This is a genomic window from Candidatus Methylacidiphilales bacterium (genome assembly GCA_025056655.1).
GTDB lineage: Bacteria > Verrucomicrobiota > Verrucomicrobiia > Methylacidiphilales > JANWVL01 > JANWVL01.
Genome location: JANWVL010000110.1, coordinates 1 through 115343 on the forward strand (window position 1 = coordinate 1; position 115343 = coordinate 115343).

At 50.1% G+C, this 115343-nt stretch carries 94 protein-coding genes, 3 tRNA genes and 1 other RNA gene (1 of these 98 running past the window's edge); 47 read left to right on the forward strand and 51 right to left on the reverse strand.

Annotated features, from left to right (window positions below; genetic code table 11):
• Positions 1-186, reverse strand: a 186-nt coding sequence (locus NZM04_06735) for a hypothetical protein (GenBank protein MCS7063722.1), incomplete at its 3' end; no start/stop codon positions are given.
• Between the two features lie 89 nt (positions 187-275).
• On the opposite strand from NZM04_06735, the gene hisD reads away from it, so the two are divergent.
• Complete coding sequence (gene hisD / locus NZM04_06740; GenBank protein MCS7063723.1) at positions 276-1550, forward strand: histidinol dehydrogenase; 1275 nt, start codon at positions 276-278, stop codon at positions 1548-1550.
• Positions 1551-1614: 64 nt separating this feature from the next.
• Here hisD and NZM04_06745 read toward each other — a convergent pair whose 3' ends face one another.
• The 8 genes from NZM04_06745 to NZM04_06780 all read right to left on the reverse strand — a co-directional run bounded on the left by NZM04_06745 (position 1615) and on the right by NZM04_06780 (position 9211).
• Positions 1615-1980 (reverse strand): iron-sulfur cluster assembly accessory protein, encoded by a 366-nt coding sequence (locus NZM04_06745; GenBank protein ID MCS7063724.1) that lies wholly within the window; start codon positions 1978-1980, stop codon positions 1615-1617.
• Positions 1981-2065: 85 nt separating this feature from the next.
• Entirely contained in the window at positions 2066-3619 is a 1554-nt protein-coding gene (locus tag NZM04_06750) for an NADH-quinone oxidoreductase subunit N (protein ID MCS7063725.1), read from the reverse strand.
• The gene (locus tag NZM04_06755; GenBank protein MCS7063726.1) at positions 3514-5034 is read right to left on the reverse strand and encodes an NADH-quinone oxidoreductase subunit M; all 1521 of its coding nucleotides are present in this window, start codon (positions 5032-5034) and stop codon (positions 3514-3516) included. The genes NZM04_06750 and NZM04_06755 overlap by 106 nt, the downstream gene beginning before the upstream one ends.
• Positions 5031-6806 (reverse strand): NADH-quinone oxidoreductase subunit L, encoded by a 1776-nt coding sequence (gene nuoL, locus NZM04_06760; GenBank protein MCS7063727.1) that lies wholly within the window; start codon positions 6804-6806, stop codon positions 5031-5033. The genes NZM04_06755 and nuoL overlap by 4 nt, the downstream gene beginning before the upstream one ends.
• A gap of 4 nt (positions 6807-6810) precedes the next feature.
• The gene (gene nuoK / locus NZM04_06765) at positions 6811-7116 is read right to left on the reverse strand and encodes an NADH-quinone oxidoreductase subunit NuoK (GenBank protein ID MCS7063728.1); all 306 of its coding nucleotides are present in this window, start codon (positions 7114-7116) and stop codon (positions 6811-6813) included.
• Positions 7117-7121: 5 nt separating this feature from the next.
• A complete protein-coding gene (locus tag NZM04_06770; GenBank protein ID MCS7063729.1) occupies positions 7122-7646 on the reverse strand; it encodes an NADH-quinone oxidoreductase subunit J in 525 nt (174 codons plus the stop codon).
• Between the two features lie 64 nt (positions 7647-7710).
• A tRNA-Val gene (locus tag NZM04_06775) sits at positions 7711-7782 on the reverse strand.
• Between the two features lie 121 nt (positions 7783-7903).
• On the reverse strand, positions 7904-9211 hold the full coding sequence (locus NZM04_06780) for a porin (protein ID MCS7063730.1): 1308 nt from the start codon (positions 9209-9211) through the stop codon (positions 7904-7906).
• A gap of 257 nt (positions 9212-9468) precedes the next feature.
• Between NZM04_06780 and NZM04_06785 the strand changes: the two genes are divergently transcribed.
• Positions 9469-9942 carry a bifunctional nuclease family protein gene (locus NZM04_06785; protein ID MCS7063731.1) on the forward strand — a complete coding sequence of 158 codons (474 nt, stop codon included), beginning with the start codon at positions 9469-9471 and terminating at the stop codon, positions 9940-9942.
• Here the strand turns inward: NZM04_06785 and NZM04_06790 are convergent.
• From NZM04_06790 to pdhA, 4 genes are all read right to left on the reverse strand, one after another.
• Entirely contained in the window at positions 9939-10469 is a 531-nt protein-coding gene (locus NZM04_06790; protein MCS7063732.1) for a gamma carbonic anhydrase family protein, read from the reverse strand. The genes NZM04_06785 and NZM04_06790 overlap by 4 nt on opposite strands.
• Positions 10470-10482: 13 nt before the next feature.
• Positions 10483-12828, reverse strand: coding sequence for an O-antigen ligase family protein (locus NZM04_06795; GenBank protein MCS7063733.1), 2346 nt, complete (start codon positions 12826-12828; stop codon positions 10483-10485).
• 183 nt (positions 12829-13011) lie between these two features.
• Positions 13012-13989, reverse strand: coding sequence for an alpha-ketoacid dehydrogenase subunit beta (locus tag NZM04_06800; protein ID MCS7063734.1), 978 nt, complete (start codon positions 13987-13989; stop codon positions 13012-13014).
• 25 nt (positions 13990-14014) lie between these two features.
• Entirely contained in the window at positions 14015-15079 is a 1065-nt protein-coding gene (gene pdhA / locus NZM04_06805; GenBank protein ID MCS7063735.1) for a pyruvate dehydrogenase (acetyl-transferring) E1 component subunit alpha, read from the reverse strand.
• A gap of 353 nt (positions 15080-15432) precedes the next feature.
• Here pdhA and NZM04_06810 point away from each other — a divergent pair, with 353 nt between their 5' ends.
• On the forward strand, positions 15433-20787 hold the full coding sequence (locus tag NZM04_06810) for a filamentous hemagglutinin N-terminal domain-containing protein (GenBank protein MCS7063736.1): 5355 nt from the start codon (positions 15433-15435) through the stop codon (positions 20785-20787).
• A gap of 20 nt (positions 20788-20807) precedes the next feature.
• Here NZM04_06810 and thiD read toward each other — a convergent pair whose 3' ends face one another.
• The gene (gene thiD / locus NZM04_06815) at positions 20808-21632 is read right to left on the reverse strand and encodes a bifunctional hydroxymethylpyrimidine kinase/phosphomethylpyrimidine kinase (protein MCS7063737.1); all 825 of its coding nucleotides are present in this window, start codon (positions 21630-21632) and stop codon (positions 20808-20810) included.
• A 96-nt stretch (positions 21633-21728) separates the two neighbouring features.
• Here thiD and NZM04_06820 point away from each other — a divergent pair, with 96 nt between their 5' ends.
• The 5 genes from NZM04_06820 to NZM04_06840 are packed head-to-tail and all read left to right on the forward strand — an operon-like array spanning position 21729 to position 24666.
• Complete coding sequence (locus NZM04_06820) at positions 21729-22157, forward strand: ApaG domain (protein ID MCS7063738.1); 429 nt, start codon at positions 21729-21731, stop codon at positions 22155-22157.
• A gap of 20 nt (positions 22158-22177) precedes the next feature.
• Entirely contained in the window at positions 22178-22633 is a 456-nt protein-coding gene (locus tag NZM04_06825) for a rhodanese-like domain-containing protein (protein MCS7063739.1), read from the forward strand.
• On the forward strand, positions 22630-23052 hold the full coding sequence (locus NZM04_06830; protein MCS7063740.1) for a hypothetical protein: 423 nt from the start codon (positions 22630-22632) through the stop codon (positions 23050-23052). The genes NZM04_06825 and NZM04_06830 overlap by 4 nt, the downstream gene beginning before the upstream one ends.
• 44 nt (positions 23053-23096) lie before the next feature.
• Complete coding sequence (locus tag NZM04_06835; protein ID MCS7063741.1) at positions 23097-24248, forward strand: serine/threonine protein kinase; 1152 nt, start codon at positions 23097-23099, stop codon at positions 24246-24248.
• A gap of 46 nt (positions 24249-24294) precedes the next feature.
• Positions 24295-24666, forward strand: a complete 372-nt coding sequence (locus NZM04_06840) for an aspartate 1-decarboxylase (GenBank protein ID MCS7063742.1) — start codon at positions 24295-24297, stop codon at positions 24664-24666.
• Positions 24667-24676: 10 nt separating this feature from the next.
• Here NZM04_06840 and NZM04_06845 read toward each other — a convergent pair whose 3' ends face one another.
• The 6 genes from NZM04_06845 to NZM04_06870 form a co-directional block, all read right to left on the reverse strand.
• Complete coding sequence (locus NZM04_06845; protein ID MCS7063743.1) at positions 24677-25357, reverse strand: DUF4893 domain-containing protein; 681 nt, start codon at positions 25355-25357, stop codon at positions 24677-24679.
• A gap of 147 nt (positions 25358-25504) precedes the next feature.
• Positions 25505-27136 carry a chaperonin GroEL gene (gene groL, locus NZM04_06850; GenBank protein MCS7063744.1) on the reverse strand — a complete coding sequence of 544 codons (1632 nt, stop codon included), beginning with the start codon at positions 27134-27136 and terminating at the stop codon, positions 25505-25507.
• 35 nt (positions 27137-27171) lie between these two features.
• Positions 27172-27468 carry a co-chaperone GroES gene (locus NZM04_06855; protein MCS7063745.1) on the reverse strand — a complete coding sequence of 99 codons (297 nt, stop codon included), beginning with the start codon at positions 27466-27468 and terminating at the stop codon, positions 27172-27174.
• Positions 27469-27493: 25 nt separating this feature from the next.
• On the reverse strand, positions 27494-27628 hold the full coding sequence (locus tag NZM04_06860; GenBank protein MCS7063746.1) for a hypothetical protein: 135 nt from the start codon (positions 27626-27628) through the stop codon (positions 27494-27496).
• Positions 27629-27631: 3 nt separating this feature from the next.
• Entirely contained in the window at positions 27632-29524 is a 1893-nt protein-coding gene (gene dnaK, locus NZM04_06865) for a molecular chaperone DnaK (protein MCS7063747.1), read from the reverse strand.
• 161 nt (positions 29525-29685) lie between these two features.
• Positions 29686-30468 (reverse strand): M48 family metallopeptidase, encoded by a 783-nt coding sequence (locus NZM04_06870; protein MCS7063748.1) that lies wholly within the window; start codon positions 30466-30468, stop codon positions 29686-29688.
• Between the two features lie 159 nt (positions 30469-30627).
• Between NZM04_06870 and NZM04_06875 the strand changes: the two genes are divergently transcribed.
• Positions 30628-32370 (forward strand): phospholipid carrier-dependent glycosyltransferase, encoded by a 1743-nt coding sequence (locus NZM04_06875; protein ID MCS7063749.1) that lies wholly within the window; start codon positions 30628-30630, stop codon positions 32368-32370.
• A 4-nt stretch (positions 32371-32374) separates the two neighbouring features.
• Here the strand turns inward: NZM04_06875 and mazG are convergent, their stop codons facing one another.
• The 3 genes from mazG to NZM04_06890 are packed head-to-tail and all read right to left on the reverse strand — an operon-like array spanning position 32375 to position 34799.
• Positions 32375-33160 carry a nucleoside triphosphate pyrophosphohydrolase gene (gene mazG, locus NZM04_06880; GenBank protein ID MCS7063750.1) on the reverse strand — a complete coding sequence of 262 codons (786 nt, stop codon included), beginning with the start codon at positions 33158-33160 and terminating at the stop codon, positions 32375-32377.
• An 11-nt stretch (positions 33161-33171) separates the two neighbouring features.
• The gene (pyrE, locus tag NZM04_06885; protein ID MCS7063751.1) at positions 33172-33762 is read right to left on the reverse strand and encodes an orotate phosphoribosyltransferase; all 591 of its coding nucleotides are present in this window, start codon (positions 33760-33762) and stop codon (positions 33172-33174) included.
• Positions 33759-34799, reverse strand: coding sequence for an A/G-specific adenine glycosylase (locus NZM04_06890; protein MCS7063752.1), 1041 nt, complete (start codon positions 34797-34799; stop codon positions 33759-33761). Before NZM04_06890 ends, pyrE begins: the two co-directional genes overlap by 4 nt.
• A gap of 13 nt (positions 34800-34812) precedes the next feature.
• Between NZM04_06890 and rnhC the strand changes: the two genes are divergently transcribed.
• Positions 34813-35904 (forward strand): ribonuclease HIII, encoded by a 1092-nt coding sequence (rnhC, locus tag NZM04_06895; protein ID MCS7063753.1) that lies wholly within the window; start codon positions 34813-34815, stop codon positions 35902-35904.
• Here rnhC and NZM04_06900 read toward each other — a convergent pair.
• Together NZM04_06900 and NZM04_06905 are read right to left on the reverse strand one after the other, a co-directional pair.
• A complete protein-coding gene (locus NZM04_06900; GenBank protein MCS7063754.1) occupies positions 35843-36613 on the reverse strand; it encodes a dihydropteroate synthase in 771 nt (256 codons plus the stop codon). The genes rnhC and NZM04_06900 overlap by 62 nt on opposite strands.
• Before the next feature lie 177 nt (positions 36614-36790).
• Positions 36791-37753 (reverse strand): hypothetical protein, encoded by a 963-nt coding sequence (locus tag NZM04_06905; GenBank protein ID MCS7063755.1) that lies wholly within the window; start codon positions 37751-37753, stop codon positions 36791-36793.
• Between the two features lie 152 nt (positions 37754-37905).
• On the opposite strand from NZM04_06905, the gene NZM04_06910 reads away from it, so the two are divergent.
• Positions 37906-39657 carry a tetratricopeptide repeat protein gene (locus tag NZM04_06910; protein ID MCS7063756.1) on the forward strand — a complete coding sequence of 584 codons (1752 nt, stop codon included), beginning with the start codon at positions 37906-37908 and terminating at the stop codon, positions 39655-39657.
• Here the strand turns inward: NZM04_06910 and NZM04_06915 are convergent.
• From NZM04_06915 to NZM04_06930, 4 genes are all read right to left on the reverse strand, one after another.
• Positions 39605-40444, reverse strand: a complete 840-nt coding sequence (locus NZM04_06915; protein ID MCS7063757.1) for an NAD-dependent epimerase/dehydratase family protein — start codon at positions 40442-40444, stop codon at positions 39605-39607. The genes NZM04_06910 and NZM04_06915 overlap by 53 nt on opposite strands.
• A 40-nt stretch (positions 40445-40484) precedes the next feature.
• On the reverse strand, positions 40485-41834 hold the full coding sequence (gene glmM, locus NZM04_06920; GenBank protein MCS7063758.1) for a phosphoglucosamine mutase: 1350 nt from the start codon (positions 41832-41834) through the stop codon (positions 40485-40487).
• 198 nt (positions 41835-42032) lie between these two features.
• Positions 42033-42776: a diadenylate cyclase CdaA gene (cdaA, locus tag NZM04_06925; GenBank protein MCS7063759.1), complete on the reverse strand. Its 744-nt coding sequence runs from the start codon at positions 42774-42776 to the stop codon at positions 42033-42035.
• 26 nt (positions 42777-42802) lie between these two features.
• The gene (locus NZM04_06930) at positions 42803-43585 is read right to left on the reverse strand and encodes an MBL fold metallo-hydrolase (protein MCS7063760.1); all 783 of its coding nucleotides are present in this window, start codon (positions 43583-43585) and stop codon (positions 42803-42805) included.
• A 101-nt stretch (positions 43586-43686) separates the two neighbouring features.
• Between NZM04_06930 and rpoN the strand changes: the two genes are divergently transcribed.
• The 6 genes from rpoN to NZM04_06960 all read left to right on the forward strand — a co-directional run bounded on the left by rpoN (position 43687) and on the right by NZM04_06960 (position 50955).
• Positions 43687-45090, forward strand: coding sequence for an RNA polymerase factor sigma-54 (gene rpoN, locus NZM04_06935; protein ID MCS7063761.1), 1404 nt, complete (start codon positions 43687-43689; stop codon positions 45088-45090).
• 25 nt (positions 45091-45115) lie between these two features.
• The gene (locus NZM04_06940) at positions 45116-47365 is read left to right on the forward strand and encodes a tetratricopeptide repeat protein (GenBank protein ID MCS7063762.1); all 2250 of its coding nucleotides are present in this window, start codon (positions 45116-45118) and stop codon (positions 47363-47365) included.
• A gap of 31 nt (positions 47366-47396) precedes the next feature.
• Entirely contained in the window at positions 47397-47606 is a 210-nt protein-coding gene (locus tag NZM04_06945; GenBank protein MCS7063763.1) for a hypothetical protein, read from the forward strand.
• A gap of 300 nt (positions 47607-47906) precedes the next feature.
• Complete coding sequence (gene dnaA / locus NZM04_06950; protein ID MCS7063764.1) at positions 47907-49319, forward strand: chromosomal replication initiator protein DnaA; 1413 nt, start codon at positions 47907-47909, stop codon at positions 49317-49319.
• Between the two features lie 118 nt (positions 49320-49437).
• The gene (locus NZM04_06955; GenBank protein MCS7063765.1) at positions 49438-49905 is read left to right on the forward strand and encodes a transcriptional repressor; all 468 of its coding nucleotides are present in this window, start codon (positions 49438-49440) and stop codon (positions 49903-49905) included.
• Positions 49906-49917: 12 nt separating this feature from the next.
• Positions 49918-50955, forward strand: a complete 1038-nt coding sequence (locus NZM04_06960; GenBank protein MCS7063766.1) for an ATP-binding protein — start codon at positions 49918-49920, stop codon at positions 50953-50955.
• A gap of 2 nt (positions 50956-50957) precedes the next feature.
• Here NZM04_06960 and NZM04_06965 read toward each other — a convergent pair whose 3' ends face one another.
• The 7 genes from NZM04_06965 to NZM04_06995 all read right to left on the reverse strand — a co-directional run bounded on the left by NZM04_06965 (position 50958) and on the right by NZM04_06995 (position 60167).
• Positions 50958-51533: a hypothetical protein gene (locus NZM04_06965; GenBank protein MCS7063767.1), complete on the reverse strand. Its 576-nt coding sequence runs from the start codon at positions 51531-51533 to the stop codon at positions 50958-50960.
• Between the two features lie 6 nt (positions 51534-51539).
• Complete coding sequence (gene miaB, locus NZM04_06970; protein ID MCS7063768.1) at positions 51540-52940, reverse strand: tRNA (N6-isopentenyl adenosine(37)-C2)-methylthiotransferase MiaB; 1401 nt, start codon at positions 52938-52940, stop codon at positions 51540-51542.
• 123 nt (positions 52941-53063) lie between these two features.
• On the reverse strand, positions 53064-53930 hold the full coding sequence (locus NZM04_06975) for a PEP-CTERM sorting domain-containing protein (protein MCS7063769.1): 867 nt from the start codon (positions 53928-53930) through the stop codon (positions 53064-53066).
• Positions 53931-54025: 95 nt separating this feature from the next.
• A complete protein-coding gene (locus tag NZM04_06980) occupies positions 54026-56557 on the reverse strand; it encodes an ATP-dependent Clp protease ATP-binding subunit (GenBank protein MCS7063770.1) in 2532 nt (843 codons plus the stop codon).
• 44 nt (positions 56558-56601) lie between these two features.
• Positions 56602-58818 carry a hypothetical protein gene (locus NZM04_06985; GenBank protein MCS7063771.1) on the reverse strand — a complete coding sequence of 739 codons (2217 nt, stop codon included), beginning with the start codon at positions 58816-58818 and terminating at the stop codon, positions 56602-56604.
• A 2-nt stretch (positions 58819-58820) separates the two neighbouring features.
• A complete protein-coding gene (locus tag NZM04_06990) occupies positions 58821-60059 on the reverse strand; it encodes a glycosyltransferase family 9 protein (GenBank protein ID MCS7063772.1) in 1239 nt (412 codons plus the stop codon).
• A 33-nt stretch (positions 60060-60092) separates the two neighbouring features.
• Positions 60093-60167 (reverse strand) — tRNA-Pro (locus NZM04_06995).
• Between the two features lie 116 nt (positions 60168-60283).
• Here NZM04_06995 and NZM04_07000 point away from each other — a divergent pair.
• The 13 genes from NZM04_07000 to NZM04_07060 all read left to right on the forward strand — a co-directional run bounded on the left by NZM04_07000 (position 60284) and on the right by NZM04_07060 (position 76533).
• Entirely contained in the window at positions 60284-60886 is a 603-nt protein-coding gene (locus NZM04_07000; protein ID MCS7063773.1) for a CDP-alcohol phosphatidyltransferase family protein, read from the forward strand.
• 15 nt (positions 60887-60901) lie between these two features.
• Complete coding sequence (gene der, locus NZM04_07005; GenBank protein MCS7063774.1) at positions 60902-62299, forward strand: ribosome biogenesis GTPase Der; 1398 nt, start codon at positions 60902-60904, stop codon at positions 62297-62299.
• Positions 62242-63567 carry a hybrid sensor histidine kinase/response regulator gene (locus tag NZM04_07010; protein ID MCS7063775.1) on the forward strand — a complete coding sequence of 442 codons (1326 nt, stop codon included), beginning with the start codon at positions 62242-62244 and terminating at the stop codon, positions 63565-63567. The genes der and NZM04_07010 overlap by 58 nt, the downstream gene beginning before the upstream one ends.
• 6 nt (positions 63568-63573) lie before the next feature.
• Entirely contained in the window at positions 63574-64428 is an 855-nt protein-coding gene (lspA, locus tag NZM04_07015) for a signal peptidase II (protein MCS7063776.1), read from the forward strand.
• Between the two features lie 41 nt (positions 64429-64469).
• Positions 64470-65594 carry a histidinol-phosphate transaminase gene (gene hisC, locus NZM04_07020; protein ID MCS7063777.1) on the forward strand — a complete coding sequence of 375 codons (1125 nt, stop codon included), beginning with the start codon at positions 64470-64472 and terminating at the stop codon, positions 65592-65594.
• Positions 65591-66430 (forward strand): prephenate dehydrogenase/arogenate dehydrogenase family protein, encoded by an 840-nt coding sequence (locus NZM04_07025; GenBank protein ID MCS7063778.1) that lies wholly within the window; start codon positions 65591-65593, stop codon positions 66428-66430. The genes hisC and NZM04_07025 overlap by 4 nt, the downstream gene beginning before the upstream one ends.
• Positions 66427-68502: a (d)CMP kinase gene (gene cmk / locus NZM04_07030; GenBank protein MCS7063779.1), complete on the forward strand. Its 2076-nt coding sequence runs from the start codon at positions 66427-66429 to the stop codon at positions 68500-68502. Before NZM04_07025 ends, cmk begins: the two co-directional genes overlap by 4 nt.
• Positions 68496-69125 (forward strand): 1-acyl-sn-glycerol-3-phosphate acyltransferase, encoded by a 630-nt coding sequence (locus tag NZM04_07035; GenBank protein ID MCS7063780.1) that lies wholly within the window; start codon positions 68496-68498, stop codon positions 69123-69125. Before cmk ends, NZM04_07035 begins: the two co-directional genes overlap by 7 nt.
• Positions 69126-69141: 16 nt before the next feature.
• A complete protein-coding gene (locus tag NZM04_07040; protein MCS7063781.1) occupies positions 69142-70065 on the forward strand; it encodes a sugar phosphate nucleotidyltransferase in 924 nt (307 codons plus the stop codon).
• A gap of 81 nt (positions 70066-70146) precedes the next feature.
• Entirely contained in the window at positions 70147-71622 is a 1476-nt protein-coding gene (gene lysS, locus NZM04_07045) for a lysine--tRNA ligase (protein MCS7063782.1), read from the forward strand.
• A gap of 4 nt (positions 71623-71626) precedes the next feature.
• Positions 71627-72955 carry an MFS transporter gene (locus NZM04_07050; GenBank protein MCS7063783.1) on the forward strand — a complete coding sequence of 443 codons (1329 nt, stop codon included), beginning with the start codon at positions 71627-71629 and terminating at the stop codon, positions 72953-72955.
• Entirely contained in the window at positions 72952-73608 is a 657-nt protein-coding gene (locus NZM04_07055) for a lysophospholipid acyltransferase family protein (GenBank protein MCS7063784.1), read from the forward strand. Before NZM04_07050 ends, NZM04_07055 begins: the two co-directional genes overlap by 4 nt.
• Positions 73609-73641: 33 nt before the next feature.
• Entirely contained in the window at positions 73642-76533 is a 2892-nt protein-coding gene (locus NZM04_07060) for a hypothetical protein (protein MCS7063785.1), read from the forward strand.
• On the opposite strand, the gene NZM04_07065 is transcribed toward NZM04_07060, so the two are convergent.
• From NZM04_07065 to NZM04_07110, 10 genes are all read right to left on the reverse strand, one after another.
• A complete protein-coding gene (locus NZM04_07065) occupies positions 76526-78097 on the reverse strand; it encodes an Rne/Rng family ribonuclease (protein ID MCS7063786.1) in 1572 nt (523 codons plus the stop codon). The two genes, NZM04_07060 and NZM04_07065, sit on opposite strands and share 8 nt — an antisense overlap.
• 32 nt (positions 78098-78129) lie before the next feature.
• Entirely contained in the window at positions 78130-79278 is a 1149-nt protein-coding gene (locus NZM04_07070; GenBank protein ID MCS7063787.1) for a rod shape-determining protein RodA, read from the reverse strand.
• A gap of 4 nt (positions 79279-79282) precedes the next feature.
• Entirely contained in the window at positions 79283-81340 is a 2058-nt protein-coding gene (gene mrdA / locus NZM04_07075; protein MCS7063788.1) for a penicillin-binding protein 2, read from the reverse strand.
• Positions 81340-81843 carry a hypothetical protein gene (locus NZM04_07080; GenBank protein ID MCS7063789.1) on the reverse strand — a complete coding sequence of 168 codons (504 nt, stop codon included), beginning with the start codon at positions 81841-81843 and terminating at the stop codon, positions 81340-81342. Before NZM04_07080 ends, mrdA begins: the two co-directional genes overlap by 1 nt.
• The gene (locus NZM04_07085; protein ID MCS7063790.1) at positions 81840-82664 is read right to left on the reverse strand and encodes a rod shape-determining protein MreC; all 825 of its coding nucleotides are present in this window, start codon (positions 82662-82664) and stop codon (positions 81840-81842) included. The genes NZM04_07080 and NZM04_07085 overlap by 4 nt, the downstream gene beginning before the upstream one ends.
• A gap of 85 nt (positions 82665-82749) precedes the next feature.
• Positions 82750-83784 (reverse strand): rod shape-determining protein, encoded by a 1035-nt coding sequence (locus NZM04_07090; protein MCS7063791.1) that lies wholly within the window; start codon positions 83782-83784, stop codon positions 82750-82752.
• 221 nt (positions 83785-84005) lie between these two features.
• Entirely contained in the window at positions 84006-84344 is a 339-nt protein-coding gene (locus NZM04_07095) for a BrnA antitoxin family protein (GenBank protein MCS7063792.1), read from the reverse strand.
• Complete coding sequence (locus tag NZM04_07100) at positions 84338-84613, reverse strand: hypothetical protein (protein ID MCS7063793.1); 276 nt, start codon at positions 84611-84613, stop codon at positions 84338-84340. Before NZM04_07100 ends, NZM04_07095 begins: the two co-directional genes overlap by 7 nt.
• The gene (locus NZM04_07105) at positions 84610-85743 is read right to left on the reverse strand and encodes an AI-2E family transporter (protein MCS7063794.1); all 1134 of its coding nucleotides are present in this window, start codon (positions 85741-85743) and stop codon (positions 84610-84612) included. Before NZM04_07105 ends, NZM04_07100 begins: the two co-directional genes overlap by 4 nt.
• A 12-nt stretch (positions 85744-85755) precedes the next feature.
• Positions 85756-86655 (reverse strand): OmpA family protein, encoded by a 900-nt coding sequence (locus NZM04_07110; GenBank protein MCS7063795.1) that lies wholly within the window; start codon positions 86653-86655, stop codon positions 85756-85758.
• 110 nt (positions 86656-86765) lie between these two features.
• On the opposite strand from NZM04_07110, the gene NZM04_07115 reads away from it, so the two are divergent.
• The 8 genes from NZM04_07115 (at position 86766) to NZM04_07150 (ending at position 99888) form a co-directional block, all read left to right on the forward strand.
• Complete coding sequence (locus tag NZM04_07115; protein ID MCS7063796.1) at positions 86766-88760, forward strand: DEAD/DEAH box helicase; 1995 nt, start codon at positions 86766-86768, stop codon at positions 88758-88760.
• A 64-nt stretch (positions 88761-88824) separates the two neighbouring features.
• Positions 88825-91032 (forward strand): hypothetical protein, encoded by a 2208-nt coding sequence (locus NZM04_07120; protein ID MCS7063797.1) that lies wholly within the window; start codon positions 88825-88827, stop codon positions 91030-91032.
• Between the two features lie 64 nt (positions 91033-91096).
• Entirely contained in the window at positions 91097-91906 is an 810-nt protein-coding gene (locus NZM04_07125; GenBank protein MCS7063798.1) for an FKBP-type peptidyl-prolyl cis-trans isomerase, read from the forward strand.
• Positions 91907-92072: 166 nt separating this feature from the next.
• Complete coding sequence (locus NZM04_07130) at positions 92073-93506, forward strand: sigma-54 dependent transcriptional regulator (GenBank protein MCS7063799.1); 1434 nt, start codon at positions 92073-92075, stop codon at positions 93504-93506.
• Between the two features lie 83 nt (positions 93507-93589).
• The gene (locus NZM04_07135) at positions 93590-95380 is read left to right on the forward strand and encodes a glycosyltransferase family 39 protein (protein MCS7063800.1); all 1791 of its coding nucleotides are present in this window, start codon (positions 93590-93592) and stop codon (positions 95378-95380) included.
• A 186-nt stretch (positions 95381-95566) separates the two neighbouring features.
• A complete protein-coding gene (locus tag NZM04_07140; protein MCS7063801.1) occupies positions 95567-96802 on the forward strand; it encodes an outer membrane beta-barrel protein in 1236 nt (411 codons plus the stop codon).
• A gap of 92 nt (positions 96803-96894) precedes the next feature.
• Entirely contained in the window at positions 96895-99231 is a 2337-nt protein-coding gene (locus NZM04_07145) for a polysaccharide biosynthesis tyrosine autokinase (protein MCS7063802.1), read from the forward strand.
• Positions 99232-99267: 36 nt separating this feature from the next.
• Positions 99268-99888, forward strand: coding sequence for a polysaccharide export protein (locus tag NZM04_07150; protein ID MCS7063803.1), 621 nt, complete (start codon positions 99268-99270; stop codon positions 99886-99888).
• 1 nt (position 99889) lies between these two features.
• Here NZM04_07150 and NZM04_07155 read toward each other — a convergent pair whose 3' ends face one another.
• Entirely contained in the window at positions 99890-101293 is a 1404-nt protein-coding gene (locus NZM04_07155; protein ID MCS7063804.1) for a DUF2851 family protein, read from the reverse strand.
• A gap of 7 nt (positions 101294-101300) precedes the next feature.
• Here NZM04_07155 and NZM04_07160 point away from each other — a divergent pair, with 7 nt between their 5' ends.
• The 3 genes from NZM04_07160 to guaA all read left to right on the forward strand — a co-directional run bounded on the left by NZM04_07160 (position 101301) and on the right by guaA (position 107598).
• Entirely contained in the window at positions 101301-102416 is a 1116-nt protein-coding gene (locus tag NZM04_07160) for a trypsin-like peptidase domain-containing protein (protein ID MCS7063805.1), read from the forward strand.
• 95 nt (positions 102417-102511) lie between these two features.
• Entirely contained in the window at positions 102512-106042 is a 3531-nt protein-coding gene (locus NZM04_07165) for a pyruvate carboxylase (protein MCS7063806.1), read from the forward strand.
• A gap of 17 nt (positions 106043-106059) precedes the next feature.
• Positions 106060-107598, forward strand: a complete 1539-nt coding sequence (guaA, locus tag NZM04_07170) for a glutamine-hydrolyzing GMP synthase (GenBank protein ID MCS7063807.1) — start codon at positions 106060-106062, stop codon at positions 107596-107598.
• Here guaA and NZM04_07175 read toward each other — a convergent pair.
• The gene (locus NZM04_07175; protein ID MCS7063808.1) at positions 107566-108924 is read right to left on the reverse strand and encodes a hypothetical protein; all 1359 of its coding nucleotides are present in this window, start codon (positions 108922-108924) and stop codon (positions 107566-107568) included. The genes guaA and NZM04_07175 overlap by 33 nt on opposite strands.
• Positions 108925-109144: 220 nt before the next feature.
• On the opposite strand from NZM04_07175, the gene NZM04_07180 reads away from it, so the two are divergent.
• The 4 genes from NZM04_07180 (at position 109145) to NZM04_07195 (ending at position 112144) form a co-directional block, all read left to right on the forward strand.
• Positions 109145-109588, forward strand: a complete 444-nt coding sequence (locus NZM04_07180; GenBank protein ID MCS7063809.1) for an Hsp20/alpha crystallin family protein — start codon at positions 109145-109147, stop codon at positions 109586-109588.
• 405 nt (positions 109589-109993) lie between these two features.
• Positions 109994-110242, forward strand: coding sequence for an acyl carrier protein (gene acpP / locus NZM04_07185; GenBank protein MCS7063810.1), 249 nt, complete (start codon positions 109994-109996; stop codon positions 110240-110242).
• A gap of 97 nt (positions 110243-110339) precedes the next feature.
• Positions 110340-111581: a beta-ketoacyl-ACP synthase II gene (gene fabF / locus NZM04_07190; protein MCS7063811.1), complete on the forward strand. Its 1242-nt coding sequence runs from the start codon at positions 110340-110342 to the stop codon at positions 111579-111581.
• A gap of 29 nt (positions 111582-111610) precedes the next feature.
• Positions 111611-112144, forward strand: a complete 534-nt coding sequence (locus tag NZM04_07195; protein MCS7063812.1) for a hypothetical protein — start codon at positions 111611-111613, stop codon at positions 112142-112144.
• Between the two features lie 3 nt (positions 112145-112147).
• On the opposite strand, the gene rnpB is transcribed toward NZM04_07195, so the two are convergent.
• Positions 112148-112600, reverse strand: an RNA gene (gene rnpB / locus NZM04_07200) — RNase P RNA component class A.
• A gap of 120 nt (positions 112601-112720) precedes the next feature.
• Between rnpB and NZM04_07205 the strand changes: the two genes are divergently transcribed.
• Both NZM04_07205 and NZM04_07210 read left to right on the forward strand, forming a co-directional pair.
• The gene (locus tag NZM04_07205; GenBank protein MCS7063813.1) at positions 112721-113728 is read left to right on the forward strand and encodes a DUF6268 family outer membrane beta-barrel protein; all 1008 of its coding nucleotides are present in this window, start codon (positions 112721-112723) and stop codon (positions 113726-113728) included.
• 56 nt (positions 113729-113784) lie between these two features.
• Positions 113785-113858, forward strand: a tRNA-Pro gene (locus NZM04_07210).
• A gap of 12 nt (positions 113859-113870) precedes the next feature.
• Here the strand turns inward: NZM04_07210 and NZM04_07215 are convergent.
• Both NZM04_07215 and NZM04_07220 read right to left on the reverse strand, forming a co-directional pair.
• Positions 113871-114884, reverse strand: a complete 1014-nt coding sequence (locus tag NZM04_07215; GenBank protein MCS7063814.1) for a hypothetical protein — start codon at positions 114882-114884, stop codon at positions 113871-113873.
• A gap of 7 nt (positions 114885-114891) precedes the next feature.
• A protein-coding gene (locus NZM04_07220) for a hypothetical protein (GenBank protein ID MCS7063815.1) crosses the window boundary here: on the reverse strand, positions 114892-115343 show its end. The gene runs 1342 nt beyond the window's last position; 452 of the gene's 1794 nt are visible here — the last part of the coding sequence; the start codon falls outside the window, past its right edge; the stop codon is at positions 114892-114894.

Sequence of the window (115343 nt, forward strand, 5' to 3'; positions counted from 1 at the left end):
TTTTTGGTTGGGGTTTTTTTTTTTTTGGTTGGGTGGTTTTTGGGGGGCTTTTTTTTTTTCTTTGATTTTTTCTTTGTTGGTGGGGGGGGGGTTGGTGGTGTGGTTGTTTTGGCTGGGTGGGGGGGTGGGGGTGAGGAGGAGGATGGTGAGGCTGAGAGGGGCAATGAGTGGGCGAGGTGAGTGCACGGTGGTTTCTCCTTGGTGGTGGATAGGGTAGTGTGTAGGGGATGAATTATCAATGGAATAGTGTTGGGGTGTTGTGTTAGGATGGAGGTATGAGATGGAAGGTGTGGAGTTGGCGGGAGGATGGGGAGCAGGTGAAGGCTGTGGTGACGCGGCGTTGTGCGGTTTCTGAGGGTGTGCGAGGGCAGGTGGCTGAGATTTTGGATGCTGTGAGGCGGGATGGGGATCGTGCGGTGATGGAGTTTACTCGGAAATACGATGGGGTGAGCTATGAGCGGGGAGGTGAGATGCGGGTGGAGTTGAGGAGGGCGTTTTCGGGTGCGCGGCTGGAGCGGGCGGCGAGGTATGCTTTGCGAAATATCGAGCGGTTTGCACGGCGGCAGCGGCCTAGGAGTTGGGTGATGAGGAATGAGGAGGGTGCGGAGGTGGGGGAGAGTTATCATCCGTTGGAAAGGGTGGGGATTTATGTGCCTGGGGGGGCGGCGCCGTTGATTTCGACGGCGTTGATGACGGTGGGGGTGGCGCGGGCTGCTGGGGTGCGGGAGATCGTGGTGATGACGCCTCCGCCAGTGAGTGGGGATTTGCAGGCGGCGTTGGCGTTGGCTGGGGCGACGGAGGTGTATGGGGTGGGGGGGGCGCAGGCGGTGGGGGCGATGGCGTTTGGGACGGAGACGGTGAGGGCGGTGGATAAGGTGTGTGGTCCGGGGAATGCTTATGTGGTGGAAGCGAAGAGGCAGGTGATGGGATGGGTGGCGGTGGATCAGTTGCCGGGGCCGAGTGAGATAGCGGTGTTGGCGGATGATGGGGCGCGGGTGGATTGGGTGGCGGCGGATGTGTTGGCGCAGGCGGAGCATGGGCATGGGAGTCAGGTGCTTGTGGTGGGTGTGGGGGAAGGGATTTTTGGTCAGTTATTTGATGAGATGGAGCGGCAGTGGGTGGATTTGAAGCGGCGGGAGTATTTGTTGGAGACGTTGGAGAGGGGAGCGTTGTTTGTGAGGGTGGGGAGTGTGGATGAGGGGGTGGAGGTGGTGGAGCGGTATGCGCCGGAGCATTTGAGTCTGCAGGTGAGGGGGGCTGGGAGGCTGGCTCGGCAGATACGGAATGCGGGGGCGATTTTTGTGGGGGGATTTTCGGCTGTGGCGGCGGGGGATTATGTGGCGGGGCCGAGCCATACGTTGCCGACGGGTGGGGCGGCGCGGATGTTTGCGGGGTTGACGGTGATGGATTTTATGAAGCGGACGAGTGTGGTGAGGTATGATCGGGGGGCGATTGAGAAGGTGTCGGGGGTGATTGAGGCTTTGGCGTTGGCGGAGGGGCTCGATGCGCATGCGGCATCGGTGAGGGTGCGGGGGGGGTGTAAGTTGTGATGGGGTTTTGAGGGGAGGTGGAGGCGAGGATGGCGGTGGGATGTTGGGTGGCGGTGGGATGTTTTTAGACGCTGAAACTTTTGCCGCAGGAGCAGGTGGAGGTGGCGTTGGGGTTGGTGACGATGAAGCCGGTGTTTTGGAGGTCGTCGGAGTAGTCGAGGGTGGATCCGGCGATGTAGAGGGCGCTTTTGGGGTCGATGAGGAGGTGGATGCCTTGGGTGGAGATGAGGTAGTCTTTTGGGGAGGCGGTGTCGACGATGTCCATTTGGTATTGGAGGCCGGAGCAGCCGCCACCGATGACGGCGATGCGGAGTGCGGAGGGGTTTTGTTTGGTGGAGAGGAGTTGGAGGAGTCGGGAGGCGGCTTTGGGGGTGATGGAGCAGAGTTTTTCTGTGGCGGGTTTGGCTTGGGAGAGGGGGGAGTCGCTCACGGGGATTATTTTAGAGGGAAGGTGGAGAGGTTGCAAGGGGGAGGGTGGTTTGCGGTGGGGTGTGGGTGGGGGTGGAGGGTGGAGTTTAGAGGAGGGAGGCGGTGATGTGGAGGAGGGGTGTGGGCCAGAGGCCGAGAATTACTAGGGTTGCGGAGAGGAGGGTGATGAGGCAGGTGGTTGAGAGGGGGAGGTGGATGGGTGTGGGGGGTGGGTCTGTGAGGTGAGGTGGGGTGGAGCTGAAGAGGGTTTTGATGATGGCGATGTAGTAGGCGAGGGCGACGACGGTGCTGATGAGGGCGATGGCGAGGGTGAGGTGGTGGCCGTGTTGCCAGAGGTGTGTGAAGATGAGCCATTTGCCTGTGAATCCGGGGAGGGGGGGGATGCCGGCCATGGAGGTGAGGGCGAGGGTGAGGGCGAGTGCGAGGAGGGGGTTGCGTTTGGCGAGTGCGGTGTATTGGGTGATTGGGGTGTCGTTTTGGGGGGTGACGTGGGTGAGGACGGTGAAGGTTGTGATGCTGGCAAGGAGGTATGTGAGAAGGTAGGTGAGGAGTGCCGTTTGGCCTGCGGTGTCGAAGTGGGTGAGGGGGAGTGCCATGAAACCGGCGTGGCCGATGCCGGAGTAGGCGAGGAGGCGTTTGAGGTTGGGTTGGTGGAGGGCGGAGAAGTTGCCGATGAGGATGGAGAGGAGGCCTAGGGTGAGGAAGATGTGGAGGAAGGATGGGTAGCTAAGGAGGAGACGTAGGGGGCCGGTGAAGAGGAAAAAGAGGAGGAGGACTGCTGCGGCTTTTGAAGCGGTGGCGAGGAGGGCTGTGGTGGGGTGGTTGGTGCCTTGATAGACATCTGGGGCCCAGGCGTGGAAGGGGACGAGGCTGGCTTTGAAGGCGATGCCGGCTAGGAGGAAGAGGGGCGCGATCCAGAGGGGAGCGGGGGTGGATGACCAGACGTTGTGAGTGGTGATTGTTTTGAATTGTAGGGTGCCGGTGAAGCCGAAGAGGTAGGCGATGCCCATGATCATGAAGGCAGAGGCGACGCTGCCGATGATGAGGTATTTGATGCCGGCTTCGAGGGCTGGGGGGTGGGTGCGGTGGTAGGAGACGAGTATGTAGAGGGTGACGGTGATGAGTTCGAGTGAGATGAAGAGTGTGGGGAAGCTTTGTGCACTGGGGAGGAGGAGGAGTCCAGTGAAGGCGAGTAGGGTGAGGGCGTGGAATTCTGGGAGTCGTGGGGTGAGTTCGTGGGGGTTTTGGTGGGTGAGCCAGGTGATCCAGAGGGCGAGGAGGAGGAAGAGGAGTTTGGTGGTGCGGATGGAGTCGTTCCAGAGGTATTGTTCTGCCCAGTAAGATTGGGTGTGAGGGGGGATGAGGAGGGTGGTGAGGGTGGCGAGGGTGAGTGCGATGAGGGTGATGAGGTAGGCTTGGGTTTGGGTGCGGAGCAGGCCGAGGGCTTGGGTGGTGATTAGGAGGAGGGCTGTGAGTGTGGTGAAGATTTCGGGGGTGATCCAGGGCATGAGGGCGTTCATGGTGGGGTTTGTGGTTATGGGTTGAGGAGGGTGCTGAGGGTTGTCTGGATGGAGGGGGTGAGGAGGGATGGGGTTATGCCGAGGATGAGAAGTGCTAGGGCGAGGAGGTAGTAATGCCAATGGGTGATGGGAGAGAGGTCGGGATGGGTGGGGCGGTTGGGGTCGGCTGGGGTGCCGAAGAAGATGTGTTGGATGGCGCGGAGTTGATAGGTGGCAGAGATGACGATGCCCCAGAGGGCGAGGATTGTGACGAGGTGGAGCTCAGCTTTCCAGGCGCCGAGGAAGATGAGGATTTCGCCGGCGAAGTTGGCTAGGCCTGGGAGGCCGATGGAGGCCATGGAGGCGAGGATGAAGAGGGTAGCGAGGCGTGGGGCGGTGGCGACTAGGCCGCCGATGGATTTCATTTCGAAGGTGTGGGTGCGGGTGTGAATTTCTCCGCAGAGGGCGAAGAGGAGGGCAGTGCTGAGGCCATGGGCGAGCATGAGGAGAAGGGCACCGGTTAGGCTAATGGAGTTCCATGCGAGGAGGCCGAGGAGGATGTAGCCCATGTGCATGATGCTGGAGTAGCTGAGGAGGTAGTGGAGTTGGTGTTGGCGCAGGGTGACGAAGCCGATGTAGAGGATGTTGGCAAGGAGTGCGGTGGTGATCCAGGGGTTGAGGAGGAGGGCTCCTTCGGGGAGGTTGGGGAAGGCTAGGCGGAGGAGGATGTAGGGGCCGAATTTTTTGAGGACGCCTGCATGGAGCATGGCGACGGGGGTGGGAGCTAGGGCGTAGCCTGACGGGGCCCAGGAGTGGAAGGGGAAAATGGAGAAGAGGATGGCCGAGCCGATGAAGAGGAGGTAGAAGGCGAGGTAGGGGCGGTCTGCGAGGATGCGGTAGTTTTGGGAGAAGTAGTCTTCGATGAGGTGGATGTCGAAGGTGCGTGTGCCTGTGGGCATGAGGGTGATGAGGCTGATGAGGCCGACGAGGAGGATGAGGCTTCCGAGGGTGAGGTAGAGGGTGATTTGGAGGGCTGTGGTTTTTCTTTCAGGGCTTCGGCCTTGAAAGTAGATGAGGAGGAAGGTGGGGATGAGGGCGAATTCGTGGAAGATGTAGAGGAAGAAGGCATCGAAGGATAGGAAGGCTCCGTAGGCGCCTAGGACGATGAGGAGGAGGGCGATGTAGGTGGGGGCGTGGTGGGGGTGGGTGTGCTCGGATCGGTAGGCGATTGCGGCGACGGAGACGAGTGCGGTGAGGAGGAGGAGGGGGAGGTTGGCGCCGTCTATGCCGATGTGGAAGTGGATGTCTGGGATGACGCCGTGGGTGAGGGAGGAGAGTTGGAGCCAGGGGAATTGGAGGGCGAAGGCGCTGTTTTCTGAGGATGCGGGTTTTGTGAGGTATGCGAAGGCGAGTATTAGTGTGAGGATGAGGTTGATGATTGTGGCAGTGAGGGCAATGTGGCGAGGGGATATGGGGAAGTGATGGCCTTTTGGAATCAGAAGGGTGGCTGTTGAGATGAGGGGGATGAGGATGAGAAGGAGGGGAAGCAGATTCATTTTATGAGGAGTAAGGTGAGGAGGATCGCGCCTGTGGCGAACCAGAATGCGTAGGTGCGGAGGTAGCCGTTTTGAAGGAAGCGGGTGATTTCACCGCCTACGCAGGCTAGAAAGCTGAAACCGCGAATGAGGCCGTAGTTGATCAGCCAACGGTCTGTCCAGTCGGAGAGGGTGGCAAGGGCTGATTGAGCTTTGAGGAGGGTGGCGGTGTAAAGTTCATCGAAGAAGAATTTGTTGGTGATGAGGGGGACGCGGAGGGGCTCTTCTGTGGCGTTGTTGTATTTCCAGAAGGCTAGGATTATGCCGAGTATGAAGATGAGGATGGAGATGGCCATGACGAGGGTGTGGTTGAGGTGGTGGTCTGTGGTGTCGCCGAGCCATTTGGAGGGGTTCCAGAAGCCAGTGAGGAGGGAGGGGATGGCTAGTGCGAAGAGTGGGATGAGCATGGTGATGGGGGATTCGTGGGCTTTGCGTGCTTCTTCGGAGCGTATCGGGCCGAAGAAGACGATGAGGATGAGGCGGGTCATGTAGAAAGCGGTGAGGAGTGAGGTGAGGGTGGCGGCGAGGAAGAGGAGGGGGTGGTGATTGTAGGCAGTGGTGAGGATGGTCTCTTTGCTGTAGAAGCCTGAGGTGATGAGGGGGAATCCAGCGAGGGCGGCAGCTCCGACTAGGAAGGTGAGGTAGGTCCATGGGAGGTAGTGGCGGAGGGCGCCCATTTTCCAGATGTTTTGTTCGTGGTGCATGGCGTGGATGACCGAGCCGGCTCCGAGGAAGAGGAGAGCTTTGAAGAAGGCGTGGGTGGTGAGGTGATAGATGGCCGCGCCGAAGCTGCCGCAGCCGATGGCAAGGACCATGAGGCCGAGTTGGGATAGGGTGGAGTAGGCGAGGATGCGTTTGATGTCGTCTTGTTGAGTGGCGATGATGGCTGCGAGGAGTGCGGTGATGGCTCCGATGCAGGCGATGGTGAGGAGTGCTGTGGAGGATTGAGCGAGGATGTGGAAGATTCGGGCTAGCATGTAAACGCCTGCGGCGACCATGGTGGCGGCGTGGATGAGGGCGGATACGGGGGTGGGGCCTTCCATGGCGTCGGGGAGCCAGGTGTGGAGGGGGAACTGGGCGGATTTGCCGATGCAACCGCAGAAGAGGAGGAGGGCGCAGAGGGTGGTGGTGGAGGGGGATTGTTGGAGGAGGGGTAGGGTGTCTTTTTGTAGGGAGATTGTGCCTGTGATTCCCCAGAAGGTGAGGATGCCGAGGAGAAAGCCGAAGTCGCCGATGCGGTTCATGAGGAATGCTTTTTTGGCGGCTTGGGCGGCCGAGGGGCGAATGTTCCAAAAACCGATGAGGAGGTAGGAGGAGAGGCCGACGAGTTCCCAGAAGATGAAGAGGGTGATGAAGTTGTCGGCGATGACGATGCCGAGCATGGAGAACATGAAGAGGGAGAGTTTGGCGAAGTAGCGGGCGAAGGATGGGTCGTCTTTCATGTAGCCGAGGGAGAAGATGTGAACCAGTAGGCCGACGAAGGTGACGACAAGGAGCATGATTTTGGATAGGTTGTCGAGGAGGAAGGTCAGGGTGATAGAGAGTGTGGAGGTTTGGATCCAGGGGTAAGAGGCAGGGGGAGGTATGAGTTGGAAGGCTAGGGCGATCGCTGTGAGAAAGCTTATGGAACAGGCAGCTATTGAGATGCCGGCGGCTTCGTAGGGGCGACGTAGGAAGAAGAGGGAGATGATGCAGGCTGATAGGAGAGGGGAGAGGAGAAGAGTCCAGGCCATAGTCTTAGTAGCGGAGATGGCGGAGGTCGTCTGCTTGGGTGGTTTGTTTTAGGCGGAAGATGGCAACGATGAGAGCTAAGCCGACAGCGACTTCTGCTGCGGCGACTGTGATGATGAAGAAGACAAGGATTTGGCCATCTAGGTGGGGGAGGAACCGACTAAAGGCGACAAGGGTGAGGTTGGTGCCATTGAGCATAAGCTCTAGGCAGAGGTAGAGGGTGATGAGATTACGTCGAAGGATGATGCCGATGAGGCCTATGGCGAATAGGCAAGCTCCGAGGGAGAGGTAATGGACGAGGGTGATGGTCATGTTGTTTAGGGGTCTGCTTTTTCTTTTTTGCTCAGGAGGACGACGCCTATGGCAGCGGCGAGGAGTAGTAGGGCAGTGATTTGGACGGGGAGCATGTGTTTTTGGAAGAGCTCTAGGCCTATTTCTTTGATGCCTGCTGGGGTGCGATCGGCAAGGGTGAGGTTGAAATATTGTGCCCAGATGGGAGTAGATGCGAATGCACGATAGCCGAGGATTAAAGAAAGGATTGTGAGGAGGCTTGCACCAATGAGGTGGAGGGGGGTGATGAGTTGGTTTTTGTCGGCTTGTATGTCAAGGAGCATGATAATGAAGAGGAATAGAACCATCACGGCGCCCGCGTAGACGAGGATTTGGATTGCTGCTAGGTAGTAGGCTTGAAGGAGGATGAAAAGGGCGGCCATAAAGACGATGGTGAGGACGAGGGATAGGGCGGCACTGACAGGGTTGCGAAGAAGGATTACTGCCGTAGCGGAGATGATGAGCGCGATAGCAAGAGGCCAAAAAAGAAAGGCTTCAAGGTTAAATTCCATGGTGTGGGTGACTAATTAGAGTGGTGGGAGAGAATTGGCAATCTTTTGCTGCGTAGAAAAAGGGTGCGCGGTATAGGGTTCGAACCTATGACCTCTCGCGTGTGAAGCGAGCGCTCTACCACTAAGCTAACCGCGCGAATGTAAGGTAGTGTGGTGTGGATTGATGATTTTGCCAAGATGAAAAAAAACCCCGAGATTCTTGTGAATCTCGGGGTTAAAAAAGCTACAGGCTTTTTGTGGTTAAGTCTCTTCGTTAATTAGAAAGAGTAAACGAAGTTGACAGCAACTTGGTGTTGGACACCAAGGTTACCATCATTGCTGCCTCCGGAGGCATCGAGGATGTCGTGGGGACCGAAGTCAGCACGATATTCGAGGCGGGTGAGGAGGTTTTCCCAGATATCGAATCCGGCCGTGATCGTGGCGGAGTAGATATCAGAAGAAGTTTCTATAGGGCCTTGAGTTACGATCTTGTAGGAGTTGTCGGAGTGCAACCACTCGAGGCGTCCGGCAAGGCTAAAGACCTTGGTGAATTGGTATTTGGCGTATAGTGCTGCGCCATACCATTCTTCGCGGCGGGCAACTCCGAATATAGCGACAGGATCAATGAGAGCATGGTCTCCACGACCATAGACGAGGTTGAAACCGAGCAGGAGTTTGTCATTAGCAAACTTTGGAGCCCAGTTTCCCCAGATGTCGTAGACGAAGGTGGGTTCATTTTGCTCGAGGAGTATTCCTAAAGCCTGATCGTAGGCTTGAGGAGCACCGTCAACCGCGTAGATGAAGGATTGAGCGATGTTGGCGTTGCCACCTGGAGCGGTGATGTTCAAGCGACCGGTGATGGCAGGGGCGAAGCTGTCGGCATGGCTATCCGAGTTATTCCAGCCATTGACGACGCCAAATTGCGCATCAACGGTATCGTTGAACTTGTAAGAAGCCAACACACCCGTGTGGGTGAGAGGGATCGCGTTGGTGAAGAGGAGACCACGGCTGAAGTTGAGGTTGGCCGGGCTCTCGATCACTTCGTATCCGAGCAGGGTCACGAACTTACCGAATTTGAAGTCGAGACCGTTGCCCACTGGGACACGGAATTGAACGTAGGCTTGTTCTAAGTAGATGCTATCACCTAATATGTTGTCTCTTCCGCCTTCATCACGATAGATCGGTGCGAGGCCGGGATCTGAGACAGCGAGGATCTTTGCATCTTCACCGAACATGAGGTCTACGCGGAATCCTGCGGCGAGTTTGTTTTCGTCGGGGAGTTCCTTCTCGAGGGTGAGTTTGACGGCATTGATGTTGAAGTCGTTGTGGTCAACATCGAACTGGCGGAGACGATTTTCCGTGCTGGCGGCGCCGTTTTCGCGGCTATTTTTGCCGTTGGCGAATTGGTAAGTCCAGCTTGTGTCAACGTATCCGCTGAGTTTGATGCCTTTTTGGTCAGTTTCGACGTAGATCCCATGGTCTTCAATGACTTTCTTGAGATCCTTGACGTCTTTTGCTGCTTCACCTGCAAAGGCCACTGTGGAGGTCAGGGCCACTGCAGAGAGGGCTTTGAGGATGTTTTTCATAGTTGTTGTTTTTCCTTAGGTTTGTTTTTTTTGGAGATTCGCGCCGTGAGCGAAGCTCCGTTTTTTTGGTCGAGCTGCATAAGCAGGTCAACCCACGGCAGGGGAGAAATTATCGAAGAGGGCAGAAAAGTCAAAGGTTATATTTCAGATTTTACGTTTTTTTGATAACAAATCCAAGCTTTGCTGTTTTGGTGAATTGTGGACTGAGGATTAATTTCTTAGCTTGTCGCAAGCGTGGTTAAGCGTATTTTAAAAGCGTGCCTCTGCAGAACGTTGTTCCGATACAGCTATTAGGTTTGTTTGCGACGAAGAGTGATGCAGCTTCGTTGTTTTTGGGAAACGAGGAGAAAGCTTTTGTAATCAGTGTGGATGTGTTTATTGGAAGTGCGATTGCTAGGGCAGCCACTGGGGAGAAGAGTGGGAGGCCTTTGACCCATGATCTGATGCATTTAATTTTTCAGGGGTTTGATATTAAGCTGGATCACGTTGTAATCAATGAGGTGCGGGACGATACTTTTTATGCGCGAGCAATTTTAAGGATGGAGAACGAGCTTGGTAAAAAGATTATTGAGGTGGATGCACGGCCGAGTGACTGTATCACTCTTGCTCTCTTGGAAAAAGCTCCGATGTATGTAGCACGGAATGTTTGGGATAATTTGGAAGACGCATCAGACTACTTCGAAAAGCTTAAGAATGCCCCGATTTGGAAAGAGGGTGAAGAGCAGTCTTAAGTCATGTATTTTTTAGAATATGCCTTGGCTAGGAGTTGGTATTTGATCGCTAGTTGTATTGTGGATTGGATTTCTTCTGGTGTTCTCTCGCGAATGACTTTACCTGGAACACCCATAACAAGGCTTTTGGGTGGAATGTGAGTGCTGGGAGGGATAAGTGTGCCCGCAGCAATCAAGCTTCCGCTTCCGATTATTGAACCGTCTAGGATTGTAGCGTGGATGCCGATTAGGCATTGATCCTCGACGTTGCAGGCATGAACCACTGCTCCATGGCCGATAGTTACATGTCGGCCTATGGTGCAGGGGAAATCGTTTGCAACGTGGACTACGGCATTATCTTGGACATTGGATCCTTCGCCTATATGAATCTGATTGATGTCTCCGCGGAGGACGGCGCCCGGCCAAATACTTGCTAAAGCTTCAACTACGACTGCTCCTATCAAAACACTTCTGGGGTGAATAAAGCTCAGGGGATGGATTTGAGGGCTTGCACCAAGGTATCGGGAAATTCGAACATCGAAATCCATTTATGTTATGAGATTATTTTTTCTTTGAGCTTATCTCTTGATAGTAATTCAACATCTCTTTGCATGCACGGGCGTATTCACCTACAAGGGATAAGTTTTGGCCTAAGAGGTAAGTGAAATAAGGGGGTGCATTTTCTAATCTTATAACTCGCTCAAGAGCGCGGATTAATTCAGGTAAGTTTTGTTCCTCTTTGAGTAGTAGAATATATTGGTAGGCGATGTGAAATTGGTCTGGCTGGCGGTAATATGCTTTTCTGACGCTTTCTCGATCTGGAGGCAAAGTGACTGAGGGAAGGGTGGGTTTCTCAATCGATGCCTCTAATGCCTTATAAGCCTCTTCGTAGCGTTCTAGCCGATAAAGCATCCACCCGTAGGCAAGGCGATGTATGTGGCACCAGGTTGGATAATTCAAAAAAAATTGTTCCAGCTGAGTCGGGTTCCCCAATCTAGCCCAGTATCGAAGGAGCTCATCGCGTTGTTCGCTTTTTAAGGAGACAATCCACTCTGGGTTTTCAATCTCATTTTGCATTTCTGAATCAAAGTCTTTTGCGTTGAGCATCATCAAATATCTCAAGTAAATATCTGTATGTCGGCGTGCTATTCTACGGAGATGGCGAAGGGCTTCCCCTCCCAAAGGCCGCATTTGACTGAAGAGGAGGCCAAAATAGGACGCTCTACGCTCGGGATCGCCGCGCTCGAGTAAATCGCGCCATGCTTCAACCGCAAGGATAGGATTGTGATGCAGCCAGATTTGTGCCTCAACAAAAGCTCGGTCAACTGAAAAAGGTTCTACTAGTCGAGCAACACGAAAACTATTTTGTGCCACTTCAAAGTCCTGAACCATGGAGGCAATTTGCCCCCGCATAAACAGCATTTGAGCATTCAGAGGTTGTATGGTTAAAAAAGACTTTAGGTTAGCCTGTGCAACCTCGATCTCTTTGCTTTCGACATCTTTAATGATTTGTTGCTTTAGTCGCTCCGCTTGAGCAGAGCTAGGAAATTGAAACAACCCTACACTTGATGAAATAAAATATCCTCCGACTGTCAGAACAAAGGCTCCTACAATGCGTGCGATCCACTGGACAATGACATGAGCATCTTTCCATGCCTTGTTTTTGATTGCAAATCCGACCAGTAATCCGAACAGCATTATTGTTCCTAGACGGTGGGCAGGCACATCAAAAATCATATTTACCAAAAAACCAATACAAGCCACGTAAGCTGCCGCTCTTAGAGCAAACCCCTCACTTTCTCGATTAGGAAATGAGCTAACTAAAAAAAACGCCGTAGCAAGAAGTAGTAACGCAACGCCAAGCACACCCATCTCCAAGAAAGCCCATAACCATGAGCTTTCGGGATGCAGCAGCTTCAAATACTTAGTTAAGGGGTAATCCTGATACTGTGGAAAGACACTCGCAAATTGCCCCAATCCCATCCCCCATGCAACAAACTCGCCACTCACCCTCAACACATTTTCAAATATTGCCAATCGCAAATCCTCCGCAAGCTCGGTTTCCCTCATAATCAAAGCTACAAGCCGATCATAAGCACGCCCCCCAAAAACCATGAATCCTGCTACCAAAACTAGCAAGATCGATATCAACACCACGTTTGTTTTCCATCGCCTGTGCTGTCGTTGTGTCTGTGTGATGACCATCCACGCTACTGTGCCCAGAAAAAAAAGTATTACAGCCATCCTGGAGCCCGTCAGAAACATGCCGCCTAGAATCGGAATATAAAACATCGCCCATAGCGGAGCTCGCCATCGCCACCGTCGGTGTCGCAAATCCATGTCAATTAACGCGGCCACAAAAAGCCCGGCCAGTGCTAACACAGTCCCAGTCTGGTTGCGATTTAGAAAAAAACCAAAGACCTTTGCATGTTGCGTTCGCATCTCCCACACGCCGACATACAGGCCTGTGAAATAACCCACCGCTGCCAAAATCACCAACACCGATATCCCACTCAACAGCAAAACCACCAATGCCTGCAAGCGTGACCAGGGCCAATCTTGTCCTGCACACCATATGATCCACATCCCCCCTCCCACAAGAAGGAGCCAAGACTCCCATGTGACCCAAGGTTGTGGTGAGCGTTTCGTCCCCATCAGATTTTCTCCCATAATCTCAACAAGCCGCGTGCGCCAAAGAGGCCACTGCTCCTGCGGCAATTCCATCAGAGCATTCAAGGGCCATAAAAGAAAGATACTTGCAACTATCACTAAGCCCCATGGAAATAATTTTCTAGGAGGAGATACGATCCACAACACCCCGATAGTGAAGATAACAACCCCTTGCACGGTAAAAGTGCCTCCGCCCCCTAACATCAGCGTCAGCAGAACAAGCAATACAGCGACCACATGCCAAGGAGATAAAGGCGCCGGGTGTTCCAGCTCGTAATATTTGCGCCTTTTTTGCCTGTTATTAGATATGGTAGATTCCTTTTCTCCTGAAAAATTTGATGTGTTGCTGCCGTCAGGAGATGGCGATTGCATGCAATTGGAATAACCTACCGCCCCCAAGAGGACAAGTTTTTTAATACATCAACTCGTCACAAAACGCACCGCTTCTTTTATCCTTTCCTCGTTAGGCAATACAGCTTGCTCGAGCCTTCCGTTGTAGGGTTGCGGAACGTCTAACCCCGTCACCCTATGAATAGGAGCATCGAGATCATCGAACAGCTCACGTTGAATTTCATAAGCAATTTGTGCACCCCATCCACAGAAAGGCTTGTTCTCTTCCACAATTACGACCCGGTTGGTCTTTACTACAGAAGCTGCAATCGTGTCGAAATCAAATGGCTTTATTGTGCGTAAATCGATCACTTCACAAGAAAGACCTTGCTCTTGCGCGAGTTGATCTGCTGCAGCAAGAGCGCGATGAGTGCTTGCGCTATTTGCGATCAAAGTGACCTCGTTACCTTCTCTTACCACACGCGCTTTTCCAATCGGAGTAAGATATTCACCTTCGGGAATCTCACCTTTGAAGCCATAAAGTTTCTCGTTTTCGATGAAGCAAACGGGGTTGTTGGAACGAATTGCTGATTTTAATAGTCCTTTAGCATCGTCGGGAAACGCAGGAGTGATCACAGTCAAGGCAGGCACATTAGCATACCAATTTTCGGGCGTGTGAGAGTGAGTCGCCCCGACTTGCAAGCCGCCTCCCGATGAACCTCTAAAGACAATCGGAATGGAAAATTGCCCGCCCGACATGTAACGGATCTGGCCAGCATTGTTAATAATCTGATCGTAAGCGACAAGGGAGAAACTCCAAGTCATAAATTCAACAATAGGCCTTAACCCATACATCGCTGCGCCGATGGCAAGGCCCGCAAATCCAGACTCGCTAATCGGTGTATCAATCACACGCTTAGGACCAAAACGTTTCAAAAGTCCTTGGCTCACTTTATATGCACCATCGTATTCCGCGACCTCCTCGCCCAAAAGAAACACGCGCTCATCACGCTCCATCTCCTCAGCCATAGCCTGGTTTAAGGCCTCTCGCATCGTCAATATCGGCATAAGCTTTCCCCCTTAGTGCAATCGTTTATCGATAGTATCGGTTTCGTCGCGGGATTTCCTCAATCTGATCCTCAGGGCTGAAAATATCGTCAAACACCTCCTCTATCTCTGGATCAGGGCTGTTGTCCGCAAAATCATATGCATCTTGCACTTCAGCTTTGACCTCTTCGTCCAATTGCTCCACCGCATCAGTGGTCATCACTCCTTCTTCCAGCAGCTTGGATTCATATAACAATATTGGGTCGGATTTCTTGTGCCGATCGACTTCCTCTTTGGTGCGATAGAGTCCAGGATCTGACATCGAATGACCGCGATAGCGATATGTCCGTATCTCCATCAACGTAGGCTGGCTCTCAGAGCGAGCCAAGGCCACAGCCTCAGCCGTCTTGGCCCGCACATCATCCAGATCCATTCCGTCAGCGACAAGCCCGGCCATGTCGTAAGCGTGAGCGCGATTCACCAGCGGTAGTCCAGCAGAGCTGCGAGCAAGACTTGTGCCCATAGCGTATTCGTTGTTTTCGATAATGTAAATAACCGGCAACTTCCACAACGCAGCTAGATTCATCGCCTCGTGGAAAACCCCTTGATTCACCGCACCATCGCCCAAATAACACAACGTCACTCCACCCGTCCCGAGATACTTCTGCGCAAAAGCGAGACCTGCCCCCAAAGGAGTCTGACCTCCTACAATCCCATGGCCTCCGTAAAAGTGCCGTTTTGCATCGAAAAAATGCATCGAGCCCCCCTTCCCCTTCGAACACCCCGCACGCTTCCCGAATAGCTCAGCCATACAAACTTTCGGACACATGCCCCTTGCCAAGGCATGGCCATGATCCCGATAAGCCGTAATTACAGCATCATCGGGCCTCAAAACAGATATCGTGCCGACAGCAACGGCCTCCTGGCCGATGTATAAATGACAGAAACCCCTAATCTTGCCTTGCGTAAAAGCTTGCGCGGCTTTCTCTTCAAAACGCCTTATGAGCAGCATCTGCCTCAGAAGATGGCGCTTCTCTTCAGGACGCAATTCCAAGTTGATTTTTCCTTCCGACCGTAATTCGACTCCTTCGTTCTTACTCACTGCAGGCATGCCCTCGAAGCTAACCACTCATTTCCCAAAAGTCAAAGTAAAAGCAACCTCAACTTCCTATCTCGTGTAGGGCATCCACACAAACAGAAATGCCCCCGAAAGAGACCTCCATTCCCTTCCGGGGGCCACACAACAAACCTAAGTTCGAAAATACAAGCCCTATTCCTATAAAAATTAGACTACAAACTGCAGATTATGTTCAAAAATTTTCAAAAGCGAACTACCCACCCAAAACAAAACAGAAAACCGCCAAATCAAAAACCAACCAAAAAAACACAAAAGTGAAATAAATTCTTAATTTTTTGTTGACAATTTTCAAAATATAAAGTAAGTTTTTTACACAAATGACAAACATGAAAACGAAAAATATTCTCGCAATACTCCATAAATTCGAATCCAAAAGCTTACTCTTGGCCATCACTTTGATCCTACCACTCGTGACCAAAGGACTATCACAAACACTCCCCACTGGTGCACATGTCGTGCATGGAGACGTCACGATCAACACAACAGACACACAGCTACACTTCCATCAAACAACACCCAAAGCCATCGTCAATTTTGATACCTTCAATATCGCCGCCGGACACGGAGTTCATTTCCATCTCCCCAACTTCGAAGCTGCAACCCTAGCCCGCGTCACAGGACCAGCAGCTTCCTACCTCGATGGCACTCTGACATCCACTGGCTCACTTTATTTGATCAATCCCCACGGCATACTCATCGGTCAAGATGGACGCATACTCACCCAAGGCTCCCTTGCCCTTTCCACACTTGATATCATCGACCAACAATTTCTCAATTCCACCTCCAGTCTTAGTTTTATCGGTCACCCGTTAGCTAATGGTTGGATCGAGAACCAAGGCCGTATACAAGCATACGGAGATCTCTACCTCATCGGCACACAAATCCGGAACACAGGCTCAATCAACGCAAATCAAGGCACCGCTTCTCTCGTCGCAGGAGCTCAAGAGTTGATCATCCAAGACAAAACTCAACCCAACGCCCCACGCGCCTATATTCGCAAAAAAATAAACGCCACTCCCGACCTCGCCTCCGAAACAGCAATCAATAACACAGGCACCATACAAGCTGCAGCCATCGAAATTCAAACAGCCGGCGGCATATTCGGCACCGCAATAAACCTCGGCGACACCTCCCATCTCCTAGCGCAAGGCACTGAAGAAATTCGTGCCGCCATCGCTGTAACCTCTCCCTCAGGCGTCTTAAACATCAACGGCATCCTACAAGCCATCAACCACGATGGCAGCGGCGGTTCCGTCCACATCGACTCAGGCGTCACAATCCTACCTGCCCTCCCTGCAAAAACCCACATTGCTGCAAAAATAGCCGTCTCAGCACTCGAAGAATACGACCAGATTCCCCGTCACGGAGGCACTGTTCAGATTTTAGGGCAAGACATCAACCTCGCCTCCACTGCCTCTATTCAAGCCGATGGTTTCCTCTCCACAGCAGGAAAAATCCTAGTAGGAGGAGACTATCAAGGAAAAAATCCAAATCTTCGCAATGCTCAACGTGTCACAATAAATCCCCAAGCCCTCCTCACCGCAGATGCCCAGCACAAAGGAGACGGCGGCACGATCATCATTTGGTCCGATCATTACACGCAGATGCTTGGCACACTCTCAGCCCGCGGTGGCTCAAATGCTGGAGATGGCGGATTCATAGAAATCTCTAGCGCTGGCCACTTAGCTCTCCCACCCACACTAGACGCAACCGCTGCAGCCCACAACGGCAAAGCAGGCACTATCCTCTTCGACCCATCCGACATCACAATTTCCAATAATCCCAACTCAGAAATCTCCGGCCCACCGAACTTTACCTCTACCGCAGCGACTAGCAACATCAGCTACAACACAATCAATTCCCTCCTCAATCAAGGCACCTCAGTCATTATCTCCACCTCTTCTGCCGGCAACGGCAATGGGGACATCACTTTTATCAGCGACCGCTTCGCCCAAGGCGGCGTCCTCAACTTTACTGGCAACAACACTACTCTCACCCTAAACGCACATCGGAACATCATCGTCCAAGAAGGCGTCACAATAAACCTCAAAGGCACCGCAAACACCGGCCAACAACTCATCCTCAATGCCAACACCACCAATGGCTCAATCAATATCCTAGGCAATCTTACCCTAGATGCCGCTATGGACGGCCTCAAAGCCCAAGCTGCTGCAATCCACTTTGGCCCTAAAGGAGCCCTGTTTGCCGGTGCTGGAGATATCTCTATCCATGCCTTGCAAGGCGATATCACATTCGACTCCGGAGCCGTATTAAATGCCTCTCCATCCTCCAATCCCTCTATCGAAACGCACCTCACCCTCAACGCAAACAAAGGCCAAATCATCATGGCCAAAAACGGCCCCGAAAACCCCAATAAAATCTCCTCCATCATCATAGACGGCCACTCAGCGCGCCTGAAAGCCGAAAAAGACATCACCCTCGCAGATATTCAATTTCGTCTCAACGGTTCACGTGACGTCGAGATCACCTCTGAAAAAGGATCCATAAACATCACCGACCTCTTCGCCGCCAACCTCGGCAACCAAAACCTCATACTCAGCGCTGCAAAAGATATCACCCAACAACGCGGAGCCGATTTCTACATCCTCACTCGCCCCAACAACAACTCCACCTTCAGCCTCCTAGCAGACACTGGAAAAATCACCCTCGAAGGCAACCTCTATGCTGATTCTCTAGCCCCGCTTAATCTCCTCATAGAATCACAAGGCGACGTCACCCTCAATGGATCCTACAATTCAGGCAAAGCTCGAGAATATTCAATTCTATCCAATGAAGGATCCGTGCAAATGCTGCCCTCTGCCTCCCTCAACACCGCAGCCAGCCAAATCCAAATCATCGCAGAAAAAAATTTGACCCTAGGCAACCTAGAATTCTCACTCCTCACCCAAAATTCTCACATCACTGCATCGACCGGCACAATCACCCTCTCCGGACTCAACAACTTTTCCATAGACGATGCCACCTTACTCCTCAAAGCGCACGGCCCCATCACACTCTCCGAAAGCGCTGAAATCCAACTCCGCTCCTCTCGCAAAAACGGCGTCATCGAAATCGATTCCCAATCAGATTCCCAAGGCTCACTCGATATTCAAGCCAGCCTACAAAGCACCGCCGACGCACCTGTAGCTTTCAAAGCCTCAGCTCCTGCTATTACCCTAGGCCCCACCGCCCAACTCAAATCCCTCCGCGGCATCGATCTCAAATCACGATCATCCGACATCACCCTCGCAGCAAATGCCAAAATAGACAGCCGATCCATGACCGATCCCTTCCAACTCAACGCAGCGCGAGATCTCATCCTCTCCGATAGCTCATCCATCCACGCCTCCACCACCGCACCCGCATCAATTCAAGCTCAAAACAATATCCGCCTCTCTACAGTCCACTTGGAAAGCACCCACGACAGCGACATCGTCATCCGTGCAATCAATGGCTCCATCTTAGATAATACAAACGCCGAAACCGCTAACCTCTCTTGGAAAACTGCCAACAATCGCTCCCTTCACCTACAAGCAGGTCAACACATCGGCACGCCTCAAAACGACCTCAACCTCCGCGCCCTCGCCGATAACGCGCAACTCCGCATCCAAGCCAATCAACACATCTACACCACTGAGTCCGGCTCAAACATCTCGACCCTTTCTCTCCAAACTGTGTCTAGCGCCTCCGGCGATATCCGCATCAAAGCCTCCGGAGCCACAAACCTAGTCCTTGCCGAACCTGTTGCAACGCAAGCCCCTGGCCGATCGATCACTATAACCAACGACACCCGCGACGGACGCCTCACTCAAAATGCTACTATCGGCAGTCCATCCCTCTCTACCTCCATCCATCTCGCCGCCTCGCGCGAAATTCAACAATCACCCAACACCAAAATTCAAGCCAGCGGTGGATCCGTAAAACTCGAGACCACAGATCCCAACGCCGCAGGCAAAATCCACGGCGCCACAGGCCCATACCGATCCCTCCAAATTGACAACGCCAGCACCCTCTCCGCCCGCACCGCGTCGCCCACCCTCACAGCCGCTGGAGCCATAGACGATTCTGGCCTCATTAAAATCTCTCACGACACCACAGCGCCTACGACCACGGTTGAAAATCTCACAGGCCGCAACATCATCCTCACACACCGCGGGCCAGACCAATCGCAGCTTATCATCAATCAAGTCCAATCCACCAACAACACCGACTCTCGCCTCATGATCCTCGCCGGGCGCCACAGCGGAGAAAATACCCCCGATAATCTCCGCGCAGCAGACCTTGTCATCAATGGCAACATCCAAAGTCCATCCCAAAACTTCAACAACATCCTGCTCGCAGCCAACCGCAACGTCACCATCAACAACTCCGCCACCGTCCAGGCCCGCAACGGCGGCGTCATCCAAATCGTCGCCGACGAATCCAAACCCACCTCTATCGGAGAGGGACGCATCACAAACCAAGGCACACTCAATGCCGGTAACAACGGACAAGTCATTCTCTACAGCAATCGCCTCCAAGATACACGTCCCGGCGTCATCGTCGCGGCCAACAGCGCCGATGCCGCCGGCCAACGTTTCTATCAAAGAGATCTAGGAACCAACGCCTATAACCCCCTCAGCATCCCATCAAATCTACCGCCAGGCCAGACCCCAGGAGCCGATCTTTACAAAGAAAGCGCTCCTGGTGGCGGCGGAGATGATGGTAGCGGCAACAATCCACCCAGTGGTGGCGGGGGCAACAATCCACCGAGCGGTGGTGGAGGCAACAATCCACCCAGTGGTGGAGGCGGCAACAATCCACCCGGCGGTGGCGGAGGTAACAATCCACCTAGTGGTGGAGGCGGCAACAATCCACCCAGTGGTGGCGGGGACAACAATCCACCCAGCGGCAGCAACAACCCGCCTGGAGGAGGCAGCAATAATCCCCCTGGTGAAGGCACTGGAGTTCGCAGTGGCTTCGGGGATCAAGAAGATGAGAGCTTAAGACGATTTGTAGCAGAAAATGACAAATATCTTCGCATGGCGATCGATGCGCTCAACCGCATTACTACCATGGAGCAGAGTAAAATTGCACAAAAAGGCGTCTATGGACGCCCATGGGACTACCTGTTAGCTGAAATTTACATCGGCTTGAACCTGGCCAATGAAGAAATACCCGATACCTTGCGCGTCTGGCGCGACAATACTCTGCGTCGCTTGTTTGTCGGAGAGAAGAAACCCCCGCACATTAACGTCGAAGGACTTCCAGATGCAGTCGTCCAAGGGGTCTACAACCAAGAATATTGGGGTCGCTACACGACTCAGGAGCGAATTGAAATCATTCGAGAGATTTTAGAAAAACGTTACAAAGAAAAACGTGCGAAGAAAAACCGCCCTTCCACAAGCCAAGCCCTAGAGCCTCGACGCACAGTGCGCAGCACAACCACCGTGCCCGCTCCAACCATGCCGAATCAGGGCAGACAACAGCCAGTTGCACCATCAAGAACGCCGATCAACATGCCAGCCACGCAGGGTCTTGTTCCACCGGGCACGGAGGAAAAAATCGATCCATCTTTCTTCAGAACCACCGTTATCCCGCCTGATGGAGGACGCCCAATTATTGTTGAGCAACCTCGTGAGATCCGCAGACCAGCAATTCCTCCTGAGGATAGTGGTATTTATCGAATCTTGCCTCGCTAGCTATAACACTAGGCAATCATCTATCTATCGCGGCTTCTTTCAGCTCGAGCATGATGATTTAACAGGGCATAAGGACCGAAACGGTGATGGGTGCGGACAGCCTCAGTGATAAAATCCTTAGCATAAGCCACTGCTTCCACTAAAGAATGACCGTGGGCAATGTAAGCAGTGATAGCCGCTGAAAAAGTGCAGCCTGTGCCGTGCGGATTTGTTTGAGGCACCCTCGGCGCAGAAAATTCATGAAGGTCGCCATCTGCTTGGCAGAGCACGTCGATGGCGTTGTCGCCCTGTAAATGACCGCCTTTGACGAGGAAAGAGGTATGGTAGCGAGAGGAGAGCTCGCGCGCACATTCACGAAGTGCTGATTCGTTATTTATCGGATTCCCCCATAGGATCTCGGCTTCATCTCGATTGGGTGTGATGAGTGTGGCGAGAGGAAAAAGAAGCTCTTTTAGCGCATTGATCGCTGTATCTAAAAGAAGTCGAGCGCCACTAGAGGCTACCATCACAGGATCGATGATCAACGACGCAGAAGGCATGTTTTTTAGCGTTGCAGCGACAGCGGTGATAATCTCATACGAAAAAAGCATCCCCGTTTTTATTGCGCCCAGCGGATATACCTCAGCGCAGAGGCGGATTTGTTCAGAAACCATAGACGGATCTAAGGAGACAATTCGAGAGACTTTGCCCGGATGCTCGGCGACAACGCAAGTCAGTGCCGTTACACCAAAGCACCCCAATTGGTGAAAAGTCTTTAGATCAGCTTGGATTCCTGCACCGCCACTATTATCTGAGCCAGCGATCGTCAAAGCGACTGGGATGGTGCCAGCTTGTGCGGCTTGCATATACCTAAAAAAAGTTAAAAAAAACGCACCTTCTCGCAAGTAAAGGCTAGATTTGCTCAAAAGAGGCTAGAGAGAGGGCTTAACCAAAATTTTTTTGTGAGACTGGATCCATTCGGGTATATTTTCAGCATGGAGTCGGCGCTTCCTGAATTGCCTGGCCTCAAAGTCACACTCGATCACCTCGAGCGTCGAGAGAATTTACAAACCTCACTTGAACGGCCTTACGCCTTTGTTTATTACATCACTATTCACAACAACAGCGACCGTGCAATAGTTGTGAAAGGGCGTAAATGGGTAGTAGAAGACGTCTACGGCGAGAAACAGATCCTCGAGGGCGACGGTGTAGTAGGACAGTATCCGAGAATATCGCCCGGCCACACTTTTTCATATAACAGTTATCACATTGTCCGCTCAGATAGTGTGGCAACCGGATCGTATCTTTGCCAAGATGACTACGGAAACGCTTACGTGGTGAGAATTCCACCTTTTAATATGAATGTGGCAGGACACCCTCAATGGGCTTGAACTGTGGGGAAAAAGAAATCATGCTCGATCAGGACAAGATAAAACAGAAAGTTATATTTCCAGCTTTGGTGTTAATGGGAGTGGCAGTCGTCCCTGCATGTCTTACCGCATGGCTACACCCGAAGCGGCCTCCGTTTTCAGCAGACTCACTACGTGAGGGAGAAATTGCAATTGCGGAGGCCTGGAAAATACGAGAAGAAGTGCTGTGGGTCGATGCACGGTCACAAGGTGAATATGAGCAAGCACATATTCCGGGCGCAGTGTTGCTGAACGAAGACCAGTGGAATGATCGAGTGCAGGATGTTTTGATGCGTTGGCGTCCTGAGCGGCGCACGATCGTTTATTGTAGCACCACAGGGTGTCAGGCCAGTCATCACGTTGCCGAGCGACTTCGAAAAATGGGACTGACGGATGTATGGGTGTTGAAAGGCGGATGGGAACGTTGGCAAAAATATATGAGTGAGCAAAAGCCATGAGGAAGGAAATATTTGTTTTGATACTGAGACTCACTCTCTCAGGGGTCTTTCTCTATGCAGGGATTATCAAAGCAGCAAATCCTGAGAAGTTTTGGATAGATGTGCAAAACTATCAATTATTGCCTCACTTTGGAAACGTCCTTGTGGCCCTGTATTTGCCTTATTTAGAGATACTTTGTGCCTTGGCATTGTGGTATCCCCGTTGGGCGCTCGGATCCGTAAGTCTAATGGGAGGAATGATGTTAGTTTTTACAATCGCTCTTTTGTCAGCATGGATCCGTGGCTTAGACATTACTTGCGGATGCTTTGGTGGAAGTGAGAAGAACCGTTACATCGAATGGCTCGTCCGCGATATTTTGTTAATCCTGGCGATCGCGTGGATCGGGCGAGAAGATTGGAGCAAGATGCAAAGCAACTAAAAAAAAGTATTTTGAGGTTTTTTTTTTAGGCTAAGGATGAGGGTATGGACTACAACTATGTCCTGCAGCCTTTCTCCCAAGAGGCGACGGCGGAGAAAACGGACCCTTCGTGGATAGTCGGCTGCCCTCACTGCGGTGGAGCTATTGATGTAACAGGGATCGAGATAGGCTCCGTGTTGACGTGTCCTCATTGTGGAAAACTCTTTACTCTGACCCGTGAATTTGCCGGTTATACCTTGATCCGAGCCTTGGGGTCTGGAGGGATGGGAACGGTTTATTTAGCCTACGATTCACAATTGAACCGCACCGTGGCCGTCAAGGTGTTGAGGGAGAGTTTTTCTCAAGACCCGAAGTTTGTCGCTAATTTTAATTACGAGGCTGCAATCACCGCTTCGATTAATCATCCAAATATTGTACAGGTGTATGGCAGCGGATTGGCTGAGGGACGACATTACATTGTGATGGAATATATCAGCGGAGGAAGCTTGGACGACCGTATACAAGCACAGAAGCGGCTTCCTGAGGCAGATGTGATAGATATCGGATTAGCTGTAGCAAGAGGACTATCGGCTGCACTTTCCCGTGGGTTGATCCATCGAGACATTAAGCCGGGGAATATTTTATTTAATAGCCTCGGCACACCTAAAATAGTGGATTTTGGCTTGAGTCTGATAGTCGGTGAGAATGATCACTTTACCGGAGAGATTTGGGGCACGCCTTATTATCTAGCTCCTGAGAAACTCTTACAGAGACAAGAGGATTTCCGGAGCGATATGTATAGCCTTGGAGCTACGCTTTTTCATGCTTTGGCAGGTCGTCCTCCATATCAAGAGGAAGATGCGGATCGGGTAGCGCTGCGGCACTTGCAAGGAGCACCTGTTTTGATTGCAACATTTGTCCCAGATTTATCTCCGCAGATGATCGGAGTCATTCAACGATGCATGGAACGAGATCCAGAACGCCGTTTCCCTAATTACCAAGAACTAATCGCTCAGCTAGAGGATGCTAAACGTCGACTTTCACTGAGTCATGCAATCGTGCCAGCACAGACTATAAAACGCCCTCCAGCCGCGAAAATCCGCAATCCTGCAGATTCGGATGCAATAGCGTTAGTGCTTATGGTGGCTACCGTCCTGGCTATAGGCTTGCTCTTAGCTGTCGCCATTATTTATCACGAACAAATTTTTGGAAGTTGATCGAGTATCATTGACCAGCTCCGCATAGTCGAATAAATCTCGAAGCATGCTCCTGACAGTCGTGAAGTCTAAAATCGAAAAAGCATGTATTACAGGTCTGCGCCCGAATGATGATGAAATGATTTCAATTCCACTAGAGTTAATCCAAGCAGCAGGTTTATATGACCATGAGAAAGTTTTGGTTACAAACTTGCACAATGGGCGTCGTTTCGAAACAGTTGTTATTGCAGGCAAACCTCGATCGCATCAAATCGAGTTGGGAGGTGCTGCTGCACTCTTAGCTACAATTGGGGACCGTATTACAATCATTAGCTTTGCCATCATGGATGATGAGTCGGCTCGGAGCTTCCGACCTCGCTCTATTTTACTGGATAAAGATAACCATCAGACAACACGTCCCGACACATTTTTTGTCTGATTGGAATGCACTACCTGAGAAAAGTCCCAGCTTTAGACTTTTTATTTCTAGTGCGAGTCTTACCTATCTCATATAATTCGATGCCGGTGTTGTGAATATCGGGGAAAACTAGTATCAAGCGATCGGCAGATAGACGATACAGCAACCCGACAGCGTCGCGTTCCGAAGTGCTCGCAGACTGTAGTCCACTATACACAGGCTTCTCGTTATCAGACACATAATAGGTTGCGCCGATAAAAACTGCACACTGTGCATTCACTGTCTGCAGGATTCCGTGCCGCCGCACCGATCCGGTCGACTTGTCGAGATAATATGCATCGCCTTTCTTTTCTATGCACAATGTATAGGGCAAATAGCGAACTGCTGCATGCGGTGTAGCTTGCAGACTGCGCACCGACCATCTCCCGATCAATTCTGATAAACTACCCAACGAAGACCGTCGCGCGGTAATCAAACGATAAATCGTATCCAATGCGGCTCGACTTTCGGGTGTCTGAGCTGACTGTGTTTTTGCTAGATGCAACACGTGATGAAAATCCGTCTCCCAATACTGAAGCGCTTGGCGATGGGATGGGGGCAGATTTAAATCTGTAGGCAACTCAAAAGAATACTCCTCGTCGGTTTGTCCATAAGCGATCCGACTTCCTGTGAGAAAAACCAAAAATAGACGCGCTAGAAATGCCCGCGACATCGTCACAGCATGTCGAAAACTTCTATTTTTGAAAACAAAGAACTTTTTCGCTTATCCCAGGCAGCCATATCTCTAGGCTACCTCAAATAAAAAGCCGTGGCGCGCCTGCGCGCACCACGGCTTGAGTGAGGATAGGCAGCAAGAGGATTAATAATCCATGCCGTCCATCCCGCCGCCACCTCTTGCAGGTGTATTCTTTTCCTTTTCAGGAATCTCCGTTACTACCGCTTCGGTTGTGAGCAGTAAACCGGCGATTGAGGCTGCATTTTGCAAGGCACAGCGAGTCACCTTTGTGGGGTCAACGACTCCTGCCTTGAACATATCGACATACTCGCCGGTAGCGACGTTGTAACCCTCGCTGCCTTTGCGAGCTTTCACTTCATTTACCACGACGCTGCCTTCACCACCTGCGTTAGCGACAAGTGTGCGAAGAGGAGCCTCTACCGCTCGGCGTATGATGTCGACTCCGATCTGCTCATCACCTTCGGCCTTGACTTTATCCAAAGCCGCTTGAGCACGGATCAGCGCTACACCTCCGCCGGGGACGATGCCTTCCTCAACCGCGGCGCGTGTCGCGTGCAGAGCATCCTCGACGCGAGCTTTCTTTTCTTTCATCTCGGTCTCGGTCGCTGCTCCGACATTGATTACAGCGACACCACCTGCGAGCTTGGCGAGGCGTTCTTGGAGTTTCTCGCGATCGTAATCGCTGGTTGTGTCGTCGATTTGTTTACGGATCTGAGCGATGCGGCCTTTGATGTCCTCTTCTCTACCTGCACCTTCGATGATGGTGGTGTTTTCTTTTTCAACGACGACGCGTTTGGCGCGGCCGAGATCTTCCAGGGTGATATTTTCTAATTTAATCCCTAGATCTTCAGTGATGCAGCGGCCACCCGTGAGGATCGCGATGTCTTCGAGGATCGCTTTGCGGCGATCGCCGAAGCCCGGAGCTTTGACGGCACAGACTTGGAGTGTGCCACGGAGCTTATTCACCACGAGGGTCGCTAACGCCTCACCTTCGACGTCCTCTGCTATGACGAGAAGAGGCTTCCCTGCTTTGGCAATTTTCTCAAGCAAGGGTAGTAGATCCTTGAGGTTGGAGATCTTCTTCTCGTGGATGAGAATGTAAGCGTTTTCGAGTTGTGCCTCAAGGGTCTCCGGATTCGTCACGAAGTAAGGTGAGAGGTAGCCTTTGTCAAATTGCATTCCTTCCACCACTTCAAATGTGGTCTCGATGCTTTTGGCTTCCTCAACTGTGACGGTGCCGTCTTTTCCGACTTGCTCGAGGGCATCGGCTATGATTTCACCGATCTGCCTATCCCAGTTGGCTGAGACTGTGGCGACTTGCCGTATTTCGTCTTTGTTTTTGACCTCCTTTGAAATAACTTTGAGTTCCTTGACGATGGCATCAACGGCTTTGTCGATGCCGCGTTTGATCTCAGTGGGATTTGCGCCTGCTGTGACGTTCTTCAGGCCTTGCTTGTAGATTGCTTCGGCAAGAACGGTGGCTGTGGTGGTGCCGTCTCCAGCGACGTCGCTTGTCTTGGAGGCGACTTCACGGACGAGTTGAGCACCGATGTTTTCGAATGGATCTTCAAGCTCGATTTCTTTGGCAACCGTTACCCCATCCTTGGTGATAATGGGAGAGCCAAATTTTTTATCGAGCACGACGTTACGTCCAGAGGGGCCTAAGGTCGCTTTGACGGCTGCTGCTAGTTTTTCAACGCCGCGCGCGAGCGCGTGACGTGCGGATTCATCGAATAGAATTTGTTTTGCTGGCATAAGGTGTGTTCTCCTTTCTGAGGTTGAGGTTTATGTTATTGCAAAATGGCGAGTATGTCGTCTTCACGGAGTAGTTGATAGATTTCTCCGTCAATCTTGACCTCCGTCCCGCCATATTTGCTGATGAGAACGCGATCCCCTTCTTTGACTTCAAAGGGGAGGCGTTTGCCGTTGTCGTCGAGTTTGCCCGAACCAAGGGCAATGACTGTGGCCTCTTGAGGTTTTTCTTTAGCGGTGTCGGGGATGATAATCCCGTTTTTTCTGACTTCTTGCTCGGCGTCGGGTTTTACCAGGATCCGATCGCCGATAGGTTTAATATTGGGTTTTGCCATAGGTGTAAGGTTGTTTTGGGGTTGGTTATTCAGGTTGTTTTTTATTCTCGCTTGGGCAGTAGATAAGGCCGTAGCGAGATGGGGCGCGAATCGGCACCCGCCGGCGCGCCGGTATTAAATTGAAGTTGCTGGGATGACGAAGATAGAGGTTGTTGCGCATGGTTTATTTTTTGTCGTCAACAATCTCAAAATCGTCGTTAGATTTGGTTGAAGTGGTGTTTCCACCTCCCGAAAATGTCTGGGCAGATGCTTGTTGGTAGAGTTCTGCTGAGACGGCTTGTATTTTTTGATTGAGATCGTCGGTAGCTCGCTTGATGGCATCGGTGTCATCGCCTTTCAGAGTTTCTTTGAGGTGAGCGATTGCGTTTTCGATTTCCGTTTTGCGGTTGCTGGGAATCTTTGCTCCGAGCTCGCGCAAGGTCTTTTCTGCTAGGTAAGCAGTGCTGTCACCTTGGTTGCGGATTTCTGATCTTTCACGAGCGGCTTTATCGCGTGCAGCGTTGATTTCGGCTTCTTTTATCATGCGCTCGATTTCTTCTTTGCTCAGGCCGCTGGAGCCTGTGATGGAGATTTTTTGTTCCTTCCCTGTGCCAAGGTCTTTGGCGGAGACGTGGAGTATGCCGTTTGCGTCGATGTCGAAGGTCACTTCAATTTGTGGAACTCCTCGTGGGGCTGGGGGAATGCCGTCAAGATGGAAGACGCCGAGTAGTTTGTTGTCGCGCGCCATGGGGCGTTCGCCTTGGAGAACTTTGATCTCAACTCCTGGTTGGTTATCGGAATAGGTGCTGAATATCTGAGATTTCTTTGTGGGGATGGTTGTGTTGCGGGGAATCATGGGAGTAGCGATTCCTCCGGCTGTCTCGATGGCAAGGGTGAGGGGGGTGACGTCGAGCAGCAAGACGTCTTTGACGTCGCCTTTGATCACGCCAGCCTGGATGGCGGCTCCGATTGCTACGACTTCATCGGGATTAACGCCTTTATGAGGCTCTTTCCCTATGAGGCGGCGTGCTGTTTCGATGATTTTGGGCATGCGTGTCATGCCTCCGACGAGGACGAGCTCGTGGATGTCGTTAATTGTAAGCTTGGCATCTTGGAGGCAGTTTTTAACAGGAGCAATTGTGCGCTCGGCGAGGTGGTCTGTGAGTTGCTCGAGTTTGGCACGAGTGAGTTTCTTTTGAATGTGCTTTGGGCCGGTTTGGTCAGCGGTTATGAATGGAAGATTGATTTCATATTCCAACGTCGAAGAGAGGGCGATCTTGGCCCGCTCTGCTTCTTCTTTTAGACGTTGCATGGCATCTGGCTGACGACGTAAATCGATTCCCTCTTCCCTCTGAAATTCTGTCACTAGCCAGTCTATGATGGCATTGTCCCAATCATCTCCACCCAGGTGTGTGTCGCCGTTGGTCGCTTTTACTTCAAAAACTCCGTCGCCTATTTCTAGGATGGAGATGTCGAACGTGCCGCCTCCTAGGTCATAGACTGCGATCTTTTCGTCTTTCTTGCGGTCTAGGCCATAGGCGAGGGAGGCAGCCGTAGGCTCATTGATGATGCGAAGGACTTCAAGGCCTGCGATCTTGCCGGCGTCTTTAGTAGCTTGGCGCTGGCTGTCGTTGAAGTATGCTGGGACTGTGATGACAGCCTGGGTGACTGGCTCTCCTAGCTTGGCTTCAGCGTCGGCTTTGAGTTTAGCGAGGATAAAAGCCGAGATTTCTTGTGGAGAGTAAACCTTGCGTTGCCCAGCGATCTCTACCTCGATGTGGGCGTCTCCGTTGGGAGCGGGGACGACTTTGTAGGGGACGCGTTTGATTTCGTCTTGGACTTCTGAAAATTTGCGTCCCATGAAGCGTTTTACTGAAAAAATGGTGTTTCGTGGGTTGGTGACGGCTTGCCTCTTGGCAGCTTGCCCGACGAGGCGCTCACCTGTCTTGGTGAAGGCAACGACAGAGGGAGTGGTGCGTGCGCCTTCGGAGTTTTCTAGGACAACTGGCTGGCCGCCTTCCATGACGGCCATGCAGGAATTGGTGGTGCCGAGGTCGATTCCGAGAATTCTAGCCATAACGCTCAAGGAATAGCAAACTATAGGCCAACATGGCTTATATTAGCTAAGTGCCTGTCTACAAAAAGCTTGTGTAGCCTTCGCTAATGGCAGTTCTGAGTCCAGTTGTGCCAAAGTGGCTCAGATAGTGTGACGTATTGGCTCAGAAAGTGCTATCCAGATTACATGCGAGACTGCTCGTAGATAGGGAGCACTTGCGGAATTAGAGCTTGGATGCGTTGTATCCGCTCAGAATCAGCTGGATGAGAGCTCAGCCAAAGGGGTGGACGTGGTTTGTTGGCGGTGGCTTTGACCATGCGTTGCCAAAATTTTAGGGCCTCGCGAGGATCGTAGCCGGCTTTGGCCATGTAGTGTAGGCCTAGAGCGTCAGCTTCGCGCTCATGCTGACGACTAAAGGCGAGAATCCCTAGGCCTGTCATGATGCCAAAAGATTGCATAAAAATTTGTTGCTTTCGTCGGTCTTGACCTCCGATGCTGGCACCGAGGAGACCGCCTACAAGAGCGGCTGTCATTTGCTGAGTCATGCGTTGCCCTCCGTGACGCTGAGAGACGTGAGCGCATTCATGGCCGATGACTGTCGCAAGACCTGCTTCATTCTCTGCAAGGGCGATGAGGCCCGTGTGCACGCCGATTTTTCCGCCAGGCAAAGCAAATGCATTCGGGTCTTCGTCTTCAAAAACCTCATAATCCCACTGTGTAGCTCCTGCAGTGACATGAGGAGTGATGCGGTTGACGACACGTGCCACGAGGGCTCGGGCTTTGGGGTCGTTGCTTATTTTTTGCGAGCGTCGCAGCTGGTTAAAAGCTGCAAAGCCCATTTGAGCTTCTTGTTGCGGGGTGAACATGATGAAGGCTTGTTTGCCCGTGTCGGGAAGTGTGACACAGGCTGCCAACAAAATCACAACTAGCCATAAGGGAATAATTACTGTCAGCCACTTTCGCATGGATCGAAATTATAAGGTAATAGTTTTTTTGAGAAGCTGATTGTGCATGATTGCCCACAATTGTGCGCTTATGGTTTAAGCTCGGAATTTTTATATGGATAAAATTAAAAAACAACTTGTCTTGAAAAGGCTAGTCTGAAAAATTCGAAGTTGTTTGATATGGCATCTACCCTGACACACGAAGAGACCAAAAAGGAGATAAAGAAAGTTGTCCTTGGTAAAGAGATCACCACAGACTCACGAAGAGTAAACGAGTGGGTGAGCGCGGTATGTGCAGTGCTTGTTTTCATCGGCGGTATTTTCGCATTTGTTGTTGGCAATGAGAAGCCAGACAAGCTTTTTTGGGATGAAAACTACTACCTCTCTTTCGTTGAAAAATATCTACACGGCACATTCTTCATGCATGCACATCCGCCACTGGCAATAATGTTTTTGGCTCTTGGGGAGAAGTTGCTCAATCCCAATAAAGACATAGACAAAAAGTGGATACACGATAACGATTTCGTCGACCGTGTCCCGCCAGGTTATTCATTCAAGGGTGTGCGGTTTTTCCCCGGTCTTTTCGCAGCAGGCGTTGGAGTGCTGATTTTTTTAATAATCTACCGAGTCACAAAGCATCATTTCACGTCGGTAGGCTTTGCAGCCATTTATTTAATGGACACCGCAGGCATTTGTCACCATCGAGCTGCAATGTTGGATTCGACGCTGATCTTTTTCATCTTACTGGCCGTTTGGAAATTTATCGACATGGTGCTTAAGCCCAAGACCACTCACGCGGACTATATTATCCTGGGTTTCTCTGTGGGATTGGCTATGGCAACAAAATTCACAGCTTGGTTTTTGTTAATTTTGCCGGTCTTGATTTATCTAAAACAGCGCTGGCGCTTTATCCGCTGGCATATCCGTATGGCCTTTCAACTTGTCCTTATTCCCTTACTTACCATTAACCGAGCTGAAAAAGAAAAAAATAAGGGCACACGGCAGATGTATTGGGAAATGTTTTTTATCCGCGGGGCGCGGGATGCAGTAGTTTTCATCGTGCCTCTTCTCATATCCTTTTTAGGGGTCTGGACGATACATATTAAATTGACGCCTAACCCCGTTGGCAATCTCTACTCTGCATCGGATTACTATAAAGAGAAGATTTTGGCGGGGCAGGGAGGCAGCATATTCGTTCTACCGGTGGCCATTCTAGATAACATAAAGTATGGATATAAGCTGCATACTGATATTGCTCCATTGAGCTACGACAATCCCAATGAGATGGGCAGCCATCCTTTGTTCTGGCCGCTAGGGATACGATCGATTAGTTATCGCTGGGACTCTCAAGGGGACGAAGTCCGATACAAAAGGCTCGTCGCTAATCCATTCACTTGGTCAGTCGGCCTGATTGGGTTGATCATGTCGATGACGATGCTTTTGGGCCGAATATTTTACGGAATCGTCCCTAAAGATCGCCTGATTGCAAACGCAATCTGCATGATGATGTGGATGTGGTTAGCCTACATGCTGCCTCTCTACGGGCTAGAGCGCGTCATGTATCTCTACCACTATTTTCCGCCGCTGATTTTCACCTACATCATGGCGGGGCTCGTCTTCTACTACATATTTTACCGCTGCTTCCCGCGGATGACTTCATTCATACCAAATGTCATCCTGAGCCTGGCTTTAGTATTCGGCTTTTGGGTGATGAAACAATATCTCCCTTTGGCTATTCACGATCCGCCACTACGAGCTCATCAAGTGGAGCGCCTCGCAATCTTTAAGCCATGGAGACTGCAGCCTGCACCTGTGGGACAAGCTGCTCCTCAGCCGCCTCCCGCAGCCCAGGCTCCCGCGCCCACTGAAACTACTGTGCAAGAGGCACCTCAACCCCCGCCGAATCCAGCGCCCTCAAAATAACTTTTCAAGCCTCTGCGGAACTTTTCGCCTCGGACCAAAGCTGGTCTATCTCCTCTTGAGAAGCCCGAGAGAGGTCCAGCTCTTTCTCTGCAGCCCTTTTTAGAAAAACAGCCAACCGAGCAGAAAACTTCTGGTTTGCCCGAGCAAGAGCGCTGTCGGCATCGATGTTCAAACGGCGTGCAAGATTGATGAACGTAAAGAAAAGATCGCCTAGCTCTTCTTCAATTCTTTCGTGCTTAGCATCAGCGATGGCGCTATCGAGCTCATCTAATTCCTCTTTGATCTTGGGAATAATCGATTTTGCCTCTGGCCAATCGAGAAAATGTTGCGCAGCGATTTTTTGAAGTTTGAAGGCTCGTTGCAGAGGGGGGAGACCAGTCGGCAAAGATTGCAAAGGATCAGTGCGCTCTGGTTTTTCAGTTCTTTTGATAGCATTCCATTGAGTGAGCACTTCGTCGGCATTGCTCACCCGCTCCGATCCAAAAACGTGAGGATGTCTGCGGATTAGCTTCTGAGCAAGTGTCTGAACGATGTCGTAAAAATTAAATTTTCCTTTCTCACTCGCCATCTGAGCATGAAAGATTACATGCAACAGTAGATCTCCTGCTTCCTCCTTCATCTCTTCATAATCATCCCGATCGATGGCATCTATTAGTTCGTAGCATTCTTCTATGAGATGTCCTTTGATACTTCGATGCGTCTGCTCCCGATCCCAAGGGCATCCGTCCGGCCCGCGCAGTCGAGCCATAATCTCCAACAAATCATCCACACTATAAGGCGACTTCTTCATAATATAATACTTCAACTTCCAGGTTTTACTGCTGGAACAGCTCTTAAATCCGCAGGCAATTCATCGGCAGAAAAAGTCTCGGTGGGTAACCGAAGTAAATAATAAAACGGCACACCCCAATCTGGAACTTCTTCCTCCTCAGAGCGGCATACAAGACAAGCCACGCCAGTGATTTGGGCCCCAGCCTCCCGCACAATTTGAATAACCTCATTCACTGCACTACCAGTAGTCACCACATCCTCAGCAACAAGAAACTTCATGCCCGGTGCAATCTCAAAACGCCGCACAGCAAATCTCCCATCTTTTTTTTCAGCGAAGAAATGTGGTTTTTTTAATGCACGTGCAATTTCATGTCCTACTAAAAGACCCCCTAAGGCAGGCGAAATAACGTGAGAAAAGTTATCGTCACGAATTCTCTTAGCAAGTGCTTGGCATAATTTTTCAGCCAAAGAAGGATACTGAAGCACCTTAGCGCATTGAAAAAAAACTCGACTGTGACGTCCGGATCGCAGGATAAAATGGCCTTCCAGAAAAGCCCCGCATGATCGAAAAGTGTCGAGAATTTCGCCTTGCTCCATAAGAGCATTAGAATGCCTTATCACAGGGTTGTCCATCCCATCTTGCGAATAAATTTTCTCGGAGCGGCGGCAAAGGGGAGGGCTTGAATTTCTTGAGGACTTAAAAGTGCCGCATTCGATCCAAAATCGTCAATGTGGGGCTTTCGACTACAAGCAATTATCTTAGCAGTAACGCGCGTATTAGAAATGCTAAAGCGTATCTCCTCCAACACCTTTTCAGCAATCATCTTATGTGGATCATAAGCCGGTAAAGTCCAAAGTCCTTGCAGCAATTTGTCATTAGAAGGTCTCTGGCACCAAAGTTTCCCTTTTTCTACTAACCATGCCCAAGTCTCACTGCGGGACTTGGTGATTTTCTTCTTTGTTTTATAAACAAAACACGAAGGGCGTTTCTTTTGATTGAACTCGCAATCCTCATTCCATGGGCATTGCAAACAATCCGGAGATCGAGGCGTGCATAGAGTTGCTCCAAGCTCCATTAAAGCTTGATTGAAATCACCACATTTTAAGCCTGAGCGAGGAAGCAGTTGTTGAATAAATGTTTCGACTTTCTTGTATCGCTCTCGGGTAGACGACGAAATATCTAAGCCCCACACCCGCGATACGACACGGATTACATTACCATCTATAGCGGACACACGTTGACCAAAAGCAATGCTTGCCACTGCTCCTGCAGTATAAGGGCCGACGCCGGGTAATTCCATAAGTTCTTCACGTGTGCGAGGCAGCGTTTGATCTTCCCGTTGCACTACAATCCTTGCGATGGCAAGCAATGCTCGAGCTCGAGAGTAATATCCAAGCCCTTCCCACGCTTTGATCACCTCTTCCTCATTACTCTTTGCAAGAGAGTTCCAATCTGGCCAGCGATGCAACCATTTATGGTAGTAAGGAATAACTGTTTTAACTTGCGTCTGCTGGAGCATCATCTCGGAAACCATGATGGCATAAGGATCCCGAGTGTGACGCCAGGGTAGATCGCGTTTATTTTTACGAAACCAACGAAGAAGAAGCAGCGACAATTTTTTTACATTTTTCTCTTCGTTTTTCGTCGAAAAATCCATAAACAACTCACGGATGCACAAGGATAAAGAGACAACTTTTACTTACAACCTTACTCTCTCTCAAATCGAGTTGCTCCGCAAAAAACTCGAAGAATACCATTTCGATATAGAACGTGCGCCCTACACCCACTTCAAGGCAAATGGAGATAAAGTCACTGTCTCAGCTTATGACTCCGGTGCAGTCGTTATCCAAGGCAAGGGAGCAAAAGATTTTGTTACGTTTATCCTCGAGCCTGATGTTCTGCAAAAAGCAACACTTGGATATGAGGAAATCCTTGAACCTGAACTTTTCGAGCCACATATCGGCGTGGACGAATGCGGGAAAGGCGATTTTTTTGGCCCACTGGTAGTCGCCGGAGTCTATACCGACGAAGAGACATCCCGTGCCTTAATGCAAGCCAGGATTCGCGACAGCAAAAAAATCAAAAGCGACATGCAGGCCAAAAAATTAGCTCGTGAAATTAAGACAACTATAGGTTCTCAGAGCTTTAAAATTCTCGTCTTAATGCCGCTTCGCTACAGTGAACTTTATGCAGAGTTTAAAAATTTAAACCGTCTGCTTGCTTGGGCACATGCCACAGTAATCGAAGATCTCATTTTGCGTGCTCCCAAAGCACACTTCGCTCTATCGGACCAATTTGCAGATCCTATCGTCCTCGAGAAGGAACTTTTGCGTCGTCACAAAAAAATCCCTCTACGACAACGCACCAACGCAGAAAAAGATATAGCCGTTGCTGCCGCTTCGATACTTGCTCGAGCAGAATTCATCGATCGACTTCACCAACTCAGCCTCGAAGTAGGCGTTCCGCTTCCTAAAGGTGCCTCACAAGTAAAAGAAGCAGCGCTTGAAATTCTCCGAAAACATGGAGCTGATACCCTCGAGCGGCTTTGTAAGGTGCACTTTAAAACATATAACGAACTCCTTCAAGAATCCCTTCCCTTGTTAAGCCACGAGACAACAAATATTCCCCTTGGTGAGCAACCATGCATATCTCAATCTACAGAGTCTTCTAGCTACGGACCAACTACCGACAGTTTAGATTCTAAGGCCACAAAGATAGTGTCTGAAGCACAGCACGCACCTTCGGAACCTCATGAGTCCTGAATAAATGCGTGCCTCCCAAGAGCGCCAACACAGCAAATAATCCCTCAGCCGAGCGCACCTCTTCTTCAAAGCATTCAAAGGCGTGCGGCAGGGCATTGCAAATTGGCCAGCCCAACTCCCATAAGCGGTAACACTTCAGGAAAATATCGATCTGATAACGGATGCGTAATGCGCTGTCCTGCAAATTTCGATAATAAAATCCCAATCCTGGATCTATCCAAATTTTTTGAACACCACAGCCCATCGCTTCATCTATTCGACGCCGAAAATAATCTTTCATCTTTTCCATGCCTTCTCGGCTTAAATCAAGGTCCCCGACTTCCCGCACATTCTCACCCTCGACGAAACAAAGAATCACTGCACCATCGTAATCCGCGACCACTCGATAATGCTCCGTCGCTGAGCGACTTCCGGTTAAATTAAGAATTCTGGCTCCAGCTTCGAAGCAAGCACGAGTCACCTCAGGTTGATAAGTCTCTACTGAGACTAGTAGTCCTTCCTCACTCAACCGACGAACTACAGGTAACAAACGCGAATTCTGCAGTGCAGCATCAACTCTCGCAGCGTGGGCCAATGAGGATTCAGCACCAACATCAACAATATCCGCTCCTTGTGCCTTGAGAATCAAGCCACGTCGTATAGCAGCCTGAGTGCTTAAGGATACACTCTCTCGATACCATGAGTCGGGGGAAAGGTTAATCACCCCCATGATGCTGGGATGCGTAGCACCGAACCCCTTTTCACCTACTTGAAAATGCCTTATTAAGGCACCGCATTTATCCCTAAGGACAGAAGCCTCCTCTGATAATAAACTTAACTGGTCTAGCCTTACCAATGATTATTCCTTCGTCTGATTGCGGCGTTGGAAAGTATAGCTAAGAGAAGGTTATTGACTTGCTGGATTCGGGCCTTGCACTGGGTCTGTCGGAATGACAGGCGGCTGATCTTGTGGAGGCACAAGCCCAGTCGAAATCGTTCCCGGATTTGCAATACTGCCACCGTTCATTACTGTAGCGACTTTGCCATCGAAATCCTTGAAGTCAGGAAGAATGTAATCGGCCATATATTCGAGATAGAGTAAGTTGCCTGCTGGCTTAGTTTCCCCAGAACCTTCCTTAAAGGCAGCGAAGAGCTCATCCACGCGATTGTCTTTTTTGTCCTCTGCTTCTTCGTCGATCTTAGTGTTGATAACAGTATTCCTCCCCACGACATCTAAGCGGGCGTCATCGTCTTTTGGCACAATGTATGCAGTAAATTCCCCCATGCGAGCACCTGGCACTTGAGGGGCTGGATTACCCTCACCCTTCTGATGAAAAATCATGATCTTACTCGGTCGGCTAGGATCGAAAACCCCTTGCCCGAGAGATGTATTTGCTTGGAAAGACTTCACATCCACATCTTCGCCTTCCATATCGACATTAAACATTACTCCACCACTCATGATCTCAAACAAGATTCCCCGGACAGTAGCTTGACTCCCTCGATCTTGAACGGGCAAATATGCCGGCCGGTTTGTCCTGGGATTCCAAGTCCAACTCACAGGCATATACATCATACGCCGCGTGATCTCACTGATTTGGCGTATGTTGCCTACACCAAAGCGAACAGTGGTGTTAGAAGTGATTTGAAAGATGTTGAATGTATTTTTGTATTGTGCTATAAGTTGCCCCGTTGGGCCCGTCCTAACGGTCGTCCCGGATGGTAGAATCTGTCCTGCAACTATTCCTTCCCCGCCTACTACGTTTGCGGCTGTTTTGACTGCTAAAACGCGAAACTCTGCTTCGGCCTTATTTGAGCATAGGTGTAAAATTAAAGCTATGGCACATGCGGATAATGTGATAATTTTCATACCTTTATGTAAGCAAATGAGGCTTGTATGGTCAAGTTTTTTTTAACTAACAACACTTTTTTGCCCTCATAGGCAGTCCAGAAAAAAACCTAATACAAAGCGCTCCTATCCACTTTACTCTGTTGCGAGTTATTCTAATGTAATTTTTTCAGATGACGGATCTTGCCAATCCTGCAGCGAATACAAATAGTGAGGTCTTCCGTGACCCGCGAGTTCGGTTGGTTGTCATTATTCTTTCAGTCATCGTCTTGTTCTTGCTCGCACTCCCGACCTGGCGTGGGCTTAAACTTTGGCGTGCTCATATGCTCTGTGGAGAAGCAGAAGCGTTGATCGCAAATGAAGACTATGAAAAAGTCATCGAAAAATTGCAAGCAGCCTACAATCTCTCCCCAGGTCTTCCCCGCGCTCGGCGTAATTTAGCACGCTTCTTTGCTCAACATGGTTCCGAGCAAGCCTTATTCTTTTGGCGTTCCTTACTCAACGACGGCAAAGCCACCGAGGAAGATCAGCGAGAGATGGCATCCTTTGCCATAGCTATCGGTCAACGTGACCTAGCCGAGACCCTTGTCAATCGGCTCTACCAAGAAAACCCATCAAAGCCTAGTAACCTGATGCTTATGGCCCAACTCTCCCTCCGCAACGGAGATAACAAGACCGCCGAAAGATGCCTCCGCCAGGCTATCCAGATCTCTCCTAATTTCGCTGAAGCTTATTTTCTTCTATCCCGAGTATTATCGCTTTCAAAAGATGAAAAAGATCACCTTGAAGCCCGTCAAATCCTCATGGATTTGATACAGCGCAACGATCGTATCGCATTAGATGCTATTCGTCTTTTAGCACAAGACCTCAATCTGCCTCAGTCTGATGCTGAGCGGCTCATCTCACGGCTGCGTTCTCATCCATTGAGCAAGACCAAAGAGAAACTTCTAGCTTACACGATTGAGATTCGTTACCGCCCTGACGAACATGATGCCCTGATTCAAAAAGCGATCCAACAATATTCCAAAACTCCTGAGGAACTTGTAGAACTCGGTCGCTGGCTCAATCAAACACGTAATTTCGAACGCGTGCTTCAGGTGATCAGCCCGGAGGCTGCCTTGCGTCGTCAAGATTACTTCTTGATCCGCATGGATGCTCTGGCCTCTCTTAAGCGCTGGGAAGAAGTGCTCAGAATTCTTCAAAAAGAACGTTGTCCGTTACCCACTTACATCCTCCACCTCTATACATACCGCGCCTTAAAAGAGCTCAATCAACCAGAGGATGCCCAACTAGCCTGGACACGGGCTCTGAGTGCTGCCAACGGCGCGCAGCCCCTCATGTATCTAGCCCAATATGCCGAACGCATAGGTGCAATTCATAATGCGATCGCAGCTTACGAGAGATTGACGGGCCATACGATGGCAGCACGCATTGCCTACCTTGCTCTCGTGCGCCTACGTCAACAACTCCCCGATACTGAAGCTTTACGACATGTTTACGAACGCATGGTGAAGCTGACCCCCCAAGACCCCGTGATCCGCAACGACCTTGCCTATCTGAATTTGTTACTAAAAGAAAAAATACAGGAATCTTTTCAGGTTGCCCAACATCTCGTCGAGACGCTCCCGCACATGCTAGCCTTTCGAATCACCCTAGCCCTAGCGTATCTTAGGCAGCAAGATCCGGAGAAGGCACTGGGGCCCTTAGATAACTTACCAGTTGACTGGAAAACGCTCCAACCCTCCTGGCGCGCTATTTACGCCGCCGTTTTGGCGGCTAACAAACGGATCGCCGAAGCAGAAGATCTCCTAACGGGTGTTTCCGCTTCGCAAATTCGCAATGAAGAAATCGCTTTGCTCAAGGAATATAACCTCACACCGCGTGGAGAGTCGGCAACACAGAAGGTAAAGCCTCGCGAAAGCTAGAAAAACGAGGCTTCCAACCCAATGCTCGCATTTTCTGATTAGATACACGCTTACTCGTCAAGCCACGTTTGCGATGAGGATTAGGCGGGGCAACCAAGGGAAGTGGTCGATCAAGCCAGCTACACAGATAAGTATAGAATTCTTTTTGCGTTACAGGTGTGTCATCTGTTACATTATAAATTCTTGGATGAGGTAGGCTGTCTGGATCCTCCAGGATCTTTCGAATGAGTAACAAAAGAGCTGGCACAGCATCATCTCGATGAATTTGGTTAAGCACCCGTTCTCCATCTGCGTCGAGTGTCGCCACACCACGAAGTAGTTTTTCCACAAGTGCCCAGCGTCCAGGCCCATAAAGGCCAGAAAGACGAGCTACGACGCCGCCTTTTGAAAGCACTAACTCTTCTGAATCTCGGAGAATGCGGCCTGTGCCCGTGGAAGGCTCAGCGAGTGATGACTCCGTCACGATCGAACCATCTTTTTGTCCATAGACAGATGTTGAGGAGACAAAAAGAATCTTGCTCTCAGGGAAATGCCGAATTAGGCGAGCAATTGTTTCATAATAAAGGCTCCGATAGGCTTCCTCATCGCCGCCACGCGTAGATGCCATGTGGAGTATCAGGGTCGGTTGTCGAAACGGCAACAATTCCAAACTCTGCGGTGCTGTAATATCGAGACTCAACGTAGGGATAGATCGGGCGCTAAGCTCCATTGCGCGCTGGGGTTGACGAGTGATGCAGATGAGTTGAGGGACTATTTTGATAAGACAAGAAGCCAAAGCAGAGCCCAAAAAACCAGGACCAATCAATACAACAGAAGGAGAATAAGCGCTAGGTGCCAAGGACTGACTTTATAGGTTGTAGAATGTGATTGGAAATGTAAGAAACTTGATCTGCATTTTTGGCTTCGACTAACAACCTAATCTTAGGCTCTGTGCCTGAGTAACGAAGCAAAACTCGCCCCTGATTACCCAACGCTTTCTCAGCTTCTCTGAGGGCTTGAGTGATCTCAGGAATGCTTTCAAGTGGCGGTTTTTCACGCACGTTCACATTGAACTGAGCTTGTGGGTATTTATTTATGCATTTGCGAAGCTGGCTTAATGGCTGATGAGACACTTTCATAATCCGTAAAATTTGAAGGGCTGTCACCAGACCGTCGCCAGTCGTAGCATAGTCTCTCACGATAATATGGCCGGATTGTTCCCCCCCTAAATTATAATCTCCCCGAAGCATTTCCTCTATAACATGCTTGTCACCAATCGGGACACGAACAACTTTGCCCCCAGCCTGACTCAAAGCCTCGTCTAAGCCCAAGTTGGACATATGAGTGGCGACGACAGTTGCATGTTGAAGACGTTTCTGTTTCAGAAAATCGAGGGCGATTATGGCTAGAATCTCATCCCCATCGAGCAGTTCATGATTTTCATCGCAAAGAAGCACACGATCAGCATCTCCGTCATGAGCAATTCCAATTTGAGCTTGATGTTCTTTCATGGCTTGTAGCAGTGCCTCTGGATGGGTGCTCCCGCAATGATGATTGATATTACAACCGTCTGGTTGGGCATGGATGGTTATCACTTCAGCACCTAGCTCGCGCAAGACAGACGGTGTCGTCTCAGTTGCTGCCCCATTTGCGCAGTCAACGACGATCTTTATACCATGAAGCCGCTCGGTGAAAGAAAAGGAGTCTTGAGCCTTAAGCTTGTAAAAGCCAGCTGCATTCTCAAAATATGATACACGGCCAATACCAAATCCAATAGGGCTAGTCGTATCCATCCCCTTTTGTAAAATGAGGTTTTCAAGATGGGCCTCGATCTCAGGTGAACATTTGTAACCGTCACTTTGAAAAACTTTTAGCCCGTTATCCTCGAAGGAATTATGAGAGGCACTGATCATAATGCCTGCAGCAGCCCCAAAATTCTTGGTTAATAAAGCCACCGCAGGAGTGGGAACAACTCCAAGGAGCGTAACGTCCATGCCGCCTGAGGTGAGCCCAGCTACGACGGCTGACTCCAGCATGTCGCAAGATAGCCGAGTATCGCGCCCCACAAGCACCCGCCTGCGACCTGTCTCCGAAAATACCTGTGCCACTGCCTTCCCAAGTCGCAGTGCAATCTCTGCTGTGACCGGCTCTTGATTCGCAACACCGCGGATACCATCTGTGCCAAATAAATAACCCATGACCAATCAAATCTTAGTAGGTAATTTTGTCACCTCGGCTTGTTTAATGTTCCTGTTAAAAGCTGGTCAAATATGCCAGGCTCAATCTCGTTTTTAATGTATGTCCATATCAGCAAAGCAATTGTAAAACATAAAAGTTTTTCCTTCCAGTTGTGAATAAGAACACGCCTGACAATTTCTATCATGAGCAATAATTACTCAGATAAGTTTTTCTGTCAAGTAAGATCTCAGCTCATCTGAAGTCAGAGGTTGAATAAGTTTTCCACCGTGTGCCACTGCAATAGTCCCACTCTCTTCGGAAAGAATAACTACTATAGCGTCAGTCTGCTCACTCAGCCCCAAGGCTGCACGATGACGAAGCCCGCAAGTTCGAGAAAGGCTGTTATCCTCAGACACGGGAAAGATTGCTGCAGCTACGACTATACGGTCATCCTTTATGATAACCCCTCCATCATGCAAAGGCGTTCTGTTGTGAAATAAGGTCACAATTAGATCCGTGCTCACTTTTGCATCGAGCACAGTCCCTGTCTCGCGACCAGGAGCATATGAGACGGCGCGCTCAAAGGCGATTAGGGCTCCAAGTTTCTCCTGCTGAAGAATTTCTATGGCTGAAACAACAGCTTCTATCACCTCCGTCTGCACCCGAGATGCTATACGTGTCGATTTGCTGCCAAGATCCGCAAGTAATTGACGCACTTCAGGTTGAAAAATAACTACCAGCGCAATAAAGAAAAACCCGCTGATTTTCAAAATTAGATAGCTGATGACTTTGAGTTGCAAAATCTGAGTAACAGCCAAAGCCACTACCATCACAAGCACAAGTCCAGCCAATACACGTGCGCCTCTCGTGCCTCGGAGAAGTTTCCAGCTATGATAAATAGCTGCCGCCATGAGCGTCACTTCGATAAGCCAAGAAAAAAGGAGCCACGTGAGGGTAAACATTATCTCATTTCACTTCCTTACTATTCCTACATCACCCAAGCTTCAGCCCCCCTATCTTGCGATGCAACACAGACCTCAATTTTATCCATGCCGTGCTCACGTAGCCCCGACTGCACGCAACGCAAGGCAACATCTGGAGAGTTACAGTCTTCACTGAGATGTCCCAAAATAACCCTTTGTAAACCTTCCCATGCAACCCCTAACAAAAAATCACGTGCAGCCTCATTCGATAGGTGACCAAAACGAGAAAGGATTCGCTGTTTTACATCCCAAGGCCGCAAGGGATCATTGTGAAGCATCGTCAGATCGTAATTCGCCTCAAGGATTAAACCGTTCAAGCCTTGGAACGCATGCACATCAAGATGAGTAGCCTTGCCTAAGTCTGTGATAATTCCAAATCGAGCATTGCCGTAATCCATGACAATTGCGATCGGTTCCACTGCATCGTGAGAAATCTTATGCGTTCGAATCGCTACGCCGGCCAATGAAAAAACTTGTCCTGTCTCAAAAACCCGCCACTCCGGATAGTCTGCAAGAAACTTTTTACGCAACACCGTAGCTGTGCCACGATTTGCATAAAGCTTTAGTTTATGTCGTTTAGCCAACACCGGCAAAGCATCGATGTGATCACCGTGCTCGTGGGTGATTAAAACGCCTTCCAGCTCCTCTACTAACACACCCTCTGCTTCCAGGCGGCGCACTAGCTCCCTTCCACTCAATCCCGCATCTACCAAAAATGCGCCGTGATCGGACTGGACAAGGGTCGAATTCCCACGACTCCCGCTCGCCAGTAGTTTTACACGCCACATGTCGCAGGTTTAACAATTAAGCCATACTTATGCAAGCAATTACCGTGCCTATCTCTACTAAAATTATTGTTTTACATCCACGCTTCTGATAAATCCTCATCATGCAAAATGTGGGGCTCTCACAAAGCTTATCCCTCAGCCAACAACTCTCTCCACAAATGCAATATTCCCTAAGAATATTGCAAGCCCAGATACTAGAACTTCAATCTTTAGTCCAAAAAGAAATCAATGAAAATCCTCTACTAGAAGACGAACGACTATCAGAGACCCCATCTGAAGACCCTTCTGAGGAGCCTCCCGAACCTCAGCTCTCCCCCGATTACTCATGGCGCGAGTATTTTTCTCAGTCCATCCCCACAAAATCATTTTCCTCCACCGCTAACGCTGAATCCACAGACCGTCATCAACAATTTCTCGATGCTCAATCCACAGAAACTACACTCACCGAACATTTGCTCCGACAACTTCTCATTGCCACCCCCCCTCCGCCAATACGCAAAGCAGCTGAAGAAATAATCTGGAATTTAGATGAAAACGGTTTCCTACACGTCTCGCTCTACGACATTGCTCAAAGCACCAAAACAGACTATGAAACTGTCCAAAAAGCGCTTGAACTCGTCCAATCCTTTGAACCCGCCGGCGTTGCCGCGCGAGACCTCTCAGAGTCTCTCGCCCTACAACTACAGCGATACCACCCGAATTCAAAATTAGAAATCCAAATCGTTACGCATCACCTCGAAGCCTTAGCCAGACGACACTACAACGAGATTGCACGTGCCCTTAACGTTTCCCGCAAACGAGTCATTCAAGCCTCAAAACTCATACAAAAACTTAACCCTCACCCCGCAAGCAACTACGCTCCTACGCCTCGCTTCAACATAATCTATCCAGAGATAGAAATCGAAAAAATAAATGACCAATGGGTCGTGACACTCCTTGAAGATGAACTCCCCAAAATCCGCATCAACACCACCTACAAAGATCTCCTTGCAGCCCAAGCCCACAATCCAGAAATTAAAGAATACCTTAAAGAAAAACTTCGCTCAGGCCAATTCTTAATAAAAGCCATAAAATTACGCCAAGATACCCTCCGTCGAATTGCAGAAAGAATCCTCCACCATCAAAAAGCTTTCTTTGAAAAAGGTCCCGACCATCTTGCCCCACTCACCATGAACCAAATCGCGCAAGAACTCAATATCCACGAGACCACAGTTTCTCGCAGTATTGCCAACAAAGCGCTCCGATGTCCTCACGGGGTCTTTCCCCTAAGACATTTCTTTAGCACAGCCGTAAAAACAAAGACCGGTGAATCCTTGGCTAACACCACAGCCAAGGAAATAGTCGCCGAAATCATAAAAAATGAAGATCCACAAAACCCCCTCTCAGATCAAGAGATCTACGAAAAACTCTCCGAGCGTGGCCTCGTGCTCGCTCGGCGCACCATAGCAAAATATCGCAAAGAGCTCGGTATTCTCCCATCCCATCTGCGTAAGCAAGTAGCCTGATGACGCCCCGCTACTTGTCCCATCCATGAAAAAGCAAAACCTCACTCGTTCCAAGATACCTCCCCCTCCCCATAATTCCGCCCCCTGGACATCATTCGCAATAAAAGTCATAAGCCACCCCTACTTTCTTATCACGGCGGCAATTTGCATACTCTACTTCCAACTCAAAGACTTTAAGTTTCTATCCTGGGACGATCACGCGACCGTTCAATACAACCACCGATTGCATCCCCCGACATTCCAAACCCTCACCTATTATTGGACACCAGTAATTCCTAAGGAATTCAAACAGTTTGAAGATATCTACATCCCCCTAACTTACACTGTCTGGGCAGCCCTAGCTTTAATCTCAGACAGCCTCTTCCCCGACACAGCCTATACCGTCATCCATCCCTCCGTCTATCACCTTGCCAACGTGGCAGTGCACATCCTAACCACTACAGTTATCTACCTGATCCTTACTAAGTTGATCAGAAAAATTTCATCCACAAACTCAACGCCGCTACAAGCCAGCCGTCTAGCACTATTCGGTGCCCTTCTCTACGCTGTGCACCCGCTTCAAGTCGAACCCGTGTGTTGGGTCTCAGGCATGAAAGACATGCTTTGCGCATTTTTTGGATATCTTGCCGTGTGGGGGTGGTTGTCGTATTTGGAGGCACCTCAGCGATCGTCAACCGCTCGTTGGGCTTATGGGCTTGGGCTGCTGGCTTTTTTCTTTGCCTGCACCTCGAAACCCCAAGCCATAAACGTTCCGATCCTCCTCGTCATTCTTTCGATAGGGATTTATCGCATCCCACTTCGAACCCTTGGATTTTTGATGATCCCTTGGTTCATCCTCACCTTAGCTACTGCAGTCTTAGCCAAGATTCTGCAACCAGACAAAGTCATTGCCACTCTCACCCCGCTTTGGACGCGGCCCTTAGTAGCCCTAGACGCTCTCAGCTTTTATCTAATCAAAGTCGTGTTCCCTGTAAACCTTTGCTTCGACTACAGCCGCACACCTGAATATATCTTGAAGACAGGTCAACTCTACTACTCCTGGCTTCCCTCTGCCCTTGTCTTCATCGCCGCGGCTTGCTCGCGTCATCGGCGCCTTTTGTTAACTCTACTTTTGCTCTTTGCAGGCGGGTTCGCGTCGGTATCAGGCATAGTCCCGTTTTACTCTCAAAACGTCTCGACCGTCTCAGACCGCTACATGCTCTTTCCTATGTTTGCTGTTGCGTTAGGAGGAGCCTTACTAATTAGTTACCTTCATGAGAAGTTTCCGAAATACACGCGATTAATTTCATCCACAGCAACCGCGCTGCTCCTCATCCTAGCTGTATTATCCTTTTATCAAATATCAACATGGCGTGACGACCGCACTTTCTACACCCAATCCGCAAAGATAAATCCTCGCAGCTACAGAGCCCTAAATAACCTCGCCCTTTACTATCACGAAAAAGGCCTCTCTGTTGAGGCCGAGAAACTTCTCTTAAAATGCCGAGACATCAAGGATACCGACCCGCTCACTTACTCCAATCTCGCCATGGTTCAATACAGCCAAAAACGCTACACCGAAGCCCGCGCCAACGCCCTGAAAGCAATCGAAATCAAACCCAACCTCGTCTACGCCCTCAATCACATGGGACTTATCGAAACTGCCCTGGGCAATCACGAGCAAGCCCTACAATGGCATCTCAAAGCTCACCAAGAATCCCCACACGCTTTCCCCTTTGCCTTCAACCTCGCCAACGCCGCCCTCCGTGCTCATCGCGAGGATATCGCCATCCAAGCTTTCGAAAAAGCCTTAGCCATAGTTCCAGACCATACTCAATGTCTAAATGACCTCGGCGCATTACTTATTAAACAAAACCGCCTCACTGAAGCTCTCCCTTACATCGAAAAAGCGATCTACCTCGACATGACCTCCAATCCCGGTTTTATCCAAAATTGGTTCACACTCCAGCAACGCCTCAAAAATCCCATCACTCCAAGCCACCCCGTCGTGCGCCTCAAACAAGCAGACACCGCTGCTCTAAAAGAAAAAGATCCGTCTCAAGCGCTTAAAATCTTAAATTCGCTGATCGTCGAGCACCCCGATATCATCTCAGCCTATCACCGCATCGCCGGCATTTTGCGCTCCATCGGTCGCATCCATGAATCTGACCAAATCAGCCAACAAGCTCTTAAGCGCGCACGCCTCTTGGGCTACCGCAGTATCGTCTACACACTTGAGTCTTACCTAATCTCCCGCGGTTACCCAATCAAAAGGACAGTCATACAAGAAGATTAGCCAAAAACCATTTTCGTTTCCCCCGCCTGCCTTGAAAAATCAAACTTCAACTCCTACCCCCACCTCTTCGTCCACATCACACCTACCAGAAAAGACCCGATCCCCCCGTCAAGCAATTTTCAAAAATAATTTTATCCTCCGCCTTTTCTCTTGCCTCAAACGATCCGATCCATACGATCAAAAACCCACTTTGGAAAAAATCGTAACGGATCGATACGAACGATTCAGGCAGACGGCCTGAACCAACACCATGCGATCCCTTACGATTTCACCAAGTTCTCAAGGAGTATGAGCAAGATTGAAGTCTATCTCCCCCTTGTGAATAACTCCTCATATTCCAGCCCTTCCAATCGCCTCCCCTCCATCGAGCCGAGCAAACTTCTCCTTAACGCACAGCCCCTTAACAAAATGGCAAAATCACAAACTATTCAAAATCAATATTTTAATACACTTAAATACATAGCAACCATAAAAAGTCACATACATGCAGAACTTGCCCTATTCCATATAGTTTTGTGAATAACTTGTGAGTAACCGCCCTATGCCATACCCGCCATTCACCCCACCTTCCCGCCACGCCTCAGATATGTCACAACACCAAAATCAATGGAAACAAATCTGCGACCATCTCCGCCAACTTCTTCCAGCCGATGCAGTGGATCGATGGTTTATCCCACTCGTCTGCACACACATCGGCGATAAGACCATCGAGCTAATTGCTGATAACGAAATCTACCCCACCTGGATTGAGGAAAATTACCTTCCCCTCCTTAAAAGCGCAATTGAGACAGTTGTAGGAAAACCCCTCTCTGTCAAAATATCTACCTTATCCCCTGGCCAACCCCCAGAGACGCCCGCATCGCGAAGTCATCGACCCTCTCGCAATGCGACATCCAGAGAGCATGAAGAAGACATCGACCGCGAAAGCATCAACGAACGCCACCGCTTCGATAATTTCGTCGTCGGTCCCAACAACCAATTCGCCCACGCCGCCGCGCTAGCCGTCGCCCACAACACCGCGCGATCCTACAATCCCCTCTTCCTCCACGGTCGCGCCGGGCTTGGCAAAACCCATCTCATGCAAGCCATCGGCAACTACCTCATCGAAAAGAAGCGCCACCTCCGCGTCCGTTACATCACCTGTGAGACCTTTTGCAACGACTTCATCGCCGCCGTCAGTAAAGGTCAAGGACCACTCCTCGAGCGGTTTCGAAAACGTTACCGCCAAGTAGACGTCCTACTTATAGACGACATCCAATTCCTCGCTGGAAAAGACCGCTCTCAAGAAGAATTCTTCCACACCTTCAACGCCCTCTTTGACGGATCAAAACAAATTGTCATCACCGCCGACTCTCCACCCAACGAAATCGCCAATTTAGAAAAACGCCTCGTCTCCCGCTTTGAATGGGGACTGACGGCAGAGCTCCTGGTGCCTGATCAAGAGACTCGAAGGGCTATACTCGCCCAGAAACTCAAACAAATGCAGACCTACCTTCCTGATGAAATACTCGCATTAATTGCTGCCCGCATCTCCTCTAGCATACGGCGCCTGGAAGGTGCCCTCAATCGCGTCGCCGTGTATGCCTCTCTCCATCAAGGACGCATCACCGTCGCACAAGCTGAAAATCTCCTCAAAGACCTCTTCCAACAAGAACAACGCCCCTCGATTTCCATCGAGCTCATACAACGACGAGTCGCTGAAGCCTACGATGTGCGGCTCGGCGATCTCACAGGACGCCGCCGCCCAGCTCACATTGCCCTGCCCAGACAAATCGCCATGTATCTCGCACGCCAGCTCACCAATTCCTCACTCATGGAAATCGGAGACGCTTTCGGAGGACGCGATCACGGCACCGTCCTCCACGCATATCGAGAAATATCACGGCGCATGACTGAAGACCCGCGCCTCAAGCAAATGATAGATACCCTCGTCGAAAAGCTAAAAGATGCTTAGCTTGAGGAGACTTTTTCAGACTTGTATTATCCTCACGGCCCCTCAGCTCGTGTTCTGAAGCCCACAATAATCGGATGATAGGGTTGACACAGCACCCGTTTTGCATGACCATTTCCTTATGCCCATAGACCCTCGATTGAGAGATAAAATCCTTAAATTCATGGAGAGCAAAGGCGCTCGGATCACATCACAACGAATAGCGATCATCGAAGCAGCTTTTAGCACAGATGAACACTACACAGCTGAAAAACTCCATGAAATGGTCAAAAAAATAGACCGCTCCGTCTCACGAGCTACGGTCTACCGCACCCTCCCTCTACTCGTAGAAAGCGGACACCTCCACGAGCTCGATTTAGGCCGCGGGCAGACCTACTACGATCCGAATTACATCAAGCATCCCAAACATAACCACTTGATCTGCATGGACTGCGACAAGATCTTCGAGTTTGAAGACGAAGGACTAGAACGCCGTGAAGATGCCATCACACGAAAGCTTGGCTTCACTCCCACCGATAAACAACTGCGAATCCGCGCTTCTTGTGAAACCTTGCGGAAAAAGGGCACTTGCTCAAGGGCCAAAAAATAAACTCTCGGGAAGATGAAGTCCCATAAAGAACCGGACAAGCCAGGCTTCCTTCATAAAGCTCGTGAATGGCTCAAGCTCGGCGCTCGAACGACTGTCCAAATCACTTATCGACAACGTCTAGTAGCCTTGCTCACAGGCACATTAATTCTAGCTTTGCTAATCCTTTTCTTTGCCTTTTTTTCAGCCTATCAAGCAGGCCTACAGCGAGAGGTCCTAAAACAAATCATCGAAACAAACCCCAACATCTCACATTCACAATGGAAAGATGCCTATGCCCGGCACGAGCAGGCAACCCGTAACATTCAGAGCGTCACCTTCGGAGCCCTGCTGCTGTTGCTTTTCTTCGACGCTCTCATGGCTTTTCTAGTCTACAAAGAGCACATCGCGCGTTATGCCTTGAAATCCCATCGCTCGACATCCTCCGAAATAGAGAGGCGAAAGTTGACGGTTATGCAGCGATTTATCGGATTACTAGAAGAGGCAGGTATAACAGCCGCAGCCACCAAATCCCCTGCTCTTGAAAGTTTCATCCAAAGCTGCCGTGCTGATAAAGCAGACCTAAAAATCATTGAAGCGGAGGAACCCTTAGTCGAGATCCATATCGAAATGGTAGATGAATTAACCAAAAAAAATATTCTCACCCCACTAGTCATCTCCACTAATGCAAGAATCCAAGCCAATAAAAATTTAATTAAAGCTGCTCTAAGGCAATTTGTCCTCAACGCTGCGCAAGCTGTCGGCAGCAACGGGAAGATCATTTTCCGAGCTTACGATAAATTTGCCAAATTCCACGGGCACCACCGTCGCGTCGTCTATCTTCTTATCGAAGATAACGGCGGCGGTATCCCAGAAGATGTGCAGCCGTTTCTATACCAACATTTTTACTCGACCAAAGACGACCGGCTCGGTTTGGGGTTATCAATTGCACAACGCATAGCTGAAGCCCACGGCGCTGAAATTCACTACGAGACGGAAAAAGGCGTCGGCTCGAGTTTTGCTTTGGTGCTCCCTGCAGTAGAGGAAGACGAAAACGAAAAAATCGCAGCCTGATTTTAATCACCCGCTCCGCCTGATGAAGCGTATGCAGTAAACGCAAGGACGATTAAGCACAGCCCGATCAATAAGCCGATCCCATTTAAGAGACGGCTGGGCAAAGAGTGCTTGAAACCGATCCGCAAAATCTCTCGAAAAAGGTAAGGAGAAGCCACAAACACCATGCCTGCCACAATCCAAACGTAGGAAAGCAACGTCACCACCAGACGGGCTCGGCTTTCCTCCAAAAATGCTGCATCCAGAAGGATACAAGCCGCTAAAAGCAAGAGCATCCCTAGCGCCCGGACAGAGAGAAAATCTTCTATAAAAAACATAGCCAGCAATGTGCCGATGGATAATATGATGACGAAAGTATTCCGCATGCCACTGAATTCACCCAGGTCAATATTTAAAACAAGAAGAATAGTCCAGACACCTGCGGCAAGTGTCAGCCCACGACCGATCCACACAGAGCGAATAAAAGCGCGAAGACGTTGATAAAAAGCATGAGGGTGAATTATTCCCCATGTGTGTAGAAGAACATAGAGCGCGCCGACACAAAGAGAAACCTGTTGTAAGGTGAACGGATAAATCATAACAGATCAAGCAGAAAGTGAAGCGGGGCTCAGCGAATTGGGCGATGTAAAACCTACAAGATATGGGTCGGCATAAAACGTGTAGCCATTAGGCGTCTCTTTGATCGTCACATTTAAGAGCTGACCCCGCCACCGCTCATTGGCCTCTATCAACACAAGCCGATTGGTGCGGGTGCGACCTTGAAAGCGTTTAGGATTATTTTTGCTCTCCCCCTCAACGAGGATCTCGACAGTCTGCCCGATCAAAGCTTGGCCTTTTTCAAGAGCAATCTTGTCTTGGATCGCTAAAAGACGGTGATTGCGGGAGAGCTTCTCTTCTTCAGAAATAGCATTTGGAAGAGCGGCAGCCGGCGTGTTCCGCCGCGGAGAGTAGCGAAATATAAAGGATTGATCAAAACGTAGCTCTTGAACGAGTTCACACGTGGCTTGAAAGTCTTCTTCCGTTTCTCCTGGAAAACCGACTATGATGTCGGTGCTGATAGCAAGATCGGGGCAGGCGGAGCGAAGTTCCTGCACGAGCGAAATGAATTTTTCACGGGTGTAACCTCGATGCATCGCTTTCAGTATGCGGTTGCTCCCGGATTGAAGAGGAAGATGCACATGCTCACAGAGCTGCGGTAGATAGGAAAAGGCAGCGATAAGATCTTTCTTGTAGCCGATCGGGTGAGGGGAGGTAAAACGAACGCGTTCAATGCCCGGCACCGCACAGACAGCCTCAAGAAGCTGCACAAATGGGGTCTTGCCATTTATCGAAGGAAACTCGTGACGACCATAAAGGTTAACGATTTGCCCTAACAGCGTGACTTCTTTAATTCCTTGATCTGCTAGCGATTTTACTTCTGCTACAATTTCAGAAATAGGACGGGAACGCTCTGGCCCTCGAGTCGAAGGCACAATGCAAAAAGTGCAATGCATGTTGCAGCCTTGCATGATCGAGACATAAGCCGAAACTTGATTTGGGCGCAGCAAATGGTCTTTGATCGTGTTTTGAGAATCAGGTTCTTCATCGACATCAACGATTGGCGCGCGGCTTGAGGAGGGCTGAGACCTCAGATCTTCGATGTAATCGACAACCCGATGGAATTTCTGCGTGCCAATAATTAAATCCACGTCGGGCAAAGTATCCAAAATTGTGGCGCCTCGGCTCTGTGCCATGCAGCCCATGAAACCCATGATGAGATGAGGTTTTCTACGGCGAAGTCTCTGGAGATTGGCCATGCTGCCGAGAGCTTTCTGCTCGGCCATATCGCGGACGCTGCAGGTATTGATGAGGATCACGTCGGCATCGCTTTCGGAATCTGTTAGACGATATCCTTTGGCTTCAAGTTGGCGGGCGACCTGTTCGGAGTCGCGCACGTTCATCTGGCAGCCGTAGGTTTTGATATACACAGAAGGAGGCGTATCCATAAGCCTTAGCTTATTTTTTTAGCAGCTCATTTCCCAATGAGCAACAGTAAGCCAGATCGGAAATATAAATAAAAAAGGCGGCTGGTCGCCGCCCCTGGAAATGATTTAGAACTGTAGTTGTTGTTAATTGCTGTCTCGACGACGGCGAACAATGTAACCCAAGAGTAAGGATCCACCGATAATCAGGGCATAAGTAGATGGTTCAGGGATTGCTACAGCCGCCCATGTGGTGCCGAGTCTGAATTCATCGAACCGCACAAGGCCTCCACCAAAGTTGGCGATGGATAATTCTGTGAATTGTGAATCAAACACATTTGTTAAGGTGAAACCACCTGGAGCATCCGTCACACCAAGCTGCGGATTTCTCCATACAGTGATTATGTCGTTGCTTGCACCGGCATTAAATTGGAATTTCACTACAAAAAAATTGGCTCCCGCTGAACTTCCTAAATTTTGTGATGCATCTCCTGCGCTATCCGTGCCTGGAGTAGCATCGGTGGCAGCACGTGCTTCAAATTCTGAGCCATTCCAGCGAATCTCAAAACGCCTGTTTGGATCAGCGTTTACGTTGTCGTGTAGTTCAAGGGCAGAAAAACTTCCCGCTGTGGGAACGGTCATCATGAAGCTCAGATACAAATTCCCTGATGCATTAGCTCCACCAATTTTCCCACCATCTATCAGAGTGCCAAGTATATTAGAGTCAAGTATTAGCTTTCTTGAGGACCTGCCGTTTACATTATTAAATACTGCGTGCCCCTCGCTGGAGGGCAATACATCGTAACTTAATGTGAGAGACGACGATGTCGCTCCATCTCCATACCACTGTGCTCCAGCATTCCATGCTGCAGGGTTAGCAGAATTGTTGGGTGCGGCTGAAAGTGGCCCGGTCCCTGCGTAGGGCGGGATAGCAAATCCTTCATATGCAATTGGCTGAGAGAGAGCTGATGTTAGTGGGGTTAAAACAGCTAAGGTGATTACAAGTTTATTCATAAGGCGTGGTTATTAGAAGTTAGTAATTTATTAAATGTAAAAAGTTACTTGTCAATGAAATTTTTCTTGAATTTTAACATAAGCTTTTGCGTCACTCATCCTGGGGTTTTTTCAATTTGTTGAGATCGCCTTTCATTTGGCTCAGAGGAAGCTTCGAAGGAGAGGCAACTTCCCGCTGTATCCGTGGAGACGAGGATTTGCGAGGCCTGTTGGAGGCTTTCCTTGAGTAATTCTTCCGCGAGCGGTTGCTCTAGGTATTTCTCGATTGCACGTCGTAGAGGACGCGCGCCATTAGCAGGATCGTAGCCTTTTTGAATGAGAAAGTCGATGGCTTTTGCATCTAAGTTTAGGGTTAACTGATGGGATTTCTGGAGTCTATCAGAGAGCTTTTTGACTTCGATATGGACGATTTTCGATAAATCTTCACGGTTTAGGGATCGAAAGACGATGATGTCGTCCAGTCGGTTTAGAAATTCGGGGCGGAATGTTTTTTTAGCTATATCGAGCATGCGTTCTTTTGTTTGCTCGTAGCTCATGGAGTCCGGTTGTGAACCGAATCCGAGAGCGCCTTTATTGGCGATCACTTCAGCACCGACATTGGAAGTGAGGATGATAATCGTGTTGCGAAAATCTACTTTGTGGCCAAGGCTATCTGTGATTATCCCTTCCTCAAGGATTTGTAGAAGCACATTCCAGACCTCAGGATGGGCTTTTTCTATTTCGTCGAATAGGACTACGCTGTATGGGCGGCGACGCACTTTTTCAGTAAGTTGACCGCCTTCCTCATAGCCGACATATCCTGGAGGTGCACCGATCAGTCGGGAAACATTAAATTTCTCCATGTATTCGCTCATATCGATCTGAATGAGCGCATCAGGTGTGCCGAACATGTATTCGGCTAGAGTTTTCGCCAGAAGGGTTTTACCTACTCCCGTAGGTCCAAGGAAAATGAAAGAACCAATCGGACGTTTGGGATCTTTCAGATCAGCGCGAGCTCGTTGTAAGGCTTTGCCTAGAGCTTGGACAGCTTCATCTTGACCGATGACCTTCCCTTTGAGTTCTTCAGCGACTCTGAGTATACGATCGCGGTCCTTTTGAGACATGCGCTCTAGCGGCACACCTGTCCATTTGGCAACGACGTGCATGATGTCGTCAGCGTTCACCTCCACTATTTGTTCTTCACGTTTTGCTTTCCACTCAGCAATCGTTTTATCGAGGCGTTCTTTAAGTTTTTTTTCCTGGTCACGGAGGCTTGCAGCTTTTTCGAAATTTTGAGCTTTGATGCTTGCTTCTTTTTGGCTTTTGATGGCCTGGAGCTCTTCTTCCATTTGTTTGATTTCTGGAGGCCTTGACGTGACAGAGATACGAGCGCGAGCCCCCGCTTCGTCGAGCACATCGATCGCTTTGTCTGGAAGATAGCGGTTAGTCAAATAACGTTCAGATAGACGCACGGCTTGCTCGATTGCTTCATCAGTGAATCTTGCATGATGATGCGCTTCGTATTTTGGGCGCAGACCGCGGAGAATCTCAATAGTGTCCTCTATGCTTGGAGGATCTACGAGGACTTGTTGAAAACGTCTTTCTAAGGCGGCGTCCTTTTCTATATGCTTGCGAAACTCAGCTAGTGTTGTTGCCCCGATGCACTGCAGTTCTCCTCGTGCTAAGGCGGGTTTAATGATATTCGAGGCATCCAGTGCACCTTCTGCAGCGCCTGCACCGACCATCGTATGCATTTCGTCGATGAATAAGATAACGTTTTTTGATTTCCTAATCTCATCCATCACAGCTTTGATCCGCTCTTCAAATTGACCGCGATACTTCGTGCCAGCGACCATCAAAGCTAGGTCAAGCATGATGACGCGTTTATCGGAAAGTAAATCAGGCACATTTCCTGCCACGATCTCCTGAGCCAATCCTTCCACTATCGCTGTCTTGCCCACACCAGCTTCGCCGATGAGCACCGGGTTGTTCTTGGTGCGACGGCAGAGGATTTGAATGACGCGTTCGATTTCGTTTCTACGCCCGATCACAGGATCAAGTTCGCCTTTGCGGGCAAGCTCAGTGAGGTCACGACCGAAAGCTTTTAAGGCCGGGGTTTTTATTGTGTTCTTTGTTCCCTGAGTTTCAGGGGCACTAGCAGAAGCGACTGCATCGTCGTCTTCTTGTTCTGTTGTTTCCTCCGGAGGGGTGAAGTTGGGATCCAGCTCTTTTAAAATTTCGTTTCGTGCTTTCTCCAAGTCCAAATCTAGACTTTTCAAGACACGCGCAGCTACACCCTCTCCTTCTCGCAGTAACCCCAGTAATATATGCTCTGTGCCGACGTAAGTATGATTTAACGCCTTGGCTTCTTTGCTAGCTAAAGCCAACACTTTCTTTACTCTCGGTGTATAGGGAATATTCCCTGTCACTTTGGCTTCTGGACCAGTGCCGACTTGTTTTTCGACCTCAATTCGCACGGTCTCTAGATCGATGCCTAATTTCGTCAATACGTTCACGGCAACACCTTGGCTGAGCTTAATCAAGCCTAAAAGTAGGTGCTCAGTGCCGACGTAATTATGATTGAAGCGGTCAGCTTCTTTTCGTGCCAAGGCCAACACTTGCTGGGCACGGGGGGTGAAATTATTCATCGACATACCACCAATAATTTAGCGCAAACTCAAAAAATGCGAAACTATTTTTGGACCCGTGCGTTAATCATTTCTAGAAGCTTTTGAACATGATCAATTATATCCTTTCTCCTCGTGCGAAAGGCTGCAATCCGAGCTACTTGTGCTGCTTCACGTGCCCCCTCAACATCGCCGAGATCGTTTTTTGCTAAAGCTATTAAAGCTAAAACTTCCGGGTTATCAGGCTGAAGTTGGAGAATATTTTCAAAAATCACCAAAGCCTTCTCAGGTGATTTGTTTAACGCAAGAGCTTTTCCGTATGTGAGCAGTGCCGCAGGATCATTCCGATTTAGGTCTAGTGTGCGTTGCGCATAGAATAAAGCATCAGAGGCCTGGTTAACCTGGATAGCCAGATTCGCTGCCACGATATTCCAGTTAAAATTTTCGGGATTAGCATTCGCAGCTCGTTTCATCGCTTCCAATGCAGCATTCCAACTTCCTCTAGCAGCCGCAGCCTGGCTAATTCGCGCCCAATATACATCATCAGTCTGAGAGGGCATACCTCTGCGCCTGAAGACCTCCTCAATAGTCTGGAAAGCTTCTGCATACCGTTTTTCCTTCATCAACACCTCAAGAAGCCGATTCACGGGCAAGTCCAAATCTGGCCGGTTCTCCATCGCTAGACGCAGATATTTTATCGCCTCATCCATCTTGCCTCGATACACTAGGATATCCCCCAACGTATAAAGCCCCTCGTAAAAATTAGGATCGATTTTGACCGACCGCCGCGCAAATTCCTCCCCTAGCACAAAATCTCGATCCGGAAGTTTCGACGCTACAGCAGATGCAAAGTTGTTGTTTAAATGTTTACTGCCTGGATTTTTCACAACATCACTTCCATACAAGGTCACGCCGTTCAACCAACGACCGCAAAGCCCGTAGCTCATGATTCCGCAGATCGCAACAGCCACGCCTAAAGCGACTATAGCCCCATAGCGTCCCACGTCTCCCCATCTATTCTTTAACTTTTTTAGCCTCTCCGCCAAATGCTCTACAACAATGACCACCAGCGCGACCATCCAAAACAAACTCAAATAAAAATAACGATCCGCCACCGTCGAATACCTCAACTGATACTCATACGGGACCAGTCCCAAGGTCGGCAACACACACACTCCCGCCATCCCAACTATCCAAAAATATCGCCGAAACCCCTTCCACAAAGCCAAACCTAACAAAGCAGCTCCCGTCACGATAGCTCCCGTCCTCCATCCCTCCTGTGCCATAAGCCACTGAGGCGTCCGACCGTAGTCAATGATAATCGGATGCGGATAAAAAAATTTTTTAACATAAAACCCAAACGCATCCAAAGCAATCCAGATCCGATTTCCCCACGAAGGAATTTGATCCCGCACCTCCGTCATCGGCTGCATCGTCTTGATCCAAGCTGTCCACAAGACACCGATCAACACCCAGCCTAAGTATAAACGCAAAACCTCATCCCACTTCCTGCGGTAAAAAAAGTAGTCCAGCCCCATCATAACAAGAGGGGTAATCACAAGGCTTGGCTTCGCCATCAGGCCTAATATAAAAGCCCCCAATCCACCCCAATACCATCTGTCTGCTTCCACATCTCGAACCCTCCCCCCCAACTGGGCTTCGCGATACCGCATCCCACAATATAAAGTCAAAAAAAACAACATCGCGCTTAGCAGGTCTTTCATCCCCGTCACCCAACTCACAGGCTCCACACTCAGCGGATGGAGGCTGAATAATAAAGCGCCGAGCAGCGCCAGCTCCTTACACTTCACAAAGCGACGGAGCAACACCATCACCAAAATCCCATTTATAACCGCCACCACCAAATTCGCCGCATGAAAAACTTCCGGCATTAAATTCGTCTGATTGTATAAATCCGTGTCTCGATAATTCGGATTGATCCAGCGCGATACCTGAGCCAACCCCATCCACACCGTGTAAACCAGCGGGATATACAATTTCCCATACTCCTGCGTCCAAAATTTCACCAGATTTCCCAAAGTAAACTCCCTAAGGTACGGATTCTCGCAAATGTTAATCTGCACATCATCCCATATGAATCGAAAATTCACCGACTGCCCGTATACCCCCAACACTGCAAGGCACACAAAAATTATCGACCCCCAACGCCACACCGCATCACCTGTCTGGTTTCTTTCAGAACATTCCAGTCCAGAAAAATCAGCCTCGCGAACTTTAGATAAACGGACAACTTTATTCTTCGACTTTTCCTTTTTAGCCATAACTATCCCTTCAACTCTCCAGCAAGCAGCGACTCCACTGCACCCAGCACAAAAGAAGGCTGCATCTCCTGCATACACACATTATTCCGACAAGGAGAAAAACGATGGTTAAAAACACTCACACAAGGACTGCAAGCCAATCCCAAATTCAAAGCACGCACCCTATCCCCCAGCGGAGCCCAAAGCGCAGGCGTCTCAGGACCAAAAAGCACAACCACAGGAATCCCCGTCAAAGACGCAAAATGTCCAGGCCCACTATCGTTCGTGACCAAGACTTCGCATCGGCAATACAGCGTTAAAAGCTGTCTCAACGTCGTGAGACCACACAAATTGATTACACGCCCCTTAGGCCATCTTCGAATAGCATCCTCCACAGCACCTCGCTCGGAAGCCGTCCCCGTCACAATAAAATCCACATCAGGATAACGTTCAGCCACAAGCCTGACCAATTCCTCCCAGTGTTTCATCGGCCATTTTCGCAGCGGCAACAAGTCTCCGGCATTAGGATTGAAGATCCAACGCCTTCGGCCATGAGATTGAGCCCCCATGCTTCGCAAGAGTTCATCCACCTCCTCCTCATCTCTCGACGTCGGCACAAATACGGGCGGCACAAGCTTTCTCTCGATCCTTTCCTTCAAAAAAGGCTCCTCCGACCGCTTACTAAAAAGCGCCTGCACCAGCACCATAAAAGTCTCAGCCGTGTGAAGGCTAAAATTATAGTTCACCCTATGGGTAAATAAATCGCCACAATAAGGCAGCTCACTGGTAAAGCGGTGCAACCCCGCGCGCACCCTAGCCCCCGTCGCCCAAGAAATCAGTGCTCCCGCGCGCGAGAAAAACTCATAATTCACGCAGCCTTCTACGCCTAGCTTCCGTAAACGCCACAACGCTCCCAGTAAATCCCAACCGAAAACAAAAAGATTCTTCTTCCGCAGCGCCAACACATTCTCTTCCGGCACCCCCCCCATGATCGAGAGTAACTCTACACTATCAGAAAACGTCAACACATACACATTCCTCCAACCCACTCGCTCAGCTGCATAAGCGTATGCCGGAGCTGCTAACACCTTAGCGCCTATCTCAGTAACTTGCACAAAAACTACTGACCGAGGCTGCCTATCCGTGTTTTTTCTCCCCCAAAAATTACTTCCTACCTCCATCATCCGCCGCAACGCTGTGGCGATCACACACAACGGCACCCCCAACCAAAAATCAATCCAACGTATCAATACCGGCTTCAAGAATCCAGACTCCCTCATCTCTATAAATAAAAATCGGAGCGACAGGATTCGAACCTGCGACGTCCTGCTCCCAAAGCAGGTGCTCTAGCCAGGCTGAGCTACGCTCCGAATATGCCTAAACTAACAAAAAAACATACCTACTCAATCTAAACTTCATCCTCACCCATTCGAGAAAGGATAAACCGCTTGGCACCATTTCCACTTCCTTTCATCATCCCCATACGATGAAAATCAAAATGACTTGGGCTAACCGCATCACCCTTTTCCGCCTGATTCTCATCCCGGTTTTTATCACCTTCATGCTATACTATGCCGAGGCTTCCCAGAACGAAACCAACCCGGACCTATGGCGCTGGCTAGCACTTACCACTTTTGTGCTGGCAGCTGTGTCCGACGCAATCGATGGCTATTTAGCTCGCCATTTCAATCAATTTACCCCGCTAGGATCTGTGCTAGACCCCATCGCCGACAAGCTTCTCATGCTAAGCGCAGTCCTAACCCTAAGTTTTATCCACATTCGAGGAGGTGTAGGCCTTCCACTATGGTTTCCCGTGATCATAATCAGCCGCGACATCTTTCTACTCATAGGCTCAATTATAGTTTACCTTACCGTCCATGGCTTCGACGTAAAACCCCATTGGACAGGCAAATGGGCGACATTCTTTCAACTCACAGCAATTATTGCTGCGCTGATGGGCTACCCTCACGCAATTTGGATTTGCCTTACCGCAGCTTTATTTACCGTGATCTCAACATGTTTCTACGTCGCCGCTGCCTTGCGCCTCATCGCCTCAAGCCCCTACTATCAGACAGTAAAGAAAGACTAGACTCTCCGATGCTGCATGTCAGATCCCACTTCGCCTTCAATCCTTACCGTAGCAATCGTCGGGCGTCCCAACGTAGGCAAATCAGCACTCTTTAATCGCCTGGCAGGACGCGATCTAGCTTTAGTCTATGATCAACCCGGCGTCACACGCGATCCGCTAATCGCCAATTGCCAATGGAAAGGAGTCTCATACCAACTTATAGACACAGGCGGAATCGCCTTTCCAGAGACTCCACTAGACCAAGCTGTCCGCGAACAAGCCTTTCTAGCTGCTTCCACTGCCCAACATATCCTTTTTGTCGTCGACGGCCGCTCAGGCCTTCACCCGCTCGACCAAGAAATAGCACTTTGGTTCCGAAAAAATTGTTCCACCCAACGCATCACCCTTGTCGTCAACAAAATAGACTCCGAAAAACAAAAACTACTCATAGACGACTTCCATGCACTAGCCATCGATGATATACAGGCAGTCTCCGCAGCACACTCCATCGGAATCCGCGAGCTCCGGGATAAAATAGTCCAGCCTTACCTAAAGCAACTTCACCAAATTCCTCCCCCTACAGCTGCTGAAACGTCACGTATAGTGCCCTTCAGAATCGCTATTATTGGAAAACCCAACGTAGGTAAATCATCACTAATCAACGCCCTTACCAAAACCACACGCGCTATCGTAAGCCCGACCCCCGGCACCACCCGAGACAACTTAGACATCCCATTCACCTGGAAAGACAAACATTTCCTCTTGATCGATACAGCAGGAATGCGTTCCCGATCGCATATCTCTGATCCCCTCGAAAGCCTCACCACTAGCCGATCCGCTCATGCTATTAACCGCTCACATCTATCCATCCTTTTGCTAGACACCGATCGTGGAGTTACCACCCAAGACAAAAAAATCGCCGGCCTCATCCAAAAATCACGACGTCCATCCATCATTGCCGTAAACAAATGGGACAAGCTTAAAGAAGCGCCTAACCATACCACAGCTTCACCACAGGCATGGCGAGAAGCCATCCAACGAGAACTTTTCTTCCTAAACTACGCACCAATTTGCCTAATCAGTGCACAGACTCACGCAGGTCTAACAGAACTCATGCACACCCTGGTTCAAGTGCAAGAAAATCTCACTCACACCATCCCTACATCCCTTTTAAATCGCATCATCTCCGAAGCCATCCAAAAACAACCTCCCCCCACAAAAAAAGGATCCAAAAAACTCAAAATCTACTTCGTCTCCCAACGCACATCAGAAGAAAGCGGACCGTTTTCCCCCCCCAACTTGCAATGCTTTGTGAATGACGCATCACTACTCTCGCCCGATTACCTACGCTACCTCGAGACAACTATACGAAAAACATGGCCACTCCACGGAGTCCCGTTAAACTGGATCATCCGTTCACACTCCCCCTCATGAACACTCCAGCCTCTCCCTCCTCATCGTTCAATTACAAAGACTACTTCATCCTCTACGTGGATGACGAAAACAAATCACTCAAATACTTCACCCAAGCATTCTCAGATAAATTCTCAATTCTCACTGCTGATAACGCGCAAGAAGGATTTGAGCTATTCAAAGCACATGTTCCACGTGTCGCCATCCTGATCACAGATCAACAAATGCCGCGAGAAAAAGGCACACAATTTCTTGAGCGAGCAAGAGCCTTCTACCCCTACACACTTCGAATCCTCGCCACAGCCTATGCTGATCTTCAATCTGCCATCGAAGCCGTCAACTCAGGAGCAATCTATAAATTTATCACCAAACCCTGGGACATCCCCCAACTCGAAATCATGCTCCTCCGTGGCGTAGAATTCTACATCCTACAGCAAGAACGAGAACGTCTCATCCGCGAAAAAATGGATATCCTTCAAGAACTCATCACCCGAGAGCGCATCCTCTCCCTGGGCATTCTCTCCGCTGGACTCAGCCATCATCTCAACAATGCAATGACAGCCATAAAAACCTTCCTCGACTTAGCTCCACTAAAGCTACAATCAGAAATCATCGATCCTCACCAGCTCAAAGATCCTGAATTCTGGCACGATTTCCACCACCAAGCTCAACAACAAACTCAACGAATCGCTTCCCTCCTACAACAACTCTCGCTCGCCGACCCCCATCAACACACCCTCATGCTTTCAACAGTCCAACTAGACCAGCTTCTCCAACAAATTATCCAACACTTGCGTCCGCACGCTGAACAAAAATCCATCAGCATAAAATTTACCTCCTCGACTACGATTCCCCCACTAAACACCGATGAAGAAAAGCTAGAACAAGCCCTCAGACTCATCCTCAAAGACGAAATCACTGTTCTCCCTCATCAATCCACCATCACGATCGACCTCTCACACTCTCCCCCCAACCACCTAAAGCTCCTAATCAGCGACGACGGCCCATCTCTCACAGAGGAAGCCCTTCAATCCCTCTTCAATCCATTCTTTCAGCGCAACGACGAACTTCCCCAAGAATACGGCGTCCACCTCATGGCAGCCTATCTCCTCATTCACCAAATAAAAGGCAAAATCCAAGCCCAGAGTCATTCCCCCAACAAAGGCACCACATTTACAATCACCCTCCCCCTCACATATCCCACAGATTCTGAGCCTTCTCCCCCACCCATCCAATCGTTTCTGCAGAACCAACAAATTCTTGAAAGCATTTTATCTGGAAAAAGATAATACCGCATGCGCTTCTCTCCCTCACCGCCTCATTTAATCTGCATCCTTACTTTCCTTATCGCTCTTGCCTCCGATCAAGCAACAAAACACTGGGCGTGGCACGTCCTTCGCCTATCCGCTCCGATCCCCATCTTCCCCCCTCACTTGCATTTCACCTTCGCCCAAAACACCGGCATCTCCTTCGGCCTATTTCAAGGAAACAACTCCGCCCTCATCCTCCTTACGACGGCACTCATCCTGCTAAGTCTCTTCATCGTACGACAACTCCCCTGGAGCCACCCCATCACCCCCATTTTTACAGCTCTCTTTTTTGCCGGTGCCGTCGGAAACCTAATAGACCGCATTCAATTCCATGGCGTCATCGATTTTATCGACATCCACATCCCCTGGATCCAATACCGATGGCCTACCTTCAACCTCGCAGACACTTTTATCTGCGTCGCCGTAGGCTTATTCATCCTACAGCAAATCTTTTTTCTCCCCCGCTCCATACCAAAAGGCTTCAGCCTCTTCGAAGTCATGTTAGCTGTCACAATCTTCGCCCTCGTAGTCATGGCCCTCGCACAAGCCTTGAAATCCTCTATCGAATCCACCACCCTCATTCAGAGAGAATTCATAGTGCGTCAACTTCTCCAAAACGCCCTTGCAGCCGCTCGCGTCGAGCCTCTCCGCACAGGTTCTTTCCCCATAAAAACAGATGACCCAGATTACACGCTCGAAAAACGAGTCGAGCAACTCAATTGGCAAAACCAAGACCAACAACCCCTTCAAGGCCTTTACCAAATCACCATCACCGCTTCGTGGAAAGAAGGCAACGACTCTCAACAAGCTCAAGCTTCACTTATTCTATACCAACCCTAAAACCAAAAACCATAAAACCATAAAACCAAAACCAACTTCTCATGCCCCATCCCGACCTACAATCTCTCATCAATCCTCACATTCTCAGCCTTCATCCTTACGAACCAGGTAAACCAATCGACGATGTCGCCCGCGAACTCGGGCTAGACCCTCGCACCATCATAAAATTGGCCTCGAACGAAAATCCACTCGGCCCGTCCCCTCGAGCCATTGAAGCCATGCAGGCGCATATTCACCAAATGCACATCTACCCCGACGGTGGAGCTTACCACCTGCGACAAGCCCTAGCCCAAAAACACAACATCCCCCCCGACCACATCGTCCTCGGCAACGGATCAAACGAAATTATCGAGCTAGCCTTCCACGCTTTCACCGCCCCCAATCAAAACCAAAACGTGATCGCCTCCCGTTACGCTTTCGTGGTCTACAAGCTCATGGCACAACTCTTCAACATCCCCTTTATTGAAACGCCAGACCGCCACCTACACCATGACCTCTCGGCTATTTACAACGCCATCACCCCACACACCAAACTCATCTTCATCGCAAACCCCAACAACCCCACAGGCACGCGTATTCCTAATGACCAACTGCTTTCGTTCATTCAATCTTTGCCCCCCCACGTAATTCTTTGCCTCGATGAAGCATACTATGAGTTTCTTGAAGACCCCCTCCCTTCAATTGATCTCGTTCGTCAAGGATATCCTATCATCGTCATGCGCACCTTCTCAAAAATTCAGGGTCTAGCAGGCCTACGAATCGGTTACGGCGTCTGCCCTCCCGCAATAGCTGATGCACTTCAGCGATCTCGCCAGCCTTTCAACACCAATGCGCTAGCGCAAGCCGCCGCTCTGGCAGCTCTCCAAGATGAAAACCATCTCCACCGCACCCTCGATAACAACCGCCAAGGACGCCAGCTCCTCGAAGAGACGTTCAAAGCGTGGCAGCTTCCCTATCTCCCGACCTCCGCCAATTTCGTTCTCGTAAAAACCGGCAACGGAGCTCACACCTTTCAATCCCTACTCAAACGAGGAATCATCGTTCGGTCTATGGTGCCCTACGGCCTCCCCGAATGGATACGAGTCACGATCGGCACCCCAGAGCAAAACCAACGGTTTTTAGAAAACCTAAAAGAATTACTATTCAACACCCACAGCCGATCATGATCACCACAGCGATTCTTGGTGCAGGACTGCTCGGTGGCTCACTCGCCCTAGCTCTCAGAAACACGCGTCGTGTCATCCTTTATGCCCGTCGGCCGGAGGCCATCGCGCAACTCCATCAAGTCGGCTTAGCAGCAACTTCTGATCCGCATGAAGCAGTAAGCAATGCTCAAGAAATCCTCTTCTGTGTTCCAGCACAAGCCACGATCCAATTAGCCCGACAGCTCCGTGTTACTATTCGCCCCGGCAGCTTCATCACCGACGTGGTCAGCACCAAGACAAATATCGTCCGCGTCCTTCAACCCCTATTTAAAAACCACGCCTATTTTGTCGGCAGCCATCCCATGGCCGGCAGTGAGAAAAGCGGGTTTTCCGCAGCACGAGCCGATCTTTTTCAAGACGCAAATGTCATCCTTACCCCCACACGTTTCACTCCACAACCAGCGGTTGCTTGGGCCACAGAATTCTGGAAATCCCTACACATGCATGTCCACTTGTTAAGTCCCCGAGCGCACGATCAAGCAGTAGCTCAAATTAGTCATCTCCCCCATCTCATCGCAGCAACGCTAGTAGCATCCGCATCTCCACAAGCGATATTGCTTGCAGGGCCGGGATTTAGAGACACAACACGCATCGCAGCTAGTTCACCCGATCTGTGGACTGAAATCTTCCTCGATAACGCCCCCTCCACAATTAAGGCCACAGAAACCTTTGTCCGAAACCTGCGGCAACTAATTCAAGCTATCCGCAAAAAAAACTCCAAGAAACTCCTCCAATACTTATCATCTGCCGCCAAAAAACGTGTGCCTCTCACAGCACAGCACCCCCCAATTAAATGAAATCGATAGTCGTCAACCCTATCTATCAAATTCATGGCTCCATCACCCTTCCCGGCGACTATGTCATTTCACAGGTAAATCTTATCGTTGCTGCCCTCGCACATGGAGAAACACAGATTCAAGGATTCCTGAATAATCCTGACTGCCTCTTAACCGCCAGAGCCATGCAAGCCTTTGGCGCACAGATTGACTTCGGTATGGACAACCTCCTCCTCGTCCGAGGCACAAACCTTAAACTTCACGCCTCATGGGAACCTATCAACTGTGGCCAATCACGCCTCCTCCTATCCCTCCTCACAGGCCTTTTAGCAGGCCAACCATTTGTATCAAAGCTCTACGGCAATTATGAGCTCACTCAAGAACCTATCACCGATATCATTCAATGCCTTCACTCATCGGGAGCTCGAATCCAATCCGCCAACAATAACTACACAGCTCCTCTCACCATCCGTGGACAAGTTCTATCAGCACGCGAATTCACTCTTTCAGTCCCAGACCCTGTTGTAAAATATGCGCTTATCTTAGGAGGACTCTACGCAGATGGCGTCACCACAATATATGAGCAAGCTCCGTGTGCAAATCACCTCGAAAATGCCCTCGCCCATTTTCATTCCCCTCCAGTTATTGAAAACAAACAAATCAAAATCTTCGGTCGCCCCACTCTTCACAACGAAGACATATCGATCCCAGGAGATTTTTCCATAGCCTCAGCTTGGATCATTGCTTCCGCCTTTCTTCCTGGCTCAAATCTCACAATCCACAACGTCGGCCTGAATCCCATGCGCACAGGCTTACTCACAGTTCTGTTGCGTATGGGAGCACGCATACGAGAGACTATCGAAATCAAACACGCCGAACCTGTAGGCTCACTCCATATTCAAGGCACCACACTACGAGGTATCGAATTCAGCATACATCAAATGGCAATCCCTCTTGAAGATCTTCCACTCGTCTGCGTCGCTGCAGCTCTAGCAGAAGGACCTACCATAATTAAAGACGTCCACACACTCCCACCCCGCCACCGCCAAGCCCTAAACGCAATGTGCGAAAATCTAAAAATATTTGGATTGAACGTCGAAGAAAACTTCGAAGGGCTCTGCATCGAGCGAACCACTACCATACAAGCAGGACGCATTTCATCCCACGGAGACTTCTCCGTCGGCCTTGCCTCAATCATTCTTTCCCTTTTTGCCAAAGGCAGTTCTCTCGTAGAGGACATCGATTGTGTCATCCACCGTTACCCCACATTCCATCAGCATTGGTCTCATCTAGTAGAAGATTCCATCGGATCATGGCAACGTTGGATATTTCCCGCGTCCTCAGCACTCCCCAAAATTAAAACTTCCCGCGACAAAATTCCTCCTCGCAACCAATTCATAAAACTTCCTCCACAAAGATCAGCTGTGGAAAAAATAAATCCCCTCGTTGTTTCCTATCCAGTTATTGCAATCGACGGACCTGCAGCATCCGGCAAAAGCACGGTTGCTTATGAACTCGCCTCCATTCTTCGCTACGCCTACATCAGCACAGGTGCAATGTATCGAGCAATCACATACAAATTCCTTCAAGAGTCCGTGAATCTCGAAAATCCAGACGAGATCCAAAAAACCCTTTCCGAAATGGACTTCCAATGTTTGATCCGCGAAGGAAGATTGGTCATCATCATCGATGGCGAAAATCCCGATCCATACCTCCGCCAGAGTCAAGTAAACAAATACGTCTCTACAGTTGCCTCTCTACCGCTAGTGCGCGCCTACCTTCTCGAAAAACAGCGCGCCCTTGCACAACAAGCTCCCCTCGTCATGGAAGGTCGTGATATCGGCACCGCTGTCTTCCCCTCCACACCATACAAATTCTACATCGATGCTGATGCAGAAGTTCGCTACGCTCGACGCCTAAATCAAGGAGAGACAGACCTGCTCCGTGAACGTGACTTTCTCGACAGCACTCGAGCTACAGCCCCTCTGCAACAAGCACCCGATGCAATCCTCATAGACAGCACTAACCTCACCGTCCGACAAACCGTAGACCAAATCCTCAAAAAACTCCAAGAGCTCGGCCTCAAATGGTAAACACGACTTCCCAAGCCTCCTGGTGGTATGACTTCTCCCATGGTATAGCCTATCACTTCTTCACTCATGCATTCGACACTGAAGCACGCTACCTAAGCCCCATTCCATCTACAGGAGGGCTGCTAGTCGTTAGCAACCACTTGTCCTTCCTTGATCCGCCGGTTGTCGCCGCTTTCCTTAAGCGGCCGGTCTACTTTGTCGCACGAAAAACACTATTCCGCCACCCACTTTTTGCGCGCTTGATCAGCTCGCTTCATGCTTTTCCCATAGATCAAGATAACCCCGATATAGCTTCACTCCGCCGCATCCTGAAACACCTTGATGAGGGACACGCCGTCCTACTCTTTCCCGAAGGATCTCGCAGTATGAATGGCCTCCCGCAGCCCCCACAACCTGGAGTCGGCTGGATCGCATTGAAAGCTAGGGTTCCCATCCTACCCGTAAAAATTAAAGGCACATTTGAGATCTTACCGCGTGGAAGGACCACCTTAAAATATCATCCGTTGAAAATCACATACGGCACACCACGCCCTTTGCCAGCTATATTTGAACAGTCGAAAGGAAAAGACACCTACTTTCAGATTGCACAATACTTGATGCAGGAAATTGCAGCACTTCCCTAGCGCTCCTCCAAAATTTATGTCCTCACTTACCCTCCTCATCATGGCTGCTGGCCTTGGAAGCCGATACGGAGGCTTAAAACAACTCGCCACCTTCGGTCCGCAAGGTCAGCGCATCATCGACTATTCCATATACGACGCCATGCGCTATGGCTTTAGCGAAGTCCTCTTCATCATCCGTGAGGACATCTATGATGTCTTCTACGACAATATTCTTCGCCCTTGGTCCCATCACATCTCCTGCCGCGTAGTTTTTCAAAGAACAGATGACCTCCCTACCAAATTTCAACACCTCGCCTCGACCCGCACAAAACCCTGGGGGACAGCACATGCCGTCTATGCCGCACGAAAAGCTATACAAAACCCATTTGCGATCATCAACGCCGATGACTTTTACGGCCAAAAAACCTTCGAAATTTTAGCTCATCATCTTCGTAAACTCGGTCCCCACTCCTCAGAAGGCTTTTTAATTTCCTTTTTGCTTCGACACACCCTATCCCCACACGGGCAAGTCTCTCGTGGCCTTTGCAAATTAAATCCAGATGGGACTCTAGCTCATATCGAAGAATACACAAAAATCCACATCAACCCCGATGGAAATTTGACGGGGATCTCCTCAGAAGGTAACCAACACACTCTCTCCCCTGACACACCGGTCTCAATGAATGTCTGGGGATTCTCCCCTGTTTTTTTTCATTTCCTTGAAAAATCTCTACACACTTTCCTACAGCATCTCCTAGAAGACCCCGATCCTGGCGCAGAATTCGGCCTCCCAACCGTTATCGAGGAACATATCTCCATTCAAAACCTCACAGTCCGTGTCTATCCTACCACAGCTCATTGGTTCGGCGTTACCCATCCAGAAGACCGTCCTTATGTTGAAAAAGCCCTGGCAGAGCTTGCTCGCCAAAACCTCTATCCCTCCTCATTACCTCCTCGCTAAATCACTCACCAAAAACCTTTTGCTCTTTCACTGCGTTAATCATCGCTCAGTGCCTTAAATTTATCTATACACCTTAACCCTATGCACACGCCGTCTTCATCACCTCCCGAACCAGAGCTTATCCGACTGCGCAGAGAAAAACTCAAGACATGGCAAAGCCTCGGTTATGATCCTTTCGGCCAAGCCTACCCAGGCACATCGCCCATCCAGAAAATTCTCGATAATTTCACCCCCGATGCCCCAGCCAAAGCGGCAGGACGACTCATCAGCTTCCGTGATATGGGAAAATCCATATTCGGTCACATCCAAGATGAAACTGGGCGCATCCAAGTCTACGCGAATCCTCAATCCTTAGGTGAAAAACTTGAACATTTCAGACTCCTTGATCTCGCTGATTGGATCGGAGTCGAAGGACAACTCTTTGTCACAAAAACAGGCGAGCGCACCATCCGCGTGACAGCCTTCACCCTCCTTGGCAAAGCTATACGACCCCTCCCCTCACAATGGCATGGACTAAATGATCCTGAGACTCGATATCGACAACGTTACCTCGACATGGTGATCAACCGTTCGGTAACTCAGACCCTCATCACGAGAAGCCGCATAATTAAAGCTATACGGAACTACTTAGATGAACGGGGGTTTATCGAAGTCGAGACTCCAATGATGCAGACGATCGCAGGAGGAGCAGCCGCTCAACCTTTCCTCACTCATCACAACGCACTCAATATCCCTCTCTTCCTCCGCATTGCTCCAGAACTTTATCTCAAAAGGCTACTCGTCGGGGGATTTACCAAAATCTACGAGATCAATCGCAATTTCCGAAATGAAGGCATATCGCGAAAGCACAATCCCGAATTCACCATGCTCGAAGCTTACTGGGCTTATGCTGATTACCAAATCATGGCTGAGCTCCTCGAAAACCTCATCACTCATGTCGCGCAGACTGTGATCGGTTCTCTAATTATTTCCCCCCAAAAAAACGACGCCACTAGCTCATCCTCTACTGATACGATTGATCTCACACCCCCATGGCCTCGCAAAACCTACAGACAATGCATCCTCGAAGTCGCCGGTGAGGATTGGTATCAACTCAGCATAGAAGAACAACGACAACGTTGCACCGCTCTTGGTGTAGACATTTTACCTCACCATACCCCAGCTGAATACACCCAATTAATCTTTGAAAAGTTGGTCGAATCCAGAACAGTTAATCCTCTTTTCGTTACCCATCTGCCCAAGGAACTCGTCCCGCTTGCCAAGCAAAATAAGGACAACCCAGATGTCGTCGATGTGTTTGAGCTGATCATCAATCGACAAGAGATTGCGCCCGGCTACACCGAATTAAATGACCCAATCACCCAACGTCGCCGACTCGAAGAACAGGTCGGCGAAGAAACCCAAAAGATCGACGAAGACTTCCTTCTCGCACTCGAGCATGGCATGCCAGCGGCCGGAGGAATCGGACTAGGGATCGATCGCCTCGTTATGCTGCTCACCGGAGCTGAATCTATCCGGGACGTGATAGCTTTCCCCTTGTTGCGCCCGAAGCCATAACACCATGCCACCAGGAATCTACAACGCCTATCTTTTTCAGCTCCTGAATACGATCTCATACAGCATCGTCGCTGGTGTGCCAATGATGCTTTATGTGCAGAATCTAGGAGCATCGGCAGCGATCATCGCGATCATTGGCGCATTGCCTAACTTGCTGAATATCCTTCAAATCCCCGCAGCTTACTATCTGGAGAGAATAGGTTATCGCCTTTTTGTATTAAGGGGTTGGTCAATTCGCACCATCTTTATTCTTGCGATCGCTGGGATAGCGTTTTGGCCCCGATTGGATTCCTCTACACGTCTTGGGCTTACACTTTTCCTCTATGCCGGATACAACATAGCTCGAGGCTTTTCAGTAGCTGGTTTCTTGCCTTGGGTTGCAAGCATAGTCCCCGAAGAGCAACGAGGACGTTTCCTCTCTATAGACCAATTTTGCATGAATTTGGGGGCCTTAATGAATCTCGTCGCAATAGCGTTATTCGTTCACCAAGACACATCGCTTCGTGAATTTGGAATACTATTTTCCGTGAGTTTTTTTTCCGCGCTCGGCAGCCTTTATTTCTTGAATAAAATGCCTGATGCCCCACCAGCCACAGTGTCTAAGACCAGTGAGCCTGTGCCATGGAGAGTGATGCTGAAGTATGCCCCTTTTCAACGAATCGTGATTTATTCGACGATCATACACGTAACATTTGCAGGTATGAGTTTTATCTGGGTGCCGATGACTAAAAACTGTTTCGGCTTCAACGACGCGCACATTCTCTTACTCGGCGCCTCCGGAAGCGCTATGGCCATGATCGCCCTTAGCCTCGGTGGAGCAGTGATTGATCGCGTCGGCAATCGGAAGTTGCTCTTATTTTCTCTGTTAATCACTGCCTTACACCTCATAGGATGGGCTTCTCTTGCATCCTCGATTCTCCCTCTAAATGCTTATACTTTAGCATTCCAACAGATAACTGCAGGGTTTGCAGCCCCCCTTTTCACGTTAGCCAATAGCCGCAGCCTCATGGCGACTATTCCTCAGATGGGGCGTAGTCATTTTTTCGCCATCTATAGCGTTGTAACAAGCTTGATATTAGGAATCGTGCCAGTTCTGTGGGGCTTAATTTTAGATACATTCAAGGATCTCAATATTGTGCAAGGAAGGATTTCATTAAACGCATTTTCGTCTGTCTACATTCTGATGGCGGGAGTGGCGGCTGTGGCTTTTTTTCAAGCGACAAAGATACAAGAGCCGCGGCGAATGACGACAGATGAATTCTTACGTGAGCTCTTCATCAAAACCCCCGCACGCGCTCTTTCACGTATTTTCACAAGACGCTCAATTCCATGAAAGTTCGATTCGACGACAAAACACAGGCTATCTTTGTGAGCTTATGCGTTCTCTTTATTAAAGCGCTCGGAAAGACCATTCGCTTTCGATTCAACGATCCTCATCGAGTGAGAGAAAATCTGCCCCCGCATCCATACATTTTTGCGTTTTGGCATCGTTACATTCTCCTAATGCCAGTAGTCTACAAGATCTATGCGTCACTTTACGCGGGGGGTTATCCCCTTACAGTTTTGATCAGTCGAAGTCGGGATGGGGAATTCATCACTAAAGTCATCGAACGATTTGGTCTTAGTGTGACTCGAGGATCAACACGGCGGCTGGGACATATCGCGTTTCGCCAGTTAATCACAAAGCTAAAAGAGGAATGTTGTGACGTAGCTTTCACACCTGATGGACCTCGTGGCCCGAGAGGTGAGGTTAAACCTGGTATCTTGTATTTAAGCCAGATGGAGGGTTTACCTATTATTCCAATCCGTCTGGAATATCGGCGATGCTGGACATTGAACTCTTGGGATCGTTTTGTGGTGCCTTGGCCTTTTACTTCTTGCACCATCCATGTAGGAAAGCCATTTGTAGTGCCTCGGAATGAAGACCTGATGCATTCCACGGCGAGTGAAGAAATGCTTAAATCTGCACTTGGTCCTGTCGACTAAGACTTTCGTGATGTGGATACAAGGACAGCACTCGTGAAAATCGCATATCATCTTGTTCATTACGACATCCAGTTCCTTGAGTTAGAATGTCTCAAATTGATACGTAAATGGAAAACAGAAGATCCCTGGAGAGCTTGTCATCTCATCGTGCCTCATGAAACAGCGCGACAGCAGTGGAAACGCGCCTTGCATGGGCATTTTGCCTTTTATCTCAATATCGAAGTGTGGACACCCCAAGAACTCTTTGGTTACTTGCAAAGAAAATTCGATCCGCTTTCACGCAGACCATTTAGCCTGCAAGCCTGGAAATGGCTGATGCATGGTTATTTCGAAGAACCACTTCACACAATCGAATCAGAGACGCTGCACCAGGGAATAAGTGATTTGAGTGAGGCGTTTCATCAGTTGATTTTCGCAGGGCATGATCCTCGAGTCTTGGAAGATGCACTACCAGAATTATGGCGATTCCCTTATCGAGAGTGGTGTAGGTATTTCGAAGACCGTCTAGAGGAACGCACAAGCGCATCTTGCCTAAGAAAAATCCTAGAGCTTAAAGATTCAAATCCACGAATCGATCATAGATTGATTTTATTCGGATTTGATAGTTCACACATCGATCAATTTCCTTTATTTGCTGCGGCGCTAAAATGTTACACGGATCGAGCCGTCTTCACCTTTCTTCCCTCAGATGTGGATAAGCAGGCACAACGGTATTGGTTAGATTGGGCAGATCAGTATTTGCCTCAAGCCAGGTCTAAGATTGAGGAAAGTGATCCAGAAGAGCAGCCGCTATCACAGGGAGTTGAGGAGAAAAAGAAGGATTTTATTTTTGCTATAAATCTAAGACAGCTTGCGGATCAAATCGCAGACTGGGCTGAAGAGCAGCTTAAGATTGGCTTCAAGCGGATCGCTATCGTCATACCTGATAATAGTTCTGTAGCGGGCTATTTGAGCTATCACTTCCGAGAGCTGAAGATCCCATTCCTTAGCACTTTTCCGATAGCTGTTCCTCTTCGTTTTGATCAACAAATTATTGCAAGCTGGTTGCGTTTGCAAAAAGAAGGTTTAATGATTCCAACATTTTTAGATTTCTGGAAGACAGTCGCAACCGTTCCTTCGTGGCAGGCGCTTTTTCAAGCGCCACTACCCTCTTCTGAGACTCTGCATCGTCGCTTGGAGGAACTTTGGAAAGCGACCGGAGAGCGTGACCTAGAGATTTTGCGTATAGATATGCGATTGCCCGAGGATCAGGTGATTATGAATTGCGTCGATCATTGGAAAAACCTGTGGCGATGGCCTGAAAAAGCGCCCCTACAAGTTTATATACGAGAACTTCTTGATCAAATTGATACTCTGATCGGAGTCAACATTGGTCAAGAAATCCGAGCTTATTTAGTAAATGAGCTTCATGATCTCAGCGAGGTTTTGGCCGTCCCAGTCAGTAAGAAGTGGGCTGTTGCATGCTTTGAAAGTTGGCTTCTACGACCGCCACGTGTTAAGCAGCAGACTCAGGAGCCATTTGTATATATATTACGGCCGTCTGAAGCACAGGGGGTTTCGTGGGACGCTTTGTTAGCTGCAGAGATCCATGAAGGAGTCTGGCCAGGCGCCTACCGCATAAATCCTTGGCTTAAGGAGGAACGGGTCCGATCATTGAACGAGGCTGTCAGTAAAAAAAATGGAATTTTTCCTCTGCCTTATCCAAGCGATCGCTTCACAATTGATTATGAACACTTCCGTCAACTGTTTAATCTCTCGAAGTATCGTCTTACTCTTGCAGTGGCTTTTTATGATGAGGTGAGAGGGACTTCAACCTCTCCTTCATTTTTCTTTTCTCAAGCTTGGGCTGAAACCAGAGGAGAGCCGTTAGATTTGCAAAGTCTGCAACGAGAAAAGCAAAAGGCCCAAGCGGCTATAGATTCTTCAAGGCGGTCTTTGTTTCTTGAGGCGCATTTGCGAAGAAGGGATTCGACAAAACCTTTCGATAGTTATTGTTTTTGTTTAGCAAAGCCAGCTAGGCCTAGGGTATATCAAGTGCGAGAACTAGAAGATATTTTAACGAAGGGTGAGGAGGCTTGGTATTCCGTATTTCTCCAGTGCATACCTAAGGAAAAGGAATGGGAATGGAAGACGTTTAGGCCTCTATGGATCGGAAACAAGATGCATAAATGGTTGCAGGAAGCCTTTTCCAGAGTCATGAGAGAGCTTAGGATGGACCCGCACACTCTCTTCATTCAGAGCGTTCACGAGGCGTTGAAGAGAGCTGCAGAGGCAGATAAATTTAAGCTAGAGAGGCGATATAACCAAGCGGGAAGGCCGCTTCCTTATTTTTGGGATAGTCTCTACAGGGCTATGGAAAGTCAGGCCAGGGATTTGTCATGGCATTTAATCGATGGATTGATGACATGCACTGTTCAAAAGATTGAGACCGAAAAGAAAATAGAATATATGGGAGATCTTTCATCGAGCCAGCCGTGGGGTTTTTTATCCATGACTGGTAAGGTTGACGTATGGGTAGAGGCTTGTGATGAAACCCAACAGCCGATTATCCTTATTCTTGACTATAAGACAGGGATGAATGTCGAGCGGTTGACTGCGAATGGTTTATCTCAGGGGAAGCACTTTCAACTGCTGGGATATGCTGCGCTGGCTTATGGAATGAAGAAAGAAATCTATGTGGGGTTGATTTCGAGGTATAATCCGTTGCAGAAATTTCCGATCGATCCTCGAGATCAGTTGTATGCTGAAGTGTGGAGAAGGCTTAAGGAAAGAGTCTATGATGGTCGCTGGGGCTATGATCCACGGGTCACTCCGTGGAATGTTGAGAACATGCCTTGGGCGCATCTCTATTTAGATCCGAACATTATTCGCTTGAAGGCCGAACGCACAAGAGGTGTGGGCATCGAACAGGGAAAGTTCAGTTGAGGGCTTGGTTAGTGTTAGCATCGAGGATTTGAAATTCTTCGAATGCCATTTTGGGGTCAGGGCGGAAGATGAGTTTCCCTTGAAAGCGTCGTTCAATCTCGATGAGATGGTCTTCATCTTCTGTGCGGAGGCGTTCTAGGATTTGTGGGTTGACGATGATCCGTAGTTCGTGGATTTCGGGATGAAGTTTCATAGTTCGTGTGATGGCCCGTTGAATTTCTACGGACATTGTTTCGGGAGATTTGATCATGCCACGGCCTTTGCAAGTGGGACATTCGGTGTAGATTGCGCGAGAAATGCTTTCTTGAGCACGTTGGCGAGTCATTTCGACAAGGCCGAGTGCGGAGATAGGGAGGACGTTGGTCTTGGCTTTATCTCTTTTTAGGCATTCTCTAAGGCGATTGAATACGGCTATTTGATCGCGGCGGTCGCGCATATCGATAAAGTCTATGACTACGAGTCCTCCAATGTTGCGAAGGCGAAGTTGACGGGCGATTTCCTCCGCGGCTTCGAGGTTGGTTTGGAGAATGGTTTTATCCATTTCTTTTTGAGCTTTGTTGCGGCCGGTATTGACGTCAATCGCGACAAGGGCTTCTGTTTCGTCAATTACGATAGATCCTCCGCAGGGCAGCCAGACTTGACGGCGAAATGCTGAGTCGATCTGCCGCTCGATGTTGAATTTTTCGAAGATTGGTATTGGTTCGTTGTAGAAGCGGATTTTTTTAACGGAACGTTTAGAGATTTTTCCGACAGTTTCGCGCATGCGGTTGGCGGCATCGAGGTCGTCGACGACAATTCGATCGATATCGTCGGTGAGGAAGTCGCGAACGGTGCGGTCTATGATGTCTGGCTCGGCAAGAAGGAGGCCTGGATTTTTCATTTCTTTTTGTTTGGCTTCGATTTTTCTCCATTGCTCGAGGAGCATATGCAGGTCGCGAACGAAGAATCGTGCTTTTTGTCCTTCACCGACTGTGCGAAGGATTACGCCCATGTTTTCTGGGACGTCGAGTGAGGAGAGGATTTTTCTTAGTCGTTTACGTTCTTCTGGATCCTCTATTTTTCTGGATATCCCGAAGGTGTTGGAAAAGGGAGTTAGGACTAGGTAACGCCCTGGCAGGGTGAGGTTGGTCGTGACGCGAGGGCCTTTTGTGCCGATAGGGCCTTTGGTGACTTGCACGATGATTTCGGATCCGACTGGGTAAAGATTTGGAATATCGTTGGGAGTGATTCGTTTGGGGGCGGAATGTGGTGCTTGCCGTTGAATTTCTTCGAAACCGGAATCGAGGGCAGCGGGGATGGCGTCCCAGAAATGTAAGAAGGCGTTTTTTTCAAGGCCGATGTCAATAAACATTGCTTTAAGGCCGAGCTCGATATTTTGGACGCGTCCTTTGTAGATGTTGCCGGAGATCTGACGGTCTGAGTCGCGCTCGATGACAAACTCTTCTAACCGTCCATCCTCGAGTAAGGCGACGCGGCGCTCAAGGCGCTCACAGGAGATGATAATTTCTTTTACGGGCTTATTTTTCTTGATGCCTAGAATTTGTTTGACTTTGTCGATGAACATATGAATGGGTGGGAATTTTAAAACGGATAAAACTAGGTGCTAAAGGTGTAACGCCTGTGGATCCAGACGCTTTGAACTAAGCCGACGGCAGTAAGGCAAGTGACCATGAAGGTGCCTCCGTAGCTCGTGAAGGGAAGGGGAATACCGGTGATGGGAACGACTTTCATGGTCATGCCGATGTTAATGAAGGTGTGAGTGAAAAGCATTGCGACAATGCCGGTTACAAGGAGCATCCCGCTTAAATCTCGGGCTTTAAGAGCGATTTTTATGGATAGTAGCATAACGGATGTCAAAGCAATGATGAGGAGGGAAGCTCCACGAAAGCCGAATTCTTCAGCGACTACGGAGAAGATAAAGTCTGTGTAGGAAATATCGCGAGGAAGAAATCCGAGTTTATTTTGGCCGCCTTGGAGATAACCGCGGCCTTCCATCCCTCCCGAGCCTATTGCGATGAGAGATTGATTGATAGTCCAGCCTGCGTTTCGCGGGTCGCGATTGGGATCAAAGAAGGTGAGGATGCGTTCCATTTGGTAAGTTTTGAGGAAGGGGATTTTGTGGTTGAGCTTGTAAACGTAATAATAAAGGTAGATGATGGCAGAAATCAGCAGAATGATGGGGATGGCGAGATAACGTTTCTTGACGCCGCCCACGAGCATGATGGCATAAACAATTGGAAGGAAAACGAAGGCAGACCCTAGGTCTGGTTGCTTTAGGATAAGAGCCATAGGGATTGCTGCAAGGATGAACATGAGAATGAACAGGATACCTCCTTTTCTCGAGGCGCGAATCATCACTGCAACGGCAAAACAGATGAAGGCAAGCTTGGAGAATTCCGCTGGTTGAATTCCCGGGAGGTTTCCGATACGAATCCAGCTTTTGGAGTTATTTACGACGGTGCCAAATAGAAGCACTGCAACGAGCAAAACCAGAGAGAAGAGGAAAATTATATGGGCATGTTTTATCCATATTTTGTAGTCAATCAGAGCAGCGATAATATAAAAGATGAAGCCGATTATGATCCACAAGCGTTGAGAGTCGGCGATTGTGCGCATTTCAGCTGACTCGTGCATGTAGGTAGCGCTATGCACAAAGTAATAGCTAGCGGTGCACAATCCTAAGACTATGAAAAATAGAGCCCAATCCATAGCCCATAACTTTCTGAAATAGAGTTTGATATTCATAAGCTTATCGCCTTCTAGGTAGAATTGAAGGGGGTGAGGGAGGAGGTGGAGCAGGAGAGGGATTGGCAGTTGGAGGATTAGTCGCCGCAGGAGATGCTCGCCTTAAAATTCTAGATGAAATGTTGCTTGAGACAGGCTTGACACCTTTAAAGTGGCCTTTGGTCGGGGGGAGAACTGACATTTGATCTAAGGTTAGGCCAACCCCTTGTTCTAGTTTGTAGATTTCTTCCATGATTTTTCTAACAATGGGTCCGGCCGTTCTTCCCCCACTTTCTCCTCCTTCAACTACCACTGCGAAAGCATATCGTGGATTATCATAAGGTGCATAGCCGACGAGCCAAGCGCGGTTATCTTGGACGATTTGATTATTCATGCGGGTCTTGAATTGTGCTGTTCCCGTCTTTGCGGCGATTGGGAAGTAGGGGATATTCGCACTAGTTCCGGTGCCTGCTGTAACGCAAGCACGCATCCCTCTTCGGACGACTTCAAAGTCGCGCGGGATAGAGTTAATAGTTGAGAGAATGCGTGAGGGCGTAAAAGCAATGACGTCGCCTTCAAAGTTACTGACTTGTTTCAAAAGACGTGGATAGTAGACGTTGCCACCATTGGCAATCGCTGCTGCGAAAATAGCCATTTGCAGAGGAGTAGTCTTGACCACACCTTGACCTATCGAGACATTTGCAAGAAAAGCGTCTGAGACGTGTTCACTGCCGGTGTATTTTTTCAACCATTCTGGGGTAGGGATGATGCCTGGGTCTTCTGGAGGCAATAGGTAGTTTAGCCGATACCCAAATCTGGCTTCATCGCACAATTGAACAATAGGAGCAAGGCCCATCCGAATAGCAGTCTTGTAAAAAAAGGTGTTGATGGACATACGCAAGGCGTCTTCAAGATTCACAGGTCCCCAGGCTTGGTTTCTTACGTTTCTAAAGCTGAGATTACCAATCTGTATGAACGCTGGAGAATCAACATAGGTGTCTGGTGTAAGTGTGCCAGATCTTAAGGCAGCTAGACCGACGAGAAGTTTAAAAGTTGATCCAGGAGCATATGAACTAACTGCGCGGTTAAAAAGGGGAGCCGCTGGATTGGTGTTAAGTTCTTTCCATAGCGCTGGAGATATGCTCGGAATAAAGGCGTTCGGGTCGTAATTCGGAAAAGATGCAATGGCGAGTATATCGCCATTTTGCGTGTCGATAATGACCGCAGCACCACGTCCAACGTCAAATTCACGCATGGCAGTCTCGACGATATATTGTATCCGCACATCGATGGTGAGGAATACGGAGTTGCCGACGGTGGCTTCGACGCGCTTGATTTCATTTTGAATCGCACCACGAGAATCAACGCTCACCATGCGATATCCAGGTTGGCCTTGCAATTGGGCATCCATCACTTGCTCGATGCCTTTCCTTCCGACCGTTTCATATTCCCATTCCTTTATTTTTGCATCTTTATCTTTAGGGTTGATAATTAGGGCCTTTTCTGAAGTATCAGGCCTTCCGATATACCCCATCACGTGGGGAGCGAGCGCACCATAAAGATATCGACGAACGGGACGAGGAGTAATGCCGATACCTGTAGTTCCTAAATTTTTTTCAAGAAAGAGAGAGATTTTGTCGAAGCTTAGATCGCTCAATACTGGATAAGGCAGGTCTGTGCGAATCCGAAAATGGGTCTGAAGGTCACGCTCGTTGATGGGGATCTCAATACCAAGGCTTTTAGAAATGGGCTCAAGTTGTTCCTTTACAAGGCGGACAATTTTTTTTTCATCAATATTTCGATATCTTCGTGGGGCATTTCTGCGAATCTCTTCCAGATCAAGATCGAGATCGAAACTTACACGGTTTTCCGCAAGGGGAACTCCGTTGCGGTCATAAATCCCACCACGAGCCGGGGGCAGACGTAGAGTGACGGTGGTTTGATCCCGTATCCTTTCAAGCATCTCAGGGCTGTTGCTTTGAAGTTCATAAAGGCGAAAAACTAAAACAGCCATCGCGAAAAGCACTGCGATAGCCAGTAGATAAAGCCTTTGCGAATGCGTGTAACCCTGGTCGAATAACATTACGTTTCCTTTCTCTGCCTTTCAGGAAGCATGGAGAAGATTAGCAACGTGATACCACAAATTAACGGAGCTATGATTCCGTTTAACAGACTCGGAATCAGAATCTTATTCCATAAGCCGAAATCCCATCGCCAGTATTGACTTATGAAACAGTATCCCAAGTAATCTACAATCATAAACACAAAAGTTCCCATTAAAGCTAGCATAAATGCCGCCCAAAAAAGGTTTTTCTCAAAGACCTGCATCTGAAATAAGACGAACCAAGCCAAGAAGCCATACGAAATCAAAGATATAGCAATAGGCTGTGCTGAAAAAACAGAATGAAAGACGACTGTAACTCCAGTAGATACATACACACGCTCATCCCGCATATGAATCGCTGCTAATACCACTGTGAGAGCTGGAAGTTCGGGGCGCCACGCAGTCAGCGAAGAGGGATTGAAAAGGGTCATCTGCAATACCACGGCAAGACAACCAAGGATAATGTAATAGAACACCATCATTCTGGCTTTAATATAATAAATAAATCATCAATCTTTGATGGATCTATCGCCGGGTCTACAATTGCTTCTAAATTTAAACCAAAATTAACCGTTTGCCTCAATGGCAACACTTCAAGCACGCTGCCAACGTATAGACCTGCAGGAAAAGTTCCCCCCAATCCAGTAGTAAAAAGGCGCTCCCCCGGGGCAATCTGTGCATCTCTATCAATGTAAATCATTCTCAATAAGGGCCTACCGTCTTTTCCAACCCCACCGCCTTTCACGATGCCCTGCACGTTAGTCCCTTCGGTGGCTACAGAGATATGCGAATTTTCGTTAAAAATCAAAATAACCTCTGTCTTCATCCCCATCACTTGGCCAGTTTTTCCCACTACTCCGCGAGGTGATATCACAGGCAAATCTCGATCCAGATTGGCTCCCGGAATGCCCTTTACATCTTTCCAACCACGATTTACAATTACCGTGCTCCACCACGCTGAAGGGTCACGCTCTACGACTTTGGCAGCCAACAACTGAAAACTCGATGCGCGCTTGAAATTCAACATTTCCCGTAGTCGCGCGTTTTCAACAGATAATTCCCGAAAATACGCATTTTCAGTCTCTAGACGATTGACCTTCATCTGAAGCGCTTTCACTTGCTCTTGAAGTTGTTCGACCGTTAATCTCCCTGCTTGAATATTCCCTACAAAACTTCTTGCTCGATCGGCTGATTCAAAAATTCCGTGTAGCCAATCGAATAATTTCTCTCTTGCTTTTTCTTTGGCCTTCTCTGGAGATAAAAATATCACCGCTAGAACCATTCCGCTGATAAACACCCCCATCAAAACACGCCGCCTAAACATACCACCATCCCTTCTTCCATTCACTAATAATGAGGAGACACCATCATCGCTGCAGCGCCCAAGATCAAGCTTGCCCCTCTGTCTCAGCAATCTTTCTCAGATAACGGAACTCCTGCAACACTTTACCAGTCCCCTCCGCTACAGCACTCAACGGATCCTCAGCCACATGCACAGGTAAACCTGTTTCCTCAGCCAAAAGCCGATCAATCCCCCGAAGCAAGGCCCCACCTCCTGCCAATACAATCCCTCGCTCCACTAAATCAGCTGATAACTCTGGCGGGCACCGCTCAAGCGTGATACGCACACTTTCGACTATCACTGACAACGGTTCCATCAAGGCCTCACGCACCTCTTGAGAGGTGATCGACAAAGTCTTGGGAAGACCAGCTACTAAATCGCGGCCTTTTACCTCCATCGTCGTTTCTTTTTCCATCGGATAGGCAGATCCGATTTTGATTTTAATTTCCTCCGCCGTTCGTTCCCCAATCATAAGATTGTAGGCGCGCCGCATGTAGTTAATGATGCTCTCGTCGAGCTCATCACCTGCCACACGAACGCTTCGGCTATATACAATCCCTGCCAGTGAAATAATCGCGACTTCCGTCGTGCCCCCACCGATGTCCACAATCATATTTCCGCTTGCCTCCTGGACGGGCAACCCCACACCTATCGCAGCAGCCATAGGTTCCTCGATCAAGTGCACTTCGCGCGCGCCAGCATGCCTCGCAGAATCCTGCACCGCCCTTTTTTCCACCTCGGTAATACCGCTGGGCACGGCAATCACCACACGCGGACGGCGAAGTTTAAGACGTGTCTGCACCTTATGGATAAAAGCCTTCAGCATGGCTTCAGTCACCTCGAAATCTGCAATCACGCCATCCTTCAACGGTCTTACCGCGATGATGTTCCCCGGCGTCCTTCCAAGCATCCGCTTGGCTTCTTCCCCGACAGCAAGCACCTTGCGTGTCCCCTGTGCGATCGCCACCACGCTCGGTTCTCGCAGCACAATGCCTCTATCTTTCACGTAGACAAGTGTGTTCGCCGTCCCCAAATCAATCCCGATGTCGTTTGAAAATAAACCTGATAGATGCTTCAGAATCATATCACAAATCCTAATCCTTTTTCTCTTAGTAGGCTAAACATTTACGTTTCCAATTTTACCCCCTCCATTCCAAGTAGCTTCCGACAGGAAGTCACAGTTCCACAACACCTCTTAGCAAAAAAGTCATTCGTTTGGTTCAACTTTTTCATGGTGCAGACAAACTCACACGTTGCCCTACTCAACTCCATACTTCAATAAATAAAAACAATCCTTCCCACTCAACGAGAATCCTCCTCTTCTAGCCGCTCAGCAATCCATTGCTTAATCATCGATTGGTAATTTAAATATCGCATACGTGCCAACCGCTTCAGACGTGCCAACATCCTCGGATGCATCCGCAACGTAATCATAGTAGACTCTCCTGCATCCCCAGTTATTAAAGAACCTCGCATCAACGACTCGCTCAAACCATGACTCCTCCAATACTCAACCTCCTCCTGAGTGCTTATAAAATAAGGCACCTCATCCCAAGAATATAATGTCTTGATCTCCCGCTTATCTTGAGAAGATACCCCTTCAAAGTATCCGCTCCCCTCAGATTGTAAATCCTTCACCATATTGCCTCCTTAATTTTTTTCTCGTAAAAAAAAGCCTCCTCAGCGCTCATCTCTCTTGCCGCAATTATCCTCCACACTTTCCCAGTTGCCACATACACCGCAAACACCCCCATCCCACTTCGAGCACGCCCAAGATGAAAGCCCCTACTTTCTTTTGAAAACCGCTCAGCATCGGGCAAAAACTCAAGACCAAATGGATCCTCCAGACTCTCTTCCACCACCTCCACAGGCAAAACCCCACCATACCGACTCCAATCGCATTCCATCATGACCTCTCCGACTCCTCTCTAAGCGGAAATTCCGCCGGCAACCTGCGTAGCCACACATACCGATAGAGCACAACACGCAACGTCGCCGTTAGCGGGATCGCCAATATAGCACCCAAAAGACCCGGCAAAATCTGGCTCCACACCAAGATCGCAACAATCACCGTCATTGGATGCAGCCCCGTGCGGTTGCCCAACACACGCGGCGAGATAAATATCCCCTCAACAAATTGCACCACCCCAAAGACAGCTACTACCAAGCAAGGTTGCACCCAATGTTCAGTATTCACCCAAGCCAGAATTAAAGCAGGAATTATACTCACCACCACACCCAGATACGGCACGATGCTCAAAATGCCGCACACCACTCCGAAAAGCAAAGCGTAAGGAAGACCGATCAACGTCAGCCCAACAGCTGTCAATACACCCACAATAAACGCCACCACGACCTGCCCGCGAAAAAACGTAACAAGATAACCATGCACCTGCTCGATCACCCATACCAATTCTTTCCCCCACATCGTCTCCCGCCAAGGCACAAAATCTCGCCAACGGCTCTCAATGCTCTCTTTTTCTACCAACAAATAAAACACATACACAGGCACGAGCAAAAACCCTAACGCTAATCCGACCGCTGACCAAAATTGCTCAAGTGGTTTCACCAAGGCGCCCATATTCCTCTGTAGCCACCCCGGCAAATTCTCCAAAAAACTTACCGCCTGAGCCTTCATCCAAGCTTCAGCATGTGGATGCGCTTTTGTAAGCGCTACAACGTGCTCCTTCACCCATACAGCAAGATCCGGCAAGTCCCGCGTCAAAGCCATTATCTGCGAAATGAATTTGGGCACAAACCAAACACCCAACCCCGTTATTCCCAATAACAACACCCCCCCCACGATAAGCACAGCCCACGATCGGCGTAATCCGCCTTTCGCCATCAAACCAATAACAGGTTCAACAATAAACGCAATCACCGATGCAACCCCTAACGGCAGCAAAACACCATAAAATCGGCTTGCAATCCACATCCCCAGCACTGTCACTCCCACCACAACCACCAAAATAACCCCCCACGATAAAACCGTAACCGCATTCCAAATCCAACGTTCCTGCCAAGCGCTCGGACCTCTCATGATCAGCTCAGGTTACCTTTCTTCCCCTGATGCAGGGACTTTATGTTCCGCTTGAGTCGGCGTCTCATCTTGAGATTCCACGCGACGTTCATTCGGTGGATTTTTGAAACGCACCACAAGCTCCACACGGCGATTTTTAGCGCGCTCATCCCGTGTAGTATTGGGTGCGATCGGCCTCGAGTCGCCATATCCCACAGCGATCAGATGCTTCCCATCGTATCCGTGCCCTTCAAGAAAAACGCGAAGCACACTCACTGCGCGGCCCACTGATAACTCCCAATTCGTAGGAAACCTACGGATCAAGGCATCGAGCACCGGCATATTATCAGTATGCCCCTCAATGCTTAAATCATAGTCGCGAGCCGCCGCCCGCAAAACCTCGGCTGCCTGAGAAAGTAACTCCAATCCCTCAGCCTTCACGCCCACATCCCCTGGCGCAAAAAGCACAGCGCTAAATATACGAACAACAAAACGCCCCTTCTCCCGCACAAACTCAACATCACCACGCTCTACGAATGCCTTGAGGCGTGCGCTTAACTCCTCCTCCCAAGCTGCAGCTTGGTTATCAAAGGCAGTCTGAGCAATCATCAGCCGTTGATATTCTGTCCGCACATTTTCCAAATTTTGCTCGCGCTGCTTCAGCAACAATTCCTGAGAACGCAACAAGCTCCCTGTCTGAGCAATCTCCGACTGCATCCGATCAATTTGCATACGTAGCCTAGCATTCTCCTGCTGCAAAAGGCCACCCTCGTCCGTCTCGAATCGCTTCACGTTTTCACTCACCACCGTCTGTAAGTAAAAATAAAGCGTCGAAAAAGCCAGCACCGTCGTCAAAAACAACCAAAAAATCACCCCCCCCAACCCACCCCGAGGAATAATAAATCGGATCGGCGTATTTTGAACGCTTTCCATATTCATCGTAAGCTAAACACAAAATTCAAACTGCCTAGTCTAAATCCTTTCTTCCAGACCTTCCCCCCGCTAGATAAAACAATTCGCCACAGTAGCTTTCCTCTCCCGTTGTGAAGTCGCTCCCCCAACAAGTCAGTCAGCTCTTTGATCGCCACGGGCCCCTCTCGACGATCGAAAAATTTCAATACCGCCCTCAGCAAAAAACCATGGCCGAAGCCGTAGCAGAAGCACTCACAAAACGGCATCATCTCATCGTCGAAGCAGGCACAGGAGTCGGCAAAAGCTTTGCCTATCTCATCCCCGCCCTCCTCGAATCCCTCCAAAATAAACGCAAAGCCATCGTCAGCACGCACACCATCACTTTGCAAGAGCAACTCCACAAAAAAGACATTCCCCTACTCTTCCACTTTTGGGGAGACAGCTTCCAAGCCGCCCTTCTTAAGGGGCGCCACAACTATCTCTGTCCCATTCGCCTCGAAAGAGCCTTGCGCCACGCCGATTCCCTTTTTACCTCAGCAGAATATAACGAGCTCACTCGAATCCATCACTGGGCAGTCCACACTCAAGATGGCACGCTCTCAGACCTTGACCCACAGCCCGATCCTAAAATTTGGCAGCACATCTGCAGCGAAGCTTTTTTTTGCACGCCACAACGCTGCTCGCGATGTGGGAAATGTTTTTACCACCACGCCAAACGTCGAGCCACAGAAGCGCAACTTCTCATTCTCAACCACTCGCTCCTCTTCCTACTCCTAGCTGGAATCGAAGAAAACCTCGACTCAAACTCCTCCACCCAAGGTTACCTCTTCACAAACGACTTTCTCATTATCGACGAAGCACACACTCTTGAAAACGTCGCCACCCGACACCTCGGCTGGACTGTCAGTCGTCAAAGCCTCCGCGCCACACTCCATCGCCTTTTCAACCCTAAAACCCAAAAAGGACTGCTTCCCTTCCTCCGCTTGGCTGAGCCTATCGAGCTCGTCAAAAAAAATCTTCAATCCGCAGAAACCCTTTTTCACTCCATCGATAGTGCCCTTCAAAAGCAGACTGGAAACGAAATCCGCATCCATCATCCCGACTTCGTTCCCGATATCATGCGTCTCCCACTCACCCAACTCATCGAATCCCTCCGCCTCCATGCCCAAGAAGAAAATGACGAAGACAACCAAGCCGATCTCAACCAATTCGTCCACCGCCTCCTCGCTCTCCGTGAAGGCATATCTCAATTCCTCGCTCACGACAAACCCGACCACCTCTATTGGATCGAGCGAGGACCAGCCTGGGACCAAGAAATCAAACTCAACGCAGCCCCTATTGAAATCGCACCTCTACTCTCTCGCCTACTCTTCAAGCCAGACCACACTACGATCTTAACCAGTGCCACCCTCGCACCCACACCACATAGCCTTGATTACTTCGTGCAACGCATCGGCGCACTCCATCACCGCACTCTCCAGCTCGGATCTCCATTCCATTTCGAGCAGCAAATGCGCATCTTCATCCCACGGCATATGCCAGACCCTTCCCAAGACAGCTACCAAGAAGCGCTCGCCGCATGGATTCGATATTTCACCGCGCAGACTCAAGGCCATGCATTCGTGCTATTCACCAACCAACGGCTTATGCAAACCATAGCCGAAAAAACCGCACCATTCTTCGCTAAAAAAAATTGGCCATTCCTATGCCAAGGCACTGGTATGACCCGTGAGAAAATGCTCCAAACATTTAAAAAACAACCCCACAGCATCCTCTTCGGCCTAGACAGCTTCTGGCAGGGCGTAGATGTCCCAGGTGAAGCGCTTTCTAACGTGATCATCACACGGCTTCCATTTCCCGTCCCCGATCAACCCATCGTCCAAGCGCGATGCGAGATCATCGAAAACCGAGGCGGCAATCCATTCAGTGAATATTCTCTCCCCGAAGCCATCCTGAAATTCCGACAAGGAGTCGGCCGTCTCATCCGCAGCCACGAAGACCGCGGGATTGTCTGCATCCTCGATCCGCGCATCCTTTCGCGCCCCTATGGACGCGAATTCATCGCTGCCCTGCCCCAATGCCCAGTTGAAATTCTCGAAGACCAAATCCCCCTATCCCATGACTAAACAATCGAAATTAAATAGAACTCGTCACCCCGTCCCCCTTGCATCAAAATAATTCTCCTAGGCAATGTCAAACAGCACGCATCTTCTTAGTGCACTCCTCATCTTCACACTACCCACCTTCGCTCAACTAAAGCCCACTGAGCACAAAACAAAACAAGAAAACCCGATCACCACCATCATTACAGCACACCAAAATTTGCTCCTCCAAGACGACCACGCCACAGCAAAAGGTCACGCCCGCATCGAGCATGCCCGCACCATCCTCTGCGCCGATACCCTTCATTATGATTTTTCTCAACGCCACGCCCGCGCGATCGGCCAAATTCGTCTCTACACCGATGAATCAATCTATGCAGGGGACAAACTCGATTATTTTCAACACAACTCATCTCTCCGATCCGGCCCCTTTCGGTTCCTAAAAGACAACCTCTGCCTCCAAGGAGAATCTATAGAAACACTCCCCCTGTCCAACGACGCCTACTTCTACCGCATCCGCAACGGCACACTCTCCCTAGATAATTTCGAGACGCCCAGCTTCTACCTCAAAGCACGCCAGATCGATTACTACCCCCAACAACGCGTCGTCCTGCATCACGTCACTCTCCATGCTGGCAAAGTCCCATTTTTCTGGTGGCCGATCTACAGCCAATCCCTTAAAAACTCCCAAAACAACCTCAACCTCGACCTTGGTCGCGACGCCCCCCAAGGCTTATTTCTCAAACCCCAATACGCCTACGCCTTCACTCCTGACCTCACTGGCCGCCTCCTCTTCGATCTCCGCTCTCGCCGCGGATTGGCTGGTGGCGCTCGACTCGCATGGACACCCGATGAAGAACACTTCACCCATTTCAAAGCCTACTACGCCCAAGACAATGCCCCCGATTACAATCCCTACGCCTTCCCTCGCTCCTCTACCAGCGCCTCTCGTCACCTTTTCTCCCTCCAACAACGCCTCACCCCTTGGCCATCCTTGACTCTCACCACCGACTTCAACCGCTGGTCTGATCCCCACGTCACAGAAGATTTTTTCAAACGCCAGTTCCGCCTCCTGCCTCAACCTGACAACTTCGCCGAACTCCTCTTCACCCACTCCGACTACACCCTCTCCTTCCTCAACCGTATCGCCATAAATCCCTTTTTTGAAACACGAGAGCGCACCCCGGAGCTTCGTCTCGACCTCAAGCGCCGCCCGCTTTTCTCCACAGGCTTCAACTATGAAAGTCAATCCTCGATTGCTCATCTCCAGTTTCACGCAGCTCGCGATCCACATCCGATGGGTGAAGATTACACAGCATGGCGATTCGATACCCTTCACCAACTCACACGCCCCCTCACACTCTTCGGCTGGCTACATTTCACACCTCGAGTCGGCTTTCGCTTCACTCACTGGACGCGACTTACTCCCCTCGACTCTTCAGCCTCCCAAGCCCCCAATCCCGCTCGCCTCATGCCCATCCTCGCCGCGGATCTTTCCTTCAAGCTCCATCGCACATGGCGCGACTTTCAAAGCCCCGCCCTGCGCCTCGATGGCTTACGCCACCTCATCGAGCCCTCCCTCTCGATCCAATACATCCCCGCCACCACATTCGACACCACCCCATACCGCCTCTGGGATCGACGCCTACCCGCACAACGCATCCCTCCCATCAACCTCCTCCACCACGCCTCCATCGATGACCACACGCAAGAGCTCCGCATCCTCCCTCGCCTCCACCAAAAATGGCAGACTCGCCGTGACGATCAGACCTTCACTTGGCTCGACTGGCACCTCTTCACCGAAATCAACCCCCTCCGCCAATTCAACGAAGAACGTCACCCCGATCGCCGCACCCTCGGCAACCTCCACAACCACCTCCGCTTCACCCCCTTCCCATGGCTACGCTTCGACTCCCTCATCTCCCTCAACCTCGTCCACAACAACTACACCGAAACCCACCACTCCCTCACCTGGCAAATTCACCCCGCCTCCCAATTCTCAATCGCTCACCACAGCCTCCATCGTAGCCGCCTCTACCCCTCCAGCCACCTACTCACCCTCCGCACCTTTCATCGCATAAACGAAACCTGGCAACTTAGCACCGCCCACACCTTCGAAGCAAAAGATCAGCGACTCGAATCCTCCCGCATCACCCTCTACCGCGATTTCACCTCATGGCAACTCGCCCTCTCCTATCAATGCATCCCACACCGCGCCCGCTCCACCGAGCACGCCGTCTTCCTCGGATTCACCCTCAAAGCCTTTCCCGGAGAGACTTTAGAAGTCGGGCAATAACAACCCCCCTCTCCCCTCCCACATTTTTTGTTTGGAATTTCCAATTTTGCTGAGATAGTGCCTCATGATGAAACTCAACACCCTCCTCTATCCCCTCATCGCACTCGCCGCCCTAGTCATAACCACAGCCCAAGCCCAGCCCCAATCTGCACCAGAGCCCTCCTCACCCTCCTCACCTCCTGCCGATAATCCCAACAAACCCCAATCCCAAATCGACCGCGTCAGCTACACCCTCGGCTCCAACATCGGCAGAAACTTACGAATGCAAGGATTCGAACTCAACACCGACTTCTTCATGCGCGGACTCCAAGATGGACTGAAACAAGGCGACCAATACCTCCTCACCCAAGACGAAATGCACGACACCATGATGCGCTTCCAACAAGAACTCCAAGAAAAACAAGCCAAACGCGAAAAAGAACTCGCCGAGAAAAACGCCAAAGAAGCCAAAGAATTCCTCGCCCGCAACGCCAAACAAAAAGGCGTCAAAACCACCAAAAGCGGCCTCCAATACAAAATCCTCAAAGAAGGCCCACGCGGCGGCAAATCTCCCAAACTCAACCACTCCGTCACCGTCCACTACACCGGCCGACTCCTCGACAAAACCGTCTTCGATAGCTCCATCGAGCGCGGCCAACCTGCCACCTTCCCCGTCAACGGCGTCATCAAAGGCTGGACTGAAGCCCTCCAAATGATGAAACCCGGCGACAAATGGGAACTCTACATCCCCCCAGAACTCGCCTACGGCGAACAAGGCGCCGGAGGCAGAGTCCCCCCCAACGCCCTCCTCATCTTCGAAGTCGAGCTAATCTCCGTCTCCGACCCCGCCGAGCCCCAACAACCCACCAACACTAGCGGCACACCAACCCAATAACCCACTCCACCCCGCTACACCCCCCAGAACCCAACAGGAAAGAAAGCAAAACCCAAAAAGCTTTCATTCCACCAAAAACCCCCCCCACACCTACAGCCACACATCTACCGCACACACCTTGATCCAAGACCCATAAACAATTATAAAATCAGCCAACCAGCCTTCTATGGCGTCATCAAAAACCCTGCCGGTATTACTCATAGTCGATGACGAAAAAGCCACCCGCGAAGGACTACGACAAGCCTTCGAAGAAGACTTCGACATCTACACCGCCCCCGACGTCAAATCAGCCCTCAACATCCTAGACGGCATAGAAGTCGACCTCCTGCTCACCGACCTCAGACTCGGCTCAGAAAGCGGAATGAAACTGCTCGAAAAAGCACAAACCCTCACCCCACGCCCCGCCTGCATCATGATGACCGCATACGGATCCGTAGATAACGCCGTAGAAGCCATGCGACGCGGCGCCTACGACTACGTCATGAAACCACTCGATATCGATCGCCTCAGCGTCATCCTCAAACGCGCCATCAAAGATACCAAGGCAGACCCCACCCCACAACCCGACCCCAACACCCCCTCCTCCCAAAACGGAGACATCGCCTCACGCATCGTAGGAGAATCGCCAGCCTTAACTCAAATTCTCAAAAAAGCTCGCCAAGTCGCCGCCTCCCGTGCCACCGTCCTCATCGAAGGCGAAAGCGGCACCGGCAAAGAACTCATCGCCCGCGCCATCCACCAATGGAGCGCACGAAAAGATGGGCCCCTCGTCACCGTCCACTGCGCCGCGCTCTCACCGCAACTTTTGGAAAGTGAACTCTTCGGACACGAGCGAGGCGCCTTCACAGGCGCCATCGAGCGACGCATCGGGCGCTTCGAAGAAGCCAGCGGTGGAACACTCTTCCTCGACGAAATCGGTGAAATCGACGCCAGCACCCAAGTAAAACTCCTCAGAGCTTTAGGTGAACGGATCATCCAACGTGTAGGCGGCAACCAAGAAATCCCCGTCGACGTGCGCGTCGTCGCAGCCACCAACCGCAACCTCGAAGCCATGATGCAAGAGGGAAAATTTCGCGAAGATTTATTCTATCGACTCAGCGTCGTGCGACTCTACCTCCCCCCACTCCGCGAGCGAAAAGAAGACATCCCCCAGCTCGTCAAAGTTTTTCTAAGAGACTGCGCGCGAGAAAACGGAAAACCCACACCACGACTAGCCGATGGCGTAATCGACATCCTGATGCGCTACAATTGGCCGGGAAATATCCGCGAACTACGCATGGCCATCGAACACGGAGTAGTCCTTGCCGAAGGCGGCGTATTGCGCACCCAAGACCTCCCCGAGCGCATCGTAGCCGGAGCTTCAGGCCTCCTGCAATACTTAGAAAATGGCAGCAAAGAGACCGTGCCACTCGGAAAAGAAGAAAGTCAAACCGCTTCCAGTAATCCGTTTTCCCTAGAGGAACAAGAACGTCGCTCAATCGCCCAAGCATTGCGCGCCTGTGGCGGCAATCGAACTCAAGCCGCTGAAAAACTCGGCATCAGCCGCCGCACCCTCTACCGCAAACTCAAAGAATACGGCTGGGACCTGGACAAAAGATAAAAAAACCAGCCACAAAAATAAAATTTGTCCGTTACCCGGCAAATAGGTAAACAACGCGCTCGAGCACAGAAAACGAAAAATTTATGTCAGATATACAAAGTGCTGTTTATTCCCTAGACGCGGGCGGGATTCGACAGTGGCTCGTCAGAGTGACGTTCGCAGTAGTGGTTTTAGTGGTGGCGATTTTGTATCTCGTAACGCAATTTCGAGGACTAGCTCATGCGGAAGCCATGGATTACGCCCAAGTGGCGCGACAAATAGCAACAGGGCAGGGCTTTACGACAAAATTCATCAGGCCAGTGGCCCTTGCGCAGTTGCGAGAACGTCAAGCTCAAAAGGCGGGCATACAACAGCCCCTGGGAACAGGAGCGGGGCTGAACCGACCTCTGGGCATGGATTTTCAGAAGATACCCGATACCATCAATGCGCCCCTGTATCCGTTGGTATTAGGCTTGTGGATGAAACTATGGCCCTGGGGTCTAGTCCACCCAGATAAATTCGAGGATCAAAATCAACTGCGCGAATACAAGCTGGATCGGTGGGTAGCGATATTTGGAATGATGTGCGTGATGGTGACGGCGTTTTTGTTGTATTCGTGGGCCAAGCGAATGTTCGACATCCGAGTAGCCTACATCTCAGTGATTGTGTTTTTCGTGTCAGACCTCGTATGGGGGTTTTCAATTTCCGGATTGTCAACGAGTTTTTTGATGATGCTTTTTGTAGGTTTTTGTTGGTGCCTACACGAGGCTATTTTGGCTCAGGGTGAAGGGCGAAAAAATGCAATGTGGATCTGCCTTCTCGGCAGTGCTGTGTTGATGGGATTGATGTTGTTGACCCGTCTGACGATGGTGTGGGTGATGGTATCGTATATGCTGCTGGTGGGCTACATATTTCGCAAAGAAAAAGTGCTTTGGCCAATCGCTTGCGCGATTGTGGTGTTAATTTTGACGCCCTGGCTAGTCAGGAATTATCAGTTGACAGGAAGTGTGATGGGAGCAAACGCATTCGCGGTAGGAGCAAATCATCCAGACTATCCCGGGACGACAATCTATCGATCCTACATTCAGCTGCCGCCTTCTACGATCTGGACGAATGCCGCAAAACAGCTGCGGGAAGGCGTGCGCCATTATGTCACCCATTTTTTCGTCCTAACTGGTGGCTCTGTGGCAGCGATGTTTTTTGTCGTAGGATTAATGCACCCTTTCAAACGGGTGCGTGCCCAGGCGCTGCGTTGGTGGCTAGCTGGAGCTGTGATTTTACTGGCCATCGGTAGCAGCCTGGCGCTGCCTAATCCTAAAATGATCGATGAATATAATCAGATGGCTGTGTTGTTCCCAGCTATGATAGTGTTCGGAGGGGCATTCTTTTTTGTGTTGCTAGACCGGATTACAAATTATTTGCCGATTGTTCGTTACACAATCATTAGTCTTTATCTCGCAGCTAATTCCGGGGCATTTGTTATGACTCTTCTACCGCCCGGTGAGCCGCCGTATCGCTATCCGCCTTATTTTCCGCCGATCCTTCAATTCATGAGTCAATGGTTTCAAAAAAATGAAACCATCGCCAGCGATATTCCTTGGGCAACAGCGTGGTATACTCAGCGCTCCAGTGTATGGCTACCCAAGACGCTTGATGATTTTTATCGGATCAACGATTTCGCTCAACCACTTGTCGCGATACTCTTCACACCACAGACCACCAATCTAGGATATCTCGATGTGGAAAAAGGGGAATACAAAGATTGGAAGATGCTCATCCGACGTGAGAATACGCCGCCAGGATTCCCGTTGCAAAAGGCTACATTTCTTCCTCCCAACAAGGATGAATACATGCTCATCGCAGATCGAATCCGTTGGGATGTGGAGGTAAGATGAATCTATACGTAGTGGTGAAGATTAACTTCGACGCAATAGGTTGATTTAACCTAACGTTAAATCAAAATACAGAATCGTTAAAAAAATATCACAACTCTTTTGTTACTAAAAGCTTTAAAAATTTTTTAAAGCTTCACGAAAAAATAGTTGCCAATCACCCAAAAATATAGAAAAATCAGCTCAACTATGAAAAACATACTGACGATCATTGCTGGAGTCACCTTGTGCAACCTGACTGTCGCCTTCGCGGGAGCCCCCATTCCTCCGCCGAGCACGATGCCGCCTACGCAGCAACCAGCCAGTTCTGCTCCAGCAGATCCACAAAAAAGACCATTCACTGTGACGGCGCTCATTCGTGGTGAATACGACGATAACATCAACACCTCCAATTCAAACGAACAAAGCTCTTGGAAACTCATCGGCGAGCCCAGTATCATCTACAATAAAAAGGACGATAATACCAGCTACGCAGCTCGTTACACACTTTCCGCGGCGTATTATTTTGATCGCCCTGGAAACAAAGATGTGGATCTGAGCCATGAAATCTACGGCCGTATCAAGCATCAATTCTCCGATCGAGTAGGGATAGATGTGCGCGATCGATTGCGCATTACACAAGAGCCGGCCATCCTAGACGCCCCAGGCTCAGTATTCATCCGCACAAACAACGATTACATTTTTAATGCCTTTGATGCAGACCTCATGATCCAATGGACGCCTAAATTTGGGACGATCAGTGGATACGGTAACGATGTATGGGATTACGAGGATAAGGGAATATCTCGTTTCGAAGACCGCATGGTGCATAAAGGTAAACATGAGTTTCGCTTCCTAGTTGTTCCCACGACAACGCTCGTAGTGGGAGGTTTGATCGGCTATCATGATTACTGGAATGTGCGTCGGGATTTTGTAAACTATACGGGCATGGCAGGGGTCGATCATGACCTTACCCGCCAAGCAACGATCGGTCTTCGAGCGGGCATCACACATACGGATTTTATAGATGGAGGTAGCTACAATTCACCCTACGGACAGGTCCTCCTCAACATCGAGACCGGGGCTAATTCCTCGATCAATGCCAGCTACAGCCATACCATAGCCAGCACCTCCCTGAATACTTATTATGCTCGTGAAGCTGACACATTCACACTCGGTGGACGTTATCAATGGACGCCAAAGTTCTCCACACGAGTGCAAGGCATGGCAACCTTTGGTGAACACAAGCGACAGTTCGTTCTAGGCTTACCGACGATAACTAAGATCAGAGAAAACATCTACGGGGTGGATGTCGGTATGAATTACGAAGTGAATAAAAACCTAGAGCTCGAAGCAGGCTACATTTACACTACAGTCGATTCAAATATCCAATTTAACGAATACGACAGAAACCGTGTCTATTTCGGCGTGCGAGGAACTTATTAAAGATCCAACCCGAATGCCACATCTCTCGGCATTCAGCAGCTGGCAATCTTAAAAAAGATTGCCAGATAAAATAAGTAGTCCATAAAAGGCTCATGGTCAGTCAAAGTAAGGAGGGGGAGCTCCACTTTCTGGATTACTGGAGAGTAATTAAAAATCGCCTCCCCATCATCATCACAGTCCTCGTTCTCACAGTAGCGAGTGGCTATTTCACCACGGTTTACCTCATTACGAAAGTATACGCCGCAACGGCGCAAATCCAGGTAAATAAGCCGCAACGCGATATAGAAGTATTCCGTAGAGATCACTCAAATTTTTATGACCCACACTACTTCCAGTCCGAATTCGAGCTGATTCAATCCAAAAAAATTCTCTATCCAGTCATTGAGAAACTTGGCCTCGACAAAGTCTATGCTCAAAGACTCTTAAAGCAAGATACCCCACTGCCAGTGGATCTGATGTATGATTACCTTACAAAGAATCTTCTTAAGCTCGACTATCGCCGCGGCACAAACATAATCACAATCACAGGCCTCAGTGAAGATCCCGAAGAAGCAGCCCGGATTGCTAATAGTATAGCTCAAGTCTATATTGACACCCGAAGAGAAGACGAAAAAGCACGTGCCTCACGTGGTCTGAAGAGTCTAAGCGAAGAAATTGAAAAACAACGCAAAGTCGTTGCAGAATCTCGCCAAAAAGTAGAAGCCTTAAGAAAAGAACTCGGCATCGATGCAGTCCCAGGAGGCCTTAAAAACGATACCCAGCTTGCTGACGTCGAGCTCCAAAGAAAAAGCATGATGCTGGATGAAGCCCGTGCCGACGCCATAGCCCGAAAGGTGCGCATTGAGCGCCTCAAGAACATGACCACTGAACAGCTACTCGATACCCTACCTGCGCTCAACCTCATGGATGACAATCTCATCCGTCTCCGCCAAGATCAACTCGACATCGAATCCGAAATCACACGCCTAATCAGCGGCGGCCTCGGCACAGACCACCCAAGAGTGCAGGCCGCCCAAGCTAAACTCCGTAAAGTCCGCGAACAAATCATGGGTATGGTCGAAGGCAAACGAAATGCTCTAGAAATTGATTATGAAGTCAGTCAAGCTCGTGTAAGACAACTTGAAGAAGAAGTTAAAAATTTAACAGAGCGCGTTCGACGCGATAAAGGGGAAAAACTAGCTCCATTCCTCCAGGCAGAAAAAGAAGCAGAAAGTCAACACGACATACTGCAAGCTCTTATCATTCGCTATAAACAAGAAAGTGCCGACACCCAGATTGAAATTGAACCTGCTGAACTCATCTCACACGCAGAGCCTCCCATAAAACCACACAAGCCCAACTTGCTCTTAAACATTATCCTCAGCATCCTGGTGGGGGGTGTCCTAGGCTTAGCTTGTGCCTTCTTCATCGAATATCTCGATACTAGTGTTAAAACCGTCGAAGAAGTTGAAAAATACCTCGGTCTCAACGTCGTCGGTGTAGTTCCAAACAACATGTGTGCGCTAAATCAACTCCCTCCCGATGCACCAGATGCTGAAGCGTATCGAATCCTTCGAGCAAAAATAGACCTCAAACCCAAGCGTGGAGAAGGAAACTCTCTCACGCTGATCAGCGGCGGTCCCGGGGAAGGGAAATCCCTCACTATATTTAATCTCGCGTATGTATGTGCTCAGACAGGACAATCCGTCCTAATCGTTGATGCGGATCTTCGGCGTCCCACCCAGCATAAATATCTACAGATTCCCAGAGAACACGGTCTCGCTGACCTCTTACAGGGCAAGGGAGAACCCTACGAATATATCAAATCGACATCAGTCCCAAACCTCCACATTATTACCGCAGGAAAAGTAACCTCCGACCGCATCGGCTTGATGAATGCAACCAAAATTCGTGAAATACTAGCAGACTTGCGTCAACGATATGATATCGTTCTTTTCGACTCGCCGCCTATCCTCGGCATTAGCGACGGCTCAGTCATCGTTCACGAAGTGGATAAGACGCTCCTTGTGATTCAACATCGCCGCTATCCCAGACAAGTCTGCCTTAAAGCCAAAGAAGCCATCGAACAAGTCAACGGGAATCTCGTCGGAGTAGTCTTAAACAATGTAGCAATAAACACACACGAGTCCTACTACTACTACAGCACCTACCAATACTATCAACACATTGACGAAGACGAAGAAGATAAACCCAAACCAATCCCAAAAACACAAAGCAAACAAAGTAAAGAGAGACAAAAAAATCCCCCCTCTCCCACCCCGGCTGGTCGAACGTCTCCAACAACTAAAGAAAACACTCCTTCACGAGATACAACGAAGCACAAAGAAGCCCCCAACACCACCCCACTGCCATCTCAACAAGTCCAAAACGGCAAGAAAACAGACATTCAATCAATCTTTGGCTCTCGCAATGGTAGTGAATCCTACTAATTTCCAGCCCATAGCCAACGTTTAGACTAAACCGATATGCTTCCCATCGTCTGGTTCCTAATTATTGCCGCATCACTGTTCCATGGATGCGCCTCCAACCGCTCCACGCCCTATACCTACACTTCTCCCAATCCCCCTCCCAATACTCCCCTCTCCTCCAACATCACCGCCACAGAAGACATCATGCGCGTAGGCGACATTCTCAACATCCGCCTCACCGGAGTCCCACAGGAAGACGTCGCCATGTTTGAAGACCGCGTCGACGAAGAAGGATACATTTCGATGCCTCTCATCGGTCGCATCAAAGCAGCCGGAAAGACAACTGCCCAACTCAAGCAAGAAATCGAAAACAACTACCGCTCACGTCGCATCTACGCCACCCCAAACGTCACCATCACTTTCGCCCAACTCCGCTTCATCAACGTCATCGGAGAAGTCCGCACCCCACAACGAGTCCCCTTCACCAACGACCTCACCGTCTTAAAAGCCCTCGCCGCCTGTAACGGCTTCACTGATTTCGCCAACAGACGCGCCATCCGCATCCTTCGCGGGAACCAAGTCATCCCCTTCGACGCCGTCGAAGCTATTCGCAACCCCGCACTCGACCTCCCGCTCCAAGTCGGCGACCAAATCCAGGTCCCCCGCACAATTTGGTAGATCAACTTACCGCTTCTATCTGCCCCAGAAAAGGGCAACTTGCACAAGCACTCGCATCTCTCACGCAATAGTCCTCATAAATTTGCAATAACCCCTGTTGCATCAGCGCATTCCCCAAACACTCACGCCCAATCGAAGGCGGAACAATCCGATCATAAACAATCCTCGTCTTATGATTCCAGCCACAACGTAATCTCAAAAGGCGGCTTTCCAAAAGCTCTTCAGAAAAACCGCCCAAATCCTTTCCCCACACCGCCCAAGGCCAAAACACATTCACCAAAAGCTCCACTGCCCTTGCCCTTCCAATCAAAGGATAAGCCTTATCCAACTTCCGCCCCCACCAACTCACCCTTCGCATCCAAAAAGAATAATCCTCCCTTCCCACTATATTTTCAATGAAACGTTTTTCGTCACATCCTTCAATTGCTTCATAGATCGCCTCCAAGCGATACGACAACGCACACAACCCAGCCAAACGCCGCAACGGATGATTCCAAGGCCTACCCCCTCTCCTTACCCATAAATCCCTAGGCAACACGCGCCCCATCTTCTCCCCCCGCATCATCCACCACTGCGACCAAAGCTTCTTCAGATAACGCTTCCCCTCCTCATCACGAATCGACGTCGCATTCTCGGGTAACAAATCAGCCATCCCCCAAAGAAACGCCTCGCGCGCCTCCCCCTCCAGCTTCGACACCTCCTCTATCCTCGCACACTGCGCCAACGCCGTAAATGCCACCACATTCTCATGATACCCCATCCCTCGAGCAAGCGCCTCCCACAACGTCTGCAGCCCACCCACAGCCCTCACACGCCAATAAAACCGCACACCCTTTCGACGCAAGCGATACAATCCCGCACTCCGCAACACCGCCACCAACCGCTCCCTCCCCAATTGTTCAAATTCCCGCCGACAGGCCCCCGGCACACTCATCGGCCAGCCCTCCGGACTTCCCTCATCTAGCACACTCCATAAGGTCATCTCATCGATAGCCAACTGAGTCCGCATCACCACTTGAGGCACGTAAGTAAAAGATTTCGTCGATGTAAAATAACCACCCCGCCCAGCCTCCCACACAGCATGCACAATCACGTTGTCATACTCCGCATTCTCGTCGTGCTCGTGAGCCGTCCAATTTTCAGGCTTCAAATCCACCTCTACGTCCCCACACCTCACTGAGCCATCAGGAAAACGCACCGCCGCCTTTTGAAAATCAGGTCCTGCCCCCCTTCGCCAAAAACCAGGCTGCACAACCCACAAACGCCCCCCCTCTACCGTCTCAAGCGGCTGTTTCAACCATCCTTCAAACCACACCCGCTGCACACGCTGCTCATCCCACACAGGAATCCCCTCACACACCTCACGACCCCCAGACTGGTATTTTTCAAAAAAGTCTGCTTTCATAACCAACGTGAAACACCTCCTACCCCTCCCCCTCACACTTCTCCTCTACGCACAAACGGGGCTCGCACAAGAACAAGCCACAAGCCACACTTCTGAGACAGAGCCAACCGTGCAAGTCGTCGAGCGCGTCATGCCGGCAGTCGTCAATATCAACGTCGAGGGCGTCGTCCGCCGCTACTATCGCGACTGGTTCTTTGGCACCTTCCCCGTTCAGCAAAATATCAGCAGCCTCGGATCGGGCGTCCTTATCACACCCGATGGATACATCGTCACATGCGCACACGTCGTAGATGAAGCTTCAGCATTGAAGCTTAAAATCCGCGTTACCCTCAACAACGGCAAAATCTACGACGCACGCCTTGTAGACTCCAGCCCCGATCTCGATCTAGCTCTCATCAAAATCAACGCAGGCGAAGAACTACCTTACTTACGCCTAGAGCCCCTCTCACCCAACCTACTCGGACAGACCGCCATCGCACTAGGAAACCCTGTCGGCTTTCAAAACTCAGTATCTAAAGGCATCCTCAGCGCACGCAACCGCACCATCGTCACCCAAGACGGCACCCAAGTCGAAGGTCTCCTCCAGACGGATGCCTCCATTAACCCCGGCAACAGCGGCGGCCCCCTCGTGGACATACAAGGCCGCTTCATGGGCATCAACTCAGCCAAATATGCAGGTGAACGCATCGAAGGCTTAGGTTTCTCTATCCCCGGTGATCGAGTCCTCGCCTACACCCGTGAAGCCATCGCCGTAGCGCGCGGCGAAAAGCGTGGAGCTCCCATTCCCACACCCCAGCAAATCCTATCCGAGCGATTTGGTTTGTCCGTGCAAGAGATCACGCCAGACCTTGCACAAGCCCTTGGAATTCCTTTCACCCCCGACGCAGGCTTACTCATCACGGATGTGGACCCTGAAAGTCCAGCAGCCGAACGAGGCATCAAAGCAGGAATGTTTCTCGTTCGAATTGGCAACACCCCTACGCCCGAGATCGCCGCTCTACCTCTCCAACTCCTGCGCATCAAAAAAGGCGACCGCATAAACGTAGCAGTCAGCCAAATAACCCAACGCGGCCCAGGAATGATCTTCCAACAGACCTACACCCTCCAACTCGTGGCTCGATAACCACTCCCAGAGCCCCATCAAAAGCACAAAAACCCTAGCCCGAAGACCATTCTTTCCCCTTTGCCAACCCCCACCGTCACTGATATACCGACGATATGTCAAGGGCGCCGTCGAATCAACGAGATAAACTCCTCGCGCAACTCCTAGAAGGAAAAGACCCCGCTCCAATAAACGATTATCAAGGCCTAAAACTCCTCGCAGCCAACCGAAGCGAAATCGCCATTCGCATTTTTCGTGCAGCAACAGAACTCGACCTCCGCACCGTCGCCATCTACGCCAAAGAAGACCGATTCTCCATGCATCGCTTCAAAGCCGATGAAGCCTACCTCGTCGGTGAAGGCCTCGGCCCCGTCGGCGCATACCTCGACATCGAAGGCATAGTGCGTCTTGCCAAATCCAAAGGCGTCCACCTCATTCACCCCGGATATGGATTTCTCTCTGAAAACCCCGCCTTCGCTCGAGCCTGTGCCCGAGAAGGAATCATATTTGTCGGCCCTGCCCCAGAGCACCTCGAAATGATGGGCGATAAAGTCGCGGCGCGCGCTGTAGCCTCGCGACTCAAGATAAATACCCTTCCCGGCACGCCCCATCCCGTCAGCGACCGAGAAGAAGCATTGCGAATAGCAAAAGAAATCGGCTTCCCACTCATCATCAAAGCCGCGCATGGCGGCGGCGGGCGAGGAATGCGAGTCGTAGAGCACGCTGCAGATTTACCGCGCCTGCTCGATGAAGCCCAAGCCGAGGCAGGAAGCGCCTTCGGAAACCCAGCGACCTTTCTTGAAAAATACATCCCTCGTGCCAAGCACATCGAAGTCCAAATCTTAGGCGATCGTTACGGAAACGTCGTCCATCTCTACGAGCGCGATTGCTCCGTGCAGCGCCGCCATCAAAAAGTTGTCGAAATGGCGCCGGCTTACAATCTCTCACCAAAGCTGCGCCAAGAGCTTTGCGAAGCGGCCGTCAAGCTTGCTAAGGAAATTCGCTACAGCAACGCTGGCACAGTAGAATTCCTCGTCGATCTCGATCGTGAGGAGTGGTTCTTCATCGAGATGAATCCACGCATTCAAGTCGAGCACACCGTCACAGAAGTCGTCACTGGAGTCGATCTCGTGCGTTCACAGATTCTGATCGCTCTAGGCCACGCACTCCACGACACCGAAATCAACATCCCGCCTCAAGACCAAATTCCGTGTCAAGGCTACGCTGTGCAAGCTCGAGTGACGACCGAGGACCCTGAAAACCGCTTCACACCAGACTATGGAAAAATCTTAACCTTCCGCGCAGCAGGAGGACTCGGGATCCGCCTCGATAGTGGCATGGGAGAGTCAGGTAGCGAGATCACCCCTTTCTATGATTCGCTCCTAGTCAAAATCACAGCCTTTGGCCCGACTTTCAAAAGCGCCCTTCAACGCATGGACCGAGCACTCAAAGAATTCCGCGTCCGAGGCGTGAAGACAAATATCCCCTTTCTAGAAAACCTCATACATCACCCCGACTTTGTATCAGGCCAAGCGACGACAACATTAATCGATCATTCCCCACAGCTCTTTCAATTCAAGCAGCGCCGCGATCGAGCCACAAAGCTGCTCAGTTACCTAGGAAATGTCATCGTCAATGGCAATCCTCACGCCAAAGGCTTCAAACCTTCAACCCCATTGCCGCCTGCCTCTGTGCCGGCTTATGATAAATCGACGCCGATTCTTCCGGGGACGCGTCAAAAACTCTTAGAGCTCGGTCCTAAGAAATTTGCTGAGTGGGTGCGCGCACACCGCCCTCTTTTGATTACTGATACGACTCTGCGCGATGCTCATCAATCGCTTTTGGCCACACGCATGCGCACCTACGACATGCTCAAAGTGGCCGATTATATAGCGCGATCCTTTCCGCAGCTCTTCAGTCTTGAGCTTTGGGGAGGCGCTACGTTCGACACGGCAATGCGTTTTCTTCATGAAGACCCTTGGCAACGTCTCCGGGCGCTTCGTGAGCGGATTCCGAATATCTGTTTCCAAATGCTTTTTCGTGGGGCTAATGCAGTCGGCTACACCAACTATGCCGATAATGTCGTCTCCGGATTCATTAGGCATGCGGCAGAAGCAGGTATAGATATTTTTCGGATTTTCGATTCGCTGAATGATCTGCGGAATTTGAAAGTGGCGTTTGAGGCGGTGCATAAAACCCATGCCATCTGCGAAGGGGCAATCTGCTACACAGGGGATATCCTTGATCCGCGACGCACGAAATATTCGCTGAAGTATTACCTCAAGCTCGCAAAGGAACTGCAATCCATGGGGGCACACATTCTCGCCATCAAAGACATGGCTGGGCTTTGTAAACCGTTTGCAGCACGGCAGCTCATCAAAGCGCTACGCGAAGAAATTGAGTTACCGGTTCACTTTCACACTCACGATACAAGTGGAGTTGCGTCGGCTTCTGTATTAATGGCTTCGGAAGCCGGGGTCGATGTTGTGGATCTGGCGATAGCCTCCTTGTCGGGATCGACGAGTCAACCCAATCTGAACTCTATAGTCGCAGCATTGCAAAATACTCCGCGTGAAACTGAGTTGGATCTCGAGAAGCTCAATGCGTTGAGCGATTATTGGGAAGTGGTGCGAAGTTACTATCAACCTTTTGATACAGCCCCGCGCACGGGGAACGCCGCTGTCTATGTCCACGAAATGCCGGGAGGCCAATACACAAACTTAAAAGAACAGGCAGCGAGTCTCGGTTTGCTGCATCGCTGGAATGAAATCGAGCGCACCTATGCTGAAGTGAACCAACTCTTTGGTGACATCGTCAAAGTCACGCCTTCTAGCAAAGTCGTGGGAGATATGACGATGTTTCTTATTACTCGAGGGATACGTCCAGCGGATGTGCTCAATCTTGAGCCAGGAGCTACGCCTTTTCCGGCTTCGGTTGTGGATATGCTTTCGGGCGGGTTGGGGACGCCACCGGGGGGATGGCCGAAGGACGTGCAAAAAATCATTCTTGGTCCGCAGCGCGTGCCGACCAAAGGCCGACCGGGTGCAAATTTACCCAGCGTAAATCTCAAAGCGACAAAGGCTGAGTTGGCTGAAAAAATCAAGCGCGAGGTCACTGATGATGATCTTTACTCTTACTTGATGTATCCCGATGTGTTTATGGAGTTTGTCCGGCAACAGCGCGACTACAGTGATCTTTCCGTTCTTCCTACGCCGGCATTTTTTTATGGGCTAAGACCGGGGGAGGAAATTCAGGTGGATCTTGAGGAGGGTAAGACGCTCTTTATCAGTCTGGTCAACGTGGGACCGCTAGACGAAAGCGGGCGACGGCTGGTGACGTTTGAGTTGAATGGCAACACGCGACAGCTTCATATTGTGGATCGTTCACAGAAAGCTTCTCAACCTGTGCAACCTAAGGCTGATCCGAGTGATCCGTTGCAAGTGGGAGCGCCAATCCCGGGGATGATCAGCGCGCTGGCCGTCAGCGTGGGGTCTAAGGTTCAAAAAGGAGATAAGTTGCTGACGATCGAAGCGATGAAGATGTATTCGAATATCCAAGCGCCAGTTGACGGGATTGTGGATAAGATTTTTGTGAAAGTGGGACAATCTGTGGAGGCTAAAGATCTCCTTCTGACGTTGCGTCAATGAGAGATGCACCATGAGTTATGGATCATCACATTATTATTTTGGATTTTGGCTCTCAATATACCCAAGTGATTGCGCGGCGAGTGAGGGAGTGTCATGTCTATTCAGAAGTCTTGCCGTATCATACGCCGGCCGAGAGGATTGCGGAGCTGAAGCCCGCCGGGCTTATCTTATCTGGAGGTCCTGCTAGTGTCTATGCTGAAGGGGCACCGTTGCCGGATCGGGGTATTTTTGCGCTTGGGGTGCCGATTTTAGGAATTTGCTATGGGATGCAGCTTCTAGCGCATTGCTTGGGAGGCCGCGTAGCTAGAGCCGAGCGGCGGGAGTATGGCGTGGGTAAACTTTTTATTTTACGCAAGAGCGGGCTTTTCAATGGGGTGCCGGATGAGAGCACGATTTGGAATAGCCATGCGGATCACATTAAGGCCTTGCCGCGAGGTTTTGTGGGAATCGGACGGAGCGACAATGCGCGGTATGCAGCGATTGAGGATTCACGGAGGCGTTTTTTTGGCTTGCAGTTTCATCCTGAAGTGACTCAGACGCATTATGGAAAAAAGATTTTAGAGAATTTCATTCTGGCGATTTGTGGTGCCAGCAAAAACTGGACGATGCGGTCTTTCATCGAGCAGAGTTGTCATCATTGGCGAAAGGCAATTGGCAAAGAGCGTGTGGTGCTCGGACTCAGTGGTGGGGTAGATTCAAGTGTGACTGCGGCACTTCTTAAAAAGGCGATTGGGAAGCAGTTGGAGTGTATTTTTGTGGATAATGGGCTGTTGCGTTATGATGAGCGAGCTCAGGTCGAAAGAGTTTTTCGAAAAGTTTTTCGGACGCATCTGCATGTCGTCGATGCGAGCGCTCGTTTTCTCAAGGCGCTTCGTGGGGTGGTGGATCCAGAGCGCAAGCGAAAGATCATCGGCCGGGAATTTATCCGTGTGTTTGAAGCCGAGGCTCGGAAGCTAGGTAAAATCACTTATCTAGCCCAAGGCACGCTTTATCCTGATGTGATCGAGAGCGTGCCGATCAACGGGAATCCGGCTGCGTTGATCAAGTCACATCACAATGTAGGTGGGTTGCCGCGGAAAATGGCGTTTAAGTTAATTGAGCCTCTGCGGCAATTGTTTAAGGATGAGGTGCGGGAACTTGGGGAGCGGCTAGGTTTGCCACGGGAGATGCTTTATCGTCATCCGTTCCCTGGGCCGGGATTAGCTGTTCGGTGTCTGGGCGCGGTGAGTGAGGATCGTTTAGAGATCATTCGCAGGAGTGATCGAATTGCGATTGAAGAGATACGGGAGGCTGGCTGGTATGATAAAATCTGGCAGGCGTTTACGGTGTTGTTGCCGGTGAGGAGTGTGGGCGTGATGGGGGATCAGCGGACGTATCATTACACTGTGGCCCTTCGTGCAGTGTATAGCACCGATGGGATGACGGCGGACTGGGTGCCGTTTCCAGCGGACTTGTTGGCAAGAATCTCGACGCGAATCATTAATGAAGTGCATGGCGTGAACCGCGTCGTGTATGATATTTCCTCAAAGCCTCCAGCTACTATCGAGTGGGAGTAGATGGAGTGAGGTATCGGTGGGCTGAGGTGGCGTGACGAGATAGAAGGCTTTTTGGCTGGATATGGGGCGGGGTAGATTTGGATTTAGCCAATGGCTGAAGACTTGCGTCGAGTAAGTATCCCAGAGTAAGGTCCAGGGCACTTGTAGCATCCAGGCTGCTTGCCACACGGCGTCTAGCGGTCTGAGAGCTGAGCCTGCGAGACGATTTTCGTCGTTTACCACGCGAGGGACTTTGGCTGGTCTGTGTGGAATGAAAGATGCATGCCGTTCCCAGTCTAATTCTAATTTTTTTTCAAGCCAGTGGCCCCAGAATTTTATTGGCATGGGAAGGGGTGCGGGTTCACATTCGATGTTTTCGGAGGAGATTTTTATTTGGATGGGGGTATCGTTTAGAAAGAGAGAGTTTTGGTGATCTGAGCCAGCAACTGCTGAGGCATCGGTTGTCAAAATCATGCGCGTGTGTAGGGCGAAGGCGATGACTCGGAATGCAGCAGGAGGCAGGTGCCAACTATCTGGAATCAGAGAGGCACGAAGGTGGGGGTGGGCTAGGACGTCCCAAAAGGGATATTCGAATTTGTCGAGATTTCGTCCTATGGCGTTGCCGAGGTGGGTCCACCCGAAGAGGCCTTCGTTTATGGCGTCGCGTAGGGTGTTGCCACGAGCAGAGCTGTGGCCAGCGCAGACGCGGATGCCTTTTTTTTGGCATTGGGAGAGGAAAGCGGCTCGTTCGTTTTCCTCAATTGATTCGGGGGCAAGAGTGATGAGATGCACGTGGTCTAGGTATTCTGCGATGGCGCCAAGGAAGGTGAGTAAATTTTTTTTGAGCATGTGTTTTTCTGGGTGAATGCCCCGCGTGCCTGTGTCGGGGTTGAGGTAGGGCCCCTCGAGATGAATGCCTATGCACTGCGGTGTGTTTTGCATGAGCTCACAGATTCGACGCATGCGTTTTTGTAGGGAGGGGAGAGGGCAGGTGATTAGTGTTGCACAGAAGGCACTGCAACCGTCGCGTAGTAGGGATGCGACAGCGTGATGCCATGCGGCTTCTTCGAGGGTGTCGCTGTTAAAATCAGTGCCGGCGTAGCCGTTGATTTGAACGTCGCATAGGCCTGGGACGAGAATGGGCAAGATTTCACGATTTCCTGCATCTAGAGGCTTGCGTGTTAATATCTCGCCTCGCTCGACATCGATGCGCCAAGCAGACAAGGTGAGATGATCACGAACGTCAACTTGCCTCATGTTTGATGGAGGGTAGCAGAATTCTTGCATTGAAGCATTTTGTTTTCCGTAGATAGAGCTTCGAATAAGAAGTGTGTGTAAAGACGACACAAACAGGGGTGACAACTTGTGCCACTGCGTCACATACGAATGAACGTCAGTTAGCCCGATTGCTTTATAAGTCGTTGTCTTCGAAGCAAATCAGTGGAAGAAGTAATCTGGCATAGGGCTTGCTGATTGGTGGGTGTAATGATTATCACCCCTTCTCAGGATGGGCGGTTCCTGAGAGGGGAAACCAAAAAAACACCGCCCGAAAAGAAAGGAGGCAATTATGAGCTACTCGATAACACAATGGAACCCGTTCCAAGAGTTGGAGGCTTTTGCCAACCGCCTTGGAAAACTCATCAATCCTATCGGTGACCGCCGAGTTCTAGATGCGAGTAGTGTCTGGACTCCGGCTGTAGACGTCTATGAGGACGACAAGGAATACCACATCAAAGTGGAAATTCCTGGCGTCAAAGCAGACGACTTTAAGGTCACGGTAGAGCAGGGGCGTTTGCATATAGCTGGGGAACGCAAGTATGAAAAAACCGATAAAAACACCAGCGCCCATCGGATCGAGCGTTTCTACGGCAGCTTTAGCCGTAGCTTCGCACTTCCCGATGATGCTGATGCCAACAGCATCCAGGCGAAGTATCAGGATGGTGTTCTTAACTTGCACATTCCCAAGCTACCTGCAGCGCAACCCCGCACAATCAAAGTGATCTCCACCTAAATATAATCTCTTTGGCGGCATACCCCCTCTCTTGGGATGTGCCGCCAAAGAGGCGAAGGTGAAAAAAAATCTCTAACCTGAGAAAGAGAGGAGAGGATAGGATTATGGACACATCTAGGTCTACATCCTGCGCTTGTGGGGCAACTTCTGCTGAAGCTTGCAGCGGGAGCTCTGCCAGCTCGGGTGAAAATACAAGGGGCTCATCCGCCAAGCGACAGATCCAAAATGGCAAAGGGGATGCCCCTCGAAACATTGGGCCTCGTTTCAGAGAAAACTACGACAAAATACAGTGGTCTACTAAAACTTAATCCTCGTAGCTTGCCCAGGAGGAGGTGTTGATTTTCCAAAAAAACTATTGCCATTTTTCTAAAACGTTCCTAACTAGCGCACATCAACCCCACTCTTATGGCAGAAAAAACTATCGAACAACGCGTAAAGGATATCATTGTCGAACAACTTGGTGTCAATCCCGAGCAAGTTACTCCCACAGCTCGTTTTATTGAAGATCTCAACGCCGATTCTCTCGACACCGTGGAGCTCATCATGGCCTTTGAAGAAGAATTCGGCGTCGAAGTCCCCGATGAAGAAGCCGAAAAACTTCAGAGCGTCGGAGACGTCATTCGTTACATTGAAGAAAAAGTCGAAACAGCTTAGACTCTTATTCCGGTTTGCAGAAGTAAGGCAGCCGCTTGCAGGCTGCCTTTTTTTGTGCCAATGAAATAAGAAATCGTTCACTTTGACTAATCGTCACATGAGCACAAGACGCGTAGTTATCACAGGGATGGGCGTCGTCACCCCACTGGGGAACGATGTGCCTACATTTTGGAGTCAACTGATAGCTGGGAAATCAGGCATCTCCCGCGTCACCGCATTTGACGTGAGTTCATACGACAGCAAGATCGCTGGAGAAGTCAAAAACTTCGACCCTTCACGTTACTTTAATAATTCTAAAGACGCCCGCCGTGCGGACCGATATACCCATTTTGCGATGGCAGCAGCTAAGGAGGCTCTGGCTCAGTCTGGTCTTGCATCCTCGTCTTATGATCCCACGCGTGCAGGGGTGATTTTTGGTTCGGGCATCGGTGGATTAAAATCTCTCTCAGACCAACACGAAATTCTCCTCCAGAAAGGGCCTTCCCGCATTTCTCCATTCATGATCCCGATGATGATTGCGAATATGGCTTCGGGCATCATTGCCATGGAGATTCAATTCTCTGGGCCAAACTATGCCGTCGTCACCGCTTGCGCCACAGCAGCGCAATGTATCGGAGAGGCGTGGCGCCTGATCCTCAATGACGAAGCCGACGTCATCTTAGCAGGCGGTAGCGAAGCGGCTGTGGTGCCCCTTGGATTGGCAGGTTTTGCGGCAATGAAAGCTCTCAGCCTTCGCAACGATGAGCCTGAAAAAGCCTCTCGGCCTTTTGATCGCGATCGAGATGGATTCGTCTTGGCCGAAGGTGCAGGTGCGGTTTTGCTGGAAGAATATGAGCACGCTTGCCGCCGCTCAGCACCGATATTAGCAGAAATCAGCGGCTACGGCCTCTCAGCCGATGCCTATCACATGACTGCGCCTGATCCCGAAGGTCGCGGAGCAGCTCGTGCGATGAAAAACGCGCTTCATCACGCACGCCTCAATCCCGAGGATATAGGATATATCAACACCCACGGCACTTCCACACCTCAGGGCGATATATGCGAGACGCTAGCAATTAAGGCCGTCTTCGGCCAACACGCCTACAAAATTCCCGCGAGCTCGACTAAGTCTATGACAGGCCACACCCTGGGCGCGGCGGGTGCTATCGAGCTGATCGCCACGGTGATGGCGTTGCGTGAAGGCATCTTACCCCCCACGATTAATCTGGATAATCCCGACCCACAGTGCGATCTCGACTATATTCCCCACACTGCACGAGAAATGGAGATAAAAGCAGCTATGAGTAACTCCTTCGGTTTCGGTGGTCACAACGCTGCTATCATCGTTCAAAAAATCTAACCCCCTCACTCAACTTTCCTCAAATCCCAATGAAAATACTCCTCCTGCTCCTCTCCTTCATCCTTTCAAGCTGCACCCCTCCATCACCCGCGACGAGCTCGTCATCCCCTGAATCGGCTTCAGCGGAGCAACCGGCTGACATTCCACAAGAAGAAGTCCAGGAAGGTGATCCGATTCAAAACAAAATTGACGCACATCCCATCGAGCAACGCCTACAAGAAGACATGATGAGGGCAAGCGACGATCGAGAGATCCATCTTGCTCTTTACACCGCGCAGATGGAATGGACCGATGAGATTCGGAAACTTCACGCGCAAATCCTCGATATGCTCAAAGACCCAGAAGAGCGTGCACTCATGCAAAAAAACATTGACGCGTGGAATAGCCTCGCCGAGTCCGAAGAAGAGCTCCTCAAGTCCATCCACAGCACCATCCAAGGCGAAGCTTACATCTCGAGCTTCCCTGAGCTGGCCTACCAAATCCAACGCGACCGTGTGGCGAAACTCTACCACTTGATTGACGAAATCGAATTTCGCGACCGATCCTGCCAGAAAAAACCTTAGCTCGCGCGCAGGCAGCCTGTAAGCCGAATTCTGTCTTCAGCCGCTCGACACAGCCGAAGGAACGTCATTTCTCTGTCCTCAAGCCATAAGACTTGAGGCCGGGGAAACGTTAACCGTTTCCCTCGTGCGACCTATACCCGGCGACGGCTTGTCTTCATCGCGAAGCTCAAGCGGCTCCAGAGTGCCGGCGTCGCCTGTTTGGTCTTGCGCCGTGAGGGGTTTGTCCTGCCGCAGCGATTGCTCTCTGCGCGGTGGGCTCTTACCCCGCCATTTCACCCTTACCTCGAAGCTTGCGCTGCGAGGCGGTATCGTTTCTGTGACACTTTCCGTCCGCCTCTCCTTGGGGAGAGACGTCCCGCCGTTATCCGACGGCTCACTCTCTGGATGGCGTTCGGACTTTCCTCTAGTCGCCATGCCTACGGGGGACACTCGACTAGCGACGTTCCGGCTGCCTGCATTTTGAATATTAACAAAGTTAACCTTAAATAGCCAGCCTTCTATCTCCTTAAGCTTGAGATTGGCACGGTCGCAAGCTTCCCGTTTGCCAAAGCTGAAAACAATCCGTAATCTATGGGCATGAGATCGATCTTAATCACTGTTGCTATCGGATTAGCTTTTACTCTGGGGGTTGCATCTGCTCCGTCAGCGCAGTCCAATCGTCCTTTCCCAGCAAGACAGTCTGAACGCACCTCTCATTCCAAACCTGGACCACATAGCTCGCCTAAGACCCTCGCTGATGCCGCGGAAAAAAACCCCGGCTCACGACATCCCTTCGATATGATTCCAGAAAATGAAATCCGACTCAAAGCGAGCTATGGCTTTTCTAGTGACTTGCGTCGAGGCACAGTATCAGAAGGCCGAGTGGCTGGTCTTCATTTAGACTGGGGTTATGTCGCTACGCCGAATGTGAACGAAGATTTTCAATATCGCCTGGGCTTTGAAGTGAGCCGTTCTTCCTTTTCTTACAATCAGTCGAATACCGTGCCTAACACCCTGGAAGGGGCCAATTTCGTGGCTGGGTTTGACTGGGTCTTCTATCCGAACTGGCTCTTACGATTGGAGGCACGTCCTGGTATTTATTCTACAGGAAGTGATTTCGATAGCCGTGCGTTTAACGTTCCGCTCTTGCTGGGAGCGTCTTATTTCGTGGATCGAGATTTGAACTGGATTTTTGGTCTGACGTTTAACGCTTGGCGAGATATTCCCGTGATTCCCGGTGTCGGCGTGCGCTGGGCTTTTGCGAGGGATTGGCAAGCCAATCTTGTCTTTCCCACGCCGCGGCTTGAATATCGAGTCGCTCCGGGAGTGAGAGTTTATGCTGGGGGCGAGTGGAAAGGGGGTTCGTATCGCACTGAGCAAGATTTTGGCGATACTCATGGGGATCCAGCGCTTAATAACGCGCTTTTGGATTATCGTGAAATACGAGCTGGCGGCGGAGTGCGTGTGCAGCCGAATGATGCGCTTGCTTTTGAGCTTGAGACAGGAGCTATGCTAGATCGGCGCTATCACTATTTCCGTGCTGATAAACAGATCCGATCGGATACTGCTCCGTATGTGCAACTCGGGGCATCGTTTCGTTTCTGATGAGGCTTTTGGACTTGTAGAATGCCCGTGAAGCGGCAGTGTTGGTGAGAAATCTTCGGGTTGTAGCGCAGCCTGGTAGCGCGCTTCGTTCGGGACGAAGAGGTCCAGGGTTCAAATCCCTGCAGCCCGATAGTTACACGGGCTATAGGGATTGGATGGCTTCAATGAGATGGGGGCGTAAAGTCTCAGCCAGAGCGGCGTTGGCGTAGGCTACCCAGGCTATCGGGGTGGTCGTGTCTAGGGGCGCATTTATATGGCGACCATAGGGGTCTTCTACGATACATCCGTAGGCTTGGGCGATAAGGAGGGTGCAGAGGTCGTAAGGGTGTGTGCTTAGGGTGTTGCTGAGTCCGAGTCTTTCGTGAATGATTGGGCGTAGGTCTGCGATGAATGCATCGTGACCGAGAAGGATTTCGGAGAGTTGCCCGCCAGTGCTGATGTATTGATCATCGAAGATGGTGGTGATGGCTGGGGACTGAGGAAAGATGCGCTTCCAGAAGGTGTCTTCTATTTTTGCGGTGAGAAGACGGCCTGTGGGAAAAAATTTTGCAAAGCTTGCGAATGAGTTGGGGACCAATGTGGGGTGGGGGTAAGGCTGTGGGTTCAAAGGCATGGTGACTTTATGCAAGAGATCGGTGCGATAAGCCCGAGACTGAATAGAGCTTGAGGAAATCCGCACGGCTGCAAAGGTGTCGGCGAGGGTCTGCTTGCTGGTGGGGATTTCGACCATGACGGCGTGGGTGATGTGAGCGAGTGTGGTGTGAGGGGATGTCCTTGGGGCAAGTCCGATGAGGATCCAGGCGGGGCGTTTATCATACATGAGGCCGCGTGTGCCATCGATGGGGTCGATGATGAGCTCGTATTGAAAGTCTGCAGAGGGGGTGGAATCGGGTAAGAGTAGTCCGTTGTGGAGTCCTTCGATGGTGAGACGTGTGGGGGAGGAGTGGGGCCAGCGGCGGATGAGTTCGGGAACGAGAAATTCTTCTGTGATCACGTCGACACGGAACAAGACATCTGCCTCAGAGTGAGACGAGGCTTTGCACCAGTCGTTGTGGGAGTGTCGAGTGCGAAGAGTTAGAAGATGGTCTCGGGTAGCTTCGGCTAGCTCTATGAGGAGGGAGAGCAGGGGATCGGTATCGGGGAGATGAGGGGGCATGGAGGGCTTATGACTCGGCCAAGCTCCATTTCAAGCGGAAAGAGACGCGTCGAGGTGAGGCGTTGGGGTGCTGGGCAGCTTGTGGAGAGAGGGTCGGCATGCTGCTTCCTACGCCGATGGGGGTAAGCATGATAGGGGGAGGTTCTTGGAGGACAAGGAGGGCCATGATGCGGTTGGCGCGGGTGATGCTGAGGGTGTCGTTCATTTCTTGAGCGCCGGTGGGATCGGTGTGGCCGAGAATTTCGAGGGAGATTTGATAGTCGAGGGTTTCAGCTAAGGGGACGAGGCTTTTGAGGTAGTTGATCAGGTCTATGAGGACGGTTTCTTGGCCTGGGATGGGTATGGATTGGGAGGGGTCGAAGAAGATATGTAGAGCTTCGATTTTTTGGACGATGGATTGGAAGGCTTGCATTTCGATGTTGACGAGGTCGTCGGTGACGAAGCGTTGCACGCCGTTAA

What these genes read in the sequence shown, in the direction of transcription:
- hisD (MCS7063723.1), top strand. Translation starts at nt 276, where the DNA reads ATGAGATGGAAGGTGTGGAGTTGGCGGGAGGATGGGGAGCAGGTGAAG.
- NZM04_06755 (MCS7063726.1), bottom strand. Translation starts at nt 5,034, where the DNA reads ATGAATCTGCTTCCCCTCCTTCTCATCCTCATCCCCCTCATCTCAACA.
- nuoL (MCS7063727.1), bottom strand. Translation starts at nt 6,806, where the DNA reads ATGGCCTGGACTCTTCTCCTCTCCCCTCTCCTATCAGCCTGCATCATC.
- nuoK (MCS7063728.1), bottom strand. Translation starts at nt 7,116, where the DNA reads ATGACCATCACCCTCGTCCATTACCTCTCCCTCGGAGCTTGCCTATTC.
- NZM04_06770 (MCS7063729.1), bottom strand. Translation starts at nt 7,646, where the DNA reads ATGGAATTTAACCTTGAAGCCTTTCTTTTTTGGCCTCTTGCTATCGCG.
- NZM04_06780 (MCS7063730.1), bottom strand. Translation starts at nt 9,211, where the DNA reads ATGAAAAACATCCTCAAAGCCCTCTCTGCAGTGGCCCTGACCTCCACA.
- NZM04_06790 (MCS7063732.1), bottom strand. Translation starts at nt 10,469, where the DNA reads ATGGATTTCGATGTTCGAATTTCCCGATACCTTGGTGCAAGCCCTCAA.
- NZM04_06800 (MCS7063734.1), bottom strand. Translation starts at nt 13,989, where the DNA reads ATGCCGATATTGACGATGCGAGAGGCCTTAAACCAGGCTATGGCTGAG.
- pdhA (MCS7063735.1), bottom strand. Translation starts at nt 15,079, where the DNA reads ATGCCTGCAGTGAGTAAGAACGAAGGAGTCGAATTACGGTCGGAAGGA.
- NZM04_06810 (MCS7063736.1), top strand. Translation starts at nt 15,433, where the DNA reads ATGAAAACGAAAAATATTCTCGCAATACTCCATAAATTCGAATCCAAA.
- thiD (MCS7063737.1), bottom strand. Translation starts at nt 21,632, where the DNA reads ATGCAAGCCGCACAAGCTGGCACCATCCCAGTCGCTTTGACGATCGCT.
- NZM04_06825 (MCS7063739.1), top strand. Translation starts at nt 22,178, where the DNA reads ATGCTCGATCAGGACAAGATAAAACAGAAAGTTATATTTCCAGCTTTG.
- NZM04_06830 (MCS7063740.1), top strand. Translation starts at nt 22,630, where the DNA reads ATGAGGAAGGAAATATTTGTTTTGATACTGAGACTCACTCTCTCAGGG.
- NZM04_06835 (MCS7063741.1), top strand. Translation starts at nt 23,097, where the DNA reads ATGGACTACAACTATGTCCTGCAGCCTTTCTCCCAAGAGGCGACGGCG.
- NZM04_06840 (MCS7063742.1), top strand. Translation starts at nt 24,295, where the DNA reads ATGCTCCTGACAGTCGTGAAGTCTAAAATCGAAAAAGCATGTATTACA.
- NZM04_06845 (MCS7063743.1), bottom strand. Translation starts at nt 25,357, where the DNA reads ATGTCGCGGGCATTTCTAGCGCGTCTATTTTTGGTTTTTCTCACAGGA.
- groL (MCS7063744.1), bottom strand. Translation starts at nt 27,136, where the DNA reads ATGCCAGCAAAACAAATTCTATTCGATGAATCCGCACGTCACGCGCTC.
- NZM04_06855 (MCS7063745.1), bottom strand. Translation starts at nt 27,468, where the DNA reads ATGGCAAAACCCAATATTAAACCTATCGGCGATCGGATCCTGGTAAAA.
- NZM04_06860 (MCS7063746.1), bottom strand. Translation starts at nt 27,628, where the DNA reads ATGCGCAACAACCTCTATCTTCGTCATCCCAGCAACTTCAATTTAATA.
- dnaK (MCS7063747.1), bottom strand. Translation starts at nt 29,524, where the DNA reads ATGGCTAGAATTCTCGGAATCGACCTCGGCACCACCAATTCCTGCATG.
- NZM04_06870 (MCS7063748.1), bottom strand. Translation starts at nt 30,468, where the DNA reads ATGCGAAAGTGGCTGACAGTAATTATTCCCTTATGGCTAGTTGTGATT.
- NZM04_06875 (MCS7063749.1), top strand. Translation starts at nt 30,628, where the DNA reads ATGGCATCTACCCTGACACACGAAGAGACCAAAAAGGAGATAAAGAAA.
- mazG (MCS7063750.1), bottom strand. Translation starts at nt 33,160, where the DNA reads ATGAAGAAGTCGCCTTATAGTGTGGATGATTTGTTGGAGATTATGGCT.
- NZM04_06890 (MCS7063752.1), bottom strand. Translation starts at nt 34,799, where the DNA reads ATGGATTTTTCGACGAAAAACGAAGAGAAAAATGTAAAAAAATTGTCG.
- rnhC (MCS7063753.1), top strand. Translation starts at nt 34,813, where the DNA reads ATGCACAAGGATAAAGAGACAACTTTTACTTACAACCTTACTCTCTCT.
- NZM04_06900 (MCS7063754.1), bottom strand. Translation starts at nt 36,613, where the DNA reads ATGGGGGTGATTAACCTTTCCCCCGACTCATGGTATCGAGAGAGTGTA.
- NZM04_06905 (MCS7063755.1), bottom strand. Translation starts at nt 37,753, where the DNA reads ATGAAAATTATCACATTATCCGCATGTGCCATAGCTTTAATTTTACAC.
- NZM04_06910 (MCS7063756.1), top strand. Translation starts at nt 37,906, where the DNA reads ATGACGGATCTTGCCAATCCTGCAGCGAATACAAATAGTGAGGTCTTC.
- glmM (MCS7063758.1), bottom strand. Translation starts at nt 41,834, where the DNA reads ATGGGTTATTTATTTGGCACAGATGGTATCCGCGGTGTTGCGAATCAA.
- cdaA (MCS7063759.1), bottom strand. Translation starts at nt 42,776, where the DNA reads ATGTTTACCCTCACGTGGCTCCTTTTTTCTTGGCTTATCGAAGTGACG.
- NZM04_06930 (MCS7063760.1), bottom strand. Translation starts at nt 43,585, where the DNA reads ATGTGGCGTGTAAAACTACTGGCGAGCGGGAGTCGTGGGAATTCGACC.
- rpoN (MCS7063761.1), top strand. Translation starts at nt 43,687, where the DNA reads ATGCAAAATGTGGGGCTCTCACAAAGCTTATCCCTCAGCCAACAACTC.
- NZM04_06940 (MCS7063762.1), top strand. Translation starts at nt 45,116, where the DNA reads ATGAAAAAGCAAAACCTCACTCGTTCCAAGATACCTCCCCCTCCCCAT.
- dnaA (MCS7063764.1), top strand. Translation starts at nt 47,907, where the DNA reads ATGCCATACCCGCCATTCACCCCACCTTCCCGCCACGCCTCAGATATG.
- NZM04_06955 (MCS7063765.1), top strand. Translation starts at nt 49,438, where the DNA reads ATGCCCATAGACCCTCGATTGAGAGATAAAATCCTTAAATTCATGGAG.
- NZM04_06960 (MCS7063766.1), top strand. Translation starts at nt 49,918, where the DNA reads ATGAAGTCCCATAAAGAACCGGACAAGCCAGGCTTCCTTCATAAAGCT.
- NZM04_06965 (MCS7063767.1), bottom strand. Translation starts at nt 51,533, where the DNA reads ATGATTTATCCGTTCACCTTACAACAGGTTTCTCTTTGTGTCGGCGCG.
- miaB (MCS7063768.1), bottom strand. Translation starts at nt 52,940, where the DNA reads ATGGATACGCCTCCTTCTGTGTATATCAAAACCTACGGCTGCCAGATG.
- NZM04_06975 (MCS7063769.1), bottom strand. Translation starts at nt 53,930, where the DNA reads ATGAATAAACTTGTAATCACCTTAGCTGTTTTAACCCCACTAACATCA.
- NZM04_06980 (MCS7063770.1), bottom strand. Translation starts at nt 56,557, where the DNA reads ATGAATAATTTCACCCCCCGTGCCCAGCAAGTGTTGGCCTTGGCACGA.
- NZM04_06985 (MCS7063771.1), bottom strand. Translation starts at nt 58,818, where the DNA reads ATGGCTAAAAAGGAAAAGTCGAAGAATAAAGTTGTCCGTTTATCTAAA.
- NZM04_07000 (MCS7063773.1), top strand. Translation starts at nt 60,284, where the DNA reads ATGAAAATCAAAATGACTTGGGCTAACCGCATCACCCTTTTCCGCCTG.
- der (MCS7063774.1), top strand. Translation starts at nt 60,902, where the DNA reads ATGTCAGATCCCACTTCGCCTTCAATCCTTACCGTAGCAATCGTCGGG.
- NZM04_07010 (MCS7063775.1), top strand. Translation starts at nt 62,242, where the DNA reads ATGGCCACTCCACGGAGTCCCGTTAAACTGGATCATCCGTTCACACTC.
- lspA (MCS7063776.1), top strand. Translation starts at nt 63,574, where the DNA reads ATGCGCTTCTCTCCCTCACCGCCTCATTTAATCTGCATCCTTACTTTC.
- hisC (MCS7063777.1), top strand. Translation starts at nt 64,470, where the DNA reads ATGCCCCATCCCGACCTACAATCTCTCATCAATCCTCACATTCTCAGC.
- NZM04_07025 (MCS7063778.1), top strand. Translation starts at nt 65,591, where the DNA reads ATGATCACCACAGCGATTCTTGGTGCAGGACTGCTCGGTGGCTCACTC.
- cmk (MCS7063779.1), top strand. Translation starts at nt 66,427, where the DNA reads ATGAAATCGATAGTCGTCAACCCTATCTATCAAATTCATGGCTCCATC.
- NZM04_07035 (MCS7063780.1), top strand. Translation starts at nt 68,496, where the DNA reads ATGGTAAACACGACTTCCCAAGCCTCCTGGTGGTATGACTTCTCCCAT.
- NZM04_07040 (MCS7063781.1), top strand. Translation starts at nt 69,142, where the DNA reads ATGTCCTCACTTACCCTCCTCATCATGGCTGCTGGCCTTGGAAGCCGA.
- lysS (MCS7063782.1), top strand. Translation starts at nt 70,147, where the DNA reads ATGCACACGCCGTCTTCATCACCTCCCGAACCAGAGCTTATCCGACTG.
- NZM04_07050 (MCS7063783.1), top strand. Translation starts at nt 71,627, where the DNA reads ATGCCACCAGGAATCTACAACGCCTATCTTTTTCAGCTCCTGAATACG.
- NZM04_07055 (MCS7063784.1), top strand. Translation starts at nt 72,952, where the DNA reads ATGAAAGTTCGATTCGACGACAAAACACAGGCTATCTTTGTGAGCTTA.
- NZM04_07065 (MCS7063786.1), bottom strand. Translation starts at nt 78,097, where the DNA reads ATGTTCATCGACAAAGTCAAACAAATTCTAGGCATCAAGAAAAATAAG.
- NZM04_07070 (MCS7063787.1), bottom strand. Translation starts at nt 79,278, where the DNA reads ATGAATATCAAACTCTATTTCAGAAAGTTATGGGCTATGGATTGGGCT.
- mrdA (MCS7063788.1), bottom strand. Translation starts at nt 81,340, where the DNA reads ATGTTATTCGACCAGGGTTACACGCATTCGCAAAGGCTTTATCTACTG.
- NZM04_07080 (MCS7063789.1), bottom strand. Translation starts at nt 81,843, where the DNA reads ATGATGGTGTTCTATTACATTATCCTTGGTTGTCTTGCCGTGGTATTG.
- NZM04_07085 (MCS7063790.1), bottom strand. Translation starts at nt 82,664, where the DNA reads ATGGGGGTGTTTATCAGCGGAATGGTTCTAGCGGTGATATTTTTATCT.
- NZM04_07095 (MCS7063792.1), bottom strand. Translation starts at nt 84,344, where the DNA reads ATGGTGAAGGATTTACAATCTGAGGGGAGCGGATACTTTGAAGGGGTA.
- NZM04_07100 (MCS7063793.1), bottom strand. Translation starts at nt 84,613, where the DNA reads ATGATGGAATGCGATTGGAGTCGGTATGGTGGGGTTTTGCCTGTGGAG.
- NZM04_07105 (MCS7063794.1), bottom strand. Translation starts at nt 85,743, where the DNA reads ATGAGAGGTCCGAGCGCTTGGCAGGAACGTTGGATTTGGAATGCGGTT.
- NZM04_07110 (MCS7063795.1), bottom strand. Translation starts at nt 86,655, where the DNA reads ATGGAAAGCGTTCAAAATACGCCGATCCGATTTATTATTCCTCGGGGT.
- NZM04_07120 (MCS7063797.1), top strand. Translation starts at nt 88,825, where the DNA reads ATGTCAAACAGCACGCATCTTCTTAGTGCACTCCTCATCTTCACACTA.
- NZM04_07125 (MCS7063798.1), top strand. Translation starts at nt 91,097, where the DNA reads ATGATGAAACTCAACACCCTCCTCTATCCCCTCATCGCACTCGCCGCC.
- NZM04_07130 (MCS7063799.1), top strand. Translation starts at nt 92,073, where the DNA reads ATGGCGTCATCAAAAACCCTGCCGGTATTACTCATAGTCGATGACGAA.
- NZM04_07135 (MCS7063800.1), top strand. Translation starts at nt 93,590, where the DNA reads ATGTCAGATATACAAAGTGCTGTTTATTCCCTAGACGCGGGCGGGATT.
- NZM04_07140 (MCS7063801.1), top strand. Translation starts at nt 95,567, where the DNA reads ATGAAAAACATACTGACGATCATTGCTGGAGTCACCTTGTGCAACCTG.
- NZM04_07145 (MCS7063802.1), top strand. Translation starts at nt 96,895, where the DNA reads ATGGTCAGTCAAAGTAAGGAGGGGGAGCTCCACTTTCTGGATTACTGG.
- NZM04_07150 (MCS7063803.1), top strand. Translation starts at nt 99,268, where the DNA reads ATGCTTCCCATCGTCTGGTTCCTAATTATTGCCGCATCACTGTTCCAT.
- NZM04_07155 (MCS7063804.1), bottom strand. Translation starts at nt 101,293, where the DNA reads ATGAAAGCAGACTTTTTTGAAAAATACCAGTCTGGGGGTCGTGAGGTG.
- NZM04_07165 (MCS7063806.1), top strand. Translation starts at nt 102,512, where the DNA reads ATGTCAAGGGCGCCGTCGAATCAACGAGATAAACTCCTCGCGCAACTC.
- guaA (MCS7063807.1), top strand. Translation starts at nt 106,060, where the DNA reads ATGGATCATCACATTATTATTTTGGATTTTGGCTCTCAATATACCCAA.
- NZM04_07180 (MCS7063809.1), top strand. Translation starts at nt 109,145, where the DNA reads ATGAGCTACTCGATAACACAATGGAACCCGTTCCAAGAGTTGGAGGCT.
- acpP (MCS7063810.1), top strand. Translation starts at nt 109,994, where the DNA reads ATGGCAGAAAAAACTATCGAACAACGCGTAAAGGATATCATTGTCGAA.
- fabF (MCS7063811.1), top strand. Translation starts at nt 110,340, where the DNA reads ATGAGCACAAGACGCGTAGTTATCACAGGGATGGGCGTCGTCACCCCA.
- NZM04_07195 (MCS7063812.1), top strand. Translation starts at nt 111,611, where the DNA reads ATGAAAATACTCCTCCTGCTCCTCTCCTTCATCCTTTCAAGCTGCACC.
- NZM04_07205 (MCS7063813.1), top strand. Translation starts at nt 112,721, where the DNA reads ATGAGATCGATCTTAATCACTGTTGCTATCGGATTAGCTTTTACTCTG.
- NZM04_07215 (MCS7063814.1), bottom strand. Translation starts at nt 114,884, where the DNA reads ATGCCCCCTCATCTCCCCGATACCGATCCCCTGCTCTCCCTCCTCATA.